Origin of the sequence: Streptomyces sp. NPDC057694, from assembly GCF_042799415.1 — a bacterium.
Lineage (GTDB): Bacteria > Actinomycetota > Actinomycetes > Streptomycetales > Streptomycetaceae > Streptomyces.
In genome coordinates this window covers 57492-168262 of sequence record NZ_JBHVIX010000020.1, presented here as the reverse complement: position 1 = coordinate 168262, position 110771 = coordinate 57492, and the positions used below count along the sequence as shown (strand labels likewise).

At 71.7% G+C, this 110771-nt stretch carries 98 protein-coding genes, 1 rRNA gene and 1 pseudogene (1 of these 100 only partly in view); 65 read left to right on the top strand and 35 right to left on the bottom strand.

Annotated features, from left to right (window positions below):
• Window positions 1-206 precede the first annotated feature (206 nt).
• The 3 genes from rrf (at window position 207) to ACFVDP_RS32815 (ending at window position 2273) form a co-directional block, all read left to right on the top strand.
• Window positions 207-323 (top strand): 5S ribosomal RNA (gene rrf / locus ACFVDP_RS32825).
• Between the two features lie 196 nt (window positions 324-519).
• Window positions 520-1596, top strand: a complete 1077-nt coding sequence (locus tag ACFVDP_RS32820; RefSeq protein WP_383497749.1) for a hypothetical protein — start codon at window positions 520-522, stop codon at window positions 1594-1596.
• Window positions 1488-2273, top strand: a complete 786-nt coding sequence (locus tag ACFVDP_RS32815; RefSeq protein ID WP_383497747.1) for a hypothetical protein — start codon at window positions 1488-1490, stop codon at window positions 2271-2273. The genes ACFVDP_RS32820 and ACFVDP_RS32815 overlap by 109 nt, the downstream gene beginning before the upstream one ends.
• A gap of 51 nt (window positions 2274-2324) precedes the next feature.
• Here ACFVDP_RS32815 and ACFVDP_RS32810 read toward each other — a convergent pair whose 3' ends face one another.
• Window positions 2325-3629 carry a DUF1015 domain-containing protein gene (locus ACFVDP_RS32810; RefSeq protein ID WP_383497727.1) on the bottom strand — a complete coding sequence of 435 codons (1305 nt, stop codon included), beginning with the start codon at window positions 3627-3629 and terminating at the stop codon, window positions 2325-2327.
• Between the two features lie 71 nt (window positions 3630-3700).
• Here ACFVDP_RS32810 and ACFVDP_RS32805 point away from each other — a divergent pair, with 71 nt between their 5' ends.
• The 4 genes from ACFVDP_RS32805 (at window position 3701) to ACFVDP_RS32790 (ending at window position 7923) form a co-directional block, all read left to right on the top strand.
• Window positions 3701-4762, top strand: a complete 1062-nt coding sequence (locus tag ACFVDP_RS32805; RefSeq protein WP_383497725.1) for an HAD-IIA family hydrolase — start codon at window positions 3701-3703, stop codon at window positions 4760-4762.
• A gap of 178 nt (window positions 4763-4940) precedes the next feature.
• Window positions 4941-5987, top strand: a complete 1047-nt coding sequence (locus ACFVDP_RS32800; RefSeq protein WP_383497723.1) for a FecCD family ABC transporter permease — start codon at window positions 4941-4943, stop codon at window positions 5985-5987.
• Between the two features lie 8 nt (window positions 5988-5995).
• Complete coding sequence (locus ACFVDP_RS32795; RefSeq protein ID WP_383497745.1) at window positions 5996-7033, top strand: FecCD family ABC transporter permease; 1038 nt, start codon at window positions 5996-5998, stop codon at window positions 7031-7033.
• Window positions 7030-7923, top strand: a complete 894-nt coding sequence (locus ACFVDP_RS32790) for an ABC transporter ATP-binding protein (protein WP_383497721.1) — start codon at window positions 7030-7032, stop codon at window positions 7921-7923. The genes ACFVDP_RS32795 and ACFVDP_RS32790 overlap by 4 nt, the downstream gene beginning before the upstream one ends.
• Here the strand turns inward: ACFVDP_RS32790 and ACFVDP_RS32785 are convergent.
• A complete protein-coding gene (locus tag ACFVDP_RS32785) occupies window positions 7907-8254 on the bottom strand; it encodes an SCP2 sterol-binding domain-containing protein (RefSeq protein ID WP_383497719.1) in 348 nt (115 codons plus the stop codon). The genes ACFVDP_RS32790 and ACFVDP_RS32785 overlap by 17 nt on opposite strands.
• A gap of 42 nt (window positions 8255-8296) precedes the next feature.
• Here ACFVDP_RS32785 and ACFVDP_RS32780 point away from each other — a divergent pair, with 42 nt between their 5' ends.
• From ACFVDP_RS32780 to ACFVDP_RS32765, 4 genes are all read left to right on the top strand, one after another.
• Complete coding sequence (locus tag ACFVDP_RS32780; protein ID WP_383497717.1) at window positions 8297-8560, top strand: hypothetical protein; 264 nt, start codon at window positions 8297-8299, stop codon at window positions 8558-8560.
• Window positions 8561-8567: 7 nt separating this feature from the next.
• Window positions 8568-9383 (top strand): TlyA family RNA methyltransferase, encoded by an 816-nt coding sequence (locus ACFVDP_RS32775; protein WP_383497715.1) that lies wholly within the window; start codon window positions 8568-8570, stop codon window positions 9381-9383.
• A complete protein-coding gene (locus tag ACFVDP_RS32770; protein ID WP_383497713.1) occupies window positions 9380-10285 on the top strand; it encodes an NAD kinase in 906 nt (301 codons plus the stop codon). Before ACFVDP_RS32775 ends, ACFVDP_RS32770 begins: the two co-directional genes overlap by 4 nt.
• A gap of 75 nt (window positions 10286-10360) precedes the next feature.
• Entirely contained in the window at window positions 10361-13810 is a 3450-nt protein-coding gene (locus tag ACFVDP_RS32765; protein WP_383497711.1) for a hypothetical protein, read from the top strand.
• A gap of 34 nt (window positions 13811-13844) precedes the next feature.
• Here the strand turns inward: ACFVDP_RS32765 and ACFVDP_RS32760 are convergent, their stop codons facing one another.
• Complete coding sequence (locus tag ACFVDP_RS32760) at window positions 13845-15194, bottom strand: FtsX-like permease family protein (RefSeq protein ID WP_383497709.1); 1350 nt, start codon at window positions 15192-15194, stop codon at window positions 13845-13847.
• Window positions 15195-15423: 229 nt separating this feature from the next.
• Between ACFVDP_RS32760 and recN the strand changes: the two genes are divergently transcribed.
• Both recN and ACFVDP_RS32750 read left to right on the top strand, forming a co-directional pair.
• On the top strand, window positions 15424-17157 hold the full coding sequence (recN, locus tag ACFVDP_RS32755; protein ID WP_383497743.1) for a DNA repair protein RecN: 1734 nt from the start codon (window positions 15424-15426) through the stop codon (window positions 17155-17157).
• Between the two features lie 297 nt (window positions 17158-17454).
• A complete protein-coding gene (locus ACFVDP_RS32750; RefSeq protein ID WP_383497707.1) occupies window positions 17455-18588 on the top strand; it encodes a glycosyltransferase family 4 protein in 1134 nt (377 codons plus the stop codon).
• A 201-nt stretch (window positions 18589-18789) separates the two neighbouring features.
• On the opposite strand, the gene ACFVDP_RS32745 is transcribed toward ACFVDP_RS32750, so the two are convergent.
• Window positions 18790-20463: a PucR family transcriptional regulator gene (locus tag ACFVDP_RS32745; RefSeq protein WP_383497705.1), complete on the bottom strand. Its 1674-nt coding sequence runs from the start codon at window positions 20461-20463 to the stop codon at window positions 18790-18792.
• Window positions 20464-20637: 174 nt separating this feature from the next.
• Complete coding sequence (locus tag ACFVDP_RS32740; protein ID WP_383497741.1) at window positions 20638-22440, bottom strand: glycoside hydrolase family 15 protein; 1803 nt, start codon at window positions 22438-22440, stop codon at window positions 20638-20640.
• Between the two features lie 610 nt (window positions 22441-23050).
• On the opposite strand from ACFVDP_RS32740, the gene ACFVDP_RS32735 reads away from it, so the two are divergent.
• The 11 genes from ACFVDP_RS32735 to ACFVDP_RS32685 all read left to right on the top strand — a co-directional run bounded on the left by ACFVDP_RS32735 (window position 23051) and on the right by ACFVDP_RS32685 (window position 36122).
• Entirely contained in the window at window positions 23051-24724 is a 1674-nt protein-coding gene (locus ACFVDP_RS32735; protein WP_383497703.1) for a CTP synthase, read from the top strand.
• A gap of 94 nt (window positions 24725-24818) precedes the next feature.
• Window positions 24819-25448, top strand: coding sequence for an NUDIX domain-containing protein (locus ACFVDP_RS32730; protein WP_383497702.1), 630 nt, complete (start codon window positions 24819-24821; stop codon window positions 25446-25448).
• A 389-nt stretch (window positions 25449-25837) separates the two neighbouring features.
• Window positions 25838-27955: a tetratricopeptide repeat protein gene (locus tag ACFVDP_RS32725; protein WP_383497700.1), complete on the top strand. Its 2118-nt coding sequence runs from the start codon at window positions 25838-25840 to the stop codon at window positions 27953-27955.
• Window positions 27956-28100: 145 nt separating this feature from the next.
• Window positions 28101-29216, top strand: coding sequence for an alanine dehydrogenase (ald, locus tag ACFVDP_RS32720; RefSeq protein ID WP_383497698.1), 1116 nt, complete (start codon window positions 28101-28103; stop codon window positions 29214-29216).
• A 378-nt stretch (window positions 29217-29594) separates the two neighbouring features.
• A complete protein-coding gene (locus ACFVDP_RS32715; protein ID WP_383497696.1) occupies window positions 29595-30788 on the top strand; it encodes a ParA family protein in 1194 nt (397 codons plus the stop codon).
• Window positions 30773-31360 (top strand): hypothetical protein, encoded by a 588-nt coding sequence (locus ACFVDP_RS32710; RefSeq protein ID WP_383497694.1) that lies wholly within the window; start codon window positions 30773-30775, stop codon window positions 31358-31360. The genes ACFVDP_RS32715 and ACFVDP_RS32710 overlap by 16 nt, the downstream gene beginning before the upstream one ends.
• Before the next feature lie 68 nt (window positions 31361-31428).
• The gene (locus tag ACFVDP_RS32705; RefSeq protein WP_383497692.1) at window positions 31429-32475 is read left to right on the top strand and encodes a segregation and condensation protein A; all 1047 of its coding nucleotides are present in this window, start codon (window positions 31429-31431) and stop codon (window positions 32473-32475) included.
• Window positions 32472-33104, top strand: a complete 633-nt coding sequence (gene scpB, locus ACFVDP_RS32700; RefSeq protein ID WP_383497690.1) for an SMC-Scp complex subunit ScpB — start codon at window positions 32472-32474, stop codon at window positions 33102-33104. The genes ACFVDP_RS32705 and scpB overlap by 4 nt, the downstream gene beginning before the upstream one ends.
• Before the next feature lie 10 nt (window positions 33105-33114).
• Window positions 33115-34254 (top strand): pseudouridine synthase, encoded by a 1140-nt coding sequence (locus ACFVDP_RS32695; protein ID WP_383497688.1) that lies wholly within the window; start codon window positions 33115-33117, stop codon window positions 34252-34254.
• 99 nt (window positions 34255-34353) lie between these two features.
• Window positions 34354-35130: an NUDIX domain-containing protein gene (locus tag ACFVDP_RS32690; RefSeq protein ID WP_383497686.1), complete on the top strand. Its 777-nt coding sequence runs from the start codon at window positions 34354-34356 to the stop codon at window positions 35128-35130.
• Complete coding sequence (locus ACFVDP_RS32685) at window positions 35127-36122, top strand: ADP-ribosylglycohydrolase family protein (RefSeq protein WP_383497684.1); 996 nt, start codon at window positions 35127-35129, stop codon at window positions 36120-36122. The genes ACFVDP_RS32690 and ACFVDP_RS32685 overlap by 4 nt, the downstream gene beginning before the upstream one ends.
• Window positions 36123-36254: 132 nt before the next feature.
• On the opposite strand, the gene ACFVDP_RS32680 is transcribed toward ACFVDP_RS32685, so the two are convergent.
• The 4 genes from ACFVDP_RS32680 to ACFVDP_RS32665 are packed head-to-tail and all read right to left on the bottom strand — an operon-like array spanning window position 36255 to window position 38638.
• Window positions 36255-36935 (bottom strand): DNA polymerase beta superfamily protein, encoded by a 681-nt coding sequence (locus ACFVDP_RS32680; RefSeq protein ID WP_383497682.1) that lies wholly within the window; start codon window positions 36933-36935, stop codon window positions 36255-36257.
• A gap of 21 nt (window positions 36936-36956) precedes the next feature.
• Window positions 36957-37400, bottom strand: coding sequence for a Rieske (2Fe-2S) protein (locus tag ACFVDP_RS32675; protein WP_383497680.1), 444 nt, complete (start codon window positions 37398-37400; stop codon window positions 36957-36959).
• Window positions 37397-37981, bottom strand: a complete 585-nt coding sequence (locus tag ACFVDP_RS32670) for a DUF6529 family protein (RefSeq protein ID WP_383497678.1) — start codon at window positions 37979-37981, stop codon at window positions 37397-37399. The genes ACFVDP_RS32675 and ACFVDP_RS32670 overlap by 4 nt, the downstream gene beginning before the upstream one ends.
• 21 nt (window positions 37982-38002) lie before the next feature.
• The gene (locus ACFVDP_RS32665) at window positions 38003-38638 is read right to left on the bottom strand and encodes a hypothetical protein (RefSeq protein ID WP_383497676.1); all 636 of its coding nucleotides are present in this window, start codon (window positions 38636-38638) and stop codon (window positions 38003-38005) included.
• Between the two features lie 129 nt (window positions 38639-38767).
• Here ACFVDP_RS32665 and ACFVDP_RS32660 point away from each other — a divergent pair, with 129 nt between their 5' ends.
• The 6 genes from ACFVDP_RS32660 (at window position 38768) to der (ending at window position 43793) form a co-directional block, all read left to right on the top strand.
• Window positions 38768-39247 carry a YidB family protein gene (locus tag ACFVDP_RS32660; protein WP_383497674.1) on the top strand — a complete coding sequence of 160 codons (480 nt, stop codon included), beginning with the start codon at window positions 38768-38770 and terminating at the stop codon, window positions 39245-39247.
• Window positions 39248-39368: 121 nt separating this feature from the next.
• Window positions 39369-39740, top strand: coding sequence for a chorismate mutase (gene aroH / locus ACFVDP_RS32655; RefSeq protein WP_383497672.1), 372 nt, complete (start codon window positions 39369-39371; stop codon window positions 39738-39740).
• Window positions 39737-40822, top strand: a complete 1086-nt coding sequence (locus ACFVDP_RS32650) for a prephenate dehydrogenase (protein ID WP_383497670.1) — start codon at window positions 39737-39739, stop codon at window positions 40820-40822. The genes aroH and ACFVDP_RS32650 overlap by 4 nt, the downstream gene beginning before the upstream one ends.
• Before the next feature lie 90 nt (window positions 40823-40912).
• Window positions 40913-41593 carry a (d)CMP kinase gene (gene cmk / locus ACFVDP_RS32645; protein WP_383497668.1) on the top strand — a complete coding sequence of 227 codons (681 nt, stop codon included), beginning with the start codon at window positions 40913-40915 and terminating at the stop codon, window positions 41591-41593.
• 56 nt (window positions 41594-41649) lie between these two features.
• Entirely contained in the window at window positions 41650-42237 is a 588-nt protein-coding gene (locus ACFVDP_RS32640) for a lysophospholipid acyltransferase family protein (RefSeq protein ID WP_383497739.1), read from the top strand.
• A gap of 80 nt (window positions 42238-42317) precedes the next feature.
• The gene (gene der, locus ACFVDP_RS32635; RefSeq protein ID WP_383497666.1) at window positions 42318-43793 is read left to right on the top strand and encodes a ribosome biogenesis GTPase Der; all 1476 of its coding nucleotides are present in this window, start codon (window positions 42318-42320) and stop codon (window positions 43791-43793) included.
• A gap of 26 nt (window positions 43794-43819) precedes the next feature.
• Here der and ACFVDP_RS32630 read toward each other — a convergent pair whose 3' ends face one another.
• Both ACFVDP_RS32630 and ACFVDP_RS32625 read right to left on the bottom strand, forming a co-directional pair.
• The gene (locus tag ACFVDP_RS32630; protein WP_383497664.1) at window positions 43820-44233 is read right to left on the bottom strand and encodes a hypothetical protein; all 414 of its coding nucleotides are present in this window, start codon (window positions 44231-44233) and stop codon (window positions 43820-43822) included.
• 139 nt (window positions 44234-44372) lie between these two features.
• Window positions 44373-45149, bottom strand: coding sequence for a hypothetical protein (locus tag ACFVDP_RS32625; RefSeq protein ID WP_383497662.1), 777 nt, complete (start codon window positions 45147-45149; stop codon window positions 44373-44375).
• 402 nt (window positions 45150-45551) lie between these two features.
• Between ACFVDP_RS32625 and ACFVDP_RS32620 the strand changes: the two genes are divergently transcribed.
• Entirely contained in the window at window positions 45552-46163 is a 612-nt protein-coding gene (locus ACFVDP_RS32620; RefSeq protein WP_383497660.1) for a transglycosylase family protein, read from the top strand.
• Between the two features lie 115 nt (window positions 46164-46278).
• Entirely contained in the window at window positions 46279-46944 is a 666-nt protein-coding gene (locus ACFVDP_RS32615) for a transglycosylase family protein (RefSeq protein WP_383497658.1), read from the top strand.
• Here the strand turns inward: ACFVDP_RS32615 and ACFVDP_RS32610 are convergent.
• Window positions 46929-47378, bottom strand: coding sequence for a hypothetical protein (locus ACFVDP_RS32610; protein WP_383497656.1), 450 nt, complete (start codon window positions 47376-47378; stop codon window positions 46929-46931). The two genes, ACFVDP_RS32615 and ACFVDP_RS32610, sit on opposite strands and share 16 nt — an antisense overlap.
• Window positions 47379-47551: 173 nt before the next feature.
• Here ACFVDP_RS32610 and ACFVDP_RS32605 point away from each other — a divergent pair, with 173 nt between their 5' ends.
• The 4 genes from ACFVDP_RS32605 (at window position 47552) to ACFVDP_RS32590 (ending at window position 51578) form a co-directional block, all read left to right on the top strand.
• Entirely contained in the window at window positions 47552-48076 is a 525-nt protein-coding gene (locus ACFVDP_RS32605) for a hypothetical protein (protein WP_383497654.1), read from the top strand.
• 319 nt (window positions 48077-48395) lie between these two features.
• Window positions 48396-49655, top strand: coding sequence for a glycosyltransferase family 4 protein (locus tag ACFVDP_RS32600; RefSeq protein ID WP_383497652.1), 1260 nt, complete (start codon window positions 48396-48398; stop codon window positions 49653-49655).
• Between the two features lie 53 nt (window positions 49656-49708).
• Window positions 49709-50488: a hypothetical protein gene (locus ACFVDP_RS32595; RefSeq protein WP_383497650.1), complete on the top strand. Its 780-nt coding sequence runs from the start codon at window positions 49709-49711 to the stop codon at window positions 50486-50488.
• A 37-nt stretch (window positions 50489-50525) separates the two neighbouring features.
• Window positions 50526-51578 (top strand): helix-turn-helix transcriptional regulator, encoded by a 1053-nt coding sequence (locus ACFVDP_RS32590; protein ID WP_383497648.1) that lies wholly within the window; start codon window positions 50526-50528, stop codon window positions 51576-51578.
• Here the strand turns inward: ACFVDP_RS32590 and ctaD are convergent.
• Window positions 51466-53160: pseudogene (gene ctaD / locus ACFVDP_RS32585) on the bottom strand (cytochrome c oxidase subunit I); the annotation flags it as partial. The gene ACFVDP_RS32590 and the pseudogene ctaD overlap by 113 nt on opposite strands.
• A gap of 448 nt (window positions 53161-53608) precedes the next feature.
• Here ctaD and ACFVDP_RS32580 point away from each other — a divergent pair.
• Entirely contained in the window at window positions 53609-53833 is a 225-nt protein-coding gene (locus tag ACFVDP_RS32580; RefSeq protein ID WP_383497646.1) for an I78 family peptidase inhibitor, read from the top strand.
• Window positions 53834-53951: 118 nt separating this feature from the next.
• Here ACFVDP_RS32580 and ACFVDP_RS32575 read toward each other — a convergent pair whose 3' ends face one another.
• Both ACFVDP_RS32575 and ACFVDP_RS32570 read right to left on the bottom strand, forming a co-directional pair.
• Entirely contained in the window at window positions 53952-54929 is a 978-nt protein-coding gene (locus tag ACFVDP_RS32575) for a phosphatase PAP2 family protein (RefSeq protein WP_383497644.1), read from the bottom strand.
• A 237-nt stretch (window positions 54930-55166) separates the two neighbouring features.
• Entirely contained in the window at window positions 55167-56306 is a 1140-nt protein-coding gene (locus tag ACFVDP_RS32570; RefSeq protein WP_383497642.1) for a hypothetical protein, read from the bottom strand.
• A 247-nt stretch (window positions 56307-56553) separates the two neighbouring features.
• On the opposite strand from ACFVDP_RS32570, the gene ACFVDP_RS32565 reads away from it, so the two are divergent.
• Window positions 56554-58167 (top strand): MFS transporter, encoded by a 1614-nt coding sequence (locus ACFVDP_RS32565; protein WP_383497640.1) that lies wholly within the window; start codon window positions 56554-56556, stop codon window positions 58165-58167.
• A gap of 80 nt (window positions 58168-58247) precedes the next feature.
• Here the strand turns inward: ACFVDP_RS32565 and ACFVDP_RS32560 are convergent, their stop codons facing one another.
• Window positions 58248-58694 (bottom strand): cell division protein SepF, encoded by a 447-nt coding sequence (locus ACFVDP_RS32560; protein ID WP_383497638.1) that lies wholly within the window; start codon window positions 58692-58694, stop codon window positions 58248-58250.
• 367 nt (window positions 58695-59061) lie between these two features.
• Here ACFVDP_RS32560 and ACFVDP_RS32555 point away from each other — a divergent pair, with 367 nt between their 5' ends.
• The 5 genes from ACFVDP_RS32555 (at window position 59062) to ACFVDP_RS32535 (ending at window position 64293) form a co-directional block, all read left to right on the top strand.
• Window positions 59062-60369 (top strand): DUF5685 family protein, encoded by a 1308-nt coding sequence (locus ACFVDP_RS32555; RefSeq protein ID WP_383497636.1) that lies wholly within the window; start codon window positions 59062-59064, stop codon window positions 60367-60369.
• Window positions 60370-60565: 196 nt separating this feature from the next.
• A complete protein-coding gene (locus tag ACFVDP_RS32550) occupies window positions 60566-62935 on the top strand; it encodes a nitrate- and nitrite sensing domain-containing protein (protein ID WP_383497634.1) in 2370 nt (789 codons plus the stop codon).
• A complete protein-coding gene (locus ACFVDP_RS32545; RefSeq protein ID WP_383497632.1) occupies window positions 62932-63360 on the top strand; it encodes a roadblock/LC7 domain-containing protein in 429 nt (142 codons plus the stop codon). The genes ACFVDP_RS32550 and ACFVDP_RS32545 overlap by 4 nt, the downstream gene beginning before the upstream one ends.
• Window positions 63357-63713 (top strand): DUF742 domain-containing protein, encoded by a 357-nt coding sequence (locus tag ACFVDP_RS32540; RefSeq protein ID WP_383497630.1) that lies wholly within the window; start codon window positions 63357-63359, stop codon window positions 63711-63713. Before ACFVDP_RS32545 ends, ACFVDP_RS32540 begins: the two co-directional genes overlap by 4 nt.
• Window positions 63697-64293: an ATP/GTP-binding protein gene (locus ACFVDP_RS32535; RefSeq protein WP_383497628.1), complete on the top strand. Its 597-nt coding sequence runs from the start codon at window positions 63697-63699 to the stop codon at window positions 64291-64293. The genes ACFVDP_RS32540 and ACFVDP_RS32535 overlap by 17 nt, the downstream gene beginning before the upstream one ends.
• Window positions 64294-64583: 290 nt before the next feature.
• Here ACFVDP_RS32535 and ACFVDP_RS32530 read toward each other — a convergent pair whose 3' ends face one another.
• A complete protein-coding gene (locus tag ACFVDP_RS32530) occupies window positions 64584-65522 on the bottom strand; it encodes an ABC transporter substrate-binding protein (RefSeq protein ID WP_383497626.1) in 939 nt (312 codons plus the stop codon).
• Between the two features lie 463 nt (window positions 65523-65985).
• Here ACFVDP_RS32530 and ACFVDP_RS32525 point away from each other — a divergent pair, with 463 nt between their 5' ends.
• The 12 genes from ACFVDP_RS32525 (at window position 65986) to adhE (ending at window position 81267) form a co-directional block, all read left to right on the top strand.
• A complete protein-coding gene (locus ACFVDP_RS32525) occupies window positions 65986-66837 on the top strand; it encodes an amino acid ABC transporter permease (RefSeq protein ID WP_383497624.1) in 852 nt (283 codons plus the stop codon).
• On the top strand, window positions 66834-68618 hold the full coding sequence (locus ACFVDP_RS32520) for an FAD/NAD(P)-binding protein (RefSeq protein ID WP_383497622.1): 1785 nt from the start codon (window positions 66834-66836) through the stop codon (window positions 68616-68618). Before ACFVDP_RS32525 ends, ACFVDP_RS32520 begins: the two co-directional genes overlap by 4 nt.
• 115 nt (window positions 68619-68733) lie before the next feature.
• Complete coding sequence (locus ACFVDP_RS32515) at window positions 68734-69630, top strand: amino acid ABC transporter permease (protein WP_383497620.1); 897 nt, start codon at window positions 68734-68736, stop codon at window positions 69628-69630.
• The gene (locus tag ACFVDP_RS32510; protein ID WP_383497618.1) at window positions 69627-70388 is read left to right on the top strand and encodes an amino acid ABC transporter ATP-binding protein; all 762 of its coding nucleotides are present in this window, start codon (window positions 69627-69629) and stop codon (window positions 70386-70388) included. The genes ACFVDP_RS32515 and ACFVDP_RS32510 overlap by 4 nt, the downstream gene beginning before the upstream one ends.
• A gap of 44 nt (window positions 70389-70432) precedes the next feature.
• Window positions 70433-71404 carry an ABC transporter substrate-binding protein gene (locus tag ACFVDP_RS32505; protein ID WP_383497616.1) on the top strand — a complete coding sequence of 324 codons (972 nt, stop codon included), beginning with the start codon at window positions 70433-70435 and terminating at the stop codon, window positions 71402-71404.
• Window positions 71405-71517: 113 nt separating this feature from the next.
• Window positions 71518-72585, top strand: coding sequence for an LLM class flavin-dependent oxidoreductase (locus ACFVDP_RS32500; RefSeq protein ID WP_383497614.1), 1068 nt, complete (start codon window positions 71518-71520; stop codon window positions 72583-72585).
• Complete coding sequence (locus ACFVDP_RS32495) at window positions 72582-73940, top strand: LLM class flavin-dependent oxidoreductase (protein WP_383497612.1); 1359 nt, start codon at window positions 72582-72584, stop codon at window positions 73938-73940. Before ACFVDP_RS32500 ends, ACFVDP_RS32495 begins: the two co-directional genes overlap by 4 nt.
• Window positions 73937-74695, top strand: a complete 759-nt coding sequence (locus ACFVDP_RS32490; protein WP_383497610.1) for a DUF1684 domain-containing protein — start codon at window positions 73937-73939, stop codon at window positions 74693-74695. Before ACFVDP_RS32495 ends, ACFVDP_RS32490 begins: the two co-directional genes overlap by 4 nt.
• Window positions 74696-74951: 256 nt before the next feature.
• Window positions 74952-75857: a S1 family peptidase gene (locus ACFVDP_RS32485; protein ID WP_383497608.1), complete on the top strand. Its 906-nt coding sequence runs from the start codon at window positions 74952-74954 to the stop codon at window positions 75855-75857.
• Window positions 75858-76052: 195 nt separating this feature from the next.
• Window positions 76053-76916, top strand: coding sequence for a slipin family protein (locus tag ACFVDP_RS32480; protein ID WP_383497606.1), 864 nt, complete (start codon window positions 76053-76055; stop codon window positions 76914-76916).
• Between the two features lie 400 nt (window positions 76917-77316).
• Window positions 77317-78399, top strand: a complete 1083-nt coding sequence (locus ACFVDP_RS32475; protein ID WP_383497604.1) for a S1 family peptidase — start codon at window positions 77317-77319, stop codon at window positions 78397-78399.
• Window positions 78400-78666: 267 nt separating this feature from the next.
• On the top strand, window positions 78667-81267 hold the full coding sequence (gene adhE / locus ACFVDP_RS32470) for a bifunctional acetaldehyde-CoA/alcohol dehydrogenase (RefSeq protein WP_383497737.1): 2601 nt from the start codon (window positions 78667-78669) through the stop codon (window positions 81265-81267).
• 82 nt (window positions 81268-81349) lie between these two features.
• On the opposite strand, the gene ACFVDP_RS32465 is transcribed toward adhE, so the two are convergent.
• Both ACFVDP_RS32465 and ACFVDP_RS32460 read right to left on the bottom strand, forming a co-directional pair.
• Entirely contained in the window at window positions 81350-81949 is a 600-nt protein-coding gene (locus ACFVDP_RS32465; protein WP_383497602.1) for an acetate uptake transporter, read from the bottom strand.
• A gap of 164 nt (window positions 81950-82113) precedes the next feature.
• A complete protein-coding gene (locus ACFVDP_RS32460) occupies window positions 82114-83151 on the bottom strand; it encodes a DUF3533 domain-containing protein (RefSeq protein ID WP_383497600.1) in 1038 nt (345 codons plus the stop codon).
• Window positions 83152-83299: 148 nt separating this feature from the next.
• Here ACFVDP_RS32460 and ACFVDP_RS32455 point away from each other — a divergent pair, with 148 nt between their 5' ends.
• Entirely contained in the window at window positions 83300-84553 is a 1254-nt protein-coding gene (locus ACFVDP_RS32455) for an ROK family protein (RefSeq protein WP_383497598.1), read from the top strand.
• Between the two features lie 21 nt (window positions 84554-84574).
• Here the strand turns inward: ACFVDP_RS32455 and ACFVDP_RS32450 are convergent, their stop codons facing one another.
• Window positions 84575-85678, bottom strand: coding sequence for a Gfo/Idh/MocA family protein (locus ACFVDP_RS32450; RefSeq protein WP_383497596.1), 1104 nt, complete (start codon window positions 85676-85678; stop codon window positions 84575-84577).
• Between the two features lie 138 nt (window positions 85679-85816).
• On the opposite strand from ACFVDP_RS32450, the gene ACFVDP_RS32445 reads away from it, so the two are divergent.
• Window positions 85817-86842 (top strand): sugar phosphate isomerase/epimerase family protein, encoded by a 1026-nt coding sequence (locus ACFVDP_RS32445; protein WP_383497594.1) that lies wholly within the window; start codon window positions 85817-85819, stop codon window positions 86840-86842.
• A 38-nt stretch (window positions 86843-86880) separates the two neighbouring features.
• On the opposite strand, the gene ACFVDP_RS32440 is transcribed toward ACFVDP_RS32445, so the two are convergent.
• Together ACFVDP_RS32440 and ACFVDP_RS32435 are read right to left on the bottom strand one after the other, a co-directional pair.
• The gene (locus ACFVDP_RS32440; RefSeq protein ID WP_383497592.1) at window positions 86881-87891 is read right to left on the bottom strand and encodes an ImpB/MucB/SamB family protein; all 1011 of its coding nucleotides are present in this window, start codon (window positions 87889-87891) and stop codon (window positions 86881-86883) included.
• Window positions 87888-91346 carry a DNA polymerase III subunit alpha gene (locus ACFVDP_RS32435; RefSeq protein ID WP_383497590.1) on the bottom strand — a complete coding sequence of 1153 codons (3459 nt, stop codon included), beginning with the start codon at window positions 91344-91346 and terminating at the stop codon, window positions 87888-87890. The genes ACFVDP_RS32440 and ACFVDP_RS32435 overlap by 4 nt, the downstream gene beginning before the upstream one ends.
• Before the next feature lie 135 nt (window positions 91347-91481).
• On the opposite strand from ACFVDP_RS32435, the gene ACFVDP_RS32430 reads away from it, so the two are divergent.
• Window positions 91482-91943: a GNAT family N-acetyltransferase gene (locus tag ACFVDP_RS32430; RefSeq protein WP_383497588.1), complete on the top strand. Its 462-nt coding sequence runs from the start codon at window positions 91482-91484 to the stop codon at window positions 91941-91943.
• A 28-nt stretch (window positions 91944-91971) separates the two neighbouring features.
• Here the strand turns inward: ACFVDP_RS32430 and ACFVDP_RS32425 are convergent, their stop codons facing one another.
• Entirely contained in the window at window positions 91972-92346 is a 375-nt protein-coding gene (locus ACFVDP_RS32425; RefSeq protein WP_383497586.1) for a cupin domain-containing protein, read from the bottom strand.
• Window positions 92347-92452: 106 nt separating this feature from the next.
• Between ACFVDP_RS32425 and ACFVDP_RS32420 the strand changes: the two genes are divergently transcribed.
• On the top strand, window positions 92453-92899 hold the full coding sequence (locus ACFVDP_RS32420; protein ID WP_383497584.1) for a MarR family winged helix-turn-helix transcriptional regulator: 447 nt from the start codon (window positions 92453-92455) through the stop codon (window positions 92897-92899).
• Between the two features lie 80 nt (window positions 92900-92979).
• Here the strand turns inward: ACFVDP_RS32420 and ACFVDP_RS32415 are convergent, their stop codons facing one another.
• The gene (locus ACFVDP_RS32415; RefSeq protein WP_383497582.1) at window positions 92980-93981 is read right to left on the bottom strand and encodes a lytic polysaccharide monooxygenase; all 1002 of its coding nucleotides are present in this window, start codon (window positions 93979-93981) and stop codon (window positions 92980-92982) included.
• A 204-nt stretch (window positions 93982-94185) separates the two neighbouring features.
• Between ACFVDP_RS32415 and ACFVDP_RS32410 the strand changes: the two genes are divergently transcribed.
• Window positions 94186-94692, top strand: a complete 507-nt coding sequence (locus tag ACFVDP_RS32410; protein ID WP_383497580.1) for a GNAT family N-acetyltransferase — start codon at window positions 94186-94188, stop codon at window positions 94690-94692.
• 45 nt (window positions 94693-94737) lie between these two features.
• Here the strand turns inward: ACFVDP_RS32410 and ACFVDP_RS32405 are convergent, their stop codons facing one another.
• The gene (locus tag ACFVDP_RS32405) at window positions 94738-94875 is read right to left on the bottom strand and encodes a hypothetical protein (protein ID WP_383497578.1); all 138 of its coding nucleotides are present in this window, start codon (window positions 94873-94875) and stop codon (window positions 94738-94740) included.
• Window positions 94876-95043: 168 nt separating this feature from the next.
• On the opposite strand from ACFVDP_RS32405, the gene ACFVDP_RS32400 reads away from it, so the two are divergent.
• Both ACFVDP_RS32400 and ACFVDP_RS32395 read left to right on the top strand, forming a co-directional pair.
• Window positions 95044-95208 (top strand): hypothetical protein, encoded by a 165-nt coding sequence (locus ACFVDP_RS32400; protein WP_383497576.1) that lies wholly within the window; start codon window positions 95044-95046, stop codon window positions 95206-95208.
• Window positions 95205-95831 carry a class I SAM-dependent methyltransferase gene (locus ACFVDP_RS32395; RefSeq protein WP_383497574.1) on the top strand — a complete coding sequence of 209 codons (627 nt, stop codon included), beginning with the start codon at window positions 95205-95207 and terminating at the stop codon, window positions 95829-95831. The genes ACFVDP_RS32400 and ACFVDP_RS32395 overlap by 4 nt, the downstream gene beginning before the upstream one ends.
• Here the strand turns inward: ACFVDP_RS32395 and ACFVDP_RS32390 are convergent.
• Together ACFVDP_RS32390 and ACFVDP_RS32385 are read right to left on the bottom strand one after the other, a co-directional pair.
• Window positions 95824-96330 (bottom strand): DUF402 domain-containing protein, encoded by a 507-nt coding sequence (locus ACFVDP_RS32390; protein ID WP_383497572.1) that lies wholly within the window; start codon window positions 96328-96330, stop codon window positions 95824-95826. The two genes, ACFVDP_RS32395 and ACFVDP_RS32390, sit on opposite strands and share 8 nt — an antisense overlap.
• On the bottom strand, window positions 96299-97246 hold the full coding sequence (locus tag ACFVDP_RS32385; protein WP_383497570.1) for a GNAT family N-acetyltransferase: 948 nt from the start codon (window positions 97244-97246) through the stop codon (window positions 96299-96301). Before ACFVDP_RS32385 ends, ACFVDP_RS32390 begins: the two co-directional genes overlap by 32 nt.
• Window positions 97247-97316: 70 nt before the next feature.
• On the opposite strand from ACFVDP_RS32385, the gene ACFVDP_RS32380 reads away from it, so the two are divergent.
• Window positions 97317-97682, top strand: coding sequence for a GntR family transcriptional regulator (locus ACFVDP_RS32380; RefSeq protein ID WP_383497568.1), 366 nt, complete (start codon window positions 97317-97319; stop codon window positions 97680-97682).
• Window positions 97683-97967: 285 nt separating this feature from the next.
• Here ACFVDP_RS32380 and ACFVDP_RS32375 read toward each other — a convergent pair whose 3' ends face one another.
• On the bottom strand, window positions 97968-99062 hold the full coding sequence (locus ACFVDP_RS32375; protein WP_383497566.1) for a DUF5925 domain-containing protein: 1095 nt from the start codon (window positions 99060-99062) through the stop codon (window positions 97968-97970).
• Between the two features lie 153 nt (window positions 99063-99215).
• On the opposite strand from ACFVDP_RS32375, the gene ACFVDP_RS32370 reads away from it, so the two are divergent.
• Window positions 99216-100637, top strand: a complete 1422-nt coding sequence (locus ACFVDP_RS32370; RefSeq protein ID WP_383497564.1) for a xylan 1,4-beta-xylosidase — start codon at window positions 99216-99218, stop codon at window positions 100635-100637.
• Window positions 100638-100668: 31 nt separating this feature from the next.
• Here ACFVDP_RS32370 and ACFVDP_RS32365 read toward each other — a convergent pair whose 3' ends face one another.
• The 6 genes from ACFVDP_RS32365 to ACFVDP_RS32340 form a co-directional block, all read right to left on the bottom strand.
• Window positions 100669-104622 carry a lipopolysaccharide biosynthesis protein gene (locus tag ACFVDP_RS32365; RefSeq protein ID WP_383497562.1) on the bottom strand — a complete coding sequence of 1318 codons (3954 nt, stop codon included), beginning with the start codon at window positions 104620-104622 and terminating at the stop codon, window positions 100669-100671.
• Window positions 104615-105421: a polysaccharide deacetylase family protein gene (locus tag ACFVDP_RS32360; protein ID WP_383497735.1), complete on the bottom strand. Its 807-nt coding sequence runs from the start codon at window positions 105419-105421 to the stop codon at window positions 104615-104617. The genes ACFVDP_RS32365 and ACFVDP_RS32360 overlap by 8 nt, the downstream gene beginning before the upstream one ends.
• Before the next feature lie 14 nt (window positions 105422-105435).
• Window positions 105436-106434, bottom strand: a complete 999-nt coding sequence (locus ACFVDP_RS32355; protein WP_383497733.1) for a glycosyltransferase family 2 protein — start codon at window positions 106432-106434, stop codon at window positions 105436-105438.
• A 98-nt stretch (window positions 106435-106532) separates the two neighbouring features.
• A complete protein-coding gene (locus ACFVDP_RS32350) occupies window positions 106533-107363 on the bottom strand; it encodes a glycosyltransferase family 2 protein (RefSeq protein ID WP_383497560.1) in 831 nt (276 codons plus the stop codon).
• A 394-nt stretch (window positions 107364-107757) separates the two neighbouring features.
• On the bottom strand, window positions 107758-108165 hold the full coding sequence (locus ACFVDP_RS32345) for a hypothetical protein (protein WP_383497558.1): 408 nt from the start codon (window positions 108163-108165) through the stop codon (window positions 107758-107760).
• 194 nt (window positions 108166-108359) lie between these two features.
• On the bottom strand, window positions 108360-109577 hold the full coding sequence (locus ACFVDP_RS32340; RefSeq protein WP_383497556.1) for a S8 family peptidase: 1218 nt from the start codon (window positions 109575-109577) through the stop codon (window positions 108360-108362).
• A gap of 285 nt (window positions 109578-109862) precedes the next feature.
• Between ACFVDP_RS32340 and ACFVDP_RS32335 the strand changes: the two genes are divergently transcribed.
• A complete protein-coding gene (locus ACFVDP_RS32335) occupies window positions 109863-110660 on the top strand; it encodes an SGNH/GDSL hydrolase family protein (RefSeq protein ID WP_383497554.1) in 798 nt (265 codons plus the stop codon).
• Window positions 110661-110682: 22 nt separating this feature from the next.
• Here ACFVDP_RS32335 and ACFVDP_RS32330 read toward each other — a convergent pair whose 3' ends face one another.
• Window positions 110683-110771: the end of a protein kinase gene (locus ACFVDP_RS32330; protein ID WP_383497731.1), read on the bottom strand. The gene runs 1486 nt beyond the window's last position; only the last 89 of its 1575 coding nucleotides appear in the window; the start codon falls outside the window, past its right edge — the gene reads right to left on this strand; its stop codon occupies window positions 110683-110685.

The window sequence follows — 110771 nt, the reverse complement described above, 5'->3', positions numbered from 1 at the left end:
TTGATAGGCCGGATCTGGAAGCACCGTGAGGTGTGGAGGTGACCGGTACTAATAGGCCGAGGGCTTGTCCTCAGTTGCTCGCGTCCACTGTGTTGTTCCCAGACAACGAACAGTTGTGCTGGCTGAACAGTTTCACTTATCAATTGAAAAGTGTGCTAGTTCGCCGCCCTGTTCTTACGTCCCTCTTGAGGGATGTTTGAAAGGGTTTCGGTGGTCATAGCGTAAGGGAAACGCCCGGTTACATTCCGAACCCGGAAGCTAAGCCTTACAGCGCCGATGGTACTGCAGGGGGGACCCTGTGGGAGAGTAGGACGCCGCCGAACTAATTTTGAGAGGACCTTTGGTCCCGGCACACATGCTGGGGCCAAAGGTCCTTTTTGTTTTTCCAGAACTCTTCTCGAAGCGCGCCGGCACCCCGGCTGCGCGAGAATGACTGCGGTACCGAAGACAGGAGTCGACCGATGTCCACCAACTCTCCCGACGAGCGACCCGAGCGCGACCAGCGCCGCCGGGACAGTGGTGACCGCGGCGGATACCGCGGTGGTGACGGTCCCCGTCGCGACCGACGGGACGATCGTCCGTCGTTCGGTGACCGCGATCGGGATCGTGGGCCGCGCCGTGATGGTGACCGTCCGCCCTTCCGTCGTGACGACCGTCGTGACGACAACCGCGGTGGTGGCGGTGGCTTCCGCCGGGATGACAACCGGGGTGACCGGCGCGACGACAACCGCGGTGGTAGCGGCGGTGGGTTCCGTCGTGATGACAACCGTGGTGGTGGCGGTGGCTACCGTGGGCGGGATGACCGTCCGTCGTTCGGTGACCGCGACCGGGATCGTGGGCCGCGTCGTGACGGTGACCGTCCGCCCTTCCGTCGTGACGACCGCCGGGACGATCGACGCGATGACCGTCGTGACGACAACCGCGGTGGCGGCGGTGGCTTCCGCCGTGACGACAATCGTGGTGGTGGCAGCGGCGGTGGGTTCCGGCGCGATGACAACCGTGGCGGTGGCGGATACCGCGGTGATCGTCGTGACGACAACCGTCGTGATGACAACCGTGGTGGTGGCGGTGGCTACCGTGGGCGGGATGACCGTCCGTCGTTCGGTGACCGCGATCGGGATCGTGGGCCGCGTCGTGATGGCGACCGTCCGCCCTTCCGCCGTGATGATCGGCGCGACGACCGTCGTGACGACAACCGCGGTGGCGGCGGTGGCTTCCGCCGGGATGACAACCGGGGCGACCGGCGCGACGACAACCGCGGTGGCGGATACCGGGGCGACCGGCGTGATGACAACCGTGGCGGTGGCTACCGTGGGCGGGACGATCGTCCGTCGTTCGGTGACCGCGATCGGGATCGTGGGCCGCGTCGTGACGGCGACCGTCCACCCTTCCGCCGTGACGACCGCCGGGATGACCGGCGTGACGACCGGCGCGGTGGTGGCCGGTTCCGGGACGAGCGTGAGCGGGATCGTGAGCCGATCAAGCGGCTGCCGATTCCCGAGGACGTCTCCGGGTTCGAGCTGGACAAGGGCGTGCTGCAGGAGCTTCAGTCGCTGCCGAAGGGGCTTGCCGAGGACGTCGGCAAGAACCTGGTGATGGTGGCGCGGCTGATCGACGAGGACCCCGAGGGTGCCTACGGGTACTCGCGGGTCGCGCTGCGGCTCGCCTCGCGCGTCGCAGCCGTGCGCGAGGCCGCCGGTTTCGCCGCGTACGCCAACCAGAAGTACAGCGAGGCGCTGGCCGAGTTCCGGGCCGCGCGGCGCATGACCGGCAATGTCGAGCTGTGGCCCGTCATGGCCGACTGCGAGCGTGGGCTCGGCCGGCCGGAGAAGGCGCTCGACATGGCCGGGGCGCCCGAGGTGCAGAAGCTCGACAAGGCCGGGCAGGTCGAGATGCGGCTCGTCGCGGCCGGAGCACGGCGGGACATGGAGCAGCTCGACGCCGCCATCGTCACGCTGCAGAGCCCCGAGCTCGCCTCCAACTCCGTACAGCCGTGGACCGCGCGACTGCGCTACGCGTACGCCGACGCGCTGCTGGCCGCCGGGCGCGAGGATGAGGCGCGCGAGTGGTTCGCCAAGGCCGTCGAGTCCGACAAGGACGGCAGCACGGACGCCTCCGACCGGCTGGCCGAGCTGGACGGGGTCGAGTTCGTCGACGCCTTCGACGAGGAGGCCGAGGACGGTGCCGCACCGGCCGCGCAGGCCGATGACGATTCGCGTGACGAGCAGGAGCAGGAGCAGGAGCAGGAGCCGGAGCAGGGCCGGGAGCAGTAAGGACGGCTCTGTGCGGTGAGTGGCGGGCGGGTCCCTTCGGGGGCCCGCCCGTCAGTCGTCGGTGAGGGTGCGCAGGACCAGGCCCGACGCCGGCTTCGGGCCGAACGAGGTCGACTTGCGGGGCATCGTCACGCCCTGCTGCGCCAGCTCGCGGACGACGTCCTCGCGCACCGGGTGCATCAGCACCGCCGTACCGCCGTCGCGGCGCGCCTTGTCGACCGTGGCCTGCGTGTCGTGGATGTACGCGATGTCGGCGGGCGAGTCCTCCGGGATGCCCCAGACGTGGCCGAGGAGCGTCGAGTGCAGCACCGTCGCGTCCAGCGTGCGCCAGGGCTCCGGACGGTCCGTGCGGATCGTGCGGGCGAGAAGGGCCGGATCCGGGTGGTCCAGCAGGTAGTACCTGTCGGTGGTGCCGCCGGCCAGCAGGAAGGCGTTGCCCTCCGCGGCCGCCCGCGCCAGGGCCTCCATGGCGTGCGGGAGGGGGCCCGCGACCTCGCGTACGCGGAACGAGCCGTCGACCCCCGCCAGCGCCTCGGCGAGGGGAAGACGGTTGAGGAGGCGGTGGATGGCGCGGACCCGCAGGGGATAGCGGACCGTGTCGACCAGGAGCACCAGGCCGTAGTCCCAGGGGGAGGACGCGGACGCGGGGTGTTCCGTGCGCAGACGCAGATAGGTGGCCCAGCGGTGGTGGCCGTCGGCGATCAGGGCCTGATGGGTGGCGAGGTCGGCGTGGATCTGCGCGAGCTCCGCCGGGTCGGTGATGGCCCACAGCCGATGGCCGTAGCCGTCCTCGGTGGTCGTGGAGAGAAGCGGCGGGCTCTGCACGGTGCGCTCGATGGCGGCCGTGGCGCCGGTCGCGTCGCCGTTGCCGCGGTAGGTGAGCAGGAGCGGTTCGAGATTCGCCTCCGTGGCGCGCATGACACCGGCGCGGTCCTCGACGACATGCGGCATGACACCCTCGTGCGGCAGCACGACGCCCTCCGCCGCTTCCGACAGGCGCAGGGCACCGATGACACCGCGCTGGAGCATGTCGCCGCTCCGCTGCTCGTAGATGTACAGCGCGGGTTCCGGGTCGGGGGCGAGGACGCCCTCGGTGAGCCAGTGCCGGAGCGTGGCGGCCGCCTGGGCGTTGCGGGCGCCGGGATCGGTCGCCTGCGGCAGGATCAGCCGGACGATGTTGAACGGGTCCGCGCTCTCCAGATGGAGCAGGCCGTCGGGGCGTACGACGACGTCGTACGGGGGTGAGGTCACGGCGGCGAGGCTGCCGACCCGCTCGGGGACGTACCGCACTCCCCTGAACGGCATCAGGTCCAGGCCGTGGTTTCCCGTCTGCGCCGTGCGACCTGCAGTGTTCATTCGAGCATCGTACGAGTGTCAGTGCCGTGAGGGATGATCGGGGAGTGGGATCGAACGAGGAGCGATACGTAATGAGCCAGAGTGAACGCGGGGCGGCCGACGGCGGGCCGCGAGTGCGGCCCGAGGGCAGTGCGCGGGCGTTGAGCGAGGCCTATGACACCGCTCTGCTCGATCTGGACGGGGTCGTCTACGCGGGCGGGCACGCCATCGACCACGCCGTGGATTCGCTGGCCACCGCGCGGGACGGCGGGATGGCGCTCGCGTACGTCACGAACAACGCGCTGCGGACGCCGGACACCGTCGCCGAGCACCTGAGCGAGCTGGGCATCCCGACCGAGGCGGAGGATGTGATCACTTCCGCCCAGGCCGTCGCCCGGCTGATCAGCGAGCAGGTGCCCGGAGGGGCGCGGGTGCTGGTCATCGGTGGTGAGGGATTGCGGGTCGCGCTGCGGGAGCGGGGGCTCGTGCCGGTCGAATCCGCTGATGACGACCCTGCCGCGGTGGCCCAGGGGTACGGCGGGCCCGACATGACGTGGAGCCGGTTCGCCGAGGCCTGCTACGCGATCGCGCGAGGCGTGCCGTGGTTCGCGTCCAACACCGACCTGACCATTCCGAGCGGCCGCGGCATCGCGCCGGGGAACGGCGCGGCGGTCGAGGTCGTCCGGATCGCGACGGGTGCCGAGCCGCAGGTCGCCGGCAAGCCGTTGCCCCCCATGCACCGCGAGACCGTGCTGCGGACCGGGGCCGAGACCCCGCTCGTCGTCGGGGACCGGCTCGACACGGACATCGAGGGAGCGTTCAACGGCGGGGTGGACTCGCTGCTCGTGCTGACCGGAGTGACCGACGGGGCGCAGCTGCTGGCCGCGCCGCCGCAGCACCGGCCGACGTATGTGGACCGCGATCTGCGCGGGCTGCTGCGCGGGCAGCCGGATGTCGAGGTTGCCGGTGGCGAGGTGCGGTGCGGGGGGTGGACCGCCTCGGCCGGGAAAGGGGCGCTGGAGCTGGCCGGTGACGGGGATCCGATCGATGGGCTGCGCGCTCTGTGCGGGGTCGCCTGGGCGGCGGGCGGTGACGGTGTGTGTGAGCTGGACTCCGTGAAGGTTCTGAAGCGATTGGGCGAGGCCGGGCTTTAGCTCTCTGCCCGTGGCCGGCGAGGCGCCGAGGTAGGGGGTGCGGCGGTCGACGTGCGGGTGCCGGTCGCGTCGTGGCTGGGCGCGCAGTTCCCCGCGCCCCTGAGGGCGTGCGCTGCGCGCAGCCACCCCCGGCAGCCTCCCTGGGTGGCCGAAAGGGAAGATAGGCTACCCTAACCTGGTGTTGGTCGAGAGTCCCCCAGAAGCCGGCGCGGAGACCGCTCCCGCGCCCCCCGGCCGTCGTACGGCGATACGTACCGCCGTGCTGCTCGCGTCGGTCCTCGTGCTGGTGGTCGTCGTGCTGGCGAGCATCGCCGTAGGAGCCAAATCGCTCACGCTCGACCAGGTCTGGCACGGGCTGTTCCACGACACCAACACCTACGCGGACGTGGTCGTCGGGGAGCGGATCTCGCGCACCGTGCTCGGGCTGCTCGCCGGGCTCGCGCTGGGGCTCTCCGGCGCCGTGCTCCAGGCCCTCACCCGCAACCCGCTGGCCGACCCCGGCATCCTCGGCATCAACATGGGGGCGTCCGCCGCCGTCGTCACCGCCATCAGCTTCTTCGGCGTGACCTCGCTCAGCGGATACGTGTGGTTCGCCTTCGCGGGCGCCGCCGCCGTGGGAGTCCTCGTGTACGTGCTCGGGGGGACCAGGAACGCCACGCCCGTACGCCTCGCGCTCGCCGGTACGGCGGTCGCCGCCGCGCTCTCCGGCTACATCTACGCCGTGATGATCACCGACGACGTCGCGCTCAACCGGATGCGGTTCTGGCAGGTCGGCTCGCTGGCCACCGCCACCATGCACACGGTCCAGCAGGTGTGGCCGTTCATCGCGGTCGGGGCGCTGCTCGCGCTCGGCCTCGCACGGCCGCTGAACGCCATGGCCATGGGCGACGACACCGCACGCGCGCTCGGCGCCCACCTCGGGCGGACCCGCGCGCTCGGCATGCTCTCCGCCACCCTGCTGTGCGGCGCGGCCACCGCGGCCTGCGGGCCCATCGCCTTCGTCGGCCTGATGGTGCCCCACATGGTGCGCTCCTTCACCGGGCCCGACCAGCGCTGGCTGCTGCCGTACTCGGCGGTGCTGTCGCCGGTGCTGCTGCTCGGCGCCGACGTGCTCGGCCGGATCGTGGCCCGGCCCTCCGAACTCCAGGTCGGCATCGTCACCGCCGTCATCGGCGCACCCGTCTTCATCGTTCTCGTACGACGCCGGAGGATGGCCCAGCTGTGAAGACCGCTGTGAAGACCACCAAGGCGGTCCGCACTCCGGGCGGCCTCTCCGTGCGGCTCGACCCGCGCACCGTCGTCGTCGTGGCCGTCCTCGTCGTCGCCGTGCTGGCCGCGGGCGTCGTGCTCATCGGCACCGGCGACTTCCCGATCCCCGCCATGGACGTGCTGCGCACCCTGGCCGGCCACGGGAACGCCGGGCAGGAGTTCATCATCAACGACCTGCGGCTGCCGCGGGTCCTCGTCGGGCTGCTGGTCGGCGGCGCGCTCGGCCTGTCCGGCGCGCTGTTCCAGTCCATCTCCCGCAACCCGCTGGGCAGCCCGGACGTGCTCGGGCTCGGACAGGGCGCCACCGCCGGTGCCCTCGTGATGATCGTGATCTTCGGCGGCAGCGCGGCCCAGGTCGCCCTCGGCGCGCTCGTCGGCGGGCTCGTCACCGGCGTCGCCATCTACGTACTCGCCTGGAAGCGGGGCGTGCACGGCTACCGGCTCGTGCTGGTCGGCATCGGCGTCTCCGCCTTCGTGACCGCCATCAACGGCTATCTGCTCACCAAGGCCGACTTCGTCGACGCCGCCCGCGCCACCGTCTGGATGACCGGGTCGCTCAACGGACGCGACTGGACCCAGGTGTGGCCGCTGCTCCTCATGTTCGTCGTCATCGCGCCGCTCGTCGCCTGGTACGGGCGGCCGCTGCGGATGCTGGAGATGGGCGACGACGCGGCCGGCGCCCTCGGTGTGCCCGTCGAGCGGACCCGGCTGCTGCTGCTCGCCGCCTCCGTGGTGCTGACCGCGGCCGCCACCGCCGCCGCGGGCCCGGTGACCTTCGTGGCGCTCACCGCCCCGCAGATCGCCCGCCGCCTGACCAAGTCTCCGGGGCCGAACCTGCTGGCCTCCACCGTCCTCGGCGCCACCCTGCTGATCGTCGCCGACCTGGCGTCGCAGCGCGCGTTCGGCGCCGACAAACTGCCCGTGGGCGTCGTCACGGGCGTCGTCGGCGGCGTCTATCTGCTGTGGCTGCTCGTCACCGAGCGCAAGGCGGGGCGGATATGAGCCGCCGCACGCCCGACACGAGCCTTCGTACGAGCCAAAGGAGCACCGCCGTGAACAGGCTGATAGCCGACGACGTGACCCTCGGATACGACCAGCGCGTCATCGCCGAGAAGCTGTCCGTCGAGATCCCCGACCAGTCCTTCACGGTGATCGTCGGCCCGAACGCCTGCGGCAAATCCACGCTCCTGCGCGCCCTGTCCCGCATGCTCAAGCCCAGCACGGGCCGGGTGCTCCTCGACGGCAGCGTCATCCAGTCGATGCCCGCGAAGAAGGTCGCCAAGACGCTCGGTCTGCTCCCGCAGTCCTCCGTCGCGCCCGACGGCATCACCGTCGCCGACCTCGTCGCCCGCGGCCGTTACCCGCACCAGGGTCTGCTGCGCCAGTGGTCGCCCGAGGACGAGAAGGTCGTCAACGAGTCGATGGAGTCCACCGGCGTCGCCGAGCTCGCCGACCGGTACGTCGACGAGCTCTCCGGCGGTCAGCGCCAGCGCGTGTGGATCGCCATGGCGCTCGCCCAGCAGACCCCGCTGCTGCTGCTCGACGAACCGACCACGTTCCTCGACATCCAGCACCAGATCGACGTCCTCGACCTCTGCGCCGACCTGCACGAGGAGCAGGGGCGCACGCTCGTCGCCGTGCTGCACGACCTCAACCACGCCGCCCGGTACGCGACGCACCTGATAGCGCTGCGCGACGGCCAGGTGATCGCCGAGGGCGCGCCGAAGGACATCGTCACCGCCGATCTCGTCGAGCGGCTCTTCGGGATGAAGTGCCAGGTCATCGACGACCCGGAGACCGGCACCCCACTGGTGGTACCTGCCGCGCGGAAGGCCCGCGGGAAGCGGGCGGAGGAGGCCGCCCCGCCGGAGGTCGCTAAAGCAGCGTCCTGAGGCGCAGCAGGTCGCGGAACGACGCCTCCAGCTTCACGCGGCCGGAGGCCCACGCCTTCGCGAAGTTCAACCGCCCGTCCACCATCGCCACCAGGTCGTCGCCCGTCATCGCCAGACGGATCTGCGCCTTCTCGGCGGGTGTCCCCGGGCGGGTGTCAAGGACCGTGATCCGACCGCCTTCGAGGCGGCCGGAGAACGTCGTGTCCAGGTCTCTGATGTGGCAGCTCAGCGAGCGGTCCAGGGCGACCGCGGCACGTACGTCGCCGTCCGCGCCCGCCATGGAGTCCGAGAGCCTGCCGAGTGCCTCCCGGCACTCCAGAATCGTCGCCATCGTGATCGACGGTACACCGGCGCGACGAGGTAGCGTCTGGGCATGAGCGAGACTCCCGCCGCCGAGGCCCCGGTTCCGGCGGAACCGTCGTACGACCCCGCGGCACCCGCCCCCCTCGGCATCGAGCGCACCGTCACCGGCAACGCCGAGGTGGACGCGCAGCTGGAGCGTCTTGCCGATGTGGACCACCTCGCGGCAGACGGACACGTCGAGGTGTACGAGGATGTACACCAGGGGCTGCGATCGGCGCTGACGGCGCTGGACGCGCGGCCCCAGCCCACGTCCCCGTATGAGTACAGGAGCTGAACCGACCGTGGCAGGTGTGGCACGTCGCCGCCTCGACGCCGAACTCGTCCGCCGCAAACTGGCCCGCTCGCGCGAGCACGCCAGCCAGCTGATCGCCGCGGGCCGGGTCAGCGTCGGCAAGACCGTCGCGACCAAGCCCGCGACCCAGGTGGAGACCGCCGCGGCCATCGTCGTGCAGCAGGACGACGGCGATCCCGAGTACGTCTCGCGCGGCGGGCACAAGCTGGCGGGAGCCCTGGCGGCGTTCCTTCCGCAGGGGCTCGTGGTAGAGGGCCGGCGGGCCCTGGACGCCGGGGCCTCCACCGGTGGCTTCACCGATGTGCTGCTGCGCTCCGGCGTCGCGCACGTGGTCGCCGTCGACGTCGGGTACGGGCAACTCGCCTGGTCGCTGCAGAGCGATGAACGCGTCACCGTCAAGGACCGTACGAACGTACGCGAACTGACGCTGGAGGCGATCGACGAGGTGCCGGTGGACGTGGTGGTCGGAGACCTGTCCTTCATCCCGCTCGGCCTGGTGCTGCCCGCGCTGGTGCGGTGCGCGGCGCCCGACGCCGATCTGGTGCTGATGGTGAAGCCGCAGTTCGAGGTGGGCAAGGAGCGCCTCGGCAGCGGCGGTGTCGTGCGCAGTTCCGAGCTGCGGGCCGAGGCCGTGCGCGGAGTCGCCGCGCAGGCGTATCGGCTCGGCCTCGGCGTGCGGGGCGTGACCGCGAGCCCGCTGCCCGGGCCGTCGGGGAACGTCGAATACTTTCTGTGGCTGCGTGCCGGGGCGCCCGAACTGGACCCGGCCGACGTCGACCGTGCAGTGGCGGAGGGGCCGCGTTGACCCAGACCCGAGATCGTACTGTCTTCCTGCTCGCGCACACCGGACGGCCCGCGGCCATCCGCAGCGCCGAACTCGTCGTCGAGGGCCTGCTGAGGAGCGGCCTCGGAGTACGGGTCCTCGAGTCGGAGGCATCCGATCTGCCGCTGCCGGACTCCGTCCAACTGGTGAAGGAGGCGACCCCGGCCTGCCTGGACGGATGCGAGCTGCTCATCGTGCTCGGCGGGGACGGGACGCTGCTGCGCGGCGCCGAGTTCGCCCGCGCCTCCGGGGTGCCGATGCTCGGCGTGAACCTGGGGCGCGTGGGATTCCTTGCGGAGGCCGAGCGCGACGACCTCGACAAGGTCGTCGACCGGGTCGTCACCAAGGAGTACGAGGTCGAGGAGCGCATGACGATCGACGTCGTCGTGCACCGCAACGGCGACATCGTGCACGAGGACTGGGCGCTCAACGAGGCCGCCGTGCAGAAGACCGAGCCCGAGCGGATGCTGGAGGTCGTCCTGGAGATCGACGGGCGGCCCGTCACCGGCTTCGGGTGCGACGGGATCGTGTGCGCCACGCCCACCGGGTCGACCGCCTACGCCTTCTCGGCGGGCGGACCCGTGGTGTGGCCCGAGGTCGAGGCGCTGCTGATGGTGCCGATCAGCGCGCACGCGCTGTTCGCCAAGCCGCTGGTCACGTCGCCGGATTCGGTCCTGGCCGTCGAGGTGCAGCCGCACACCCCGCACGGGGTGCTGTGGTGCGACGGGCGGCGGACCGTCGAACTGCCCGCGGGCGCGCGCGTGGAGGTGCGGCGCGGGGCGGTCCCGGTGCGGCTCGCCCGACTGCACCACGCCGTCTTCACGGACCGGCTCGTGGCCAAGTTCGCACTGCCGGTCGCTGGTTGGCGCGGGGCGCCGCACTAGCGCGACCGTCCGTATCGGCCGGCCCCTTCGTTCTGGGGCGCCCTGTTGTCAGTGGGGCTGCCTAGCATGGTCGTCATGGCAGATACGCAGGTGGGGGCGGCCGGGCGGGTGCTGCTCGGGATACTGGACTCCGCCTCGGAGACGACCGGTACGAGCGGCACCGCACTCGGCGCTGTGCGGGGGACGCGGCCCGCGCGCTCGGTGGCGGCGAAGGTGGCCGCCGCCGGGGGAGTGGACGCGGAAGCGGGCGCTTTCCTACGGGAGTTGACCGAGCGTCATCTCGGGGGTGATCTCGACCGCTGGCGTGCTCTGTACGACGTGCTCGGCGGTTACCGGGGCACGCTGCCCGAGCTGCTCGCCGACGGGCCGCTGCCGCCCGCCGTGGCGGACGGTGCGCTGCGGCCACCCGCGCCCCGGAGCGCGCACGCCACGCTCGGACTGCTTCTCGAACACGCCGAGCCGCGGGACGCGGCGGCCGTGCTGGCCGCCCTGCCCGAGCGGGCCACGGCAGACCTGCTCTCCGGAGGCGCGCTGCCCGCGCCCGCCCTCGTCGGCGCCGTCGTCGACCACGGCGACAGCCGCTGCCGCGCCGCCCTCGCCCGCCATGCCCGCCTCGACCCACGGGTGCTGGCCCGGCTGGTCGCGGTCGGGGACGCGCAGGTCGCCGCCGCCGTCTACCGCACCCCGCGGGCCACCGCCTCCCTGCGCCGCACCATCGCGCACCGCTTCGACACCACCCCGCTGGACGCCACGCTCCGCGCCGAGCTGACGGCGGCGCGCGGCGCGGTCACGCGTGCCTGGCTCGCGCCGCTGCTCGGCTCCGGCGACCCGCAGCTCGTCGCCGCCGCGCTGCGCCGGGGCGTGCGCCAGGTCGCTCAGCAGTACGCCCTGGTGCGGGTCTGGGAGCGGAGCGGCCCGGACGCGGTGCGCGCGCTGCTCGACGACCCCGGCGTCGCCGGAATGCTGGGCAAGCCCGTCGTCGACGCGGTCACCGAGGCCCTCGCGGACGCGGGCGGCGACGGCCCGCGCACCTTGCGCGCACAGGGCGAGCCCTACGAGGATCCGGCGCGGCTGCCCGCGCTGCTGGCCACGGCCCGTGGCACCAGCACCCTGCGCGACCTGCTGTCCGAGCCGTACGCCCAGGACATCGACGCCCTCGCCCGGGCGCACGCCGAGAGCCCGTTCATGCCCACGGCCTGCGAGGAGCTGGCCCGGCACGAGGCGGCGAGCGACGCGCAGCGCACGGCGTTCCGGCTGAGCGTGCTCAACGAGCCCTGGCGGGCCGGCGGCCGTCGCGCCGGGAACACCACCCCGCCCGCGCGGCGCCTCGCCGAGGAACAGCTCGACGACAGCGCCGTCCGCTGGGCCGAGGGCATGGCCGGTGCCGGACTGCTCGACCCGACGGACCTGATCCGCGTCGCGCGGCCCGCCACGCACGCACTGGACGCGCTCGCCCGCCTCGCCGAGCGCGGCCTTCTGGACGGGGCGACCGTCGCCGAACTGCGCGCCCTGACCGGGACCCACCTCCGGGAGCGGGCGGAGGGCTGGGCGGCGTTCGACTCCCTGCTCACCGAACACCGCGGAGACCTCGCCGAGTTGATCGCTCGCGCGGGCAAGACGGAGGTGAGCGCGCCTCAGGAAGTGCAGCGGCCGTCCGTGGTTCCGGCGCCGCGCGCCCCGCTGAACCACCGCGACCGGTCCGTCGCCCTGGCGGCGCTCGACCTGCTGTACTCCGTCGCCCCCGCCGGCGCGCCGTACCCCGAAGACCCCGATGTGCTCAGCGCGTTGGCCGCGTACGACTGGGGCGACGCTCCCGGGCTCGCCACTCCGCGCTGGTTCGTCGAGGCCTGTGCGCCGCACGGGATCCCGGTGTCCGAGGACGGGGCCGCCTACCGGACGCCTGGCCTCGCGGAGGTGTGCGCGGAGCTGCCGCAGACCTACGGATCCGGGGCGCAGGTCTTCGAACATGCCTATGCGCAAGGCGTGTTGAGTGCCGAAGCGCTGCTCGCCCTGCTGCCCGCGCACCGGCTCCTTCTGCTGCCCCACGACTGGCGGCGGCTCGCGTTCGCCCACGCCTGGCGGGCCGCGCTCGCCCGGCGGCTGCGGACCGGGCCGGGCACGGACCCCGACGCGTGGCTCGCCCTGGCCGCGCTCGCCTCCGGCGCCAACGCGGAGGGGCCGACCTGGGAGGAGCTGCTGAGCCGTGCTCCTGCTCGGGGCGCCACGTCCGAGCCCGTGGAGCGGCCCGGGCCGAGCACCCCCGACGAGGCGATCAAGCTCCTGGAGCGGGGCGACCACCTGTGGGCATGGCCGATCGGCACCCTGCTGAGTCTGGCCGACGCCGAGGCCGTGGACGCCGTGCTGCCCCGGCTCGGACCCGACGGGCCCTGGCGCCTCGCCGCCCATCTCCTGCGCCACGACCGCACGCCTCGGCCGCTCCTCGACCGGCTGCTCGCCACCCGCGACCCGGACGCGCTGCGCGTCCTCGCCGCGCAGTCCCGCTGGCTCGACGGCGACTCGCTGGAGCGACTTGTCGACCTGGACGACCCCGATGTCGACCTTGCCCTGCTGCGGCACTGGAACCCCCGGTCCACCGTGCTGCGGATCGTGCACCGCTCCCGTCCGCGCCTGGCGGCCCGCGTGCTGGCCGCGTGGCGCGCCGACGGCGGTGACCGGCCGGCCGGGGGCCTGGCGTGGCTGGACTCCGCCGCGCCCGACCTCGTCGAGGAGATCCTCGTCGGGGAAGGGGCACGCCTGGGCCTCGGCCATCAACTCCTCGGCTGTCTGCGGCTGCTGGAGCACGGCGGCGCCGACCGGCTCGCCCGGCTCGCAGGCCGGGAGCTGCTGGCCCGCACCGCCACCACCGTCTGCGCGAAGGCCCTCGCGTCCAGCGACCCCGCCGCGGTCATCCGGGCCCGCCTCGACCGTGAGCTCGCGCCGGACAAGCTCGTCGGGAAGCTGCGGCGGGCCCGGCACGCCGCACAGGCACGCGACGTGGTCGAGACACTGCCGCCGGGGCAGGCCGTCGACTGGGCGGCCCTCGAAGCGGCCCACGCCGCCGAGCCGATCCCGTACTGGGCCGACCTGGTCGGGTCGGCCGGAGTCCCCGAGGACGTACAGCTGCGGCACGCGGCGCTCCTCGCGGAGCCCGGGCCGCACGGCCTGCCCACGGGGGCGCGGCTCACCCGGGAGCGGGCCCGGCACGGGCTGGGCGGTCTCTTCACGGCCCCGCCCGCCACCCAATTGGACGGACTGCTCGACGCGGGTCTGCTGACCGGCACCGACCTCCTGCATCTGGCGGCACCGGCCGGCCGCCTCCTCGCCTACCTGAGCGGCACGGCCCGCCGCACGGACGCACCGGCCGGGGCCGCCGCCGCCCGCGCCGAACTCGCCACGCTGGTGCGCGCCCGGCTCGGCACGGACCGGACGGCATGGACGCGCGTCGCCGAGCGGCTGACCGGGCGCGATCCGCGGGCGGAGGCGATGTGCACGGTGGCCGGGCTGCTCGACGGGGGAGGCGCCTAGGGGGTCCAGGGGCGTAGCGCTGCGCGGCGGCCGGCTACCCCTGGACCACCGCGATCGCCCGCCCCCGCATCCCCACCTGCACCGGCACCCCCGTGGAGGTCGCCGTCAGTGCCACCGTGCCGAGCGCGATCGACGCCGCCACCGCCCACGGGACGTACGGCAGTGGTGAGCCGAAGGCCGTGTTCAGGATCGGGGCCAGCGTCGCCAGGGCGATCACGGTGCCGATGAGCAGTGCCGTGCCCGCCACCACCACGGCCTCCCAGAACGCCATCGCCCGGATCTGACGGCGCTGCGAGCCGACCACCCGGAGCAGGGCCAGGTCACGGCGGCGCTCCAGCGAGATCATGACGAGCGTGTTGGCGGAGGCGATGGCGGCGAAGCCCGCGTACAGGCCCGTTCCGAGGTAGTCCAGCCATACGTCGCCGGGGCTGCCCGCCGACCCCGTCACGTGCTGCGCCGTGGTGCGCAGTGCGATCTTCGTGAGGCCGAAGCCGACGACGAGGACGAGGGGCAGCACCGCGGCGGCGAAGCGGCGCGGCTGCGAGCGGACGTTGCGGGTCGCGAGCCGTGCGCCCGGACCCAGAAGGCCGAGCGGCACCGAGACCAGGGCCGCCGCAGGCCCGACCAGCCGCGGCCCGAGCAGACCGGCCCCCGCGCAGAACAGCAGTAGGACCAGGAAGGCCCCGGAGTTCGCCTCGTCCGGCGCCTGACGCGACAGCAGGACGGCGAGGAAGGACGCGCCCGCGATCGCCAGCACCCCCAGCGGCGCGCGCAGCACCCCGAGGCGGCGCCGGCCCGCGGCCGCCTCCGCGAGGGCGCGCGCCGGGCGCAGCAGCGAGAAGCGGACCGAGGTGAGGAGCGCGGCCAGGGCGGAGGTCACCACCGCCACCCCGAGACAGACCGGCAGCGCGAGCCAGGAGAAGCGGCAGGGGACCGACGCCGGGATCAGACCGTGGTCGGTCATGCCCCGGAACCAGAAGGGGGCCAGCAGAGCGCCGCCCAGCGCGCAGCCGATCAGGGCTGCGGGAACCGAGGCCGTGAGCGCCTGGAGCACGACCGCGCGGCGCACCTGGCGGGGCCGGGCACCGATCGCGCGCACCAGGGCCAGCTCGCGATGCTGCTGCGCGACGGCGGTCCCCATCGTGGCGACGACCACGAAGATCGACATATAGACCGACCCGATCAGCAGCACCGCCGCGATGTCGCCGACTCCGTTTGTCGTGAGGGTGTGACGGGCCGATGGAGATATGTCGCCGGAACTCGTCGCCGTGAGAACCGTCGTCGAGGCGCTCACCACCGTCGCGGCGAACAACGCCACCACGGCCGTCCCCGCGAACGCCGCCGGATGGGCTCTGAGGGCCGCCCGTGCCAGTCCCGTACTCATAGGGCCAGCGTGCGCGGTCGGAGCCGGGCAGGGCCATGGTGCGGCCCCGCCGGACGGTACGGGGGACAGCCCCACCGACAGCCCCTTGACCGCCTCGCCGACAGGCCGCTCCCGGGGCACACGCACGGGTGACAGGGGCCTCGCACCACCTGCTGGTTCGGGGCCGGGGGCCGGGGCCCGTCGCACAGGTGGCCCCCGACCTCGTAAGGTCGTGTCCGTGTTGGAGGAGATGCGGATACGGTCGCTCGGAGTCATCGACGACGCGGTGGTCGAGCTGTCACCCGGTTTCACGGCGGTGACCGGCGAGACCGGCGCGGGCAAGACCATGGTCGTCACGAGCCTCGGGCTGTTGCTGGGCGGGCGGGCCGACCCCGCGCTCGTACGGATCGGCGCGAAGCACGCGGTGGTCGAGGGGAGCGTCACGGTGCCCGCCGGCTCCGGCGCGGCCGCACGGGCCGAGGAGGCCGGGGCCGAGCTGGAGGACGGTGTGCTGCTCGTCAGCCGTACCGTTTCCGCCGTGGGGCGCTCGCGGGCCCATCTGGGCGGCCGGTCGGTGCCGGTCGGCGTGCTCGCCGAACTCGCCGACGAACTCGTCGCCGTGCACGGCCAGACCGACCAGCAGGGGCTGCTCAAGCAGGGGCGGCAGCGGCAGGCGCTCGACCGGTACGCCGGGGACGCCGTGGCCAAGCCGCTCGCGAAGTACGCGGGCGTGTACAAGCGGCTGAGGGCCGTCGGCGGCGAGCTGGAAGAGATCACCACGCGCGCCCGCGAGCGGGCGCAGGAGGCCGATCTGCTGCGGTTCGGGCTCGACGAGATCGCCGCCGTGGAACCCCGCGCCGGGGAGGACGTCGAGCTGGCCGAGGAGGCCTCGCGGCTCGGCCACGCCGAAGCACTGGCGTCCGCCGCCGCGGTCGCCCACGGCGCGCTCGCCGGGAACCCGGAGGATCCGGAGGGCGTGGACGCGCAGACGCTGGTCGGCGGCGCCCACCGGGCCCTGGAAGCGGTCCGCTCGCACGACTCCGCCCTCGGTACGCTCGCCGAGCGGATCGGCGAGGTGCAGATCCTGCTCACCGACGTCGCCGCCGAACTCGCCGGATACGCGGACGACTTGGACGCCGACCCGCTCCGGCTCTCGGCCGTCGAGGAGCGCCGCGCCGCGCTGACCGCGCTCACCCGCAAGTACGGCGAGGACGGTGGCGGCGCGGCGGCCGTACTGGCCTGGGCCGAGCAGAGCTCCGCGCGCCTGCTCGAACTCGACGGCGACGACGAGCGGATCGACGAACTGACGGCGGAGCGCGACGCGCTGCGCGGCGAACTCGGACAGTACGCCCAGGAGTTGACGCACGCCCGGGTGGAGGCGGCCGCGCGGTTCGCCGCCGCCGTCACCGAGGAGCTGGCCTCGCTCGCCATGCCGCACGCCCGGATCTCCTTCGACATCCGGCAGACCGAGACCGACGCCGGTGACGGCGTGGAGGTCGACGGACGGACCGTGACGTGCGGGCCGAGCGGCGCCGACGAGGTGGAGCTGCTGCTCGCGCCGCACCCCGGCGCCCCGCCGCGGCCCATCGCCAAGGGCGCGTCCGGTGGTGAACTCTCCCGCGTGATGCTCGCGGTCGAGGTCGTCTTCGCCGGCACCGACCCCGTGCCCACCTATCTCTTCGACGAGGTCGACGCCGGTGTCGGCGGCAAGGCCGCCGTCGAGATCGGCCGGCGCCTCGCCAAGCTCGCCAAGTCGGCGCAGGTCGTGGTCGTCACGCACCTGCCGCAGGTCGCGGCGTTCGCCGACCGGCAGTTGCTGGTCGAGAAGACGAACGACGGGTCGGTCACCCGGTCCGGCGTCACCGTGCTCGAAGGGGAGGACCGCGTACGGGAGTTGTCGCGGATGCTCGCCGGGCAGGAGGACTCCGAGACGGCGCGGGCGCATGCCGAGGAGTTGTTGGCGGCGGCGCGAGCCGATGCGTGAGCGCCGTCCGGCGGCTGACGGTTGAGTGTGGCTGGGCGCGCAGTTCCCCGCGCCCCTGAGATGCGCACTTCGTGCGGCATCTCATCGGGGAGGCTGCGCGACCAGCCACGACGAAAGCCGCACCTATGTGTACAAGGGACTCACCCATGTGAGTGGTCCGGTGTGCCGTGTTGCCCGGCTTCGTGCGGTGAGAGACGGTGAGCGGTGCCGGAACGCCCGTACGGACTGGCATCCTTGGCACCTCGAACACAAGCATCCCCCGCACCCCCCGTACCTATCGACCAGGAGCCCGGTCACGTGAGTCACGTGAGCAGCCACGCAGCGCACGGACAGACGCCGCTGCGCACCGTGCAAGTGCTGGGCGGCGGCAGCGCGGGCAGCAGTGCCCATGTCCGTTCCCTGACGGCCGGGTTGGTGGCCCGCGGGGTGCGCGTCACGGTCTGCGCGCCGTCCGAGGCCGAGCGCGCGTACGGGTTCAGCGACGTCGGCGCCCACCATCTGCCGGTGCCGCGCAGCAGCGACCCGGCGTCCGTCGCCGCGCTCCGCGTGGCCTGCGCCGACGCCGACCTGGTGCACGCCCACGGACTGCACGCAGCGCTGCGCGCCTCCCTCGCGCTCAGCGGCCGCCGCATCCCGCTCGTCGTCACCTGGCACACCCGGTCCTACGCCGAAGGGGCCCGCGCCCATCTGCTGCGGATGCTGGAGCGGCGCGTCGCCAAGGCCGCGTCGGTGGTGCTCGGCACCTCGTCCGACCTGGTCGACCGGGCCCGCAGCCGCGGCGCCCGGGACGCCCGCCTCGCCGCGGTCTCCTTCCCGCCGCCGCGCCGCCCCGAACCGTCCCAGGAGGACGACGCCGAGCGCGCCCGCCACAAGACACGGGCCGAACTGGGCGCCGTGGGGCGCCCGTTGCTGATGTCGGTCGGCACCCTGGAGCGGCACCGCGGCTACGAGGTGCTGCTCGACGCCGCCCACGCCTGGCTCGGCCTGGACCCGGCGCCGCTGCTCGTCATCGCGGGGGAGGGGCCGCAGCGGGGTGTCCTCCAGCGGCGGATCGAGAGCGAGGGCCTGCCGGTACGCCTCGTCGGCCGCCGGGACGACGTCGCCGATCTGTTGCAGGCCGCCGACATCGCCGTACTGCCCAGCAGCTGGGAATCGCGCTCACTGCTCGCCCAGGAGGCCCTGCACGCACGCGTACCTCTCGTCGCCACGGACGTCGGCGGCATCCCCGAACTCGTCGGGGACGCGGCCGAATTGGTGCCCTACGGGGACGCGCCCGCCCTCGCCCGCGCGATCGAACGACTGCTCACCGACCCGGAGCGGTGCGGCGAACTCCGCGAGGCGGGCACCGCACAGGCGTCCTCCTGGCCGAGCGAGGACGCGACGGTCACTCAAGTCCTGAGCGTGTACGACGAGTTGACGGGGACCTTTTAAGGGGCCCTCCAAAAGGTCCGCCACCTAGGGCCTGTCTCCCAGATCCCTCCTGCCCTGCGACGCCTGGCACGCGCTCTCGCCGCACCGGGCACACGCCCAAGTACGTCCAGTACGAGGCCGTGCGCCCGGCGCACCGAGAGCACGCACCAGACGCCGCAGGGCCCGCCCTTCGGGCGGACGGAGGGATCTGGGAGACAGGCCCTAGCCCACGTGCCGCCGCGCCCGCAGCGCGAGGCTCAGCGCCAGGACCGTCTGCGGGTCGTCGAGGTCCGTCCCCAGCAACTCCCCTATGCGGGCGAGGCGGTTGTACAGCGTTTGCCGGTTCAGGTGCAGTTCCCGGGCCGTCTCCGCCTTGCGGCCCGCGTGGGCCAGGTAGGTCTGGAGCGTGGGCAGCAGGGGCGGCTTGGAGCGTTTGTCGTGGTCCTGGAGCGGGCCGATCGCGCGCTCCACGAACGCCGCCAGATCAGGGTGGTCGCGCAGCCGCCACAGCAGCAGGTCGATGTCGAGGCGCCGCGCGTCGAACCAGGGGCGGTCGGTGAGGCCCTGCGCGGCCGTCGCCGTCTCCGCCGCGTGCCGCAGCCCCGCGGCGGCCGCCGCCCAGCCGCCCGCCCCGCCGACCACGACCGCCGGCGGCTGGGCCCCCGCCCGCTGCATCCCGGCCCGCTCCACGCCCGCCCGCAGCGCCGCCGCCACCCGGTCGGCGACCGCCGTGCGCTCCGACTCCGAGCGCAGGCCGAGCAGCAGCGGCACCCGCCCCTCGACGGGCCGTACGCCGAGCAGCACGGGGACGCCGACCGACGCCAGCTCCTCCGACACGGCCCGCGCGAGCACCGCCCAGCCGCCGCCCGGCGACAGGCTCAGCGCGGTGTCCGGCGTTCCCGGCATCCGCATCACCACCGGCAGCAGCGGCCCCTGCCCGGTCGGCCTGAAGCCCAGGACGCGGGCCTGCGCCGGGGCGTCCTCCGGCGTGATCCGGCCCTCCGCGAGATCGGTGAGGAAGTCGCCGCGCCCGCGCGCCGCCAGCTCCTCCTCCTGCCGCGCCTGCATCAGCACGACGGCCAGCGACCCGGCGGCCCGCTCCGCCGCGATCCGGTGCACGGGCGCAGGCGCCGACGACACGGGGAGCACGACCAGGCGGGCCCGCACCGAACCCGTCCCAGGGCCGCCGCCCGGCACGTCCACGAGCAGCGCCCCGCTCGGCGGCTCGTCCTGGTGCGTGCCGCGCATGCCCTCCCACACCTGGAGCGGATCGGTGATGTCGCCGTCGGCGCCGGCCGCGTACAGCAGCTGTCCGTCGGCGGTCTCCAGGAACACCGGGTTGCCGCTGAACTCGGCGAGGATGCGCAGGACCTGCGGCACCCCGCCACCGTCGAGCAGCGCGTTCGTGCAGCGCCGGTGGACCTCCTCGGCGCGCTGGAGCAGCGCGTAGTGGCCGTTGACGATCTCGGTGTGGATCTCCTCGGTGACCGTCACGAAGGGGACCTCGCGGTGCAGCTGCACCAGCGGCAGACCCGCCGTCCGCGCCGTCTCCACCAGCGCCGCGGGCAGCCGCGCGAACCGCTGCCCCAGCTCGATCACCAGCGCGGCGATGCCCCGCTCGGCCAGCTTGCGCACGAAGGCCCGCTGCTCGGCCGGGCGGGTGCCGAGCCCGAACCCGGTGGTCAGCAGCAGTTCGCCGCCCTTGAGCAGCGACGCGATGTTCGGCACCTCACCCGCGTGCACCCAGCGCACCGTCCGCTGCAGCCGGTCCCCGCCCGCGAGCACCTCGGGCAGCCCACTGCGCAGCCCGGGCAGCTCCAGGGCCCGCTGCACGGTGATCCCGGCGGGCGCGGGCGGAGGGGAGTACGGGGAGTACTCGGGGGAGGCGCTGTCCATGATGCGGACGGTACCGGCGCACGCGCTCCCGGAACACAGCCGCCCGGTCACGGAGACGATCAACGGCCCCGATGTCACGACAACTCGTGGCATCGGGGCCGATATTGCCGGGTGGAGTAGTCCGTGTGGCGTACGTCACGGACTGCCTTCCGGCGGGGCGAAGGGCGGCGCCGGTCAGCCCCCGTACGCCCCGGAAGCGGTCAGCCGCAGCGCCGTGTCGATCAGCGGTACGTGGCTGAAAGCCTGCGGGAAGTTGCCGACCTGGCGTTGCAGCACCGGGTCCCACTCCTCGGCCAGCAGGCCCAGGTCGTTGCGCAGGGCCAGCAGCTTCTCGAAGAGCTTGCGGGCCTCGTCGACCCGGCCGATCATCGCGAGGTCGTCCGCCATCCAGAACGAGCAGGCGAGGAAGGCGCCTTCGTCACCGGGCAGCCCGTCGACGCCCGCGTTGTCGCCGTCGGTCGGGTACCTGAGGATGAACCCGTCGGACGTCGACAGCTCCCGCTGGATCGCCTCGATGGTGCCGATGACGCGCTTGTCGTCGGGCGGCAGGAAGCCCATCTGCGGGATCAGCAGCAGCGAGGCGTCCAGCTCCCGGCTGCCGTACGACTGCGTGAAGGTGTTGCGCTCCTTGTCGTACCCCTTCTCGCACACGTCCCGGTGGATGTCGTCGCGCAGCTCGCGCCACTTCTCCAGCGGTCCGTCGGCGTCACCGGACTCGATCAGCTTGATGGTGCGGTCGACCGCCACCCACGCCATGACCTTCGAGTGCACGAAGTGCCGGCGCGGGCCGCGCACCTCCCAGATGCCCTCGTCCGGCTCGTCCCAGTGGCCCTCCAGGTACTGGATGAGCTTGAGCTGGAGCAGCGACGCGTAGTCGTTGCGGGCCAGACCCGTCATGTGCGCGAGGTGCAGGGCCTCCGTCACCTCGCCGTACACGTCGAGCTGGAGCTGGTGCGCCGCCCCGTTCCCGACCCGGACCGGCGCCGAGTTCTCATAGCCGGGCAGCCAGTCCAGCTCCGCCTCGCCGAGCTCCCGCTCGCCCGCGATGCCGTACATGATCTGCAGGTTCTCCGGGTCTCCGGCCACGGCCCGCAGCAGCCACTCGCGCCAGGCCCGCGCCTCTTCCCGGTACCCGGTGCGCAGCAGCGACGACAGGGTGATGGCCGCGTCCCGCAGCCAGGTGTACCGGTAGTCCCAGTTCCGTACGCCGCCGATCTCCTCCGGCAGCGAGGTCGTGGGCGCGGCGACGATCCCGCCGGTCGGCGCGTAGGTGAGTGCCTTGAGCGTGATGAGGGAGCGGACCACGGCCTCCCGGTAGGGCCCGTGGTACGTACAGTGCTCCACCCACTCGCGCCAGAACTGCTCCGTCGCCTCCAGCGATCCCTCGGGATCCGGCAGCGGCGGCTGGTCCTTGTGCGAGGGCTGCCACTGGATGGTGAAGGCGATGCGGTCGCCCGGGGCCACCGTGAAGTCCGAGTACGTGGTGAGGTCCTTGCCGTACGTCTCGGCGTCGGAATCCAGCCACACGGAGTCGGGCCCGGCCACCGCGACCGTCCGCCCGTCCACCTTGTGCACCCACGGCGTGATCCGGCCGTAGGAGAACCGCATGCGCAGCGCCGAACGCATCGGCACCCGCCCGCTGACCCCTTCCACGATCCGGGTCAGCTGCGGCGCGCCGTCGCGCGGCGGCATGAAGTCGGTGACGCGGACCGTGCCGCGCGGGGTCTCCCACTCCGATTCGAGGATCAGTGAGTCACCCCGGTACGTGCGCCGGGTCGCCGTCGGCGGCTCGGCGTCGGCGGCATGGGCCGGGCCCAGGCGCCAGAAGCCATGATCCTCGGTGCCGAGCAGCCCGGCGAAAATGGCATGCGAGTCGAAGCGGGGAAGGCACAGCCAGTCCACTGTGCCGTCCCGGCAGACCAGGGCGGCGGTCTGCATGTCCCCGATGAGTGCGTAATCCTCGATGCGCCCGGCCACGTGCATCTCCAGTCGAACGGCCACGTACACCCCTGCGAGGCGAAAGTGCTGCGAGGGGCATGCGCTCTGCGGTCTTCACGGTCAACTAACGATCGTCAACTACGTCAAAGAAACGGTCAACGAATCGTCTTGATACGTCGTCCTGATACGTCGTTGTCAAACGAACTGACGAGCCGGTTGTTCCGGAAGGGGGCACCGGCGATCGGATGCGATCGGACTTCGTGTTCCGGTGAACGGGCGGGAACGGGCGGGGGTGTTGCCGTTGTGGTGCCGTTTTCCTGATGTGACTCGCCAGCCGAGTGTCCGAGCAGGATACGACGCGCTCAAGTGATCCGCGTGCCGCTCACGGCAACGCGTCGGGGCTGAACGGGTGAGTGAAGGGTGATAGTGCAGTGACGGCGGTATATCGGTGCACCCTTGTGGTGGCGCGTGTGCGGAGCGTGGCCGGAAGCAGTCTCGCCGATGCGCTGATACCCTGGTAGCCCGTGAGCCGGTGGTCCTAGAACCCCCGAACCGCAGCGACGGCGCCTCCCCCCGGAAGACTTCGAACAACCGGGAGAGCACGCCGGTACGCACCCCAGACCGCGACCACGGGAGCCCCCTCTTGGCCATGACGCCCAAATCCACGACGACCAAGCACATCTTCGTCACCGGGGGTGTCGCTTCCTCCCTCGGCAAGGGCCTCACCGCCTCCAGCCTCGGGATGCTGCTCAAGGCACGGGGCCTCCGCGTCGTCATGCAGAAGCTCGACCCGTACCTGAACGTCGACCCGGGCACGATGAACCCGTTCCAGCACGGTGAGGTGTTCGTCACCAACGACGGCGCCGAGACCGACCTGGACATCGGCCACTACGAGCGCTTCCTCGACGTCGACCTCGACGGCTCGGCCAACGTCACCACCGGCCAGGTCTACTCGCAGGTCATCGCCAAGGAGCGGCGCGGCGAGTACCTCGGCGACACCGTCCAGGTCATCCCGCACATCACGAACGAGATCAAGCACCGCATCCGCCGCATGGCGACGGACGAGGTGGACGTCGTGATCACGGAGGTCGGCGGCACGGTCGGCGACATCGAGTCGCTGCCGTTCCTGGAGACCGTCCGCCAGGTCCGCCACGAGGTCGGCCGGGACAACGTGTTCGTGGTCCACATCTCGCTGCTGCCCTACATCGGCCCCTCCGGCGAGCTGAAGACCAAGCCCACCCAGCACTCGGTGGCCGCCCTGCGCAACATCGGCATCCAGCCGGACGCCATCGTGCTGCGCTGCGACCGCGAGGTCCCCACCGCCATCAAGCGCAAGATCTCGCTGATGTGCGACGTGGACGAGGACGCCGTCGTGGCCTGCCCCGACGCCCGCTCGATCTACGACATCCCGAAGGTCGTGCACACCGAGGGCCTCGACGCGTACGTCGTCCGCAAGCTGGACCTGCCGTTCCGCGACGTTGACTGGACGACCTGGGACGACCTGCTCGACCGCGTCCACAACCCCGACCACGAGATCGTCATGGCCCTGGTCGGCAAGTACATCGACCTGCCCGACGCCTACCTGTCGGTGACCGAGGCGCTGCGCGCCGGCGGTTTCGCCAACAAGGCCCGCGTCAAGATCAAGTGGGTCACCTCGGACGACTGCAAGACGCCGGCCGGCGCCAAGAAGCAGCTCGGCGACGCCGACGCGATCTGCATCCCCGGTGGCTTCGGCGACCGTGGTGTGTCCGGCAAGGTCGGCGCGATCCAGTTCGCCCGCGAGAACAAGATCCCGCTGCTCGGTCTGTGCCTGGGGCTCCAGTGCACCGTCATCGAGGCGGCCCGGAACCTGGCCGACATCCCCGACGCGAACTCGACCGAGTTCGACGCGGCGACCGCCCACCCGGTCATCTCCACCATGGCCGAGCAGCTCGACATCGTCGCCGGTGAGGGCGACATGGGCGGCACCATGCGGCTCGGCATGTACCCGGCCAAGCTCGCCGAGGGCTCCATCGTGCGCGAGGTGTACGACGGCAAGGAGTACGTCGAGGAGCGCCACCGTCACCGCTACGAGGTGAACAACGCGTACCGCGCCGAGCTCGAGAAGAAGGCCGGTCTGCAGTTCTCCGGCGTCTCCCCGGACGGCAAGCTCGTCGAGTACGTCGAGTACTCGCGCGACGTCCACCCCTACCTGGTCGCCACCCAGGCCCACCCGGAGCTGCGCTCGCGTCCGACGCGTCCGCACCCGCTGTTCGCCGGCCTGGTCAAGGCCGCCGTGGAGCGCAAGGTGAAGGCCGCCGCGGGAGCGAAGAAGGCCAAGTAAGGCCTGTCGTACCAGCGATGTACGGTTACCGGGGTACGTGCCAAATGCGGCACGTGCCCCGGTTTCTTTTGCGCACGTGGGAGGACGTTCCGGCATGACGACGATCAAGGACAGCGCCGAGCAGTGGGAGGTCCGGGCGACCGAGACCCCCTTCGTCGGGAACAAGACCTCGGTGCGCACGGACGATGTCGTCATGCCGGACGGGACCGTGGCGCGGCGCGACTACCAGGTCCACCCGGGCTCGGTGGCCGTGGTCGCCCTCGACGACCAGGGGCGGGTGCTGCTCCTGAAGCAGTACCGGCACCCCGTCGGCATGAAGCTCTGGGAGATCCCGGCCGGGCTGCTCGACGTCCCCGGCGAGAATCCGCTGCACGCGGCGCAGCGGGAGCTGTACGAGGAGGCGCACGTCAAGGCCGAGGACTGGCGGGTCCTGAGCGATGTGTACACGACGCCGGGCGGGTGCTCGGAGGCCGTACGGATCTTTCTCGCTCAGGGGTTGTCCGAGGCGGACGGCGCGCGGTTCGAGGTGGAGGACGAAGAGGCGGACATGGAGTTCGCGCGGGTGCCTCTGGCGGAGCTGGTGCGGGGGGTGCTTGCTGGTGAGCTGCACAACAACTGCCTGGTGGTGGGGGTGCTGTCGTTGAGCGCCGCGTTGGCGGGGGGCGGGGTCGAAGGGCTTCGGGCTGCCGATGCGGAGTGGCCGGCGCGGCCGTTCGAGGCGTAGGCGCCGTTGCGGGATCCGGTTGGTCGTCCGGGTGCGGCTCTCGTCGTGGCTGGTCGCGCAGTTCCCCGCGCCCCTGTCGGGTTGTCGGTCGGGTGCGGGCCGGTGGCCGCTTCTCGCGCAGTTCCCCGCGCCCCTGAGGCATGCGCTTCGCGCGGCCTCCCGATGAGATGGCGCACGAAGTGCGCATCTCAGGGGCGCGGGGAACTGCGCGATCAGCCACGACGCAAGCCGCACCCGGGGACGGAAGCGCACCGCCGGTCAGACCATGCGCTGATCCGATCGGGGGACCCGTCCGCGATGCTCGGCCGGGGTGGCGGCAACCCCTGAACTAGGCTCGGGATCGCCCCGGCCGACCCCCGGAGGGGCTGGCGTGAGACGGAGCGTGGCCCGTGACGAATCAGGCGGTCGAGGAGCCCTCGGGGCGAGCCCGTAAGCGGCGCCGCACCCGCCGGGGCCTGGACATGACGGGCCCTCAGTTCCTCGGGCGCGGACGTGAGTTGAAAGAGCTGCGGGCCGACATCGAGCGCGCGGGCCTGGACACCCTGTCGGGCCGCAAGGCACCCAGGGCCCGGGTCCTGCTCATCGCGGGCCGCCCCGGCACCGGCCGCACCGCACTCGCCGAGGAACTGCTGCGCCAGATCGCCGACCGCTACCCGGACGGCGCCCTGCGCACCCGGCTCACCGCGCCCGACGGCACCCCGGTGCCCACCGAGCGCGTCGCCCGCGATCTGCTCAACGAGCTCGACCTGCCGGCACCGCCGGGCGAGTCCGCCGACGAGCTGACGGAGCGGCTGCGCGAGGGCCTCTCCGTGCGCCGGGTCGTTCTGCTGCTCGACGACGCGGGCAGCGCCGAGCAGGTGGACGACCTGCTGCCGGAGACCCCCGACTGCCTGGTGGTGGCCGTCGCCGAGGGCCCCCTCACCGGAATTCCGGACGTCCGGCCCTGCACGATCGGCGGCCTCGACACGAAATCCGCGGTCGAGCTGCTCACCCGGCACACCGGCTCCGTGCGGATCACCTGCGACCCGCGCTCCGCCGAGTCCCTGGCCGAGGTCTGCGGATCGGAGCCCGCGGCCCTGGAGATCGCCGGCGGCTGGCTCGCCGTACGCCCCAAGGAGTCCGTCGCCGACCTGGCCAAGCAGCTGCACGCGCTGGAGGGCGACGGACCGGCCCTCGCCCGCGTGTTCCGCCACGCGTACGCGTCCCTGCCGGGGCCCGCCGCCCGGATACTGCGTTACCTGTCCCTCGCGCCCGAGGGATATGTCGACCCGCACACCGCCTCCGCGCTCGCCGGCTGCTCCGTGTCCGCCGCCCGCACCACCCTCGACGACTTCGTGACGCTCGGGCTGGTCCGCGGCGTCGCCTCCGAGCTGCCGCAGTACGAGGTGCCGGGCTGCCTGCTGCCGCTGCTGCGCGGGCTCACCGAGACCCTGGACCGGCCCGGCGAGGTGCAGCTGGCCCGCGCCCGGATGCTGGAGCGCACCGTGCGGCTGCTCACGTCCTGCCGCGCGGTCACCGAGCCGGACGGTTCACCGGCCCGCAAGAAGCTCGCGGGACTGCCCAGCGCGCTGCGGTTCGCGGATCCCGGGGCGGCCGCGGAATGGCTGCGGGTGCGCCGGCCCACCCTGCTCGCGGCGGCCCGCCTCGCCGTGGCGGACGGCGAGCTGGACACCCTGGCGCGGCGGCTGATGGCGGCCCTGACGCGTGCCCTGGTCGCGCACGGCGGGCCCGAGGACGCCGCCGCGGATCTGTACGGCATCCACCGGCTGGTCCTCGACGTCGCCGAGCGGCGCGACCTGCCGCGCGAGAAGGCCGCGGCCCTGCTCAACCTCGCCGATCTCGACGCGCGGACCGGCCGCACCCAGGAGGCCCTGGCCCGCTACCGGGCCGCGCTGGACGCCGGACGGGCGGCCGGCGACCCGTACGCGACCGGCCGCGCGATGGAATCCGTAGGCGGCACCTACCAGGAGCTGGGGGACTGGCACCGGGCCGCCGACTGGTACGGCCGCGCCCTCTCCCAGCGGCTCACCCGGGGCGAGCGGGCGGACGCCGCGCGGCTGCACGGCCGGATCGCGGCCGTGCACACCTACGCGGGGCGCTACGGCGACGCGCTGCGCGGCTGGCGCTCGGCCGTCGCCGGATACCGCAAGGAGGGCGATGTCCCCGCCCAGGCGCGGGCGTTGAGCGAACTGGCGCGCGTGCAGGAGTACGCCGGGCGCCCCGAGGACTCGCTCCACACCTGCCAGGAGGCGGTGGAGTGGGCCCGGCAGGCCAAGGACGTACGGCTGCAGGCGGCGCTCCAGGTGCGGCTCGCGGACACCCTCGAACGGCTCGGTGACCCGGCCGCGGCCAAGCTGCACCGCAGTGCCGCCGAGCGCATGCTGGGAGAGGAGCTCGCACCGGCACCTTCCAGGGACGCCGAAGGCGTGAAGGGCACTCCGGCGGTAAACCCTTCGGAACAAGCCACTAACACCTACGAAATCCGTAGTCCATCCACTGAAGATTGATGCATCGAAAGGCTAGACAGCCGGAAAACCTTCATTAGACTGGCTCCGCCGCGTCCTTCCGCGGTGTCTCCCGGTGCGCCCCTTGTGGCACTGGTATGTAGTGCGTTGCCCGAAAAATCCCCTGAGCCAAGGACCGTGATCGACGATGAAGGTCGGCATCCCCCGCGAGGTCAAGAACAACGAGTTCCGGGTGGCCATCACCCCCGCCGGTGTGCACGAGCTCGTGCGCCACGGCCACCAGGTGTTCGTCGAGCAGAACGCCGGTGTGGGTTCGTCGATCACGGACGCGGAGTACGTCGGCGCGGGTGCGCGGATCCTCCCCACCGCCGACGAGGTCTGGGCCACCGCCGACCTGCTGCTGAAGGTCAAGGAGCCGATCGCGGAGGAGTACCACCGCCTGCGCAAGGACCAGACGCTCTTCACGTACCTGCACCTCGCGGCCTCCAAGGAGTGCACCGACGCGCTCCTGGAGTCCGGCACGACCGCCATCGCGTACGAGACGGTCGAGACCGCCAACCGCGCGCTCCCGCTGCTCGCCCCGATGTCCGAGGTCGCGGGCCGCCTCGCCCCGCAGGTCGGCGCCTACCACCTGATGGCCGCCAACGGCGGCCGCGGTGTGCTGCCCGGCGGTGTCCCGGGCGTCGCGGCCGGCAAGGCCGTCGTCATCGGCGGCGGCGTCTCCGGCTGGAACGCCGCGCAGATCGCCATCGGCATGGGCTTCCACGTGACCCTGCTCGACAAGGACATCAACAAGCTCAAGGAAGCCGACAAGGTCTTCGGCACGAAGATCCAGACCGTCGTCTCCAACGCCTTCGAGCTGGAGAAGGCGTGCCTCGACGCCGACCTCGTCATCGGCGCCGTTCTGATCCCCGGCGCCAAGGCGCCGAAGCTGGTCACCAACGAGCTCGTGTCGCGTATGAAGCCCGGAAGTGTCCTTGTCGACATCGCGATCGACCAGGGCGGCTGCTTCGAGGACTCGCACCCGACCACGCACGCCGAGCCGACCTTCCCGGTCCACAACTCGGTCTTCTACTGCGTCGCCAACATGCCGGGCGCGGTGCCCAACACGTCGACGTACGCGCTGACCAACGCGACGCTGCCGTACATCGTCGAGCTCGCCAACCGCGGCTGGGCCGAGGCCCTGCGCCGCGACGCGGCCCTGGCCCTGGGCCTCAACACTCATGACGGCAAGGTCGTTTACAAGGAGGTCGCCGAGGCCCACGGCCTGGAGCACGTGGAGCTGGAGACCCTCCTGGGCTGACGCCCCGACCGATCCCCGACGGACCTCCCGGACCAGGTGAGCGTCAACGGGAGTCGTCAATCTCACGCCTACGGCCGGACCTTGCGAGGGGTCCGGCCGTACTTTTGGGGGCACGGCGGGCGCACAGGCCCGGTCAACTCGCCTTGAACGTAACCCTTTAACCGATTCGCGCCCCTGCAAAACCCGCCGAAGAACCGTCATACGCCCTTGACATGAGGGTGTTCTTCGGTCGCTGAAGTGCCGACACATCGTGCCGGGTCCGGCGGATTGTGTTGCTGCGGAGTGGTGACACGCCATAGAGTCGCAAACCGTCGGCATGGTGCCACGCTGACCTATCGATAAATTTTCCTGGTCACATCCAAGGAGGTAAGACGACTTGTGAATGAGTCGACATTTACTCCCGGAGGTGGCCGGCCAGGCGGACAAGGACCCGCGGGGCTTCAGGCTGTCGGCTCCGTCGCTGTACGTACCTTCGCCGCCCGCCAGAGTGGCCATCGGGGCACCTCATCCCAGGGCCCCCAGCAGACGCCGACGCAGACAGCACACCAGAGCATGGATGGCCATCACGTGAACGCCATGGCCGGCGACCGAAGTGGCGACACACACAGCCACTTCGCCGACTACGAGGAACTGTCCCCCGAGGGGCACTTCTACGACCCAGACGCCGAGTACGAGCCCGATCCGGAGTACGCGGCCACGCTCGCGCCCGACGCTGCCCGGCAGCGCCGCGAGCGCGTCGGCCCGACCGGGCGGCCGCTCCCGTACTTCCCGATTCCAGGACCGCTGACCGATCACGGCCCCGCGAAGATCATCGCGATGTGCAACCAGAAGGGCGGCGTCGGCAAGACCACGTCGACCATCAATCTGGGTGCGGCACTTGCCGAGTACGGCCGCCGGGTCCTGCTCGTCGACTTCGACCCGCAGGGTGCCCTGTCGGTCGGGCTCGGCGTGAACCCGATGGAACTCGACCTCACGGTCTACAACCTGCTCATGGAGCGGGGGATGTCCGCCGACGAGGTGCTGCTGAAGACGGCCGTTCCGAACATGGACCTGCTGCCCAGCAACATCGACCTGTCCGCCGCCGAAGTGCAGTTGGTCAGTGAGGTCGCGCGCGAGTCCACGCTGCAGCGTGCGCTGAAGCCGCTGATGGACGACTACGACTACATCGTGATCGACTGTCAGCCCTCGCTCGGCCTGCTGACCGTGAACGCCCTGACGGCCGCTCACAAGGTCATCGTCCCGCTGGAGTGCGAGTTCTTCGCGCTGCGCGGTGTCGCGCTGCTGACCGAGACCATCGAGAAGGTCCAGGAGCGGCTCAACCCCGAGCTCGAACTCGACGGCATCCTCGCCACGATGTACGACTCGCGGACCGTGCACAGCCGTGAGGTGCTCGCACGCGTCGTCGAGGCCTTCGACGATCACGTGTACCACACGGTCATCGGCCGGACCGTGCGCTTCCCGGAGACCACCGTCGCCGGTGAGCCGATCACCACGTACGCGTCCAACTCCGTCGGTGCCGCCGCCTATCGCCAGCTCGCCAGGGAGGTGCTCGCCCGGTGTCACGCCGAGTGAGTCTGCCGGGGGCCGACGAACTGTTCCGTACGACCGGGGGCATGGCACTGCAGGCGTCGTCACCGAGACGCACGGCGAACGGTGAGGCACGGGTGCCCGCGCCGGCGGGGGAGAGCGACGAGGCTGCCGCCGCGTCGTCCGCGTCGGAGGAGGGCGAGGGCGAGTCCGCACCGTCCGCCGAACACGCCGCCGCGGACGCGGAGTCCGACTCCGGGTCGCGCGGCCGGTCCGCCGCCCCCGCGGAGGCGGCCGAGAAGCCCGCACGGCGCTCGTCCGGCGGCGCGCAGGAAGGTTCGGCCGGCGGTGGCCGGGGCACGGGCCAGGCCCGTCGCCGCGCCCGCGCCGCGAACCGGCGGCCCAGTGGCCGTGAGCGGCACGACGAGAAGATCACCGTGTACGTCTCCGCCGAGGAACTGATGGATCTGGAGCACGCGCGTCTGGTGCTCCGCGGGGAGCACGGGCTCGCGGTGGACCGGGGCCGGATCGTGCGCGAGGCCGTCGCCGTCGTCCTGGCCGACCTGGAGTCGCGTGGCGACGCCAGCATTCTCGTACGCAGGCTGCGCGGGCGGTAGCCTCCGGCATTGTGCCTGTGAACGATTCCTCCTCCCTTTCGCCTGACCGGGGTGCGCGGCGGCGCGCCTTGGGGCGGGGGGCGCTGGCCGCGCCGGAGGAGGAGGCTGCGGAGCCGGAGACCAGCGGACCCGATGCCGTCGAGCCCGCTGAAGGCCCTGGGCCCGCCGAAGTCCCCGAGCCCGCTGAGCTCGCTGCTTCCTCTGAAGCCGCCGGGGCTCCCGAGCCCGCTGGGGCCGCCGAGCCTGCCGGGGCCGCCGAGCCCGCCGAGCCCACCAAGCCCGCCGAAGAGGTTCAGGACGACGGTCGCTTCAAGGTTCGGCTCGCCAACTTCGAGGGGCCCTTCGATCTGCTCCTGCAGCTGATCTCGAAGCACAAGCTCGACGTCACCGAGGTCGCGCTGTCCAAGGTCACCGACGAGTTCATGGCGCACATCCGCGCCATGGGGCCCGACTGGGACCTGGACCAGACGACGGAGTTCCTCGTCGTCGCCGCCACACTCCTGGATCTGAAAGCCGCCCGGCTGCTGCCCGCCGCCGAGGTCGAGGACGAGGCCGACCTCGCGCTCCTTGAGGCCCGGGACCTGCTGTTCGCCCGGCTGCTCCAGTACCGCGCGTACAAGCAGATCGCCGACATCTTCACCCGGCGCATGGACGACGAGGCACGCCGGTACCCGCGGACCGTGGGCCTGGAGCCGCACCATGCCGAGCTGCTGCCCGACGTCGTCATCAGCATCGGGGCGGAAGGATTCGCCAAGCTGGCCGTGAAGGCGATGCAGCCCAAGGCCAAGCCGCAGGTGTACATCGAGCACATCCACGCGCCGCTGGTGAGCGTGCAGGAGCAGGCGGGCGTGGTCATGGCGCGGCTGCGGGACCTGGGCGAGGCCAGTTTCCGCGATCTCGTGGCCGACACCGACGACACCCTCACCGTCGTCGCGCGGTTCCTGGCGCTCCTGGAGCTGTACCGCGAGAAGGCCGTCGCGCTGGACCAGGAGACCGCGCTGGGCGAGCTGATCGTGCGGTGGACCGGCGCGGAGAGCGGGAGCGAGCCCGTGGTGACCGACGAGTTCGACCGGGCCCCCGAGCCCGTGGGCGACGACAAGGAGAGTGCGCGATGAGCGTGGACGGCGCGAGCGACGTCGGCGGGCTCGATCTGAGGCCCGCGCTGGAGGCCGTCCTCATGGTCGTCGACGAGCCGGCCACCGAGGAGCACCTCGCGAAGATCCTCCAGCGGCCCCGGCGGGCCGTCGCCGACGCCCTGCGGGCCCTCGCCGACGAGTACACGGTGCAGGGGCGCGGCTTCGAGCTGCGGCTCGTCGCCGGCGGGTGGCGGTACTACACCCGGCCCGAGTACGCCGCAGCCGTGGAGGGCTTCGTCCTGGACGGGCAGATCGCCCGGCTGACCCAGGCCGCCCTCGAGACCCTGGCCGTGGTCGCGTACCGCCAGCCGGTCAGCCGTTCCCGGGTCTCCGCCGTGCGCGGAGTGAACTGTGACGGGGTCATGCGGACCCTGTTGCAGAGGGGTCTGGTGGAGGAGGCGGGCGCGGAACCCGAAACAGGTGCGATCCTGTACAGGACGACGAACTACTTTCTGGAGCGGATGGGCCTGCGCGGCCTGGACGAGCTGCCGGAACTCGCGCCCTTCCTCCCCGAGGCGGACGCGATCGAGGCGGACACGCTGGAAGGGGTCCCGTCGTTCGACCCGGACGCACCCGATGCGCCGGGTACCGAGCACACAGCCGACTAACGGAAATTTGATGCGAAGCAGCAGCGGCAGGAACAGCAGCGGAAACAACGGCGGGAGCCGTGGTGGCAACAGCGGCGGCCGCGGCGGGAGCAGCGGGGGCCGCGGTAACCAGCGCGGCGCCGGCAACAACCGCGATGACAAGCAGGGCGGCAGCGGCAGCGGCCGCCCGAAGAACCCGCGCCCGGAGGAGCGGCGCTACGACGTCGGCCCCGGCGGCACCCAGGAAGGCCCGAAGACGGGCCGCGGCGCCTCGGCGCGCGGCGGTGCCAAGGGCGGCCCCAAGCGCGGGCAGCAGTCCGTGCCGGGCCGCGGGCGCTGGGTCCCGGCGACCTCGCGCGAGTACGAGGCGCGGGCCGAGGAGCGCAACCGCGAGCGGTACGCGGGCAAGCCGAAGGTGAACCTCCCCAAGACCTTCCCCGGCGCCGAGCAGGAGGGCGAGCGGCTGCAGAAGGTGCTGGCCCGTGCCGGTTACGGCTCGCGCCGTGCCTGCGAGGAGCTGGTCGAGGAGGCCCGCGTCGAGGTCAACGGCGAGATCGTCCTGGAGCAGGGCCTGCGCGTCGACACGGAGAAGGACGTCATCAAGGTCGACGGCCTGACCGTGGCCACGCAGTCGTACCAGTTCTTCGTCCTGAACAAGCCGGCCGGCGTCGTCTCCACCATGGAGGACAACGAGGGCCGGCAGAACCTCGGCGACTACACGAACAACCGCGAGACGCGGCTGTTCCACGTCGGGCGGCTCGACACGGAGACCGAGGGCGTCATCCTCCTCACCAACCACGGTGAGCTGGCCCACCGCCTCACGCACCCGAAGTACGGCGTGAAGAAGGTCTACCTCGCGCACATCGTGGGTCCGATCCCGCGTGACCTGGGCAAGCAGCTCAAGGACGGCATCCAGCTGGAGGACGGGTACGCGAAGGCGGACCACTTCCGCGTCGTCGAGCAGACCGGCAAGAACTACCTGGTCGAGGTCACCCTGCACGAGGGCCGCAAGCACATCGTGCGGCGGATGCTCGCCGAGGCCGGCTTCCCGGTCGACAAGCTCGTGCGGGTCGCCTTCGGGCCGATCACGCTGGGCGACCAGAAGTCCGGCTGGCTGCGACGCCTGTCGAACACCGAGGTCGGCATGCTGATGAAGGAAGTCGACCTCTAGAGCGCTCCGTAGCTCCGCAGGCCGATCTCCCGCAAAGGGTTGTCGTGGGCGACCCCCTCCTTTAAAGTCTCATGGACCAATAAGGGAGGGGGTCGCCGCATGTCCGTGCAGGGCTACGACAAGTACGCCTACGAACCGTTCGCCGTCACCGTCGACCTGGCCGTCTTCACGCTGAGGTCCGGGCGGCTGCACATTCTGCTCGTCGAGCGCGGCCAGGAGCCGTACGCGGGGCGCTGGGCGCTGCCCGGCGGTTTCCTGGAGCCCGACGAGGCCGCGGAGGGGGCGGCGCGGCGCGAGCTCGCCGAGGAGACCGGTCTGGACGACGTCGCCGGGCTCCACCTGGAACAGCTGCGCACCTACAGCGAGCCGGGCCGAGACCCCCGGATGCGGGTCGTCTCGGTCGCTTTCGCCGCCCTGGTGCCGGACGCGCCGCAGGCGCAGGGCGGCGGCGACGCGGCGCGGGCCGCCTGGCTGCCGTACGAGGAGGGGGCCGGCGGCGCGTACGGCCCGCTCGCCTTCGACCACGACCGGATCCTCGCCGACGCCCACGACCGGATCGGCGGCAAGCTCGAGTACACCTGCCTGGCCACCGCGTTCTGCCCGCCCGAGTTCACGCTCGGCGAGCTGCGCCAGGTCTACGAGGTGGTGTGGGGGACCGAGCTCGATCCGGCGAACTTCCGCCGCAAGGTGCTCGCGACCCCCGGCTTCGTCGAGCAGATCCCCGGCGCGTCCCGGCTCACCGGAGGCCGCGGCAAGCCCGCGGCGCTGTACCGGTCCGGCGGCGCCGGATCGCTCCACCCGCCGCTGCTGCGGCCCGCGCCCGAGCCGGTGCCGGACACGAAGAAGCCCGAGACGAAGAAGGGTGTTTCCTCATGATCAAGGGTGCCGCGACCGGATCGCTGCTCGGGCTGGCGCTCGGGGACGCGCTCGGATTCCCGACCGAGTTCAACGACGTACCGTCGATCTTGGCGAAGTGCGGGCCGTGGCGGGAGATGGAGCTGCCCGGGCCCGTCGCCTGGATCACCGACGACACGCAGATGACGCTCGCCGTGGCGCGGGCCGGGGTTCCCGAGTCCCCGGAGCGGTACGCCGACGCGCTGCGCCGCGAGTTCATCGCCTGGAACCGGTCGCCCGAGAACAACCGCGCGCCCGGCAACACCTGCCTGCGGGCCTGCGACCTCCTGGAGGACCCGCGGCGCGACTGGCGCGACGCCAGCCAGATCCACTCCAAGGGCTGCGGCGCCAACATGCGGGTCGCGCCGCTCGGTCTCGTACCGGGCCTCGACCACGAACAGCGTGCCGGGGCCGCCCAGTTGCAGGCCGCGCTCACGCACGGGCATCCGACCGGGCTCGCCGCGAGCGATCTGACCGCGCGGGCCGTGCACCTCCTCGCGCAGGGCACCGAGCCCACCGGCCTTGTCGGCCGGCTGCGGTCGTACGCGCTCGAGAACCGCACCCGGTACCACGAGCGCTGGCTCGGCGATCTGTGGCGGCGCGCGCAGGACGCGGGTCCCGAGGAGTTCATCGCGCGCGGCTGGGACGAGTGCCTGGGGGTCCTGGAGCGGCTGGAGGCCGCCCTGCGCGACGCCAATCCGGAGGTGGATCCCTGCCTCGCCACCGGCGCGGGATGGATCGCCGAGGAGGCGCTCGCCACCGGGCTGCTGTGCTTCCTGCTGTTCGTCGACGAGCCCGCGCTCGTGCTGCGCCGGGGTGCCTGTACGTCGGGTGACTCGGACTCGATCGCGGCGCTGGGCGGGGCGTTCGCCGGGGCGTATCTCGGTGGGGATGCCTGGCCTCGGGCGTGGGTCGAGCGGGTCGAGCACCGGGACGAGTTGGTGGGGTTCGGGAAGCGGTGGGACTCGGGGTGAGGTGAGCAGCGGGGCGGGGCTGCGGCGGGGGCTGGTTCAGCGCTCGCCCCGCGTCGGGGTGCCGCCTTGCCCACCCTGCCGCCCCCGGGGGTCCCCCCGGACGGAGTCTGGGGGACGGCAGATTGCCCAAGGCTAGGTGGCTGAGGTGCGGCGGGTGTGGAACAAGAAGTTCTCGATCCGCGGGCGGTCCGGTTCCTGGAGGAGAGGGGTGCGGGTTGCCGCCCTGTCTGTTTCCTCGGTCAGTCTTGTCATCCGGCGGTCCACCTCGGACCACGGCACCTCGCCGCGCTTCACCGCGAGCAGCGCCTCGCGGTCCTCGCCCACGTCGATCCGCAGCTCGCCGGTGCGCAGCAGGTCGCGGCTGGACTTCAGCAGCCGCAGCAGGTGCATCGCGTGCTTCCAGCGCGGGGCGCCGTGGACGCGGACGTCGGCCTCCAGCTTCTTGCGCTGGCCGACCGCGTACCGGGCGAACGTCTCGTGCACCCGGCGGGAGAGGAACGCCCCGCGCAGGGCGAGCAGCTCCTCGCCCACCGGGGTCAGCTCCTCGACCAAGGGGGAGTGCAGGCACTCCAGGATGTTGGGGTTGGCGCGCAGGGCCAGTTCGCAGAAGCGCTCCAGCTCCCAGGAGAACTGCTCGTCGGCCGGCCCGTCGACGTGCGTCGGCGGCTTGTCGAAGTGCCAGAACAGCGGCGTCGGCGCGAGGTACACGCCACGGCGGTCCGTGTCGCTGTCCTCGGTGGCCAGGCCGAACGCGCGCGAGCCCATCACGCAGGCGTAGACGGTGTGGTCGCGTACCAGGTCGTGCGGGTCCATGCCGTGAGCGTAGGCCGCTGATCAGCCGAGCGTGATCGAATTTCCGCTGACCTCGATCCGTCGGGGCGGCAGCGGGCGCGGTGCCGGTCCGCCCGCCACCGAGGCGTCCGCGATCCGGTACCTGGAGCCGTGGCAGGGGCAGTTGATGGTGCCGCCCGCGACGCTGTTCACCAGGCAGCCCTCGTGCGTGCAGACCGCCGAGAACGCCTTGAACTCGCCCCGGGCAGGCTGGGTGACCACGACCTTCTCGGCGGCGAAGATCTTGCCGCCGCCGACCGGGATGTCCGAGGTCCTCGCCAGGCCGGGCGCCGCCGAGGACGGTCCTGGCCCCGACGGCGGGGCCGGTGACGTCCGCGACTCGCCCGCTCCGTCCCCGCTCTCGTCGCCGTACTTGGTGCACCCGGCCGCGAGCGCCGCCGCGCCCGCGACGAGCACGCTCCTGCGCGAGGCCTGCCGTCGGCTCATGTCGTCACCCCCACCGTGCGGAAGAACCACAGCGCCGACGTCAGCCACAGCAGCGTGAGGGCCGTGAAGACCAGGCCGCCGACGACCGGCAGCAGCCAGCCCGGCAGCCGCTCCGCCCGGAGCAGCAGCATCTTGGCGCTGAACGCCCCGAAGAAGGAGCAGCCGAGCAGCGAGTGCCACATGACCCGGGGCGAGTACGTCTGGAAGCCGAGCGCGTACAGGCAGTGCACCGCCACCGGGACGGCCACCAGGAACGCGATCCGGCCCGACCAGCGGTGCAGGGCCGGTGCCCAGGACGGGCCGGGCAGCTTCCCGTACACCATGAAGGCGGAGACGACCTGGACGAGCGCGAAGGCGAACGCCACCGTCGCGAGCCAGGACTTCACCGCGCTCGTACTGGAGAACCCGGCGAGGTTGAACGCCGTGCCCGACGGATCGTGCACCTTCCCGTACGCGCCGAGGGCCACCGCCACCGCGGCCGCCACGACGGCGGGCACCAGGAAGCGGGCCGGGTGCGGGGCGCGGTGGCCGGGCACCGGGCTCGGGAAGCTCTGCGTGGGAGCGTTCGGGTCGACGGGCATGACTCACCCCTCCGGGAGAGGTCAGGGGACGACGGGACGCGCGGTCAGCCGCTCGCCGTCGACGGTGACGGCGCCGGTCTCCGGGTCGATACGCGGTGCGGCGGTCGGCACGGCGTCGCGGGTCACGATGCCGACCTGCCGGCCGTCGGGCAGCACGATCCAGCCGCCGTCGATCGTCGCGCCGCGCACCTCGGTGGTCGCCCGGTACAGGCCGGACGGCTTGACGGCCTTCTTCGCCGTGAAGGCGGCGGGCCGGCCACCGGCCTCGACGGTGCCGCGGATCCGGTCGTTCCTGAGCGAGCCCGTCAGCCGGGCGCCGTGCGCGCCGCTGAGCTTCATGGAGCCGTCGGCCCCTACGGGCCCCTTCAGCCACGACTCCTTCGTGCGGCCGTCGCAGTAGTACGCGACGGCCCTGTCGCCCCGCACGGAGACCGAGACGGCGGCGGTGTCGTCGTCCGTGCGGCCCGCGTAGGCGGACTTCCCGCGCGCCGTCTTCGAGGGGCTCGGGAGCACGGACGGGCTCGTGGAGGCGGGGGACGCGGTGGGCGCGCCTCCGTACGGTGCGCCGGCCTCGCCCGTCGTCGCGTTCAGCGACAGCATGATCAGGCCGAGCGCCAGACCGGCGAACAGCGTGAAGAGAGGTCCTGAGCGCTTCATCTGCGAGCCTCCCCCGAGGCGCGGCGTGCGGCCGTCTCTCATGACAGCGGACGCGCGGCGCCGCGTCCAGGGGACGACCGGCCCTCCTCCGGCCGAGTGGCGCCTTGATGTGCTTCGGGTGACATTGAGGTGGTTCGCGTTTCCCCGAGCCCGAAAGGCACCCCCATGGCGGGCAACGATCTCGGAAGTCTGCTCGGCGGTCTCCTCGGCGGAGGCGGCCAGGGCGGCTCGTCCGGCACAGGCAACATCCTCGGCCAGGTCCTGAGCTCCGTGCTGAGCAGCAAGACGGGCGGGGGCGGCGGCGCCGGCGGCGGGTCCAACCCGCTCGGCGGGCTGATGGACATGATCACGAAATCCGGCCTGGTCAGCCAGGAGCAGCTCGACTCGTGGGTCGGCACGGGCAGCAATCAGCCGCTCGACGCCGACCAGGTCAAGCAGGCCGTGCCCGACGAGGCCCTCGACCGGGCCGCGGCCGACGCCGGAATCAGCCGGGACCAGGTCGCCGACCAGGTGGCGCAGCAGCTGCCCCAGCTCGTCGACAAGATCACTCCCGACGGACAGGTACCGGCCGTCTCCCTGGAGGAGCTGGCCAAGCAGCAGAACCTCTGAAACCGGTCCCACCGCGGCGCGCGGCCCCGTCTCGGCAGACGGGCGCCGCGCACCCGTGCGTGCGGGCCCAATTACGCTGGAGCGGACAGACGTACGTACGCAAGAAGCAAGGAGCACCGTCGTGGCGGTACGAGCGGTCCGGGGCGCCGTCCAGCTGGAGCGGGACGCGGCCGACCACATGGACGAGCAGGTCGGTGAGCTGCTCACCGCGGTCCTGGGACGCAACGGCCTGATCGCGGACGACCTGATCTCCATCTGGTTCACGGCCACGCCCGATCTGCACTCCGACTTCCCGGCGGCCGCCGCCCGGAAGCTCGACGTCGAAGGACTGGCCGACGTGCCGCTGATCTGCGCCCAGGAGCTGGAGATAGCGGGCGCCATGCCGCGCGTCGTCCGGCTCCTCGCGCACATCGAGACCGACCTGCCCAAGTCCGAGATCGCGCACGTCTACCTCGGTGCCGCGGCCGCCCTCCGCAAGGACATCGCCCAGTGAGAACCGCACTCGTCATCGGCACCGGCCTGATCGGCACCTCCGCCGCCCTCGCCCTGGTTTCGCGCGGGGTCACCGTGCACCTCGCCGACCACGACCAGGCGCAGGCCCGCACGGCCGCCGCGCTCGGCGCCGGCACCGACGAGCCGCCCGAGGGCGCCGTCGACCTGTGCGTGGTCGCGGTGCCGCCCGCGCACGTCGCCGCCCAGCTCGCCGACGCGATGCGCGCCGGTGCGGCCCGCGCCTACCTGGACGTCGCCAGCGTGAAGGGCGGCCCGCGCCGCGAGCTGGAGGCCCTCGGGCTCGACCTGACCCCGTACATCGGTACGCACCCGATGAGCGGCCGCGAGCGCAGCGGACCGCTCGCCGCGACCGCCGACCTCTTCGAGGGCCGCCCCTGGGTGCTCACCCCGACCCGGGACACCGACACCGAGGTCCTCAACCTCGCGCTCGAACTGGTCGCCCTGTGCCGCGCCGTCCCCGTGGTCATGGACGCCGACGCCCACGACCGGGCCGTCGCCCTCGTCTCCCACATGCCGCACCTGGTCTCCACCATGGTCGCGGCCCGCCTGGAGAACGCCGAGGAGAGCGCCGTCCGGCTCTGCGGGCAGGGCATCCGCGACGTGACCCGGATCGCCGGGTCCGACCCCCAGATGTGGATCGACATCCTCTCCGCGAACCCCGGACCGGTCGCCGACCTGCTCTCCGCAGTCGCCGGCGACCTGGAGGAGACCGTGCAGTCCCTGCGCTCCCTGCAGTCCGCCGACGACGCCAAGCGCCACGAGGGCGCCGAGGGCGTCGAGACCATGCTCCGGCGCGGCAACGCCGGACAGGCCCGGGTGCCCGGCAAGCACGGCGCCGCCCCGGCCGCCTACGAGATCGTCGCCGTGCTCATCTCCGACCAGCCCGGCGAGCTGGCCCGCATCTTCGCCGACGCCGGCGCGGCCGGGGTCAACGTCGAGGACGTCCGCATCGAGCACGCGACCGGGCAGCAGGCCGGTTTCGTGCAGCTCATGGTGCAGCCCGCCGCCGCCCCGAAACTGGCCGCGTCCCTGCGCGAGCGGGGCTGGGCCATGCGCCAGTAAAAGGCGCCTGCCAGACCCAGTAACCTTGTGCGGGGCGTGTCCGCGCCCCGTACGCATGCCCCCGTGCACTGAGAAAGGTGTCCGTCACCCATGGAAACCCCGGCAGCTGTCATCGTCGCGATCGACGGACCCTCCGGCACGGGAAAGTCCAGCACCTCGAAGGCCGTCGCCGCGCAGCTCGGTCTGAGCTACCTGGACACCGGCGCCCAGTACCGGGCCATCACCTGGTGGATGGTGAACAACGGCATCGACCTGACCGACCCGACCGCGATCGCCGCCGTCGCGGGCAAGGCCGACATCGTCTCCGGCACCGACCCGTCCGCGCCCACCATAACGGTGGACGGCACGGACGTCGCGGGTCCCATCCGCACCACCGAGGTCACCTCGAAGGTCAGCGCCGTCAGCGCGGTGCCCGAGGTGCGCGCCCGCATCACCGACCTGCAGCGCTCGATCGCCAAGGGCGCCGAGGTCGGCATCGTCGTCGAGGGCCGGGACATCGGTACGACCGTGCTGCCCGACGCCGACCTCAAGGTCTTCCTCACCGCCTCGCCCGAGGCCCGCGCCGCCCGCCGCTCCGGCGAGGTGAAGGGCTCCGACGTCAAGGCGACCCAGGAGGCCCTGGTCGCCCGCGACAAGGCGGACTCCAGCCGCAAGACGTCGCCGCTGGCCAAGGCCGGCGACGCCGTCGAGGTGGACACCACCGAGCTCACGCTCCAGCAGGTCATCGAGTGCGTCGTGACTCTGGTCGAGGAGAAGCGGGCCGCGAAGTGACCAACGCGCCTTCGGTACGGGGTGCCGAGGTCGGGCGGCGGATCGGCGTCGGCCTGATGTACGGGCTGTGGAAGCCGCGCGTACTCGGGTCGTGGCGGGTCCCGGCCACCGGCCCGGTGATCTTCGCCGTGAACCACTCGCACAACGTGGACGGCCCCATGGTCATGGGCGTCGCCCCGCGCCCGACGCACTTCCTGATCAAGCAGGAGGCGTTCATCGGGCCGCTCGGCACCTTCCTCGAAGGCATCGGGCAGCTGAAGGTCGACCGCACCAGCGCCGACCGGACCGCCATCACGCGCGCCCTCGACGTGCTGAAGGACGGGGGAGTGCTCGGCATCTTCCCCGAGGGCACCCGCGGCGACGGCGACTTCGCGTCGCTGCGCGCCGGACTGTCGTACTTCGCCGTGCGCAGCGGGGCGCCGATCGTCCCGGTCGCCGTCCTGGGAAGCACCGACAAGCCCGGACGGTTGATAAAGGGGCTGCCCCCGCTGCGCAGCAGGGTCGACGTCGTCTTCGGCGACCCCTTCGAGGCGGGCGACGGCAGCGGACGGCGTACGCGCAAGGCGCTCGACGAGGCGACCGTGCGCATCCAGGAGCGGCTCACCGGCCACCTGGCGGACGCCAGGCGCCTGACCGGGCGCTGAGCGAGACTTTCAGTAGTGCACCGGCCTCCGACCGAGACGGCGCACCGATCACCACGAATGAACGACGAGGTACGGACTTCATGAACGACCAGATCCAGCCCGAGGGCTCCGGGGAGCATGAGCACGGGGCGCTCGGCGACGCCGAGTACGCGGAGTTCATGGAGCTCGCCGCCGAAGAGGGCTTCGACGTCGACGACGTCGAGGGCGCCATCGAGGAGGCCGCCCAGGGCCCGCTGCCCGTGCTCGCCGTCGTCGGCCGGCCGAACGTCGGCAAGTCGACCCTGGTGAACCGCATCATCGGCCGCCGCGAGGCCGTCGTGGAGGACAAGCCGGGCGTCACCCGCGACCGCGTCACCTACGAGGCCGAATGGGCGGGCCGCCGCTTCAAGCTCGTCGACACCGGCGGCTGGGAGCAGGACGTGCTCGGCATCGACGCGTCGGTGGCCGCGCAGGCCGAGTACGCGATCGAGACCGCCGACGCCGTGGTCTTCGTGGTCGACTCCACGGTCGGCGTCACCGACACCGACGAGGCCGTCGTCCGGCTGCTGCGCAAGGCCAAGAAGCCCGTGGTGCTCTGCGCCAACAAGGTCGACGGCCCGTCCGGCGAGGCCGACGCCACCGCTCTGTGGGCGCTCGGCATCGGCGAGCCGCACCCGGTCTCCTCGCTGCACGGCCGCGGCACCGGCGACATGCTGGACGCCGTCATCGAGGCGCTGCCCGACGCGCCGCAGCAGACGTTCGGCGCCGCCGGCGTCGGCGGCCCGCGCCGCATCGCCCTGATCGGCCGCCCGAACGTCGGCAAGTCGTCGCTGCTCAACAAGGTGGCGAACGAGGACCGCGTCGTCGTCAACGAGCTGGCGGGCACCACCCGCGACCCGGTCGACGAGCTGATCGAGCTGGGCGGCGTCGTCTGGAAGTTCGTCGACACCGCGGGCATCCGCAAGCGCGTCCACCTCCAGCAGGGCGCCGACTACTACGCCTCGCTGCGCACCGCCGCCGCCGTCGAGAAGGCGGAGGTGGCGGTCATCCTGATCGACTCCTCCGAGTCCATCTCCATCCAGGACCAGCGGATCGTGACGATGGCCGTCGAGGCGGGCCGCGCGATCGTCGTCGCGTACAACAAGTGGGACACCCTCGACGAGGAGCGCCGCTACTACCTGGAGCGCGAGATCGAGACCGAGCTCGCCCAGATCGCGTGGGCGCCCCGGGTGAACGTGTCGGCGCAGACCGGCCGCCACATGGAGAAGCTGGTCCCGGCGATCGAGACGGCGCTGGCCGGGTGGGAGACCCGCGTTCCGACCGGCCGGCTGAACGCCTTCCTCGGCGAGCTGGTCGCCGCGCACCCGCACCCGGTCCGCGGCGGCAAGCAGCCCCGCATCCTGTTCGGGACGCAGGCCGGTACGAAGCCGCCGCGGTTCGTGCTGTTCGCCTCCGGGTTCATCGAGGCCGGCTACCGCCGCTTCGTGGAGCGCCGGCTGCGCGAGGAGTTCGGCTTCGACGGAACGCCGATCCATATCTCGGTGCGCGTGCGCGAGAAGCGCGGCCGCAAGAAGTAGCGGAAGCGGATCGATCGCGCCGGGGCTCAGTGCTCGCGGCGCGGAGCGGGCGGCAGTGCGGCCGGGAAGTGACTTCCGTGGCCGTGCTGCCGCCCGTTCGTCTGTGGCTGCCACTGTGGGTGCTGGTGGGCCGACGGGTAGTGCGGGGTGTGATGGCGTGCGCCGTAGGGACCGGTGCCGAATCCGGTGAACCCGAGATCCTCTTCGCCGCTGCGGTCGCCGGGCAGCGCCCGGAAGGACCTGCGGTACTCCGCGTAGAGGGCGTCGTAGATGGGCGTCGCCGAGTAACTGCCCTGGTAACCGGTCGAGTGGCCGCCTGTCTGGCCGCTCGCGTGCCCGTTCGAGGGGCTGCCCTGGTGGTCCTCCGCGGGGCGCATCGACGGGATCTGGCTCGGGTACGGCTGACGCCGCCCGGACATGGTGGGGTCGTATGGGTGCACGTGAGTGCCAACGACCCGGATCCTCTACGGATGCGCCCTTGGCCTCGGGTTTTCCGGGGCGTAAGGAGGGTGAGCGGCGCGTTCGCGAGGGTCCGGGTCGTCGGCTGAGGCTCTATGGCCCTACGGGGTGCGGATGGGCTCAGGTGCCCGCCAGCGGCAGCGCGGCGGCGACCAGCCGGCCGTTCGCCGCCGCCTTGTCGAGGGCGTCGCGGAGCAGGTCCTCGCGCGGCTGGCGGCCGATCGAGCCCGCCGGCGTGGCGAAGACGAGCACCTTCTGCGTCTTGTTGGCGGCGGCCCGCCAGCCCTCGGTGACCTGGAGCGGCTGGTGCGCCTGCCACCAGGCGACCTGCGAGGGCGCGCCGCCGCTGCCGGGCTGCAGTACGGCGTGCAGCTGGCCCATGGCGAGCAGCACCGACCAGCCGTCGAGGCCGCGCGGGGCCTCTTCCAGGCCGGTCACCGGCATGTAGCCCTGCTCGATCAGGAGCGGCAGGAAGTCGTCGCCGGAGTCGGCGCCCGGCCGGGCGATGGGCCCGGTGGGCTCCACGACGAGCGCGGGGTGCAGTTCGCCGGCGATCAGGACGAGACCGCTGGTCACGCCGAGCACGGCCTGGGACGGGGCGGCACCGGGGACCTGGTCGGCGGCACCGGCGACGGAACGCACGGCACCCTGCAACTGGTCCTCGGCGACCCGGACGACCTGCGAGGGCAGGCAGACGGCATGGGCGAAGGCGAGCACGGCGGTCTCGTCACCGACGAACAGGACGGTGCTGGTGCGCTCCTGTTCCGAGTCCCCCGCGGTGCGGCAGGACGTGCAGTCGTAGCTGCCCGGGGCGTTGTCCCCGGCCAGCAGCCGGTCGGCTTCTTCGTCGCCGATCTCGGCGCGTACGTCGTCGCTGAGGTCGAGCAAGCGCGGCACGGGTGGCTCCTCAGGGTCGGTCGGTCCCGCGGACGAGTGCCGTCGCGGAGACAGAGAGTGCTGATGAAGGGACAACGGGTGATCTGTGGCCGGAGTCACGCCCGGAACCGAACGGAATTCACCCATCCGACGCGCACCGTGAGAGCCGCACCGGAATCTGTCACTCCATGCCAACTTGTAGGTACTCCAAGCAAGTTGAGTGAGTGAAGTGGGTCACACATCCACGAGGGGACGGGTCGACAAATCCTGAAATCAGCTAATGAAGTGGGTGGCCTGAATGCGTCGCTACTTCAGGTAACGGTCCGCTGGCCTGGAGTGACGAACCGTTGGTTGATGTCACCGCCGTGCGCTGCCTAGATTCCACCGCCGTCTGCAACGAGCAGTCCACGAGAGGGATTTCTCATGTCCGTGCCGATTCGTACGGCTCGAACGACAGCGGTTCTCGCCGGGGCGGCCCTGCTCGCCCCGCTCGGTCTCCTGGCGGCGGCCGGCTCGGCCCACGCGGCCGACTCCGGCGTCTGGGACCGCATCGCCCGCTGCGAGAGCGGCGGCAACTGGCACATCAACACCGGTAACGGCTACTACGGCGGGCTCCAGTTCTCCGCCGGGACCTGGCAGGGGTACGGCGGCGGGGCCTACGCGTCGACGGCCGACCGGGCATCGAAGTCCCAGCAGATCACCATCGCCGCCAAGGTGCAGCGCGCGCAGGGCTGGGGCGCCTGGCCCGTCTGCTCGATCCGCGCGAACGCCTACGGCGGCGCGCCGTCGGCCGCGTCGGCCCCGGCCGTGACGACGGAATCGGCACCGAAGTCCGCACCCCCCGGGCACGGCTCGCAGCGCGCCGACCGCGGTGCGACCCGCGCCGGCGGGTACGTCGTCCGCGACGGCGACACCCTCGGCCGGATCGCGGCCGCCCACGGCACCACCTGGCAGCGCCTGTACACCGTCAACCGGACGGTCGTCGGTGGCGATCCGGACCTGATCCTGCCGGGCCAGCACTTGCTGATCCGGTAGGCGCAGAGGGTGGTGCCCCGTGGCCCCGCCCGCTCGGTCCGCCGACCGGGTGGGGCCACGGTCCGCGCGGCGCGGCACGGCGGGCCGCCCCGGGCCCGCTGCTTAGCGTGACGCGATGCGTCCGCTGTCCTCGCTGCTCCCGGCGTCCTGCGCCCTGCTCGCCTCGCTGCTCGCCGTGGCCGCCGCGCCGGCGCCCGCCCTGGGCGCCGCACACCGGCCGCACGCCGCCCTGAAGCCCCACAGGTCCGACAAGCCCTCCGACTGCGCCAAGGGCGAATGGCCGTGGGACTGTCTCGCCCAGTGCGAGAGCGGCGGCCGCTGGGACGCGAACACCGGCAATTCCTACTACGGCGGGCTCCAGTTCTGGCAGCCGACCTGGGAGGAGCACGGCGGCCTCGCGTACGCGCCGCGCGCCGACCTCGCCACCCGCGCCGAACAGATCGAGGTCGCCGAGGAGGTGCTGCGCACGCAGGGCTGGCAGGCCTGGCCCGCGTGCGCGAAGAAGTACCGGCTCCAGGGGCGCGTGCACGTGGTGAAGAGCGGGGAGACGCTGACGTCAATCGCCCGGCGCCTCAAGGTGAAGGGCGGCTGGCAGGCGCTCTACGAGGCGAACCGGGACGTGGTGGGGTCGCACCCGGACCGGCTGACCGTGGGGGCGTCGCTGGTCATCCCCGAGGGCCGGAAACCGTCCCCGAAGAAGCCCCCGAAGAAGCCCGCGAAGAAGCCCTCTGCGAAGAAGACCCCTGCGAAGGCGGCCCGGCTGCCTCAACTCCCCTCCTGAGGCTCGCATATGGGGCACGGGCCGAGCCCGGCGGCGGTGATGGCCCGGACGTCGGCCCGGACGGCCTCCGGCTCGCTCTCGACGAGCGGGCAGTCGGCGCGGTGCCACAGCGTTCCGCCGGGGACCATCAGCAGGTTCCCGGCGGGCCGTGTCCGTGGCGGTGTCTCGACCGCGACGAGCAGCTCGTACAGCTCCGCCAGCCGGGCGGTCGCCAGAGTGCTCCTGCCGTACGTGAGGAGGACGGCACCCGCGATGATCAGGGCCGAGCCCGGCACCGTGCACGAGGCCAGATACGGCAGTTGGCGCGCGGCGTGGCGCTCGCCCGACATCCCGTACCAGCCGATGACGCACAGCACCGCGCCGGCGGCCAGTGCGGCGAGGCCCGTCCACAACACGGGGTGCAGGTCAGATGTCCGGGGCCGGACTGTCCGCATGGAGGGCTCCCCACCGTCGTCGTGCCGGACTGCCTGTTTTCGGTCGTATCCGTAGGTGTCCGGCTGTGTATGGCTTTGTCGGCCGATCGCTTGCACTATGCCTTCTGGAGGCCAACCCTGAAAGCTCCGGGCGTGGTTGACGCCCGGACCGACATCCGGTGGTGAGCCAGTTGATGTTCGGGAACAGGATCGTGGTGGTCCGTCGCGGGCGGGGCGCAGCCCTCGCCGCGGTACTCGCCCTCGGGTCCGCCCTGGTGGCGTGCGGCGGCTCGGGCGGCTCGAGCGGCACCTCGTCGACGCCGACGGCGCACCAGTCGACTCCGTACGCGACGGCGCCGGCGGACCCGGCGGCCGCCGAGAAGGAGATCAAGGCCAACTGGAAGAAGTTCTTCGACCCCGCCGTGCCGATCGACCAGAAGACCGCCCTCCTGGAGAACGGGTCGGCGATGAAGAAGGTCCTGGAGAGGTTCAACGGGGACAAGCGCGGCGGCCAGGTGCAGGCGGAGGTCACCAAGGTCACCTTCGCCTCGCCGACCGGCGCCCACGTGACGTACGCGCTCGCTCTCAAGGGCGCCACGGTGCTCCCCGACGCCAGGGGCAGCTCCGTGGAGCAGGACGGAGTCTGGAAGGTGTCCGTCAGGACGCTGTGCGGGCTGGTGCGCCTGAGCGGAAACGCGTCACCGAGCCCGGGCTGCTGAGGCGCTCGTCGCGGGCCGCCCCTGTCGTGGGCGGCCCATCGGCGGCCGCGGGGTCACCCGGGGCGGTGACATGAACCGCACGCGCTTTGACGGTCCGCAACCCGCCTACCAGCCATGACGTGATCCTGATGGACAAAGTGGCCAATTGGTTCCTCATATTGCCTACCAATAAGGCAACTGTTCTGGAACAAGATGATGATGATGAACAACCCTCGCCCGGGCATCTCTGTCTAACCATCTGGTAGGCGGAGAACACGGATTGAACCGACCGAAGTGATGATCCGGACTGTCCGCGCGGAATGGTGGGATACGGGGACGCATGCAGATTTCTTTCCTGATCAACAATGCGTATGGGATCGGAGGGACGATCCGCACCACGTACAACCTCGCCAACACCCTGGCGGAGCAGCATGACGTGGAGGTCGTCTCGGTCTTCCGGCATCGCGACGAGCCGGTGTTCGCGCCTGACCAGCGCGTCCGGCTGCGTCACCTGGTGGACATCCGCAAGGACTCGCCGGGATACGACGGCGGCGACCCGGCGCTCAAGGAGCCCGCCACGGTCTTCCCGCGCCACGAGGGCCGCTACGAGCAGTACAGCGCGCTCACCGACCGGCGCATCGCCGAGTACCTCGGGAGCGTCGAGGCGGACGTCGTCGTCGGCACCCGGCCGGGGCTCAATGTGCACCTCGCCAAGGAGACCCGGCGCGGCCCGCTGCGCATCGGCCAGGAGCACCTCACGCTCGACACGCACACGCCGGGCCTGCTGCGGCAGCTGCGCAAGGTGTACCCGCGCCTCGACGCCCTCACCACCACCACGGAGGCCGACGCCCGCGCCTACCGCGACCGGATGCGGCTGCCCGGTGTCCGGATCGAGGCCATGTCCAACCCGGTGCCCGCCCCGGGCATCACGCCCGCCGACGGCGACGCCAAGTGGGTGGTGGCCGCCGGGCGGCTCGCCCCGGTCAAGCGGTACGACCTGCTGATCAAGGCCTTCGACAAGGTGCGCGCCGAGCGCCCCGACTGGCGGCTGCGGATCTACGGCGCGGGGCGCCAGAAGGACAAGCTGCGCACCCTCATCGACCAGCTCGGGCTCTACAACCACGTCTTCCTCATGGGTCCGGCCAATCCGATCGAGCCGGAGTGGGCGAAAGGTTCCGTCGCGGCGGTGACCTCGACCTTCGAGTCGTTCGGCATGACCATCGTCGAGGCCATGCGGTGCGGCCTCCCGGTGGTCGCCACCGACTGCCCGCACGGGCCCGGCGAGATCATCCACGACGGGATCGACGGCCGCCTCGTCGAGGTCGGCAACGTCGACGCGATCGCCGGCGGCCTGCTGGAACTCATCAACGACGACAAGCGCCGCCAGGAGATGGCGGCGCGCGCCCTCACCAGCTCCGAGCGTTTCGACCCGGCCCGGATCGCCGAGCGCTACGAGACGCTCTTCGGCTCGCTGACCGGCCGCGGCGGCTCCGTGAGCCTGCTGCACCGGACCCGCGGTTCCCTGCTCGGCGGCGCCTACGCCGTCCGGGACGCGAGCCGTTCCCTGTTCAGGCCGCAGGGGAAGGGGCGCACCGCATGACACCGCTGGCCACGCCCGCACCGATATTCGGGTCTGACGACAGGACCGTCTTCATGGCACCCCGCGCCGACTGCATCGCCGACTCCGCCGGCGGCCTCACCTTCGACGTCATCGACCACGGGGCGGCCGGCTCCGCGTACCTCGTACTGGTCGAGCGCGCCGGCGGCCAGGAGGTGCGCCTGCCGCTCGCCCCGGTCGGCGACGGCCGGCTGCGTGCCTCGCTGCCCATAGGGGTGGAGCTGGCCGAGGGGCGCTGGGACGCGTTCGCCCAGGTCGCCGGGGACGAGCCGGTCCGGCTCGTGCCGGGCGTGAACGACCTGCGGTCGCTGGTGGACCGCGCGCCCAGCGGATCGCGCGGCCACGTCGCCGTCCGCATCCCGTACGCCACGAAGAACGGCAACCTCTCGGTGCGCAGCTGGCGGCGCGCACCGCACGCGGAGGCCGGTGAACTCCTCATCACCGGTACGGAGTTGAGCGTGCGCGGCCGCGTCTACGGCACGCCCGTCACGGCCAAGGCCAGCGCGGAGGTGCGGGCTCGCGCCGAGGGCGGGCCGGTCCTTCGGGGGCAAGTGGACGTGGACGGCGCCGAGTTCACCCTGCGGATCACGTACGACGAGCTGTCCGAGGGGCGTTGGGACCTGTGGGTGCGGCCCGGCGGCGAGGACGGGCCCGAGGTGCGGGTGGCCCGGCTGCTCGACGACATCGCCGACAAGAAGCCGATCTTCGCCTACCCGCAGACCCCGGTCGTCGTCGCCGGACGGGACGTGACCGCCGAGCCCTACTACACCGGGGACAACGACCTGGCCGTGGTGGTGCGCGCCGTCACCGCCTAGTCCCTCGTGCCCGGCGGCAGGGGGCACAATCGGGTGCATGCTTGAGACTTCTGCCCGGCTGCTGCGGCTGCTCTCCCTGCTCCAGGCCCACCGCGAGTGGTCGGGGCCCGAGCTGTCCGAGCGGCTCGGCGTCAGCGCGCGGACCGTGCGGCGGGACGTCGACCGGCTGCGGGAGCTCGGATACCCGGTGCACGCGAGCCCGGGCAGCGGGGGCGGGTACCAGCTGGGCGTGGGCGCCGAACTGCCGCCGCTGCTGCTCGACGACGACGAGGCCGTCGCCGTCGCGGTGGGGCTGCGGACGGCGGCGGGGCAGGGGATCGCCGGGATCGGCGAGACCTCGGTGCGGGCGCTGGCCAAGCTGGAGCAGGTGCTGCCGCACCGGCTGCGGCGGCGGGTCGGTGCCCTCAACGCCTACACCGTGCCGATGCTGCGCGGCGCCGGGGCCGAGGCCGCCGACCCGGCGGTGCTGAGCGAACTCGCCGCCGCCTGCCGGGACTCGGAGCGGCTGCGGTTCGCGTACGTGGGGCACGGCGGCGAACCCAGCCGGCGGACCGTGGAACCGCTGCGTCTCGTGTGCAGCGAGCGGCGCTGGTACCTCGTGGCCTGGGACGTGGAGCGGGACGACTGGCGGACGTTCCGCGTCGACCGCGTCACGCCGACCCCGCCGCACGGGCCGCGCTTCCAGCCGCGCACTCCGCCCGCCGACGACCTCGCCGCCTATGTCTCCCGGGGCGTCTCCACCCGCGCGTACGCGACCGAGGCCGTGGTGCGCCTCCTCGTGCCGGTGGACGAGGCACGGCAGCGGATCTCGCCGACGGCCGGGACGATCGAGGCCGAGACCGAGGAGACCTGCCTGCTGCGCACGGGGGCCGTCAGCCTCGATGTGATGGTCTGGCACATCGCCTCGACCGGCTTCGAGTTCGAGGTCGTCGAGCCGGCCGCGCTCACCGACACGATCAGCTCCGTACGGGACCGTCTGGACCGTGCCCTGCTCCGGTCGTCGACTGCCGGGGATACTCCTCCAACGCGGCGAACTCCGGATGGTGCAGATCGAACGCGGGCGACTCCGAGCGGATCCGGGGCAGCGTGACGAAGTTGTGCCGGGGCGGCGGGCACGCCGTCGCCCACTCCAGCGAGCGTCCGTAGCCCCACGGGTCGTCGACCTCGACCTTGGTGCCGTACCTGGCCGTCTTCCAGATGTTGTAGAGGAACGGCAGCGTGGAGAGACCGAGCAGGAACGCGCCGAGGGACGAGACCGTGTTGAGCGCCGTGAAGCCGTCCGCCGCCAGATAGTCCGCGTACCGGCGCGGCATGCCCTCCGCGCCCAGCCAGTGCTGCACCAGGAACGTGGTGTGGAAGCCGACGAACAGCGTCCAGAAATGAATCTTCCCGAGCCGTTCGTCCAGCAGCTTGCCCGTCAGCTTCGGCCACCAGAAGTAGAAGCCGCCGTACGTCGCGAAGACGACGGTGCCGAAGACGACGTAGTGGAAGTGCGCGACGACGAAGTACGTGTCCGAGACGTGGAAGTCCAGCGGCGGCGAGGCCAGGATGACGCCGGTCAGCCCGCCGAACAGGAACGTCACCAGGAAGCCGACCGACCACAGCATCGGTGTCTCGAAGGAGAGCGAACCCCTGAGCATGGTGCCGGTCCAGTTGAAGAACTTCACGCCCGTCGGGACCGCGATGAGGAACGACATGAAGGAGAAGAAGGGCAGCAGGACACCGCCCGTCACGAACATGTGGTGCGCCCACACGACCACCGACAGGCCGGTGATCGCCATCGTCGCGCCGACCAGCATCGTGTAGCCGAAGATCGGCTTGCGGCTGAAGACCGGGATGATCTCGCTGACGATGCCGAAGAAGGGCAGCGCGATGATGTAGACCTCGGGATGGCCGAAGAACCAGAACAGGTGCTGCCACAACAGCGCGCCCCCGTTCTGCGACTCGAAGACCACCGAGCCGAACCGCCGGTCCGCCTCCAGCACGAGCAGGGCGGCGGCCAGGACCGGGAAGGCGAGCAGCACGAGGATCGACGTGAACAGCGTGTTCCACGTGAAGATCGGCATCCGGAACATCGTCATGCCGGGCGCCCGCATCCCGATGATCGTCGTCAGGAAGTTCACCGAGCCCAGGATCGTGCCGAACCCGGCGAGCGCGAGCCCCATGATCCACATGTCGGCGCCGATGCCGGGGGACCGCTCCAGGCTGTTGAGCGGCGCGTACGCGAACCAGCCGAAGTCGGCGGCCCCGCCCGGCACCACCAGCGAGCCCAGCACGATCAGGCCGCCGAAGAGGAACAGCCAGTACGAGAGCATGTTCAGGCGGGGGAACGCGACGTCGGGGGAGCCGATCTGCAGCGGCATGATCTCGTTGGCGAACCCGGCGAACGTCGGGGTCGCGAAGAGCAGCAGCATGATCGTGCCGTGCATCGTGAAGAGCTGGTTGTACTCCTCCTCGGAGAGCAGCTGCAGCCCGGGGCGGGCCAGCTCGGCACGCATCAGCAGCGCCATGACGCCGCCGACCAGGAAGAATCCGAAGGCCGTGATCAGGTAGAGGTGGCCGATCTTCTTGTGGTCGGTCGTCGTCAGCCAGTCCACGACGATGCGGCCCGGCTGCCGCTCGCCGTCCCGCCGCGCCGTGTACGGTCCGGCACCGACCCCGGTCGTTCCCATCGCCTGCCCCCTCGCCGCGCGCGCCCGGGCTTGCTTCGAACGCACGCCATGATGCTCGCGCCGCCACCCCCGCGACAGAGGGCGTGCCCCGGTTTCTGGCATGGACAGGCAATTGTCGGACAGCCTCAACTCGCCCGTGTCGCCACGGGATTCGGAATACGGAAGGAATGGCCGCGGGGGCCTCGTGACAATTACCTCCGGGCGGGCGCCGCGCCCATTGTGCGGGGATCCGGAATTCCGTGTACCGGGGGCGCTTCCCGGCCCGTGGCGAGGGCGCGTAAGAAGTGCGTAAGAACTAAGGAACCCCTCGAACGTGTGAGGAAGTCCGACGGAAACTCGGCGTCGCGATTCGTCGTGATCTTGTGACGGAAGCGTGACAGTAGGACAGTCCGACGGGGGCATTCGGGCGGGCCTGGCGTCGCCCGTTCACACGGCCTACGGTGGCGGTATGGCAGCCACGCAGGGATCTCAGCCCCCACCCCCGGACTCCCAGGACACCCCCGACGGCTACGTCGGTCTGGACGCCGAGCACGCCGAGCGGCAGGCCCACGACCGGGGCTGGTCGACCGTGCGGCAGTTGCCGCCGGGCGCGATCGTCACCATGGAGTACCGCGCGGGCCGGCTGAACTTCGAGGTCAGGGACGGCACGGTGACGCGCTGCTGGAAGGGGTGATCCCCGACGGGCCGCGCGTGCGCGAAGGGCCCCGGAGCCAGACGGCTCCGGGGCCCTTCGTCGTGCGGGGTGGTTGTGCGTACCGGCCCCGCTGTTCTGGGTGACCCGCCGGGCGGGGCTAGGCCCGCTGCGGGTCCGCTGTGCCGGCCCGCGCCGATCCGCGTGCGCCCGCGGGGCGTCTGCTGCCCGCCGGGGTGGTCGGAGTGCGCTCGCCGCGTGGCGTGTGCGGGCCCTGGGGGAGCAGCGCCGAGGGGCGGCTCCCCGGCCGGTTCGGCGTGCCGACCGGCTCGCGGGTGCGGGCCGGGACGGGGGCCGGAAGCGGCTCGGCGCTGCGGCGGCCGGGCCGCAAGCGGTCGCGCACCGCGAGGATCCGGGCCTCGGCCTTGGCGACCAGCGGCTCGCACCAGGGCAGCGCGAGCAGGATCAGCAGGCCCGCGGCCCAGCCCAGGAGCACGTCGCTCAGCCAGTGCGTACCGAGGTAGACGGTGGTCAGGCCGACGCTGAGGGAGATCACCGCGGAGACCGCGGACAGCCAGCGGCGGGCCCGCGGGGTGGAGGCGAGGTAGGCGAGGATGCCCCACGTCACCACCGCGTTCGCGGTGTGGCCCGAGGGGAATATGTCGCCGCCCTGCCACATCTCGTTCGAGCCGATCATGGTGGCGTAGTGCGGGCCCGCGCGGCCCATGCCGTACTTGGCGGCGCCCACCGTCGCGTTGAGCAGCAGCAGGGCGGTGCCGAACATCAGCAGGGGGCGCAGCGTGTGCTGGCGCCACGAGCGCCAGCCCAGCCAGGCCGTCACCATCACGGCCGTCGGGCCGCGCTGGCCGAGCACGACCCAGTAGTCGAGGAACGCGTGGATCTCCGGCCACTGCTGGTAGGGCCGGAAGAACATGACCTGCCAGTCGAACGCGACCAGCCAGGACGTGACCAGCACGGCCACCACGATCGCGAGGTAGAAGGACAGGGTCAGCCCGAAGAGCACGACACGGTGCCGGCTCATGCGGGGCATGCCCACATGCGCCGGCCGTTCGGGCTCGCGGTCGAGCCGGGCGAAGACCCGCTCGACCCGGCGGGTCAGGTTTGGTTCGGTACGCACCCAATCGACGCTACAGCGGGTGCGCGGGCGACCGGCTCGAAACAGGGGCTTTGTGATGACGATGTGATGTGGGATTGATCTCAGCACGGGGTTTATTCCCGCGAATCCGATTACCGGAGAGCGCTGTTCCCGCGAATTCGGTGATCGTTCAATCGAGCCCGTTTTAGTTCGCTTTTGAATACGTTCACCGCGTGCTGGCACGGAATTCTCCGTCCGGTCAGAGGCGGGCGGGGCCGGTCACGGCGGCCCCGAGCCGTTCAGCCAGAACGCCCCGTACCCGGCCGAGATCAGCGCGAGCCCGCCCAGTACCCACACCGCCGCGGCTCGGCGGGTGCGCCACCGGGCCAGGGCCACCGCCGCCGGCAGCAGCAGCGGGAACGCGGGCAGCATCAGTCGAGGCTTGGATCCGAAGTACCCCGAGGAACACAGGGCAAGCGCGAGCACGATCCCCGTGTAGACGAGCAGCGGCACAGGCTGCCCCTGTCGCACCCCGGTCACGTACAGCCACAGGACGAGCGCGACCCCGACGATCAGCCCGGCCCCCGCGAGCGCCCCGGGCAGCGAGGTGAACTTGTCGCCGACGAACCGGGCGAAGGCGAGACCGCCGTCGAAGCCGTTGCCCCACTGCCCCTGGACGTCGAGATAGCCGAAGAGCCCGCCGCCGGTGCGGTGCCCGACCCACAGCACGTACGAGGCCGCGCCCACCGGCGCGAGCAGCACCCCGGCCACGAGCCGCCACGGCGCCCGCCGCTCCCGCCGCACCCACAGCGCGGCCGCCACCCAGACCGCCGCCACGACGGCCGCGCCGATCGGCCGGGTCAGCCCGGCCAGCGAGGCGAGCAGCCCGGCGGTCACCCAGTGGCGCCGCAGGACCGCGTACAGTCCCCACGCCGCGAGCGCCGTGAAAAGGGCCTCGCTGTACGCCATCGACGCCACGATCCCGATCGGCAGCGCGCCCCAGAGCACCGCGAGGCAGACCCCGGCCCGATGACCGGAGACCCGGGCCCCGACCGCGTAGATCCCCCACGCCGCCGCCAGCGAGGCGAGCCAGCTCACGACCATGCCCGCCGCGCCGTACGAGAGCGGGGTGAGCGCCGAGACCAGCCGTTCCAGCCACGGCAGCAGCGGGAAGAAGGCGAGGTTCGAGTGGACGCTCCCGTCGGGCAGCGTCACCGACCAGCCGTAGCCGTGCTCGGCGACCCGCGTGTACCAGAGCGAGTCCCAGCGGGCGGTCAGCAGCGTCACCCAGCTCTTGCCCTCGGCGGCGCTCCACAGCGCCAGCGCGAGCACACCGAGGGCGCGCACGGCCGCGTACCCCAGGAGGGCGGGGGCCGCCCGCCGCAGCACGGGCCGGTCTTGTCGATCATCGTCCGTCACGGCCCCGATTATCGGCGGTCGCCTCCCGTGCTCCGGACGACACCCGTCCCGCGCGAGTGGCGCACGCCACACGCGTGAGCCCGTTACGTGAGAGACCCGCCACCTCTGACCGGCTCGAACTCGCGTACTCTGACGGCTCACTCGCCCATCGCCGCGGGGTCGGGAGCTGACTTCTCCCGACCGAAGACCGAGGGACATCCCCAGCCCCCGGATCCGCCGAGCGCGAGGACCACTGGGAGGTACGCACATGTCCGGGACGAGCACGGCCACCGGGCGGCTGCGCGGACTGCTCGCCGCGACGCGCGCCCGCACCAATCGCTGGGTCGTCCTCGTCGTCCTGTGCACGAGCCTGCTCCTGGTCGCACTCGACTCGACCATCCTCTACGTCGCCCTGCCCTCGGTCACCGAGGACCTCAGGCCCACCTCGGTCGAGCTGCTGTGGATCGGCGACGCCTACCCCCTGGTCTGCGCCTCCCTGCTGATCCTCTTCGGCACGCTGGGCGACAGGGTCGGCCGCCGGAAGATCCTGCTGCTCGGGTACGCGCTGTTCGGCGCGGCCTCCGCGCTCGCCGTCTTCTCCGACACCGCCCAGGTGCTCATCGCGGCCCGCGCCCTGCTCGGCATCGGCGGCGCGATGATCATGCCCGCGACGCTGTCGATCCTGCGGGACGTCTTCCCCGACCGGCACGAGCGGGCCGTCGCCATCGGCGTGTGGACCGCGGTCGCCGCCGTCGGCGCCGCCACCGGACCGGTGCTCGGCGGCTTCCTCGTCGAGCACTACTGGTGGGGCTCCGTCTTCCTCATCAACATCCCGCTGATGGCCGTCATGCTGCCGCTGTGCCGGGTCCTGGTGCCCGAGTCCAAGGGGCGCTCGGACGGGCCGTGGGACCTGGCCGGGGCGCTGCTCGCGGCGCTCGGCGTCCTCGGTGTCGTGTACGGCATCAAGGAATGGGGCACCGAGCGGGATCTGCTCGCCCCGGAGGCGGCGCTGCCGTTCCTGGCCGGAGTCGTGCTCCTGGTGCTGTTCGTGCGGCGCCAGCGGCGCCGCGAGCATCCGCTCATCGACATGCGGCTGTTCGCGCGGGCCGCGTTCTCGACGTCCGTCGGCTGCATCGTCATCGCCATGCTGGCGCTGGTCGGCCTGGAACTGATCGCCGTCCAGTACCTCCAGCTGGTGCTTGAGCTCAGCCCGCTGGAGACCGGCCTGCGGATGCTGCCGCTGACCTTCGCCGCGATGGCCGCGGGGGTGCTCGGCTCGGCCAATCTGCGCCGGTTCGGGCCGCGCGGCATGGTGGCGTCCGGCTTCGCGCTGACCGCCTGCGCGGTACTGCTGCTCTGCCTGATGGGCCAGGAGGACCGGCCCTGGCTGCTCAGCTTCGGCTTCATACTGCTCGGCTTCGGCTTCCAGAGCACGCTGTTCGGGGCCTACGAGTCGATGCTCACCGAGGCACCGGCCGACGACGCCGGAGGCGCCGCCGCCATCGGCGAGACCTCGTACCAACTGGGCGCGGGGATGGGCATCGCACTGCTCGGCTCGGTGATGAACGCCGCGTACGCGCCCGGCCTCGGCCATGTCACCGGCGTGTCCGCGGCGACGAGCGGGGCCGCGGGGCACTCGCTGGGGGAGGCGTACCAGATCGCCGGCGATCTGGGCGGCACGGCGGGCGCGGCACTGCGCGGCGCCGCGCGGGCCGCCTTCGTGCACGGGCTGCACGTGACCCTGATCGTCAGCGCCGTGCTGCTGTTCCTCGGCGCGCTCGCCGCCCTGTGGCTGCCGCGCCGGATGGAGTGCGAGGAGGCACCGGCGTCCGAGGTCGCCGCCCCGCGCAGGCCGTCCCGCGCCGAGTCACCGGTCGTCTGAGAGCGACTGCTGTGGCCGACCGGTCGTCCGAGGCCGTCTGACCGTGGGTGGGCGGGGCTGCGGCACCGCCCACCCGACGGTCAGCTCTGGTTGAAGAAACCGTCCTGCTGAACCTTGGCCTCCCGTCCCGACACGATCTGCGTGTCCGCGGGGGTCAGCAGGAACACCCGGGTCGCGACCCGGTCGATCGAGCCGCGCAGACCGAAGATGAGCCCCGCCGCGAAGTCGACGACGCGCTTGGCGTCGGCGGGCTCCATGGCCGTGAGGTTCATGATGACCGGGACCCCGTCCCGGAACATCTCCCCGATCCGGCGCGCGTCGCGGAAGCTGTCCGGGGTCACGGTGCCGATCCGCCGGCCCTCTTCCTCGGCCTGATCCTCGGCGACCTTCACGCGCGGGTCGGTGACCCAGGCGGCGCCGGCCGCAGGGGGCTCCGGCCCCTCGTCGTAGTCGTCGTCGTAGTAACGCTCGTCATCGTTGTCGTCGACGAGGCCAAGCCAGGCACTCGCCTTGCGCACCGATCCCATGGACGCCTCCTCTCACCGCGGTTCCTCTGCGTTCCGCATGTCCTGCATCCCCATGTTCATCCATGATGCGGATGCCGCGCCAAGTGGATAGTCGCCGCGCGGGGTTTTCGTGACGGTACTGGTGCAGAGTCAACACGGTGTTGCCCCGGCGTTCCCAAGGGCTGTACGGGCCCGAGCTGCTGACGGTGAGTGAAATATGATTCTTCGCGGCGTTTGGGTGATCAGAGGTGCGTACGGGTGAACGAGAAGCCGCACGGGGGCTCGATACGATGCCGTCGTTCACGGTCACTTGGGCTGCGGCGCGTCGTGCGGACGGAGTTGACGGCCCCAGTTGACGCTTCGTCATCCGGCGCACGGGGGAGTCGCCTTGTTCGGGATCGTCAGGCCCTGCAGTCATCGGCTCGGGGAGCATCTCAAGACCCAGTGGATGGCCCATCTGTGCGGCCTCTGTCTGGCACTGCGCGGCGATCACGGGCAGTTCGCCCGGGTCGTCACGAACTATGACGGTTTGCTGATATCGGTTCTGACGGAGGCTCAGGCCGAGCGGCCCGGCGGCGCCGGAGCCTGGCGGCGCCAGGCCGGGCCCTGTCCGCTGCGCGGGATGCGGACCGCGTCCGTCGCCCAGGGCGAGGGGGCCCGGCTCGCCGCCGCCGTCTCCCTGGTGCTGGCCGCGGCGAAGGTGCGCGACCACGTCGACGACCGGGACGGGGTCTTCGCCCGCCGGCCGGTCGCCCTCGCCGCCCGCAGGGTCGCGGCGAGCTGGGGCCGGGCCGGCGCACGCACCGGGTCCGACGTCGGGTTCGACACCGCGGTGCTGCTCGACGCGGTCGAGCGGCAGGTCGGCATCGAGGCGCTGGCCGGGCCCGGCACCGCCCTGCTGACGGTCACCGAACCGACCGAGACCGCGACCGCCGCCGCGTTCGCCCACACCGCCCGGCTCGCCGGACGGCCGCACAACGCCGAACCGCTCGCCGAGGCGGGCCGGCTCTTCGGACGGCTCGCGCATCTCCTGGACGCCGTGGAGGACCTGGCCGAGGACGCCGCGACCGGCGCGTGGAACCCCCTGGCCGCGACCGGCACCGGCCTGGCCGAGGCCCGCCGGCTCGCCGACGACGCCGTGCACGGGATCCGGCTCGCCCTGCGCGAGGTCGACTTCGTGGACGGCAAGCTGGCGCACCTGCTCCTCGCACACGAGGTGGGGCGCTCGGTGGACCGGGTGTTCGGGGTGACGGGGACCTGCACGCACACCGGGTCCGCGTCCGCGTCCGCGTCGGGAGGCCGGGACGGGCAGGGCGGCTGGGTGCCGACCGGGGCGCCCGGCAGTCCGTACGCGCCGACGGGATCGGGCGCGTACGAGCCCGGCAGCCCCTATGGGTCCAACAATCCTTACGGAGGCGGGAACCCTGGTGGCCCCGGTGGCCCGGGCGGGCCCGGTGGCTTCGGCGGGGGGCCGTCGTTCCCGCCGCCCAAGCCCGGCAAGCGCGGGCTCGTCGCGGGGTGCGCGGTGGCGATCGGGCTCTGCTGCACCTGCAAGGTGTGCTGCGCCGACGAGTTCGAGGGCCCGTGGTCGCGCAAGAAGCGGGAGGGCTGTTGCAGCAACTGCGACTGTCCCGACTGCTCCTGCTGCGAGGCCTGTGAGTGCTGCGAATGCTGCTCGTGCTGTGACTGCGGTTAGTGAAGTGCTGGCCCTGTATACGGAGGCGCGGGGGCCGGACCGCCGCGGCGGGTTCACCTGCGCGCCTTCGACGGTCCTGTTACCACGGCGTAAAACAAGCAGATGATCCGGTGACCGTTGTCTGAGAGGGGTCGTTGGCCGGGCGCAGAAGCAGCGTTTCTGCCCCGTCAACTCGCCCTCTCCATAAGGCACTTCAGTGGACCTCCTGTCGACCGTTCAGTTCAAGAAGGCTTTCTCCCGATCCAGAACGAGCACGACCATCCGTACCCGGCTGTTGCGCATCCTCGGACTCGCGCTCGCCGTGCTCCTCGCCCTCCTCGGCGTCTTCGCCGCCGAGCAGATCTCCGGCTACCGCGGAGCCTCCGCCACCGCCGACAACGCGCGCCTGGAGGTCACCCTCCAGGGGCTCGTCCACGAGCTCCAGAAGGAGCGCGGGCTCACCACCGGATACGTCGGCGGCGTCAAGCAGTTCGCCGCCAAGCTGCCCGCCCAGCGCAAGGCCACCGACACCGCCCGCACCGCGCTGGAGGACGCCCTCGCGCACCGCGAGGGATCCGGCGCGGCACGCGACGCGCTCGGGCGGCTCGGCGGACTCGCCGGGATCCGCACCGCCGCGGACGACGGCTCCGGGCAGGTGAAGGCGACCTTCGACTACTTCACCGGCACCATCGCCCAGTTCGCCAAGGCCGGCCGCGGCTTCGGCGACGTCGACGACGCGCGGCTGCGCGACGCCTACCAGTCGCTCCAGGTCCTCGGCACCGCCAAGGAGTACCTGGGGCAGGAGCGTGCCATCGTGCTCGGCTCCGTCCGGGCCGGCGGCCGCTTCCGCGGGGACGACTTCAGCCGCTTCATGGAGATCAGGTCGGGCCGGCTGGCCGCGCTGACCTCCTTCCCGCGCACCGCGACCGCGGCGCAGCAGCGACGCCTCGACACCGCCCTCGCGACGCCCGACGCCGAGCGTGCCCTCGGGTACGAGTCGGTGGCCGTGCACGGCGCGGGACGGCTCGCCGCCGCCGACATCCCGCCCATGACCTGGTGGGACACGATGACGTCGACCATCAACGGCCTGCGGGACGTCCAGATCTCCATCGGCAGCGACGTCGAGTCGCGCGCCGCCGATCTGGAGAGCTCCGCCCAGCGCGATCTGCTGCTCTTCGTACTGCTGGCGCTCGCCGTCATGGGCGCCCTGGCCGCGCTCGCCCGCGACTGCGTACGATCCGTGTCCGCGCCGCTCAGCGGACTCGCCCAGGAGGCCCGCGAGGTCGCCGGGGTGCGACTGCCGCGGGCCGTCGCCGATGTGCAGTCCGCCGCCGGGGGCGAGGCTCCCGCGCCGCCCGCGCCGCTCGGGCTCGACGCCCGCGCCGGGGCCGAGGTGCGCGAGGTGGCCGACGCGTTCGACCGGGTGCAGCGCGCCGCCTTCGACCTCGCCACCGAGCAGGCCGTGCTGCGCAGGAACGCCACCGAGTCGCTGGTCAGCCTCGGCCGCCGCAACCAGAACCTGGTGCGCCGGCAGATCGGCTTCATCAACAAGCTGGAGCACGAGGACGCCGACCCCGACACCCTCGCCAACCTCTTCGAACTCGACCATCTGGCCACCCGTATGCGCCGCAACGCCGAATCCCTGCTCGTGCTCGCGGGCGAGTCGAGCCCCCGGACCTGGGCGACCCCGCTGTCCGTCAACGACGTCCTGCGTGCCTCGCTCTCCGAGGTGGAGGAGTACCGCCGCGTCACCCTGCGCCGGGTCGAGCCCGCGCAGGTGTCCGGCTCCGTCGTCGCCGAACTCGCCCACCTGCTCGCCGAGCTGGTGGAGAACGCGCTGAGCTTCTCGCCGCCGGACTCCGACGTGGAGATCGAGGGGCGGCGCACCAGCGCCGGGTACCTCATCGCGATCGTCGACCACGGGCTCGGCATGGACACCCAGGCGCTCGCCGAGGCCAACGTACGGCTCTCCGGTACCGCCAGCTTCATGGCCGAACCCACCCGGTTCCTCGGCCACTTCGTGGTCGGCGCCCTCGCCCGCAAGTGCGGCATCGAGGTCCGGCTCGGGGAGGCGCCCGCCGCCGGTGTCGTGGCCCGGGTCCTGATCCCCTCCGCGCTGCTCACCGAGGCGGAGCCGACCGCCGCCAAGGGCCTGACGGGCCAGGGGGAGACCCCGAAGGAGCGGCTGGTGAAGGCCGCCGCGGCCAAGCCGGTCACGGCCGCCGGGACCGGCCGCGGCGAGGCCGTGCTGCCCGCCCCGCGCCGCGAACAGGTCGTGGCCGCGGCCGCGTCGCCGAGGCCCTCCTCCTCCGCCGCCTCCTCGGCGGCCCGCACCCGCAACGGGCTCGTCAAGCGCCCCCAGCGCAGCGCCATCGCGCGGGCCGTGAACGAGGCGGACGCGCCCACCAGGCCCGCACCCGAGGGGCCCGCCGTCGAGCGCGGCCCCGAGGACGTCTCCGGAATGCTGTCCGGGCTGCGCAGCGCCCATATGCGCGGCTCCATCAGCGTGGAGCGGGAACGGGCCGCCCAGGAAGCCGCCCTGGAGAGCACCCGGCAGGACACCAGCGAAGGGCAGGGCGACAAGTGACCACCGTCGACACGCGGGGCGACTCGCAGACGTTCAACTGGCTGCTGGCCAACTTCGTCCGCAACACCGACGGCGTGCGCGACGCCGTCGCGGTCTCGTCGGACGGGCTGCTCATCGCCGTGTCCGAGGGGCTCGGCCGGACCGAGGCCGACCATCTGGCCGCCATCGTCTCCGGGCTCTCCAGCCTCGCGCGCAGCGCCTCCAAGCGGTACAGCTTCGACGGCGTGAAACTCATCATGATCGAGATGGGGCGCGGCTTCCTGCTGGTCTCCGCGATCAGGGACGGCAGCTGCCTCGGGGTGCTCGCCGACAGCAGTGGTGAACTCGGGCTCGTGGGGTACGAGATGGCGGTGCTCGCCGAGCGCGCCGGAGACCTGCTCAACCCGACGCTCATCGCCGATCTGCGGGAGACGCTGCCGCGATGAGCGAGCCCAGCGAACCCGGCGACTCGTCGGAAGCCTTCGTGCGTCCCTTCATCATCACCGGCGGACGGGTGCGGCCCGCCCAGGCCGACCTGCGCCTCGAGACCCTCGTGGTCGCGGTGGGCGCCCCGGACGGCGGCGCCGCGCCGCTCGCCTTCGAGCACCAGCGGATCGTGGCGATCTGTCAGGAGCCGACCACCGTCGCCCATGTGGCCGAGGCCATCGGGGTGCCGCTCGGAGTCGCCAAGGTGCTCATCGCCGACCTCGTCGTGGGCGGCAGGCTGTCGTGTTCGCAACCCGCGGAGCTGCCGCTCCACACCCTCGAAAGGATCAGGGACCATGTCAGGGCGCTCTGAACGCATCGCCCCGCTGGCCGTGAAGATCGTGGTCAGTGGTGGGCTCGGGGTCGGCAAGACGACCTTCATCGGGGCCGTCTCGGAGATCGAGCCGCTCGACACCGAGGCGGCGATCACCCAAGTCTCGGTGGGTGTCGACTCGTTGGCCGGTGTCGAGGGCAAGACGACCACGACGGTCGCCCTCGACTTCGGGCGTATCACGCTCGATCCGACGCTCGCGCTGTATCTGTTCGGCACGCCCGGGCAGGACCGGTTCTCGTTCCTCTGGGACGACCTGGTGGAGGGCGCGCTCGGTACGGTCGTGCTCGTCGACACGCGGCGCATCGAGGACTGTTTCCCCGCGCTGGACTACTTCGAGGCGCACGGGGCGCCGTTCGTTCTCGCCGTGAACCGGTTCGAGGGGTCGGACCGGTTCGAACTCGGGGAGATCCGGGAGGCGTTGGGGGTCGGTGACGGTGTCCCGGTCGTCGAGTGCGATGCGCGGGCGCGCGGGTCTGTACGGGACGTTCTCGGGGCGCTGATGGACCAGGTCATCGGGGTTCGGGTGCGGGGGCGACGGGGGGTTTTGGCGGCCCGGTGATCTGAGGTCCGTTGTCGGGTGCCGGTCGCGTCGTGGCTGGTCGCGCAGTTCCCCGCGCCCCTGGGGCCGTTGTCGGCTGACGGCCGGTGGCCGCTTCTCGCGCAGTTCCCCGCGCCCCTGGGGCCGTTGTCGGCTGACGGCCGGTGGCCGCTTCTCGCGCAGTTCCCCGCGCCCCTGGGTGCGAGCTTCGCTCGCCCAGGGGCAGGGGGAGGCGCGCGTAGCGCAGCCTTCAGGGGCGCGGGGAACTGCGCGACCAGCCCCCACCGGGCCGCAGACGGGTACGAGACCGGTCAGTCCTTGATCTCCGGCGGGGAGATCTGGGACTTGCTGATCGACGACTCCGACGTACCCCACTTGGCCAGGATCTTCCGGTAAGTCCCGTCCGCGATCAACCGGTTCACCGCGGAGCGGAACGCGGGGGCCAGTGCCGTGCCCTTCTTGAAGGCGAAACCGACGTCCAGCCGGTGGAACTCGTTCAGGAAGCGCAGCCCCTCCTGATGCGCCACCCCGTACCGCAGCCCGTTGATGGTGCTCATCACCACATCGCTGCGCCCCTGCTGGAGCGAGGACCAGACCGCACTCGGCTCCGCGTACGTCTTCACGTCGTACGGCTTCTTGCCGGCCTTCTCGCACAGGCCCTTGTTCTCCTCCAGCGTCGTCTCGAAGGTGGTGCCGGCGCCGGTCGCCACGTTCAGGCCGCACAGCTGGGTCAGGTCGGTGACCTTCTTCAGGTCGCTGTCCTTGCGGACGGCGAAGCCCTGGCCGTCGTTGATGTACGTGACGAAGTCGATGGTCTTCCGGCGTTCGTCGGTGACGCCGAAGTTCCCGGTGCCGAGGTCGTACTTGCCGCTGTCGAGGGCCGGGAGGATCGCCTCGAAGCTCGCGACCTGCTGGTCGAGCTTGATGCCGAGGACCTTGGCGACCGCGTTCGCGAAGTCGACGTCCTGCCCGACGATGGTCTTCCCGTCGGGCAGATAGGTGGAGTTGGGGGGAGTGCCGCCCACGCTCACGGCGATCTTGAGGCTGCCGCTCTTGCGGACGGACGCCGGGAGGAGCTTCGCCGACGCGGGATCCTTCGCGACGGACGACACCACGTCCTTCGTCGGGATCTTGTCGGTGGCGGCCGCGGGCGCCGCGTCGTCCGCCGCGTCACCGGAGCCGCAGGCGGTCAGGCCGAGGGCGGCGACGGTGATCAGCGCGAACGTGGAGGCATGGGTGGAGGAGCGCATGGCGAGGAGTTCTGCCCTTCGGTGGCAACGCGAATGACGACACAGGGCGACGCAGGGGAAACCGCTGAACGAGGGGAGGGTGCAGCAGGGTGAAGGCGCGTACGGGGACGCGGGAATGCGTTGAGGTACGGCGAGAACGCCGGCGACCTGAGAAAAAGAGGAAGAGAGAAGTGCGACGCGCTCAGAGGCGTCTGAAGGGCATCAACAGGACGCGGACCACACTCGACCGAAGTCGATGTGGGAGCGCGTGACCAGCCACTGCTGCGGATGCATGGGCATTAGTGGAACAGGCATCCGGTTCCGCGTCAACTCACTTGAGACGCCCGGCTCACAGTCTGGACAGCCTTGACAGACCGCGTGACAGGCCCCGTACTCTCGGTGCGGGACCGCTGCTGAGGGGCTCGGCCCGACAGGCGTGAAGGCACGACCGTACGGGCCGGATTCCAGCCCACGGAGCCCTCCCATGTCCTCGGAAACCCTTGCCAAGGCACCGCCCGCCGAGCCCGCCCCGGCCGCCCCCGCCGTCCCCCGCATCGTCCCGCGCCGTCGCACCGGACAGTGGACCGCCGCGGCCGTCGTGCTCGTCCTGCTCGGCCTGGCCATGAACTCGGTACTGCGCAACGAGGCGTTCCAGTGGGACGTCGTCGCCGACTACTTCACCACCGACTCCGTGCTGCGCGGACTCTGGCTCACCCTGTGGCTGACCGCGCTCGTCATGACGCTCGGCTTCGCGTTCGGCACCCTGCTGGCCGTCATGCGACTGTCCGCCAACCCCGTTCTGCGAGCGGTCAGTTGGGGATACGTCTGGCTGTTCAGGTCGGTGCCGATCCTCGTGCAGCTGCTGTTCTGGTTCAACATCGGCGCCCTGTACCCGCGCGTCCTCGGAGTGAAGACCGTCGACCTCTTCGGGCCCGTCACCGTCGCCATCATCGGACTGACCCTGCACGAGGCCGCGTACGCCGCCGAGGTGGTGCGCGGCGGCATCCTCTCGGTGGAGCGGGGGCAGGTCGAGGCCGCCCAGGCCCTGGGCCTCGGCCGGTACCGGCGCTGGCGCCGGATCGTCCTGCCGCAGGCCATGCGGGCCATCGTGCCGCCGGCCGGGAACATGCTGATCGGCACCCTCAAGGGCACCTCCATCGTCAGCATCATCGCCGTGCAGGACCTGCTCTACTCCGTGCAGCTCGTCTACCACCGCACCTACCAGGTCATCCCGCTGCTGCTCGTCGCCACCATCTGGTACGTCGTGGTGACCTCGCTGCTCAGCGTCGGCCAGTACTACGTCGAGCGGCACTATGCGCGCGGGACGCAGCGATGAGTCCCGTACGGCAGTCCCTGGTGATCGTGGGAGCCGGGCCGCGGGGGACCGGAGTCCTGGAGCGCCTCGCCGCCAACTCGCGTGACGGCAAGGACCAGTTGGCGCTGGACGTGCATCTCGTCGATCCCTATCCGCCGGGCGGCGGGCGCATCTGGCGGCGCGAGCAGTCGCCGCTGCTGTGGATGAACTCGCAGGCCCAGGACGTCACCATGTTCACCGACGAGACGGTGGAGCTGGCCGGGCCCGTGGTGCCGGGACCCGTGCTGCACGAGTGGGCCGGGATCGACGGCCGGACCTTCGCCGACCGGCGCCGGCAGGGCGGCTATCTGCGGTGGGTGTACGAGAGGGCCGTCGCCGCGCTGCCCGACGGGGTCACCGTCCACCATCACGCCCGGCGCGCCCTGCGCGTGTCCGGCGCTCCCCACGGCCGCCAGCAGGTGTGGCTGGAGGGGGAGACGCGGCCGCTGTTCGCCGACGCCGTCGTTCTCACCCAGGGGCATCTGGACGCCGAACTCAACGACGAGCAGAAGGAGTTGCGCGCGTACGCCGAGCGGCACGGGCTCGTGCATCTGCCGCCCGACTTCACCGCCGACTCCGACCTGAGCGCCCTCGTGCCCGGTCAGGACGTGCTCGTCCGCGGCTTCGGGCTCGCCTTCGTCGACCTGATGGTGCTGCTGACGGAAGGGCGCGGCGGACGCTTCGAAGGGGACACCTATGTGCCCTCGGGGCGGGAGCCGGTGCTGCACGTCGGATCGCGGCGCGGGGTGCCCTACCACGCCAAGCTCGGCTACGACTGGGACGCGGGGGAGCGGCCGCCGCTGCCGCGCTTCCTCGGACCGACGCAGATCGACGAACTCCTCGCGAAGGGAGATGAGTTCGGGTCCGACGGCTTCCGGCGCGACGTGTGGCCGCTCGTCGACAAGGAACTCGGGTACGCGCACTACCACCGGCTGTTCACCGCCCACCCCGAGCGCACCGGCGTCGCCTGGGAGGTCTTCGAGGAGAAGTACGCCGCCGCGGCGCCGCTCAGCGCCGAGATGCAGGCCCTCGTCGCCGCCACCGTGCCCGACCCCGCCGACCGGCTCGACCTCGCCGCCCTGGACCGCCCGCTCGACGGCGTCCGCTACGGCTCGTACGAGGAACTCCAGGCGGGCCTGCGCGGCCACATCACCGACGACCTGGAGCGCCGCCACGACCCGGCGCACAGCCCCGACCTCGCCGTCTTCCTCGGCCTGCTCTCCGTGTACGGGCAGCTCGTCCGGCTCGGCGACGTCGGCCCCTGGTGGCACGGCTTCTTCAGCTACCTGGCGTCCGGGCCGCCGGGACCGCGCCTGCGCCAGCTGCTCGCACTGTCCCGCGCGGGCGTCGTGAAGTTCGTCGGCGCCGACATGCGGGTCGAGGCGCGGGACGGCGTCTTCACGGCCACGAGCGCCTCGGCACCCGGAGTCCGGGTCGAGGCCCGCGCGCTCGTCGAGGCCCGCCTGCCGCAGCCGACCCTCGCCCGCACCCGGGACCGGCTGCTGCGCACCCTGTACGAGGAGGGCGCGCGGTCGACCGACGCCGGACTGCTCGCCGTCGACCCGGCCGACGGGCGCGTCCTGTCCCGGGACGGCGCCGCCCACCCGCGCCGCTTCGCCCTCGGCCCGCACACCGACGCGCGCGGCGCGGGCGCCTTCACCCGGCCGCGCACCAACGGCCCGTCGTTCCGGCAGAACGACGCGACGGCCCGCGCCGTCCTCGCGCTGCTGCGCGACCTCTCCTGTCGCGCCACCGCCGCCTGAGACCGGCCCGCCCGCCCGCCCGGCCGCCCGGCCGCCCGGCCCGGCTCGGCTCGGCCCCTCCCGCTCCTCCGTCTCCGCTCGTTCCGTCTCCGCTCGTCCGTCTCCGAGGACACCCATGTCTCTGACCAGCGATCCACCCCTGGACGCCGCCGCCACGACCGCCGCCGAGGCACCGAAGGACGCCTACGCGCACCTCAAGGTCGTCCCCGTACGCCACCCCCTGCGGTGGGTGGCCATCGTCGTGACCGCCGTGCTGCTCGCCCAGTTCGCACACGGCCTGGCCACCAACTCCGGCTGGGAGTGGGAGGTGTTCGCGGAGTTCTTCACCGCGGACGTCATCCTCAAGGCCGTCTGGACGACGCTCCAGCTCACCGCGTACGGCACGGCGCTCGGCTTCGCGCTCGGCATCGTGATCGCCTTCATGCGCCTGTCGAGCAGCCGGTTCCTGCGCACGGTGGCGTTCGGCTACATCTGGGCGTTCCGCTCGATCCCGCTGATCGTGCAGCTGCTGTTCTGGTTCAACCTGGCCTATCTGTACAAGGAGCTGACGTTCGGGATCCCCTTCGGGCCCGGCTTCTTCTCCTTCGACACGATGGGGCTCGTCGGCGCGATGAGCGCCGCCGTCCTCGGCCTCGCCCTGCACCAGGCCGCGTACGCCGCCGAGATCGTGCGCGGCGGTGTACTCGCCGTCGACGGCGGCCAGTTGGAGGCCGCGGCCGCGCTCGGCATCCCGCGCCTGCGGCAGATCCGCCGCATCGTGCTGCCGCAGGCGATGCGCTCGATCCTGCCGAACGCCGCCAACGAGGTCATCTCCCTCTTCAAGGGCACCTCGATCGTCTCCGTCATGGCGATCGGCGAACTCTTCTACCAGGTGCAGGTCATCTACGGCCGCAACGGCCGCGTGGTGCCCCTGCTGATGGTCGCCACCGCCTGGTACATCCTCCTGACCAGCGCACTCTCCGTACTCCAGCACTACGTGGAGCGCCACTTCGCGAAAGGTTCCACCCGATGAGCGCCATGGTGGACATCAAGTCCGTGCACAAGAGCTTCGGCTCCGTCGAGGTGCTGCGCGGCATCGACCTGGAGGTGCGGGCCGGCGAGGTCACCGTCGTCCTCGGCCCCTCCGGATCCGGCAAGTCGACGCTGCTGCGCACCATCAACCACCTGGAGAAGGTCGACAGCGGCTGGATCAGCGTCGACGGGCAGCTCGTCGGCTACCGCCGCTCGGGAGACAAGCTGTACGAGCTGCGCGAGCGCGAGATCCTCAAGCAGCGCACGCACATCGGCTTCGTCTTCCAGAACTTCCATCTCTTCCCGCACCTGACGGTTCTGGAGAACATCGTCGAGGCCCCGGTCTCCGCGCTCAAGCGGCCCCGCGCCGAGGTGGTGGAGAGCGCACGCAAGCTGCTCGACCGGGTCGGGCTCGCCGAGAAGGCCGACGCCTATCCCCGCCAGCTCTCCGGCGGCCAGCAGCAGCGCGTCGCCATCGCCCGGGCCCTCGCCCTGGAACCCAAGCTGCTGCTGTTCGACGAGCCGACGTCCGCGCTCGACCCCGAGCTGGTCGGCGAGGTCCTCGACGTCATCCGCGACCTCGCCCACCAGGGCACCACGATGATCGTCGTCACGCACGAGATCGGCTTCGCCCGCGAGGTCGCCGACACCGTCGTGTTCATGGACGAGGGCCGCATCGTCGAGCGGGGCGCCCCCGGCGACGTACTGGACGCGCCGCGCGAGGAACGGACCCGGGCGTTCCTTTCCAAGGTCCTCTGACCTGTCGACCTTCTTTATCTGTCACCACTTTGAGGAGTACGCACATGCTGTCCCGCCGCACCCTGACCGCCTCCGTCGCCGCGCTCGCCCTGGCCCCCCTGCTCACCGCCTGCGGAGGTGACAGCGACGCCGCCACGACCGGCGCCGCCGGCACGAAGAAGGTCGGGAACATCAACATCGGCCCCGACCAGAACCGCATCCGCGGCAAGAAGGTCGACAAGATCGCCGCGCTGCTGCCGGCCGCCGTGCGCGAGCGCGGCACGCTGCGGCTCGGCGGCAGCGCCGACGCCTCGCCACCGCTCGGCTTCTTCGCCACCGACGACAAGACCCGGATCGGCTCCGAGGTCGACATCGCCACCCTCGTCGCCGACACCCTCGGACTCAAGGTCAAGCAGGAGCTGGTGAGCTGGGAGAACCTGTTCGTCGGGCTCGACAGCGGGAAGTTCGACGCGGTGTTCTCCAACGTCACCGTCACCGAGGAGCGCAAGGAGAAGTACGACTTCGCCACCTACCGGCTCGACAACATCGCCTTCGAGGCGAAGAAGGGCACGAGCTGGCGGGTCAAGGAGCCCAAGGACGTCGCTGGCAAGACCATCGCCGTCTCCTCCGGCACCAACCAGGAGAAGATCCTCGTCGATTGGAGCAAGCAGGACGAGAAGGCCGGCCTCAAGCCCGTCACCATCAAGTACTTCCAGAAGGACACGGACTACTACCTGGCGCTCCAGTCCGGGCGCATCGACGCCTACCTCGGCCCGAACCCGTCCGCCGCCTACCACGTGGCGTCCGCCGGGCAGTCGCAGATCATCGGGACCATCTCCGGTGGCGGTGACGAGATCCAGGGGGAGATCGCCGCGACGACGAAGAAGGGGAGCGGGCTTGTCGACGCCTACGCTGCCGCGCTGAACCATGTCATCGCTGACGGGTCCTATGCGCGGGTGCTGAAGCGGTGGGGGTTGTCCAGTGAGGCCGTGCCCAAGTCTGAGGTCAACCCTGAAGGGTTGCCGAAGACGTCTTAGGCGGGTGCCGCGGCGGGCTGGTTTTCGTCTGCCGGTCCGTCGCGGCTGGTCGCGCAGTTCCCCGCGCCCCTGAAGGGGCGCCCCATGACCGCCGTGTTGAGAGGTTCCCCGCCGTGCTTCATCTTGCTGCCGCCGTCGATCTCGCGGACACCTATGATTCCGCGCCCTATCTGGAGCTCACCCGGCTCGCCGAGCACGGGGCGCTGGACTTCGTGACGTTGCACGACACCTTCGGCGCGCCCGGGCCCGACGCGCTCGCCGTGTTGTCGCGGATCGCCCCGGAGACCTCCCGGATCGGGCTCGTGCCCACCGTCACCACCACCCACACCGAGCCGTTCCACGTGCAGGCCGCCGTCGCCACCCTCGACTGGGTGAGCCGGGGGCGGGCCGGCTGGCGGCCCGACGTGTCGCCGAGCGACGACGAGGCACGGCTCTTCGGGCGGCGATACGTCGGGGCATCGGTGGCCCCGCCCGCCGACCTGTGGCACGAGGCCGGTGAAGTCGCCGACGTGGCGGGGAGGTTGTGGGACAGCTGGGAGGACGACGCCGAGATCAGGGACGTCGCCACCGGCCGCTTCGTCGACCGCGACAAGCTGCACTACGTCGACTTCGAGGGGCGGACGTTCTCCGTGCGCGGCCCGTCGATCGTGCCGCGGCCGCCGCAGGGCCGGCCCGTCGTCGTCGTGGACGCCACCCAGCCGTACGCGTACGACGTCGCGGCCCGGCACGCCGACGTGGCGCTCGTCGGCGTCTCCGACCCGGCCCAACTCGCCGCGGCCCGCAACGGGTTGCGCCGCCGCGCCGCCGAGCACGGCCGCGACCCGGACGGGCTGCGGGTGCTCGCCGCGCTCCGCATCGACCTCGGCGGTGGCGAGCACGCCGCCCAGCCGGGACACGGCGGCGGGCCGCTGCCCAGCGAGGAGGGGCCGCTGTACCGCGGCGGGCCCGTCGACCTGGCCGACCTGATCGCCGCCTGGTACCGGGCGGGCGCCGCCGACGGCTTCCACCTCACCCCGCTCGACGCGCGCCGCGACCTGGAACGCCTCGTCAACGGCACCGTGCCGCTGCTCCAGCACCGCGGCCTGTTCCGCACCTTCTATCCGGGCGCCACCCTGCGCGAACACCTGGGACTCGCCCGGCCCGCCAGCCAGTACGCAACCGCCCCGGGGGTCCCCTCATGACCAGGCACACCACCAGTACGGAAGGCGCGCGGCAGATCCATCTCGCCGCGCACTTCCCGGGCGTCAACAACACCACCGTGTGGGCCGACCCCCGCTCGAAGTCGCAGATCGACTTCGCCTCCTTCGAGCATCTGGCCCGCACGGCCGAACGCGGCCTGTTCGACTTCTTCTTCCTCGCCGAAGGGCTGCGTCTGCGCGAACAGCGCGGGCGCATCCACGACCTGGACGTCGTCGGCCGCCCCGAGTCGATCACCGTGCTCAACGCGCTCGCCGCGGTGACCGAGAAGCTGGGTCTCGCCGCCACCGTCAACGCCACCTTCAACGAGCCGTTCGACACCGCCCGCCGCTTCGCCACCCTCGACCACCTCAGCGGCGGCCGCGCCGCCTGGAACGTGGTCACCTCCTCCGACGCGTTCACCGGTGAGAACTTCCGCCGCGGCGGCTACCTCGACCGCGCCGACCGCTACACCCGCGCCGCCGAATTCGTCGAAGTGGCGCGGGAGTTGTGGGACGCGGGCACCGAGTATCCGTTCCGTCACCAGGGGCGGCACTTCACCGTCGAGGGCGACTTCACCGTGCCCCGGCCGCCCCAGGGACACCCCGTCGTCATCCAGGCCGGGGACTCCGCCGAAGGCCGCGAGTTCGCCGCGTCCGCAGCCGACGTGATCTTCACCCGGCACGGCACCCTGGAGGCCGGGCAGGCCTTCTACGCCGATGTGAAGGCGCGGCTCGCGGCGTACGGACGCGAGCCCGACGACCTCAAGATAATGCCGGGGGTCACCTTCGTCCTCGGCGACACCGCGGCCGAGGCGCAGGAGAAGGCGGCCGAGATCCGGCGGCAGCAGGTCTCCCCGCAGACCGCGATCCTCGCCCTGGAGCAGGTGTGGGGCGTGGACCTCTCCTCCTACGACCCCGACGGGCCACTGCCCGACATCGACCCGGTCCCCGACTCCGCTCTCTCTCAGGGGCGCACCCGGCGCGGCGACGTCTTCGAGATCGCCGAGAAGTGGCGGGCGGTGTCCCGCGCCAAGGGCCTGTCCATCCGGCAGACCGTGATCGAGACGACCGGCCGGCAGTCGTTCGTCGGGACCCCGGACACGGTCGCCGCCGAGATCGACGCATTTGTGCGGGGCCGCGCCGCCGACGGGTTCATCCTCGTCCCGCATCTGACCCCCGGCGGCCTCGACGAGTTCGTGGACCGGGTCGTCCCGCTGCTCCAGGAGCGCGGCGCCTTCCGCACGGAATACGCGGGCTCCACCCTGCGCTCCCATCTGGGACTGCGCACCCCCGAACCGCACACCCGCGAACGGCTTGCTCCGGGACCGGGCACCACCGAGAGGATCCTCACCGCATGACCGACGCGAGCCCCGCCGACGCCTGGAAGCAGTGGCACGAGGAGCGGACCGCGTCCGTCTCCGCGCCCCACGGGCCCCTCTCGCTCACGGGTACCTATTGGCTCGACGACTATACGGACGGCAAACTTCCGGCCATCCCCGGGCAATGGCGGGTGGACGGTGACGGCGTCGTGCGCACCCTGGACGGGGAGCGGACCCGGCTCGGCGCCGACGCGACCGTCGCGCTCGGCGAGCGGCGGCTCGTCGTCATCGTGCGTGAAGGACTGTGGGGCGTACGGGACTTCGACCCGGCCGCGCCCGCCCGGACGGCGTTCCTGGAGTCGCCGGGCATCGACGCGACACCGTACGACCCGCGCTGGGCGGTCGAGGGCCGCTTCACCCCGTACCCGGACGGCAGTACGGACGTCCGTGTCGAGAACGCCGACGGCAGGAAGCGCGCGCTCGGACTCGCGGGCGAGCTGACCTTCACCCTCGCCGGGCAGGAGCACACGCTGCAGGTCGCACGGCAGGCGGACGGCCGGCTGTGGGCCGTGTTCGCCGACGCCACCAGCGGCCGCGGCAGCTACCGGTTCCGCTTCCTGTACCCGGCGGCGCCCGACGCCGACGGCCGTACGACCGTGGACCTCAACCGGGCGACGCTGCCGCCGTGCGCCTTCGCCGACCACTTCATCTGCCCCTTCCCGCCCCCGGGCAACACCCTCACCGCGGATGTCGCGGCGGGCGAGCGGAACCTGGCGGCGCCCAGGGCCGTCTGACAGGTCGAACCGAGCCCCGGCGGGCGCCGTACGGACCGTACGAGCCGAAGCCGCCGGGGCATTCCGTCGTGTGTGCGGAGATCCGGTGGAAGGCCGAAAGCCGCTCTTGTGCGGGGTAGTTGAGAGCCCGAATACTCCCGAACAGCGCTTGTCAGGGTCACGGCGTGTTCGCTATCCGGACCTCCGCCGTCCCTGACCGCGCCTCACGGGCCCCGACCCCACGCGGGCCCCAGACTTCCCTCGGGAGGAACGACCAGTGAGGATCAAGCGCACCACCCCCCGTAACGGCATGGCGAGACGGACCGGGCTGATCGCCGCGGGCACCGGACTGCTGGCCGTGGCAGCGTTCACCGTCCCCTCCGCGCAGGCCGCGGAATCCCCGACGTTCAGTGCGGCTCAACTCTCTCGCGCCAGCGACGCCGTCCAGTCCGCCGACATCGGCGGTACGGCCTGGTCGGTCGACGCCAAGACCGGCAAGGTGCTGGTCACCGTCGACAGCACCGTGTCGCAGGCCGAGATCAACCAGATCAAGGCAGAGGCCGGCAGCAATGCGGGCGCGCTCAGCATCAAGCGTACGAACGGCACCTTCAAGAAGCTGATCGCCGGCGGAGACGCCATCTACGGCGGCGCCTACCGCTGTTCCCTCGGCTTCAACGTCCAGGACAACAGCGGCAATTACTACTTCCTGACCGCGGGCCACTGCGGTGAGGTCGCCTCCACCTGGTACTCGAACTCCGCGAAGACCACGGTGCTGGGTTCGAACGTGAGCTACAGCTTCCCCACCAACGACTACGCGCTGGTGAAGTACAGCAACAGCTCGGTCGCCAAGTCCGGCACCGCGGGCAACACGGACATCAAGAGCTCGGGCACGCCGAGCGTGGGCGCCACGGTCACCCGTGACGGCTCCACCACCGGCATCCACAGCGGCAAGGTCACCGCGCTCAACGCCACCGTGAACTACGGCAGCGGCGACATCGTCTACGGCATGATCCAGACCACCGTGTGCGCCGAGGGCGGCGACTCCGGTGGCGCCCTCTACTCCACGGGCGGCGTGGCCTACGGTCTGACCTCGGGCGGCAGCGGCAACTGCACGTCCGGCGGCACGACGTTCTTCCAGCCGGTCACCGAAGCGCTCAGCGTCTACGGGGTCCACGTGTTCTGATCGCACCGCCCGCACCACACGCACCACATGCACCGACCGTATGTCTGTGCAGCACCGCAGCCATCAGCGGAAGCCCCTGTCCGGTAGCGCACCGGGCGGGGGCTCTCCCGTACCGCCCCGCACGGAGTTACCGTCGAAGGACGCGCCTGAACCACGCGCCTGATGCGCCCACTTCGGACCCTGGGGGGCCGTGAGATGGTCGAGGAACTGGTGACCGCCGCGGCGGCCGTCGTCTGTGCCGGAGCGGTCTACGCGATGGCGGCGGCCCGCGTCGTCAAACAGTACGAGCGCGGGGTGGTGTTCCGCCTCGGCAGGCTGACGTCGTCGGTGCGCGGACCCGGGCTCACGATGATCGTGCCGGGCGTGGACCGGCTCCGTAAGGTCAACATGCAGATCGTGACGATGCCGGTGCCCGCGCAGGACGGCATCACCCGGGACAACGTCACGGTGCGGGTGGACGCCGTCATCTACTTCAAGGTGGTCGACGCGGCCGAGGCCGTGGTGCAGGTCGAGGACTACCGGTTCGCGGTCTCGCAGATGGCGCAGACGTCGCTGCGCTCGATCATCGGCAAGAGCGACCTCGACGATCTGCTGTCGAACCGTGAACAGCTCAACCAGGGCCTTGAGTTGATGATCGACAGCCCCGCCATCGGGTGGGGCGTGCAGATCGACCGGGTGGAGATCAAGGACGTGTCCCTGCCCGAGACCATGAAGCGGTCGATGGCACGGCAGGCCGAGGCCGACCGGGAGCGGCGTGCCCGGGTCATCAACGCCGACGCCGAGTTGCAGGCCTCGAAGAAGCTCGCCGAGGCCGCGCAGCAGATGGAGGACACCCCGGCCGCGCTTCAACTGCGTCTGCTGCAGACCGTGGTGGCCGTTGCCGCCGAGAAGAACTCGACGCTTGTGCTGCCGTTTCCGGTGGAGTTGTTGCGGTTCCTTGAGCGGGCTACGCCGGTTGACCCCGCGGCGCCCGCTCGGGGGGCGCCCGCTCGCGGGGCCGGTCGTGAGCTGGCGGAGCCGGGGGAGCCGGGCGGGGTTGAGGGCGGGGACGCGCCGTAGGGGGTCTGTCGGGTGCCGGGTGCGGGTTGTCTGTGGCCGGTCGCGCAGTTCCCCGCGCCCCTGTCGGGGCGGGCCGTCGTGGCTGGGCGCGCAGTTCCTCGCGTCCTGTCGGGGCGGATGCGCCGTCTCTCACACGGGTGGTTTTTGGACAGGACTAGTCCTCACCCTCTGCCCTTTCGTGCGCGCGCGCAGTGTTTGCTTTGGGGATCGCAGGCGGACGACCTCGGCGGCGCCGGTGCACGTAAGAGGTAAGGGGCGTACTGGGGTTGACGTACGCGCGTCCTGAAGTCGACCTTGTGTGTCCCCTGTGACGGTCGGGATAGTGGGCCCGTCAGCCTCATGGAACCCGGTACGTCCCCCACGACAGCCGGGTTCCCAACCCCCCACAGGAGGACGAGAGTTGAAGCACCGACGCATACCCAAGCGGCGTGTCGCCGTGGTCGGAGCGGGAATAGCCGCCCTGGCCGCCGCGGGCATCACCTTCCAGACTGCGAACGCCAGCACCGACACCCCTGACCTGACGCCGAAGAGCCTCTCCGTCGCGAAGGCCGGAAATCTCGCCTCGGCCCTGCACAAGGACCTCGGCGCGGACTCGGCGGGCAGCTACTACGACGCCAAGGCTCAGCACCTCGTCGTCAACGTGCTCAGCAAGGACGCCGCGCAGACCGTCGAGGCGGCCGGCGCCCAGGCCAGAATCGTGCAGAACTCCCTGACCGCGCTGAAGAGCGCCCGGACGACGCTGAAGAGCGACGCGTCGATCCCGGGCACCTCCTGGGCGACGGACCCCGCCACCAACAAGGTCGTCGTCACCGCCGACCGCACGGTCAAGGGCGCCGACTGGCAGAAGCTCAACAAGGTCGTCGACGGCCTCGGCGCGAAGGCCGAACTCCAGCGCACCCAGGGCGAGTTCAAGACCTTCGTCTCGGGCGGCGACGCCATCTCGGGCGGCGGCGGCCGCTGCTCCCTCGGCTTCAACGTGGTCAAGGACGGCCAGCCGTACTTCATCACCGCGGGCCACTGCACCGAGGCGATCTCCACCTGGTCCGACTCCAGCGGCCAGGAGATCGGCACGAACGAGCAGTCGAGCTTCCCGGACAACGACTTCGGGCTCGTGAAGTACACCGCGGACGTCCCCCACCCCAGCGAGGTGAACCTCTACAACGGGTCCGCGCAGGAGATCACCAAGGCCGGTGACGCGACCGTCGGCCAGAAGGTGACCCGCTCCGGCTCCACCACCCAGGTGCACGACGGCACGGTGACGGGACTCGACGCCACCGTGAACTACGGCAACGGCGACATCGTGAACGGTCTGATCCAGACCGACGTCTGCGCCGAGCCCGGCGACAGTGGCGGCTCGCTGTTCTCCGGTGACACGGCGATCGGCCTCACCTCCGGCGGCAGCGGCGACTGCACGTCCGGCGGCGAGACGTTCTTCCAGCCGGTCACGGAAGCGCTCTCGACGTTCGGCGCGGAAATCGGCTGACCGGTTTTCCGGGGCACCCCGCACACGCGGGGTGCCCTTTTTCCGCGAAATTCTTGTGAAAGTTTTCACAAGTCCGCAAGGGGCGAAAGCCCTCAGGCGTATGTGCAGGTGGGGGAGGGTTTCTTCGGGCCGCCAATGATCTTCATGGGACCTTCGCCCCGCAAGCCGGGGCCCTTTTCCGGCCGCCGTACCACACGAAAAGGTGTGGAATCGAACTGTCGAAGAAAAGGTCGCGAAGAAGGAGATCCTGCCGTGGATGCCAAGGGGATGGTCGACGAACTGGTCACCGGCGCGCTGGAGGCGCTCGCCCGGTTCGAGACGTACGACCAGGAACAGGTCGACCACATCGTCAAGAAGGCGTCCCTCGCGGCGCTCAGCCACCACGGCGACCTGGCGAAGAGCGCCGTCGAGGAGACCGGCCGCGGGGTCTTCGAGGACAAGGCGGTCAAGAACCTCTTCGCGAGCGAGCACGTCGTGAACTCGATGCGCGGCCTGAAGACCGCGGGCGTCATCTCCCGCGACGAGATCAACGGCGTCACCGAGATCGCCGAGCCGGTCGGCGTCATCTGCGCGATGACCCCCGTCACCAACCCGACCTCCACCACGGTCTTCAAGGCGCTGATCGCGCTCAAGACCCGTAACCCGATCGTCTTCGCCTTCCACCCCAGCGCCCAGAAGTCCTCGGCCGAGGCCGCCCGGATCGTGCGTGACGCAGCCGTCGAGGCCGGTGCCCCCGAGAACTGCGTGCAGTGGATCGAGCAGCCCTCCATGGAGGCCACCGGCTTCCTGATGAACCACGAGGGCGTCTCCACCATCCTCGCCACCGGCGGCAACGCCATGGTCAGGGCCGCCTACTCGTGCGGCAAGCCGGCCCTCGGCGTCGGCGCGGGCAACGTCCCCGCCTACGTCGCCAAGGACGCCAAGCTGGGCCGCGCCATCCACGACATCGTCCTGTCCAAGGCCTTCGACAACGGCATGATCTGCGCCTCCGAGCAGGCGATCGTCCTCGACCAGGAGATCTACGAGGACGGCATCGCCGAGCTGCGCCGCCTCCAGGCCCACGTCCTGACCGCCGCCGAGAAGACCAAGCTGGAGGAGTTCGTCTTCGGCACCACCGCCTACGGCACCGACTGTGCGGGCGCCAAGCTCAACGCCTCCGTCGTCGGCAGGAGCGCCGGCTGGATCGCCGAGCAGGCCGGCTTCGAGGTCCCCGTCGACACCTCCATCCTCGTGGCCGAATGCGCCGAGGTCGGCCCGGCCGAGCCCCTCACCCGCGAGAAGCTGTCCCCGATCCTCGCCGCGCTCAAGGCCCGCGACACCGAGCACGGGCTCGAACTCGCAGCCCAGATGGTCGAGTTCAACGGCCTCGGCCACTCCGCCGCCATCCACACCGAGTCCGAGGAACTGGCCGAGGAGTTCGGCCGCCGCGTCAAGGCGATCCGCGTCATCGTCAACTCGCCCTCCACCTTCGGCGGCATCGGCGACGTCTACAACGCCTTCCTCCCCTCGCTGACCCTGGGCTGCGGCTCCTACGGCCACAACTCGGTGTCCAACAACGTCTCGGCCGTCAACCTCGTCAACATCAAGCGGATCGGGCGGCGCAACACCAACATGCAGTGGTACAAGATCCCGCCGAAGATCTACTTCGAGCGGAACGCCGTCAAATACCTCGGCGAGATGGACGGCGTCAGCCGCGTCAGCCTCGTGACCGACAAGACGATGGGCGCCATCGGCTTCGTCCAGAAGGTCACCGACATCCTGGCCGCCCGCCCGCAGCCGGTCACCGTCCAGGTCATCGACACCGTCGAGCCCAACCCCGAGCTGGCCACCGTGCGGGCGGGCGCCGCCGCCATGCGGGACTTCCGGCCGGACACGATCATCGCGCTCGGCGGCGGCTCGCCGATGGACGCCGCGAAGATCATGTGGCTGATGTACGAGCACCCGGAGATCGAGTTCGCGGACACGAAGGAGAAGTTCTTCGACATCCGCAAGCGCGCCTACACCTTCCCGCAGTTGGGGGAGAAGGCCAAGCTGGTCGCGATCCCGACCACGTCAGGCACCGGCTCCGAGGTCACCCCCTTCGCCGTCATCTCCGACCCCGAAGCGGCCCAGAAGTACCCCCTCGCCGACTACGCCCTCACCCCGAACGTCGCGATCATCGACCCGATGCTCCCGATGAACCTCCCGCCGACCGTCACCGCCGACTCCGGCTTCGACGCGCTGACCCACGCCACCGAGGCGTACGTCTCCGTCTACGCCAACGACTTCACCGACGGCCAGTGCCTCCAGGCCATCAAGCTCGTCTTCGAGAACCTGGAAGCGTGCGTGACCGACGGCGCCAAGGCCCCCGAGGCACGCGAGAAGATGCACAACGCCTCGACGATCGCGGGCATGGCCTTCGCCAACGCCTTCCTGGGCCTGGTGCACGCCATGGCCCACACCCTCGGCAACACCTTCCACGTCGCCCACGGCCGCACCAACGCGCTGCTGCTGCCGCACGTCATCCGGCACAACGGCACGGTCTCGTACAAGGCGACCCCGTGGCCCAAGGCCGAGACCTACCGGGCGCCCGAGCGGCTCCAGGACATCGCGAAGATGCTGGGCCTGCCGGCCGCGACGCCGGAAGAGGGCGTCGAGTCGTACGCCAGGGCCGTCGAGGAACTGCGCGACCGCTGCGGCATCCCCGCCTCGTTCGCCGCCGAGGGCGTCGACGAGAGCGCCTTCATCGAGGCGCTGCCCCAGCAGGCCATGAACGCCTACGCCGACCAGTGCGCGCCCGCCAACCCGCGGATGCCGATGATCGACGACATGAGGCAGCTGATGCGGCAGGCGTACTACGGCAACCGGGAGGGCACGCCCACCGCGTGACGCGCCTCCCCACGAAGACGCGCGCCCCGGCACCGTTCGCACGACGGTGCCGGGGCGCGCTTTTGTCGTACCTGTACGGGAATCAGGACTCGGCGAGTTCCGGCGGCGTCAGGAAGCGGCCCATCGGAAGTACCGGGCGGCCCCATGTCGAGGCCATCACCTGGCCCGCGAGCAGATACAGCGCCCCGGCCGTGGCGCCGAGACCGAACCAGCCGGCGACCCGGTTCCAGCCGACCAGGCCCGTGAAGCCGTTGCAGGTCATCGCCACGAACACCACCAGGACGCAGCTGAAGGTGAGCAGCAGGACCAGGTGGATGCGCCAGCTCGCCAGCCACAGGACGAAGACCACGAAGACCCAGGGGAGGGTGAACAGCCCCATCGCGTCGCCGCGCAGGGACGGGTCGAGGGACGGCACGATCCACTGGAGCATCAGCGCCTTCGCCATCCAGAACAGGCCGAAGCCGGCGAAGACCGTGGCGTGCCAGGTGTCGCCCCGCTGGACCTGGAAGAGGCCGGCCAGCAGCTGGGCCAGGCCGCCGATGAGGAAGCCGACCGTGGGGACGTCGGCCGCGGCGAGGCGTTCGGGGAAGATGCCCGCGTCGATGCCGGTGGCGATCATCGTCACCACGATGAAGCCCGTCAGGCCGAGGGGGCCGAGCTGGGCCTGGGCCGTGGGTTCCATGCGCTTGACGGAGCTGGCCTGGGCGGCCGGGCCTGATCTGTGGGGGAGGTTCAATGGGGGCGCCTTTTCGTCTGTCGGGTGCGCTTTCGTGTGCGGGTGCGGGTGCGTCGTGGTTGCTCGCGCCCACGCGGCGGAGCCGCATATCGGACACGACCCCGCGCCCCTTACGGGGCGCTGACCGTGCTGCGGCGCTTTTTCTCTCGCAGGGTCGACACCAGCAAGGTCACCGCCACGCCCGCCACCGCCCACGCCGACAGCACCAGCAGGGACTTCGTCAGGGCGTTGCCGTCGAAGTACGCGATCGAGCGGGCCGCCCAGGTGCCCGCGCCCGGGGGCAGCCAGGGGCCGATCGCCTTCCAGAACGGGGGCAGCATCGGCAGCGGGAAGGCGCCGCCCGCGCTCGGGTTGCCCGCGACGACGACCAGCAGGACGGCCAGGCCGATGCCGACGATGCCGGTCAGCTCCTCCAGGGCCAGGGTGAGCGCGCCGACCGCGAAGGTGACGAGCGCGCCGAGCCCGGTCAGGCCCCAGAAGGAGCCGGGCAGCGCGCCCAGGATCGAGTCGCCGATGATGAGTGAGCCGCCGATGCCGCCCGCGATCGCGACCAGCGCCATCGTGCCGAGCCGGATCAGCGCGCGCGGCGGGCTGGTCGGCTTGGAGCCGGTGCTGATCGACATGATGGAGGCGCACAGATAGCCGCCGACGCACCAGCCCACGATCAGGTAGAACGCCGAGAGACCGTCGAAGTCGTTGGGCGAGGCCGGTGCCACGTCGACCGCGCGCACCGTGCGCTGCTGGGTGGCGTCGATCTCACCGGCCAGGTTCTCCAGGGCGCTGGCCAGGACGGTGCCGCCGCCGGACGCGACGAGCAGGGTGTCCGTGGTGCCCCGCGCGTTCAGCACCAGCGCGCCGTCGATCTTCCGGTCCAGGATCTGCCGCTTCGCCGTCGCCGCGTCGGCGACCACGCGCGGGTCGAGCGGCGAGCCCGGCAGTTTCGCCAGCTGCTGCTCCGTCCGCTCGGCCACGGCCGCCGTCGGGCCGACGACGCCGAACGGCACGTCCTTCGGCTTCGGGCTGTGCAGCGCTCCCACGTAGGAGGCGATGAAGAGCAGTTGCAGCGCGAGCACGCCGATGACGAGCAGCGTGGCCCGTGGAGTGACGGCGTCCTTGAACTCTCGGGCGAATCCATCGGCGAATCTCATGTCCCCACCGTCCGGCGGGGCACCGTTCCATGCAGTCGGGGTGGGCCGAACGAGTGGCCCCGGGACGGCCGTCGCGTCCGCCCGGCCCTGCCCGCGCGTCCGGGCACGCCATAAGCTCGTCCTCCCGACCCCATGGAGACTGCGCCGTATGACCGAACAGACCCAGACGCTGTCGCTGGTCCTGAGAACCATCAGGAGCGGCCTGGCGGTGACGCGGCCGGAGTTGAGCCGGCACACCGGCCTGGGCCGGACGATCATCCAGCAGCGGGTCGACCACGCGCTCAGGGCCGGGCTGCTCAGCGAGGGCGAACCCGCGCCGTCGACCGGCGGCAGACCGTCGCGGATCCTGCGGATCGCCGCCGGGCGCGGCGCCGTCCTCGGGGTGGTCTTCGGCGCCACGCACCTGCACCTCGCCGTGACCGACCTGGACGGTACGCAGCTCGCCGACCGGCGCCTGCCCTGGGACGTCGAGGCGGGCCCCGAGGCGTCGCTCGCCGCGCTGTTCGAGGCCGCCGCCGCGCTGCTCACCGGTCAGCTGGCGGACCGGCTGTGGGGCGTGTGCGTGGGCGTCCCCGGACCGGTCGACTTCGCCCGGGGCACCCCGGTGCATCCGCCCATCATGGAGGGCTGGCACGGCTTCCCGCTGCGCGAGCGCCTGGAGGCCCACTTCGCCGTACCCGCCTGGGTCGACAACGACGCCAACGTGATGGCGCTGGGCGCCTGGAGCCGGGACCGGCTCACGGCCGGTGACAACGTCCTGCTCGTCAAGGCCGGCACCGGCATCGGCCTCGGCCTCATCTCGCGGGGCCGTCTGCACCGCGGGGCCCGGGGCGCGGCCGGCGACCTGGGCCACACCATCGTCGCGGCCGAGTCCCGGCACCGCTGCCGGTGCGGGAAGTACGGCTGCCTGGAGGCGCTCGCCGGCGGCTGGGCCCTCGCCCGGGACGCCCGCGCCGCGGCCCTGGCCGGACGCAGCGCCTTCCTCCAGGAGCGCCTCGACCACCTCACCGTCACCGAGGTCCTGGACGGCTGCGCGCACGGCGACCCGGTGAGCATCGAACTGGTCACCCGCGCCGGCGAACTCGTCGGCTCCCAACTGGCCCTGCTCGTCAGTGTGTTCAACCCGTCGACGGTGTATCTGGCCGGGACGCTGGCGCAGGCCGGTGACGTGTTCCGCGAACCGGTCGTCGACCAGGTCACCCGCGGCGCCCTCCCGCTGGCCACCGACGAACTGGTCATCACCGACGCCGACCCGGACCGGGCCGAAGGAGTGGGCGCCGCCCAGCTCGCCATCGAGGAACTGCTGCACCCCGACATGCTCGGCGAATGGCTGCGCCACGGCAGCCCGCGCGACGCGCACGCCCGCGAACGCGCGGGCGCCGAGCCGCTCTACCTGTCCTGAGCGGGCCCTGCTGAAAGAGTCCTAGGACCGCTGCGTCTCCTTCACGTCCACCCAGCCGCCGTCCTGCGCGGACGCCACGACGGCCTCGGCGATGTGCGCGGCCCGGACCCCGTCCGCGAAGGTCGGCATCCCCTCGACCTCCGTACCGCGTACGGCGGCGTGGGCGTCCGCGACGAAGTCGGCGAAGCACTCGTAGTACCCCTGGGGATGACCGGCGGGCAGGGCCGCCGAACGGCCCACCGGCGAAGTGGCGCGGCCCGGGTCGCGCACGACGACGCGGGAGCCGTCGCGGTCGCCGATCCACAGCGACTCGGGGGTCTCCTGGTGGAAGGCGAAGCTGGCGTCCGGGCCGTCGAAGGAGAACGACAGCGCGTTCTTGTACCCGGCGGACGCCTGGCTGACGACGACCGAGCCCACGGCCCCGGTGTCGGTCCGCAGCTGGACGACCGCGCCGTCCTCCGTCACGACGGGACGCGGGGTGCCGTCCGCCGCCGGGCGGGTCGCGGCGGTCCGCGCGAAGGTGGCCGACACCTGGGTGATGCGCTGGCCGGTCACGAACTCCGCCAGGTCGCACCAGTGGACGCCGATGTCGCCGAAGGCGCGAGTGGCGCCGCCGTCCGCCGGGTCGACGCGCCAGTTGCCGGTCTCCGGGTCGGCGAGCCAGTCCTGGAGGTAGCTGCCGTGGAGCAGCCACGGCGGCCGCTGCTCCGGCCGGGCGAGCCGCAGCCGGGCCTCGCGCACCGAGGCGTAGTACCGGTACACGAACGGCACCGCGGTCACCAACTGCCGCTCGGCCGCCAGCTCGTGGAGTTCCCGCGCGGTCGCCGCGTCCGTGGCCAGCGGCTTCTCGCAGACGACGGGGACACCTGCGGTGAGCGCGGCGCGGGCGAACCGGGCGTGCGAGGCGTTGGGCGTGCACACGTGCACGACGTCGACGCCGGCCCGCAGCACGTCCTCGACCGAGTCGAAGCCGCGCCCGGCGCCGAACCGTTCGGCCGCGGCGCGGCCCTTCTCCGGGGTGGATCCGACGATCCCCACCACGTCGGCGCCCGCCGCGCGCGCGGACCGGGTGTGCACCGCCCCCATGAAACCCGTTCCGATCACCGCGACACGGAGTTGACTCATGATGCCCTCGTCTTCCTGTCCCACAGGGGGCTTCAGCAAAGCCTCACATGAACAAAAGGTACGGCCCGGAAGAGATCCTTGGCCGATAGTTTTGTTCAAACTAAGCTAAAGTCGCGAACAGAGCCAAGGAGGCACCCCATGACCCAGCACTCGCAGCCGGCCCGCCGTCCGGTCACGCTGTTCACCGGACAATGGGCCGACATGCCCTTCGAGGAGGTCGCCCGGCTGGCGAGCCAATGGGGGTACGACGGGCTGGAGATCGCGGCCTCCGGCGACCACCTGGACCTGGCCCGCGCCGAGGAGGACCCCGACTACCTCCCGGCCAAGCAGGCCGTCCTCGACCGGTACGGGCTGAAGGTCTGGGCGATCTCCCACCACCTGGGCGGCCAGGCCGTCTGCGACGATCCCATCGACTTCCGCCACCAGGCGATCCTGCGCCCGTCGGTGTGGGGCGACGGTGACGAGGAGGGCGTGCGGCAGCGGGCCGCCGAGGACATGAAGCGCGCCGCCCGCGTGGCCCGCAGGCTCGGCGCGGACACCGTCGTCGGCTTCACCGGATCGAAGATCTGGAAGTACGTCGCCATGTTCCCGCCGGTCCCGCAGTCCGTCATCGACGACGGCTACGAGGACTTCGCACGGCGCTGGAACCCGATCCTGGACGTCTTCGACGCCGAGGGTGTGCGCTTCGCCCACGAGGTGCACCCCTCCGAGATCGCCTACGACCACTGGACCAGCGTGCGGACCCTGGAGGCCATCGGCCGGCGGCCCGCCTTCGGGTTCAACTGGGACCCCTCGCACATGCTCTGGCAGGGCGTCGACACGGTCGGCTTCATCACCGACTTCGCCGACCGCATCTACCACGTCGACTGCAAGGACACCCGGGTGCGCCCGCAGACCGGGCGGTCCGGCATCCTCGGCTCCCACCTGCCGTGGGGCGACCCGCGCCGCCGCTGGGACTTCGTCTCCGTCGGCCACGGCGACGTGCCCTGGGAGGACGCCTTCCGCGCCCTCGCCGCCATCGGCTACGACGGGCCGATCTCCGTCGAGTGGGAGGACGCGGGCATGGACCGCCTGCACGGCGCCGCCGAGGCGGTCGGGCGGATCAAGGCCGCGCTGTGGCCGCTGCCCGAGGCGTCCTTCGACGCCGCGTTCAGCAACCAGTGACCGACGCCGCCTTCGGGAATCGGTGACCGGCGCCGCCTTCAGTAACCACTGACAGGTGCCCCGGGCCCGGCCCCCGCGAGCGTGCCGGGCCGCACGGCGTCGGGGCCGAACCGGCGGCGGGCCCGGTCCGCGGCGGCCTCCACGGCGCGGGCGCGATCGGCACCCGGGTCCAGCGAGAGCTGAAGGTGCGCCGTCCCGGCCGGGCGGAGGTCGTCGGCGCGGACCGTGAAGGCGCGCACGCGCGCGCGTTGCAGCCCGAGACCGGCCAGCAGTGTGAGCGCGGTGCCCGCGAGAGCCGGTGAGTGGCCGGTGGACTCCGGCAGGGCGCGGGTGCGCGTGGTGGAGCTGCGGTCCGCGTACCGCACGGTGAGGGTGAGCCGCCCGGCGACCCGGCCCTGACCGCGCAGCCGCTGGCCCAGCTGATCGGCGAGACCCAGGACGGCGCGGTGCTGCCCGGCCGGGTCGAGACAGTCGCGGTCGAGGACGAGATCGGCGCTCAGGTGCTCGGCGGGCTCGGCCGGGACGACCGGGCGCGGGTCGTGGCCGCGGGCGCGTTCGGCCAGCAGCCGCGCCTGCGCGCTCCCGAGGAGTCGTTGCAGGGTCGCGGGCGGCAGCTCCGCGAGCTGTCCGATGGTGTGCAGGCCGAACTTGCCGAGCGTCGTCGCCGTACTGCGGCCGATGCCGGGCAGGGCCGCGACCGGCCGCGGCGCGAGCCACTGGGCGGCGCGCTCGGCGGGCACCCAGGTGGTGGCCTCCGGCGCCGAGGCGTCCGCCGCCATGGCCGCCAGCATGCGGTTGCCCGCGAGCCCGGCGCTGCACTCGATGCCGTAGAAGAGCTTCAGCCGGAGCATCGCCGTCTGGACCACGTCGTACGGGGACATGTCGAAGTAGCGGAGCGCCGACGTCAGGTCCAGCTGGACGGCGTCGGGCGGGACGGCCTGCACATGCGGTGTGATACCGCACATCAGTTCGATTATTTTTTCGTACTGCTCCTCGCTCAGCCGGGCGTGCAGGTGGAGATGGGCGATGTGCCGCTGACGTGTGGTCATCCCGCGCTCCCCGGACTCGTATAACCGAACTTCTTCAGATCCGCCGACCGGCTGCCCGCGGGCTGGAGGTCGGCGTACGGGTGCAGCCGGGCGCCCGTGGTGCCGTTGGCGAGGGTGCGCCCGGGCTGGGCGGGTGTCGGGTGCGGACGGCTCGCGCCGAGCAGGGCGAGCGCGGCCTCGGGGCCGTTGTCGCGGCGGGCCGCGGCGATCTCGTCCAGGTCCCACGCCATGGTGCCGACCACGGTGCGGCGGGTGCCGCGCACCTGGACCGTGCCGCGCACCAGGAGCAGCCCGCTGTGGAAGACGGTGTGCGCGCAGGCCGGATGCGAGTCCTCGAAGAACGCCAGGTCCACCAGGCCCGAGCCGTCCTCCAGGGTGACGAAGATGATGCGCTTGCCGCTGGCGATCGGCGGCGTCTGGGTGGAGGCCCGCACCCCGGCGACGAGCACCTGCTGCCCGGCGCGCAGCCCGGCCAGATGCGCCGCGTCGGTCGCGCCGATCTCCCGCAGCAGCCGGTGGTGATGCTCCATCAGGTGCTTGGAGACATCGAGGCCGAGGGTGTTCAGCTCGGCGCTCATGGTCTCCCGCGAGGTCAGGTCCGGCAGGCCGCTGGGGTCCTGCCCGCCCACCGCACCGGTGTCGAAGGGGAGTTGGCCCTCGCCCGCGGTCCGGGTGCGGGACTGCCGGTGGAGTTCGGCGATCTGGAGCAGCAGGTCGCGGCGGGTGAGCCGGCCGTCGTGCAGACAGCCCAGGGCGCCGATCTCGGCGAGCCGTTCGGCGGTCGGCCGGCTGGGACGGGCCCGCTGCCAGAAGTCGGACAGCGAACCGTAGGGCTGCCCCTCCTCGATCCGCGCGGCCTCCTCCTCGCTGATGCCGCGCACCTCGGACAGCGCGAGCCGCACCCCCCACCGCTCCCTGTCGGTCTCCTCGACGATGTGCCGTACGCGCGAACGGTTGATGTCGACCGGCAGGACCGGCACGCCGCCCCGGCGGGCGTCGGCGACCAGGACCCGCTTGGGCCACATCCCGGGATCGTGTTCGAGCAGCCCCGCCAGCAGATACGCGGGGAAGTGCGCCTTGAGCCAGGCACTTTGCAGGGCAGGCACGGCGAACGCGACGGCGTGCGCCCGGCAGAACCCGTAGGCGCCGAACGCCTCGACGGTCTTCCAGACCTCGTCGCGCACCGCGTCGCCGTACCCGCGCGCCCGCGCCTGCCGATGGAACCAGTCCCGGATACGGGGCAGCCGCTCCTTGTCCCCGAGCGCGCGCCGGGCGATCTCCGCCATGGCGCGGTCGCAGCCCGTCAGCACCGACAGGGTCTCGATGATCTGCTCGTGCCAGATGGTCACGCCGTAGGTGTCCGCGAGCACGGGCTCCAGGTCCGGATGGGCGTAGGAGGGAGTACCGCCGTGCCGGGCGGCGATGTACCGCTCGGGCATCCCGCCCGCGACCGGCCCGGGCCGGAAGAGGCTGATGTCGGCGATGACGTCCTGCGGATCGCGGGGCTGGAGCCGTGACAGCAGGTCCTGCTGGCCGGGGGACTCCAGCTGGAACAGGCCCAGGGTGCGGCTCTCCTGGATGAGCTTGAACGCGAAGACGTCGTCGAGCGGCACCTGCTCCTGGTCGTCCAGGTCGACGCGGTTGCCGGTGGTGCGCTCGATCTCCGCGACGGCATGGGCCATCGCGGACTGCATCCGCACGCCCAGGACGTCCAGCTTGATGTTGCCCAGCGCCTCGATCTCCTCCTTGGCCGCCATCGCCATCGGGTAGTCGCCCTGCGGCGTCGGCTGCACCGGCAGCCGGTCCAGCAGGGTCGCGTCGCTGATGACCACACCGCAGGGGTGCATGGCCATGCCGTGGACCAGGGAGTCGAGCCCCTCGGCCAGCTCCCACAGCGGCCCGTACCGGTGTGCCTGGGCCGCGAGCCCGCGCAGTTCCGGCAGTTCGGCGAGGGCGCCGGTGATGTCGGACGCGCGCAGGTGCGGAAAGCTCTTGGCGATCCGGTCGACCTCCGCCGGTTCGATGCCCAGGGCGAGCCCGACGTCGCGCAGCGCCCGGCGCGCCCGGTAGGTCTCCGGCATCGCGGTGACCGCCACCCGCTCCTTCCCGAACCGCTCGAAGATCACGTCGTAGCACTCCAGGCGCCGCGCGGACTCCACGTCGAGGTCGATGTCCGGCAGCGAGGCCCGGCGCACGCTCAGGAAACGTTCGAACAGCAGCCGGTGCTCCAGCGGGTTGGCCGTGGCGATGCCCAGCGCGTGGCAGACCATCGACCCGGCGCCCGAGCCGCGCGCGGCGACCCGGATCCCCTTCGCGCGGATGTCGGCCACGACCTGCCCGATGGCGAGGAAGTACGCGTCGTAGTCCAGCTCCGAGATCACGGCGAGCTCTTCGTCCAGCCGCTTCAGGGCGGCCGGGTCGCGCTCCAGGCCGCGCCGGGCCAGACCGGCCTCGGACTGCTCGCGCAGCAGCCGGGCCGCGCCGCCGGTGCGGGGCGAGGCGCCGAACAGTTCGGGTTCCGGGAGCTTACGGGTGCGCAGGCCGAGATCCGCCACGGGATCCACGGCGCAGGCGGCCGCGGTGGCCGCCGTGTCCGCCAGCAGCCGCTCGGCCCGCCGGGGCCCGGCCCCGGCGCACTCGGCGATCATGCGTGCGACGCCCGCCATGGCCGCCTCGTCCTTGAGCCAGCGCTGTCCGCTGTCGAGGCGGCGCGGGTCGATGGGGCGCAGCAGCCGCGCGGCGTCCAGCACATCGGCGAGGCGGTGCTGGTCGGGGTCGGCGTAGCGCACCGCGTTGGTGAGGACGGCGGTGGTGCCGGTGCGGTCGGCCAGGGTCAGGGTGCGGGCGGCCAGGCGCAGGGATCCCGCCCCTGTGCTGAAACGTTTCTGCGCAACCGCTTCGAGCCGTACGCCCGTCCCGAAGATCTCCTGCCACGGGGCCAGCAGCTTCCGCGCGACGTCCTCCCGGCCCACGGCCAGCGCCCGGACCGGCTCGGAGAGCGGGCCGAGCAGCACCGTCAGGCCGGGGCCGCCGTGCTCGCGCAGCGCCTCCCACGGCACGACCGGCGCCCCGGACGCCGTGGTCGCGGCGTGCGCGTGAGCGGCCGAGGTGATCCGGCACAGCCGGGCCCATCCGGCCCGGTTCTCGGCCAGCAGGACGACCCGCAGCGGCGGCTCGATCACGTGCGCCCCGCCGCGGGCCGGGGTGCGGCGCCGCTGTGCGGGGGGCGGGGGTGCGAGGGCCTCCACGGCGAGGTCGATCCCGAAGACCGGCCGGATCCCCTCCGCGGCGCACGCCTCGGCGAATCGAACGGCGCCGGTGACCGTGTCCCGGTCGGTCAGCGCCAGCACCGACATGCCGCGCTTCGCCGCCCGGCGTGCCAGGTGCTCGGGGTGGGAGGCGCCGTAGCGCATCGAATAGCCGGATGCGACATGCAGGTGAGCAAAGCCCGTCATGCCACACCTCCATCGCTTTGCCCCCTTCGCCGCTTCTGTCCGATGGCTCAATCGTACTCGCGTTCGATAACTTCAGTAACTCTAGCTCAGTGTTCGAACATTTGATCGCATACGAGGAGGATCTAAGGTGCTCCCATGGCGAACGACCTGCGTCTCTGTGACATAACCCCCGGCAACCTCGACGCCGCCCTCGGTGTGCGGGTGCGGGCGGACCAGGAGCATCGGGTGGCGCCGGTGGTGAAGTCGCTGGCCGAGGCGTATGTGCATCCCGGCGTGGCCTGGCCCCGGCTGATCGTCGACGGGGAGCGGACCGTCGGGTTCCTGATGGCCTTCTTCGACATCGATTGGAAGGGTGACGGCACCGACCACCGCTCCGGGCTGTGGCGGCTGAACATCGCTGAGGGGGAGCAGGGCCGGGGTTACGGCCGCTTCGCCGTCGAGGCCGTGGCCGACGAGCTGCGCCGCCGCGGCGGCACCCGCATGTTCGTCACCTGGCGCCCCGGCCCCGACGGCCCCGAGGGGTTCTACCTCGGCCTCGGCTTCCGGCCGACGGGGGAGACCAGCGGCGGGGATGCGGTCGGCGAACTCGCCCTGTAGGCCGGAGGGTTCGCCGAGGCTCCGGGGCCTACCGGGCCCACGGCGGGCTGATCCGCGTACCGTCCGCCAGCTCCGCCTCCAGGCCCACCGATGTCGTCACCCATGTCGTCGCCATGGTGTCCGTGGGGTTCTCCACCGCGAGCGTCGCGCCCGCGTTCACGATCACCGTGTCGCCGGCGGCGACGGTGTGACTCTCGCCGTCGAGGGTCAGCCGCAGCGTCCCCGCGATCAGGTACAGCACCTCCTCGTGGGTCACGGTGTGGGCCGGCGCCTTGGTGCCGGCCGGGATCTCGCCCCGCCAGGCCGCCAGCTGCTCGCTGCCGGTGCGGGGAGTGGCGTACGAGACGAAGCGGGCGCCGTGCATCTCGTGGACGACGGCTTCCGATGCGCGCACTACGGGCATGTCTTCTCCTTGGGCGATCGAGCGATCCAATGGTCAAGCTGCTTGACTACTTGATGCATATGGTCAGGCTGCTTGACCATCTCGTCAAGGGTGTTTCAATGCGAGGGTGCAGAAGACCGAAGCCCTCGCCCTGTCCGCCGCCCTGCTCGCCGCCGCGGGCGAGCTGACGCAACGCCTGCACGACGGCGTCGTGGCCAGAGGGTTCGACGGGCTGCGGCCCGTGCACGGCTTCGCGTTCTCGCGGCTGTCCGCCGGGGACGCCACCACCACCGACCTCGCCTCGCACCTCGGCGTGACCAAGCAGGCCGCGAGCCAGCTCGTCGACGAGATGGTGCGCAAGGGGTACGTGGAGCGGCGGCCGCACCCCCATGACGCGCGGGCCCGCCTCCTGGTGCTCACCGAGCGCGGCTGGGCCTGCACCCGGGCCGCCGAGGAGGCCGCCGGAGATGCCGTGGGGCCCTGGGTGGAGCGGCTCGGTGAAGAGCAAGTGCGTGTGCTGGCAGGCCAGTTGCTGACCCTCGCGCCGGGCGGGCCGATCAGGCCGATCTGGTGAGGTGACGGCACGCCGACGCCCCGGCGGGCAGCTCGGCCGGCCGGGGCGTACGGATAGGGGAACGCGTGTGACGGGGTCGGTCAGCGGCTGTGCCGGCCGCCGCCCACCGTCGCGCGACGGCGCACCGAGGTGAACAGGCCCGCCGCGCCGATCGCCAGGGCGGCCGCACCGCCGATCGCGATGTACGAGGTGGTCGGGTCACCACCGGTCTCCGCGAGATGCTCCGAACTGCCGTCCGTGGACGGGGTGTTGCCGTCGGAGTCGGCCGCTGCCGCCTCCGTCGACGGGGACGCGGACCCGTGGTCCTCGTGCGTGGTCGCCGTGTCGTCGCCCATGTCCATGCCGCTGTGGTCCACCGTCGACTTGTCGGCGTCCTCGGTGATCTGCTCGTCGGAGGGGGCGGAGGCCTCCGGCGCCGCCGCGCTCGTGGACCCGGAGCCGCTGCTGCCGCCGTACGTCACGTCCGAGCAGGAGTAGAACGCCTCCGGGCTGTCCGAGCGCTGCCAGATGCCGTAGACCAACTGGCGGCCCGTGCGCTCGGGCAGCGTGCCGGAGAACGTGTAGTAGCCACTCTCGGCCGTCGGGTCCGTCTTCGTCGCCACCGGGTGCTCCAGATCCAGGTCGGACCAGGCCAGCGGCTTCGACGCGTCGTAACTCTGCTTCGTCACATAGAGGTTGAAGGTGCCCTTGTGCTGGGCGGTCACCTTGTACTTGAAGGTGTACGCGCCCGCCGAGACCTTCGTCGCCGGCCAGTCGTCGCGCGCCAGGTCCATGCCCTTGAACTCCTCGGAGTTCGCCGAGCACAGCTTGCCGTCCGGGATCTTCGCCTGGTGCTGACCGCCCGCGTCGCCGATGCGGATGCCGTTCCAGTCGTAGAGGGCCTGCGAGCCGCCCGCCGCGACCGCCGCCTTGCACGCCGCCGAGGTGGGGTTCTCGGCGCCCTCCGCGTAGCAGGCCGCGACCCGGCTGACCGGGTCGCCGAGCGTGCCGTGCGCGGCCGCGGGCGTCGCGGAGAAGGCGGCCAGGGCGGTGGCGCCCGAGACGGCGGCGGTGAGCGCGGTCAGGGTACGGCGTGTGGGCATGGGGGGCTCCTCGGTCTTGTCCGACGTGGGGGTGTGCCAAGGAAGTTAGCCCGCGAGACCGGCCCGTTCGGCCCTTCCCGGGGCCCCGAGTCGATCTTTATGGCGCACTTAAGGCCGGGCTCAGCCGGGGATCAGAAAGCCGGTCGGAAAGCCGGTTGGAAAGCCGGTTGGTGCGAGGGCGGGGCGGTGGCGTAGACAGGAGGCATGAGCGAAGAAACACCTGCGGCGGACCGTACGGCCGACCATGCGGCGGATCCGGGGATCCGCCCGGCCGTCGCCGCCGACGTACCGGCCGTCAAGGCCGTCACCGATGCCGCGTACCGCCCCTACATCGCCCGCATCGGCGTCGTCCCGCAGCCGATGGAGGCCGACCACGCGGCGAATGTCGCGGCGGGTCTGGTGTACGTGACCGGGGACCCGGACGTCGTCGGGCTCGTGGTGGTGGAGGCCCGGCCGGACCATCTGTTCCTGGACAGCGTCGCGGTCCACCCCGACGCCCACGGGCAAGGAGTGGGCCGCCGCCTGCTCGGCTTCGTCGACGAGCACGCGCGCGCCCTCGGCCTGCCCGAAGTCAGGCTCTACACCCACGCGTTGATGCACGAGAACCAGGAGATCTACCCGCGCTACGGATACGAGGTCATGGAGCGCCGCGCCGACGGGCCCTACGACCGCATCCACTACCGCAAGCGGCTGCGCCCCGACGCCGGCTGAAGCCAGGACGGCCGCGTTCTCGCGAAGGTCATCGGGCCGGGTCCCCTACTCGTCCGGCCACCACGTCTTGCGCACGTCCTTGCGCACTTCGGGGCGCTCCCGCTGCCGCTCGGCGGCCTCGTCCCGCAGTCGGCGGGCGGTGTTGCTCTGCCCGACGGGCTTGTGCACGGTCACTCGGCGCATGGCTGCCTCCTGTACCTACACGGTTTCCAACGTGGTGCCGTTGTAGACCTGTTCCCGGAGCGTCGCTCATCGAAGCGCATTTGTCAGTGGCGGTTGTCACTCGGGGAGCGGACGAGCGCCCCCTGACGGCAGGTCGCGTTGTCAGTGCCGCGTGGTCTGATGCGGGACATGAGCGAGAGACCCGAGAGCACCGTCCCTCCCGCCCCGGAGGCACGGGGGCGCATCGAGGCATGGCTGAGCACCCACGCTCCTGTGACGTACGACACGTTGCGGCCGCCCGCCGGTCCGGCCCGGGGCGCCACCGACCTGACCGACACGAAGGAGCACGCGTGAGCACGGACGGTACGAGTGGCATCGGCGGTACGAGCGGCATCGGCGATACGTGGGACGAGGCGGCCGCCACCTTCGACGACGAGCCGGACCACGGGCTGCGGGATCCCGCCGTGCGCGCGGCCTGGGCGGACCGGCTCGACGGCTGGCTGCCCGGGAAGCCGGGCGAGGTGCTCGATCTCGGCTGCGGCACCGGCAGCCTGTCGCTGCTCGCGGCCGAGCGGGGACACCGGGTGACAGGGGTCGACAGCGCGCCGCGCATGCTGGAGCTGGCCCGGCACAAACTGGCGGGCCAGGACGCGGAGTTCCGCCTCGGGGACGCGGCGGCGCCGCCGGTGTCGCCGGGCGCGTACGACGTGGTGCTCGTCCGGCACGTGCTGTGGACACTGCCCGGCCCGGAGGACGTGCTGCGGCACTGGCTGACGCTGCTGCGGCCCGCGGGACGGCTCGTGCTGATCGAGGGGGTGTGGGGCGAGCTGAGCCCGGTGGGCATCCCGGCGGACCGGATCCTGCACACCCTCGCACCGCTCGTCCGCGAGGTGCGGCACACCTCCCTGTCGCAGGACCCGCGCCTGTGGGGCGGGCCGGTGCGCGACGAGCGGTACGCGGTGGTGGCGATCAGCTGAGCAGGTCGGGGAACCCGCCCCGGCGGGCGAGGAGTTCGAGGCCGTCGAGGGCCCGGGTCGCCTCCTGCGCGGCGGCCGGGTCCCGCTCGGCGAGACCGCTGTCGGCGAACTCGTCCTCGTCGAGCCGGATCACCTCGCCGCCGTCCGCCGAGACCCACAGGTCCAGATCGAGATCCTCCGAGAGCAGATCGCCGTCCTCGCCGCGCACCACCGGGCGGGCGATGTCGCAGTACCAGCCCTTCAGCGCGCCGTCCGCGTCCCGCACCTCCTTGACCGCGTACCAGCGGTCGCGCCAGTAGTGCTCGGTGAAGACGTCGCCGGGCGCGAACTGTACGAAGCCGAAGTCCCGTACGCCGTCGCCGGCCCAGTCGGCGCGGACCACCGCGTGCGTGCCGTCGTCGTGCAGCAGCGCCGCCGGATACCTGATCTTCGTACGGCCGGCCTTGACCAGGCGTACGTGCACGACCTCAGGCGTCGAGGGGGCCGAGGGTGCGGACATGGCGGATCTCCTTGGCGTCGAAGGTGTAGCCGAACCAGTTGTTGATCGCGAGCATCGGCTCGTTGCCGGCGTCGTTGCCCGTGTACGCCACCCTGATGCCGGCCTTCCGGGCGCGGTGCAGCGAGTCGTTCTTCGCGAGTTTGGCGAGGCCCCGGCCGCGGTGCGCGCGGGCCGTGCCGGTCATCCCCGACGAGTAGCGGCCGTCGCCGTCGGTGTGGGCGAGGGTGAACGCGGCGGGGTGGCCGTCCACCACGGCCACCGACGTCAGCGCGTGGTCGAGCAGCGGGTTGTTCCAGACTTCCGCCAACCACTGCTCGTAGTCGGTGAGTTCGGTGGCGATGTCACTCGGCTCGTCGGCCGCCGTCTCCGCGTCGAGCGCGAACAGGGGCTGCGGATCGGACGCGAAGTCGGCTCCCGTGCGCAGCTCCACGCCGGGCGGGACGGGGCCGAGGGGCGGCAGCGCGTCGTCGGGGGTGAGGTCGAGGCGCAGGAAGTGGGCGCTGCGGCTGGGCCGGTAGCCGCGGGCCGCCGCCCACGCCAGATTGCGGTCGCCGTCCAGCGCCCAGCAGTACACCTCGCGGGCGCCGTGCTGCGCGAGGTGGGCCTCGGCCGCGCGCAGGATCTGGGTGCCCGCGCCCCGGTTCTCGTGGTCCGGGTGGACGTACACGTTCGCGTAGCCCTGGCCGGGCTGCGGGCTGTCGTGCGCGATGCCGACCTGCGCGGTGCCGATGACCGTCCCGTCGTCCGTCACCGCGATCAGCTGGCGGTAGTGGGCGTCGGGATGCGTGCGGGCCACGTGGTACCTGACCGAGGCGGGGGTAGCGAGCATCGCGGGCACGCAGGCCCGGCGGACCCGGGCGAAACCCTCCGTGTCGGACGGGGATTCCGGGCGCAGCGTGCGAACGATCAATGTCATGGGGCCGGACGGTACGCGCCGGTCGTGCCCGGGTGCCTCCTATTTTCCGGGGCTGCGGGAGAATCGGGCCGTGACCTTGAAGATCCGCATTGACGACAGCGCGGCCCCCTATGAGCAGGTGCGGGCGCAGATCTCCGAGCTGGCCCGGGGCGGGACGCTGCCCGTCGGGTACAAGCTGCCCACCGTGCGGGGGCTTGCCGAGGAGTTGGGGCTCGCCGCGAACACGGTGGCCAAGGCGTATCGGGCGCTCGAGGCGGACGGGGTGATCGAGACGCGGGGGCGCAACGGAACGTTCGTCGCGTCCGCTCGGGACGCGGCTTCCCGGGAGGCCTCCGGCGCGGCCCAGGCCTACGCCGAGCGCGTCCACCGCCTGGGCCTCTCGGAAGACGCCGCCCTCAACGCCGCGCGTGACGCGGTGCGGGCTGCTTATTCCTAGCCGTCTGCGGCTCCGGTGGGGGCTGGTCGCGCAGTTCCCCGCGCCCCTTATCGGGTTGTCGTTCGTCTGCGGCCCGGTGGCCGCTTCTCGCGCAGTTCCCCGCGCCCCTGGAGATGCGCACTTCGTGCGCTATCTCCATCAGAGGCGCGCCCCCGGCTCCAGGTGGAGGCGCGCGGAGCGCAGCCTCAGGGGAAGCTGCGCGCAGCGCATGCTTCAGGGGCGCGGGGAACTGCGCGACCAGCCCCCACCGGAGCCGCGCCCGACCACGCACCCGCCCCAAGCCCCCTACAAATACAACCCCGCATCCGCCCCGCCCCGCTGATCCGGCACAGCCGTCGGAGACACCCCGCGGCGCAGAGCGTAGAGCTCCGCCAGAGTCGCCCCCTCCCGACCCAGGCCCTCCTCCGTGCCGAGCCAGGTCACCGACTCGCGGTGCGTCATCGGGCCCACCTCGATGCGGGCGAGGCAGCGGCCGGGCCGGACCACGGCGGGGTGCAGGCGTTCCAGGTCCTCGTTGGTGGTCACGCCCACCAGAACGTTCCTGCCCTGCCCGAGCAGCCCGTCCGTGAGGTTCAGCAGCCGCGACAGCGCCTGCCCCGCCGTGTGCTTGGCCTCGCCGCGGATCAGCTCGTCGCAGTCCTCCAGCAGAAGCAGCCGCCAGCGCCCCTTCGCCGTACCGTCGTCCTCGCCGATCGCGATGTCCATCAGATAGCCGACGTCGGAGAACAGCCGCTCCGGGTCCAGGACGCAGTCGACCTGGCACCAGTCCCGCCACGACCGCGCCAGCGTGCGCAGCGCCGAGGTCTTGCCCGTGCCGGGCGGCCCGTGGAGCAGCAGCAGCCGGCCCGCGATGTCCTCGGGCCGGGTCTTCATCAGGCTGTCCATCGCCTCGGCGACCGGCGCCGTGTAGTTGGACCGCACCTCGTCCCACGTACCCGCCGAGATCTGCCGGGTCGTACGGTGCGGGCCGCGCCGCGGCGAGACGTACCAGAACCCCATCGTCACGTTCTCCGGCTGCGGTTCGGGCTCGTCGGCCGCGCCGTCCGTGGCCAGCTTGAGGACCTTCTCGGCCAGCTCGGTGGTGGTCGCCGTGACCGAGACGTCGGCGCCCCGGTTCCAGCGGGAGATCAGCAGCGTCCAGCCGTCCCCCTCGGCGAGCGTCGCACTGCGGTCGTCGTCGCGCGCGGAGCGCACGATGCGGGCGTCGGGCGGCAGCAGGGTGGCGCCGGACCTGACCCGGTCGATGTTGACCGCGTGCGCGTGCGGCTGCTCGCCCGTGGCGAAGCGGCCGAGGAAGAGCGCGTCGACGACATCGGAGGGCGAGTCGCTGTCGTCGACGCCCAGCCGGACCGGCAGCGCCTCGAATGGGTTCGCAGACATAACGCCATGATCCGCCAACAGGGGTCCGCCCGCACGGCATTTCCGCAGCGCGTCATCCGTGCCGCACGGCCGCCCGTCACCTCGCCCGTCGTTACGAGGCTGTGGCAGCGGAGTCTGTTCGTTCGTCAACTCCCCTGGTTACTCTTGTCCTTGATGGGACGGCATGGGTGGAATTCGGGGGTGCGGCGATGGCGGCTCATCGCCCTGCTCGGCGTGGGGATGGCCGCACTGGCCCTGGTGCTGACGGTGCTCAGCACGCTTCCTGACAGCAAGGCCAGCACCGCGGGCACCTCGCCCGACGGCGACAAGGTCCACGGCACTCCGGCGGACCCGCCCCCGCAGGTGGGACCCGAGGTCGGCTGGGGCTTCACACACACCCAGCACTCGGCCGACGAGGGCTCGTCGAGCGCCGTCACCCGGGTGGAGAAGCTGCTCGGCGGCCGGCCGATGCCGCAGAACCAGGCGCTCATGGGCTGGGGCGCGGACAACCCCGAGCCGGTGAAGGGGCATTACGACTTCGACGCGATGGACCGGCGCATCGACTTCATCCGCGCGTCCGGCGGCACGCCCGTGATCACGCTGTGCTGCGCGCCCGACTGGATGAAGGGCGGCAAGGCCGGTGTCGACAAGACCAACTGGAGCCGGCAGAACCTGGAGAAGGCCCCCGACCCGGACCACTTCCAGGACTACGCGAACCTGGCGGCCACCGTCGCCAAGCGCTATCCGTACGTACGCCACTTCATCGTGTGGAACGAGTTCAAGGGATTCTGGAACGACGGCAAGGGCCGCTGGGACTACGAGGGCTACACGAAGCTCTACAACCTCGTCCACCAGGCCCTGAAGAAGGTCGACAAGGGCATCCTGGTCGGCGGTCCGTACCTGGTGATGGACAGCCTCGATCCGAAGCAGACCGAGGGCACGTCGGACGCCGTCACGGGGCCCTGGGGGCGCATGGACCAGCGGATCGTCGACGCCTTCGAGTACTGGAACAAGCACAAGGCGGGCGCTGACTTCGTCGTGGTCGACGGATCGAGCTACACGAACGACGACGAGATGCTCCCCGACGAGTTCGGGGCCACCGACAAGTTCACGGCCGTCAGCAGATGGATCGAGCGGCAGACCGGCGATCTGCCGCTGTGGTGGGCCGAGTACTACGTGGAGCCCGCCGACAGCAGGGACGAGCGCGACGGCTGGAGCGAGTCGCACCGCGTCGCCGTGCAGGCCGCCGGAATGATCGCGCTGGCCAAGGGCGGTGCGACGTCCGCGTTCTACTGGAACCCCGAGGACGAGAAGGGCAGATCGTGCGCCGGCTGCCTGTGGCGGCCCACCGACAGTGCCGACGGCGGGGGAGCGCTGCCCATGTACGGGCTCGTGTCGCGGTTCAACGAGGAGTTCGGCCCTGGCACGAAGTTCACCTCGGTCTCCGTCGCCGCCGACGACGTCCCCAATGTGCGGGTGATCGCCGACGACGAGGCCGTACTCGTCGTGAACACCCTGAACCGGCCGATCAGCGCGAAGGTCGACGGCAAGCGGTTCGAGATGCAGGGCTACGAGGTGAAGTGGCTGAAGCGCTGACACCGGAAGGAAGCGGTGTCAGCGCCCGCCGTCAGTTCAGGCCCATCGTGATGAACCGCTGGATCAGCGACGCCAGCAGTACCGCGAGCAGCGGCAGCGAGAACCAGAACGTGCTCTGCAACCGGCGCAGCCGGCGCACGCTCGGCGGCATCGCCACCCGGATCACCTCGCGCGCCGTGAGCAGCACGATCAGGGCCAGGGCGGCCAGCGCGCCCACCACCGACCACGGCGTCCAGGTGATCATCGGGCCGATCGGGCCCGGCTCCGCCTTCTCGACCGGGCCGGACGGCGGTGTGCGCAGCTGGTACATGGTCACGTCGTCGTTGACGTAGGACTTCTTCAGCTCCGTACGCCGGTCCAGGTTCTGTACCAGGCGCGTGGACCACGCCTTCGAGTAGCCGACGTCCAGTTGCAGATACACGACCTGACTCTTGTTGATCATCAGATACGAGTTCGGGCCCGCGTCCTTGAGCGCCTTGACCAGGCCGCCTACCAGGACCGGATCGACGGGCGCGAGCGTCGGCACGTACTGGACCTTCTCCATGTCGCGCGCGCCCCACGGCAGCGACGGGGTGACGTTGTCGACGGTGTCGTTGCTCATCCACAGCAGCCGCACGGTCGGCTTGTCATGGGCGTAGACGTAGTCCATCGCCGCGACCTCGCCGGGCCGGATCCGTTCGAACGGCTCGTTGCCCCAGCGGGCCACGAGGAAGCCGCCGAAGAGCAGCAGGCCCGCCAGCAGCGCCGCCAGGGGAGCCAGACTGATCCCGTCCTGGTCGCGTTCCTTCATGGTGACGCCGGTCCGCGGGAAGAGCGCCAGGCCCGCCAGGAGCGCGGCGCCGGGCAGCGCGAACATGAAGACCCGCAGCGCCATCTCGCCGCCGTACGACTGCATGCCGAAGCCGAGGAACGGCACGAAGGTCAGCACGACCAGGGAGCGCTCGCGGTACTTCCACTCGCGGCGCCGCCACCAGCCGTAGCAGGCGAACGCCAGGACGCCGCCCGCCAGCAGCACCCGCGTGTACAGCACGAGCTTGTGGGTCGAACTGCCGCCCTGGATCCGGCCGGAGACCGAGGACGTGACATTGCCGCCCACGCCGCCGACCCCGCCGAACAGATCGTTGAAGTGACCCGACCAGTACGGCTCGGCGAGGAAGCCCAGCCAGACGGCGACGAGCACCCCGAACAGCAGCGGCAGGCCGCGCAGTTCGGACCGGCCGACGAGGACCAGGACGGCGAGCACGCCCAGCATCACGAACGGTGTCAGCTGGTGCGCGGGGACCGTCGCGGCGAACAGCACGATCAGCACGACGAGCAGCACGGAGCGCTGGCGGCGGTCCGACGGCTCGACCTCCGCCTCGCCCGGGCGCCGCTGGGTCCACAGCACCCGGGGCGCCCGGAACCAGACCAGCAGGATCGCCACGAACATCAGATAGAGCAGATACGTGAAGCCCTGCGGCGAGAAGTAGTCCTGGCCCACCCAGCCGCTCAGTACGAAGATCCACAGGCCGGTCCACTTGGCCTTCCAGCTCGCCCGCACCGAGCGCAGCAGCAGGAACATCGGCGCCAGGTAGAGCAGTTGGACCGTCATCGGCCACCAGCGGACGACCTCGCCGAGATCGCTGACACCACATGCCTTGGCGACGAAGGCGGCCGCGGCGAAGAAGCCGGGCCAGCTCCAGCGGGCGTCCAGGTCCGGCACCGCCGAACCCGTGCGGTCGATGTAGTCCAGGAAGCCCAGATGCTGCCACGCCGTCGCGAAGCGCGGCTCCGCCTCGATGACGGCGGGCAGCGCGTGCAGCGACACGACCGTCGCCAGCAAGGTCGCCAACAGCAGCCAGGTGTGCGGGCGTTCGAGCCACAACAGGGTCGCGAAGACGGAGATGAGCAGCGCGCCGCCGAGCAGCGTCACGGGGGAGAGGACCGAGATCAGGCCGAGCCCGCCCATGTCGTCGAGACCGGCGTCGCTCATGCCGAGGACCGGGCCCCAGTACAGGCCGAGCCCCGCGATCAGCAGCAGCGTCAGGACGGCCACGGTCGGGGTGAGGCGGGCACGCGGTGGCTTCGCCGGGGCGGCCGACGGTGCGGTGGCGGGCCGCAGGGGCACCGCACCCGGGTCGAACCGCCCGGCGCCGGTCGTGCCCGTACCCGTACCCGTACCGTCGCCCGTACTGGTACCGGCACCGGTACCGGCGTAGTCGTCACCGGCCCCGCGCGGGCCCGTCGTGGCCTCGTCCCGCTTCTTGCCCGGCGACAGATTCACCGTGCTCCGCTCGCCCGGCACCCCCGAACCGCCCTCGCTGTTCCCCTCACTGGACGCCTGCGAGGCCGACGCCCCGGAGTCCGGCGCCCGGGTACCGGCCGCCCACGTCGGCCGGTGCGCCTCGGGGGTACCGCGCGGCGGGGTCACCGGACCCGGCCGCACATCGGGCCGCCGCTCCTGGTGGTCCAGGTTGAGCTGCACCGCGAGTTGCAGCGTGTCCGAGTCCATCGCGCCGCGCAGCGCCCACGTGGGCCCCTGCTCGCGCTTCCGGCCGGACGGGCCCTTCGGCATGCCGAGGTCGGCGAGGTCGCCGTCGGGGGCCGCGCTGTCGGCGAGCGGCACCGCGGGCGCGGTGCGCACCACGCGCCACAGCTTCGGCGCGGCGATCGTCACGATCACCGCGAGCGAGGAGATCTCCGCGACGCCCGCGCCGGTCAGCCCCATCCGCGGCAGCAGCAGCAACGTCAGACCGAGCACCAGGACGCACAACAGGCCCTGCAGCCAGGCGAGTCCGGCGGTGCGGCTCTGCGCCCGCAGCACGGCGAAGTACGTCTCCATGACCACCCGCAGGGCCGCGCCCACGGCGAACCAGCGCAGCAGCGGCGTCGCCGCATCCGCGTAGTCCGCCCCGAAGACACGCAGGATGTACGGGGCGAGGAGGAAGAGCAGCGCGCAGATCGGGATCATGATGCGGGCCATCCGGCGCAGCGCCGCGCGGGTGTTGGCGGCGAGCTGCGCCGGATCGTGCGAGCCCTCCACCGTCAGCGAGGCACCCATGTTGATGGCCAGCAGATTGACCGTGCCGCCGATGGTGGTGGTGATGTAGAAGTACGCGTTGTCCGCGGAGCTGACCTGCGAGGCGATGACGACGGGCACGAGGTACACGACGGCCAGCGAGAACAGCGAACCGGTGGAGTCGCCCGCGACGAAGCGGCCCATCTGGCGCAGCGTCGGCGGTTCCGCCTTGCCGTCGGTCGCCTCGATGTGCCGGGGAACCAGCCGGCGGAAGACCAGCCAGCCCAGCGGTACCACCGAGAACGCGATCGCGACGACCCAGGACACGAACACCCCGGTCGTCACGAGCGACGTCGCGAACGCGACCAGCAGAGCGAGCTTCACCAGCGAGAACACGGTGTTGCCGACCGGTACCCACAGCGCGCTGCGCAGCCCGGTCAGCACCCCGTCCTGCAACGTGAGCAGCGCCCAGGCGACGACGGCCGCGACGAACCCCAGACCGTTGACCGGCCCGTGCAGGAATCTGTACGACGGACCCCACGCGTCCAGGGTCAGCAGGAAGATCACCGCGGCCACCGCGACCGCCACCGCACTCCCCGCGTACGTACGGAAGATCAGCCGTCCCGTGCGGCGCCCGGAGATGGGGATGAAGCGGGCCAGGGCCCCGGTCAGCGTCACGGCCATGAGCCCCGCGAGGAACTTCATCGCCGCGATCGCCGCCGAACCCTGACCGACCGCGTCCGCCGTGTAGTAGTGCGCGGCGGCCAGCCAGAAGCCGACCCCGAGCACGCCGGAGATGCCGGTGTTCAGCATCAGCGCGTAGGCGTTGCGGAACAGTTGGCTGCCGCCCCCCGACACCGTGCCGTGCGGGGCGCCCTTCCTGCCTCGGCCCCTGCCGGGCAGCCTGAGTCTGCGGCCGGGCGGCGCCTGCGGCTCGGCGGAGGCGGTCGGTTCGGCCTTGGCGGTGGTGGTCGTCGTGTCAGACACGGGTACGAGCTGCCTTCCGGCGGGCCTGTCGGGCTCTGCGGACCACGGCGTACCCCTTGGTCAGGACACGGTCCGTGGCGAAGGTGCGGCCGATCGCGCGGCCCTCGATCAGCCGCTCGAACTCGGCGGCGCCGGTGGAGCGGCGCACGGTGACGCGTTGCAGGGCGTAGGGGCCCTGCCGGCGCCTGGCCAGTCCGTTGCCGACGGCGAGCGACTGTGCGAAACCGGCCGCGCGCACGGCCCGGCGCACCCGCCGGTCGGAGTGGCCGTACGGGTACGCGAAGGAGGCGGGCACAAGGCCCAGCTCCTCCGCGACGATCTCCTTGCAGAGCCGCAGTTCGAACTCCAGATCGTCGTCCGGGAGTTGGTCGAGCTGCGGATGCGTATGGCTGTGCCCGCCGATCTCCATGCCCTGCCCGGCGAGCGCCCGCACCTGGTCCCAGTCGAGCATCGTGTCGAGCCCGCGGCCGGTGTCGTGCGCGCCCCGCAGCCACCCCGTCGAGACGAACAGGGTGGACGCGAAGCCGTGCCGGGCGAGGACGGGCAGGGCGTGCCGGTGCACGCCCTCATAACCGTCGTCGAAGGTGATCAGGACGGGCCGCTCGGGCAGCGCCCGCCCGCCGCCGCGCCAGATCGCCGCGAGCTCGGCGGTGGTCAGGGGAGTGCAGCGGTGCTCGGCGAGCAGCTCCATCTGCTCCGCGAACCGGTCGGGGGAGACCGAGAGAGCACGTGTCTCCTCGCTCGGCTCCCGGGCCACCGAGTGGTACATCAGGATCGGGACGGGTACCCCGTCCGACATCCGTGCCGGCTCGTTCACGCCGCTTCCCCCAAAGCGTCACCCCGGTCGATCTCCACGACGGTGAACGCGGCGGCGCTCCCGCCCCGACGCGTCCGCAGGCTCCCGAGAACGTACCCGCCGGCCGCCGCCGCCACTCCGGCCACGATCGCCCCGGCCCGCCCCGCACCACCGGCCCGGCCGAGCGCGAAGTCGCGCACACCGCGCGCCACTCCGGCCGGCAGGACCCTGCCCGTATAGGCGCGCTCGCTCTCAAGTCCTTTGTCCACGCCCACGCTTCGGGCCACCAGGGCCTTCGACAGACCTTCCGCGTAGGTGCGCGTACGGAAGTAGGCGAACCGCTCCCGCGCGGCCGGGACCCGGTGGTGGATCACCGCGCGGTCGTCGAGGAGGAGCACCGCGTCCGGTCTTGCGCGGGACAGACGGATGCACAGCTCCGTCTCCTCGCAGCCCAGCGGCCGCTTGTCGCCGTCGCGGCCGATGCCGGTGGCGAACCCGCCCGCCGCGGCGAAGGCGGTGCGCCGGAACGAGGCGTTGCCGCCCAGCACGTTGCGCACCTCGGCTCTGCCGCGCGGCAGCCCCTTGTACGCGCAGCCCACCACCCAGTCGAACTCCTCGGGGAACCAGGCGGGCCGGCGCCCCGAGGCCCAGATCGGCTCGGTGCGCCCGCCGACGGCCAGCACCCTCGGATCGGCGTACCCGTCCACGAACCAGCGCAGCCAGTCCCGCTCGGCGACCGCGTCGTCGTCGAGGAACGCGATGATCTCCCCGTACGAGGCGGCGATCCCGGTGTTCCGCCCCGCGGACAGGCCGCGCGGCCCCCGGTTGGCGAGCACCCGCACGCCGACCGTCTCCTTGTACTCCCTGGTGAGACGGTCGAGCAGCGCCGGATTGTGGTCGACGACGAGCAGCGTCTCCAGGGCCGGCCGGGACTGTGCGCGGACCGAGTCGACGGCGGCGAGGATGTCGGTCCAGCGATCCTCGGTGTACGCACAGACGACGACGGAGACGGTCAGTGACTCAAGCCCCTCCGGTGATACGCAATCAAGCCCCTCCGGCGATCGAGGAGCGGGGTCCGGGGCGGAGCCCCGTGACGGCAACCGATGACGCCCCATCAAGATCCGTCTCCCCCCACCAGCTGAAACGGATTCGGAACCACCCGCCGACGCAGCGCCCGCCGGTTCGACCGCTCCTTGAGGATCACCTTGAGCACCCGGATCCCGTCCCGCACGGCCCGCAGATTGCTCGCCCCGTGGATCCGCAGATACTCGTGGCTCGGGATCTCCTGGACCTTCAGCCCGGCCTTGACGACCCGGATGTTCATCAGGGTCTCCACCTCGAAGCCGGTGCAGTCGAGGTCGATCTCGTCGAGGCAGTGCCGCCAGAACGCGTTGTAGCCGTAGCAGAGGTCGGTGTAGCGGGCGCCGAACTTGGCGTTCACGACCGTGCACAGGGCCCAGTTGCCCAGCTTGCGCACGGGTGTCATGTCGTCCGTGCCCCCGCCGTTGGCGAACCGGGAGCCCTTGGCGAAGTCGGCGCCGGAGACCAGCGCCGACACATAGCTGACGATCTCCTGGCCGTCCGCCGAGCCGTCCGCGTCGACCATCACGATGATGTCGCCCGAGCAGGCCTGGAAACCGGTGATCAGGGCATCCCCCTTGCCCCTGCCGCTCTGCGGCACGACCACCACGTCCGGCCACAACTCCCGTGCCACCTCTACGGTGTCGTCGGTGGAGTTCCCGTCCACGAGGACGACCTCGTGGATCCACTCCGGGAGCGATTTGAAGACGTAGGGAAGATTCTCCGCCTCGTTCATGGCGGGAATGACCACGCTCACCCGTGGCGCGATGGCCAGGTGCGTGGAGATCGCCAGGTACTGGGCGGGTATTCGTGCGGGCGTGGCCCCGTCGTCCGGGATCGCCGGGCGCACCACGGAACTGCTCATGAGTCTGGTCCCTCTCGTCCGGTGGACCGCCCGCCCCTCGGGCGGTCCGGCTGTGTATCCGGTTCGAAAGGGGGGTTCTCACTTACGGCCAGGCCGGAACAGCTCTCCGTACAGGCCGGGTGAGCTGGCAATACACACCGGTTGGTTGGACCGGTCGCGCGGCACGCGACTCGGAGACCCACCACACAGGAACAAGCGAATCACCGAGCACGGCACCCCCCTACCGCGCCCCGCGCCGGGCCTTAGCGATCTTGAGCCCTCCCCTAGATCGCATTACATGATGCACCGATGCGGGTGGATGTACGACGGTATTGATGATTGAGCACTTATGGCAAGACCTGGAACGAGGAAGCACGTTTTTGTTGTTCTGTCCTTTACCTGAACTCGTGTCCCACTAGCGGACTTTGCCTCTCCATTTACGAAAGGTGAGTTGAAGGAGGAATGCGAGCGCGGTGAGCGTGCCCACCGCGACGACTCCGCCGTCGACCGACCAGTGGTGCGTGGCGAGCATGCCCTGGGCGACCAGCATCACGACGCAGACCGCGCCGGCGGCCGAGACGAGGATGCGGACCCCGAGATCGAGGCCGCGCAGGGCCGCGGCGAAGGCGGCGCCCGGCGCGGCCAGCAGGAAGAAGAGCGTGAGCGGTCCGCGCAGTGGTGAGTCCGTGTGCGTGAGCGCGAGCACGAACCCCGCGCCCGCCGCGACGGCGCCGGCCCCCGCGAGCAGGTGCAGCGTGTCTCTGCCGGACGGTTGGTCCCCCGAACCGCCGGATGACGACGGCTTGATGCCGATGGTCTGCATTGGCGACTTTGCCCCCTGAAGCGCCGGATGCCGGACTTCAATGTCGCGCAGCGCCAGGGGTGGCGTCAAGGCGCACAAGGAGGCACGGGGAGTGCGCGGGGGTCATGACAAGTTCCCCGAAGGCGACGGACGCCTTCGGGGAACTCGGCAGTCACACAAGGGAATTGACGGTCAATCAGCCGACCGTCGCGCCGCTACTGGACGATCTTCAGCAGCTTGTTCGGCGAGCCGCTGCCGGGGCTGGTGACGACCCCCGACGTGGCCCCGTTCACCAGTGCCGAGGCGACCTGGGCGGGCGTGGCGGAGGTGTGGCCCGCCAGATAGACCGCGGCCGCGCCCGCGACGTGCGGCGTGGCCATCGAGGTGCCGGAGATGGTGTTGGTCGCGGTGTCGCTGGTGTTCCAGCCCGCCGTGATCGACACACCCGGCGCGAACAGGTCGAGCACGGAGCCGTAGTTGGACCAGCTGGCCTTGGCGTCGGTGTTGCTCGTGGCGCCGACGGTGATGGCCTCGGTGACCCGGGCGGGCGACGAAGTGGACGCGTTCGCACCGGAGTTGCCGGCCGCGATCGCGTACGTGACGCCACTGGCGATGGAGTTGCGCACCGCCGTGTCGAGCGTGGTGCTGGTGCCGCCGCCCAGCGACAGATTGGCGACCGACGGGCCACTGTGGTTGTTCGTGACCCAGTCGATGCCGGCGATGACGCCCGCGGTCGTGCCCGATCCGTTGTTGTCGAGCACGCGCACCGCCACGATCTTCGCCTTCTTGGCGACGCCGTAGGTGGTGCCCGCGATGGTGGTGGCCACATGGGTGCCGTGGCCGTTGCCGTCCTGCGCGACGTTGTCGTTGTCGACGGCGTCGTAGCCGTTCGAGGCGCGGCCGCTGATCTGTGCGTGCGTGATCCGTACGCCGGTGTCGATCACGTACGCCGTCACGCCGCTGCCCGCCGAGTCCGGGTAGGTGTACGTGCCGGAGAGCGGCAGGGCCGACTGGTCGATGCGGTCCAGGCCCCAGGGGGCGCCGGTCTGGGTGGCGTCCACGTGCACCCGCTGGTTCTGCTCGACGGACGCCACGGCCGGGTCGGCCGCGAGTCTCGCGGCCTCGGTGGCCGAGAGCCCCTTCACCGCATAGCCGTTGAGCGCGGTGCGGAACGTCCTCTGCACCGCGCCGCCGTGCTCGGATATCAGGCTGTTGCCGTCCGCGGACGCGGCCTTGAGGCCCGCCGGGCTCTGTGCGGGCTTCTTCAGCGTGACGATGTAGCTGCCGTCGACGGCCTCGGCGGAGCCCGCCGCCAGGACCGTGCCGGTCGCCGGGGCGGCGGCCTGGGCGGGCAGTGCGGTGAGCGAGCCGAGCAGGCCGACGGCCGCCGCGGTCGAGGCTGCCGCGGTCACCAGTGCTTTGTTGAGTGCCATAACGAGGGAGTCCTCCTCATAGGCGGCGCACGCCGGGGACGGCATGCGTCAGTGGGGGGTGTGCGCTGGGTGGCGCACACGGGCCGTCGGAGTGAGGTGTTCCGTCCGGGCCCGCTCAGCAGACTGGGGCCATCTACGGGCGTAGCTCAAGCGATCTGAGGGTATGTCATAACCCTGACATGTACCTGCAATTGAACGGCCGGTGAATGTCCGTCAGGGGTACTTCCCGGTAACTCTGTGGCGTGCTACCACAGATGTGGCAGAAATCCTGCTAAGGGAGGTTCCATGAGACGTTTCCGACTTACGGCATTCATGACTTCGTTCCTCTTCGCGGCCGGCATCGCCCTCACCGGGGCGACGAACGCGCAGGCGGCGGCCACCGGCTATGTGGCGCTCGGCGACTCCTACTCCTCGGGAGTCGGCTCCGGCAGCTACACCAGCGAGAGCGGCGACTGCAAGCGCTCCACCAAGGCCTACCCGGCCCTGTGGGCGGCCGCCCACTCACCCTCCAGCTTCAACTTCACCGCGTGCTCGGGTGCCCGTACGGGTGATGTTCTCTCCGGTCAGCTCGCCCCGCTCGGCTCCGGCACCGGCCTCGTCTCGATCAGCATCGGCGGCAACGACGCGGGCTTCGCCGACGTCATGACCACCTGCGTCCTCCAGTCCGAGGCGACGTGCCTGAGCCGCATCAACACGGCTCGTGCGTACGTCACTTCGACGCTGCCCGGCAACCTGAACACGGTGTACGACGCGATCAGCGCCAAGGCCCCGGCCGCCCATGTCGTGGTCATCGGCTACCCCCGCTTCTACAAGCTGGGCGGCAGCTGCCTCGCGGGCCTGTCCGAGAACGAGCGGACCGCCATCAACAGCGCCTCCGACCTGCTCAACACCACCATCGCCAAGCGCGCCGCCGACCACGGGTTCGCCTTCGGCGACGTGCGGTCGGCGTTCACCGGGCACGAGATCTGCTCCGGCGACGCCTGGCTGCACAGCGTCAACTGGACCAACATCGGCGAGTCGTACCACCCGACGGCCGCCGGACAGTCGGGCGGCTATCTGCCCGTGTTCACGTCCAACGCGTGACCCGAACCCCGTGAGCGCAGACTCACGGGGTGGGTGAACCGGTGGTGGCTCCCGTGGAGGGGGCCACCACCTCGCACGTCACCGAGTACGCGACGTAGTTCGACTTCGCCG

Bases quoted from the DNA above. Each gene is read 5' to 3' on its own strand.
- ACFVDP_RS32580 (WP_383497646.1), top strand. From the start codon at position 53,609: ATGGCAGCCACGCAGGGATCTCAGCCCCCACCCCCGGACTCCCAGGAC.
- ACFVDP_RS32520 (WP_383497622.1), top strand. From the start codon at position 66,834: ATGAGTCCCGTACGGCAGTCCCTGGTGATCGTGGGAGCCGGGCCGCGG.
- ACFVDP_RS32335 (WP_383497554.1), top strand. From the start codon at position 109,863: ATGAGACGTTTCCGACTTACGGCATTCATGACTTCGTTCCTCTTCGCG.
- ACFVDP_RS32370 (WP_383497564.1), top strand. From the start codon at position 99,216: ATGGGACGGCATGGGTGGAATTCGGGGGTGCGGCGATGGCGGCTCATC.
- ACFVDP_RS32340 (WP_383497556.1), bottom strand. From the start codon at position 109,577: ATGGCACTCAACAAAGCACTGGTGACCGCGGCAGCCTCGACCGCGGCG.
- ACFVDP_RS32515 (WP_383497620.1), top strand. From the start codon at position 68,734: ATGTCTCTGACCAGCGATCCACCCCTGGACGCCGCCGCCACGACCGCC.
- ACFVDP_RS32480 (WP_383497606.1), top strand. From the start codon at position 76,053: ATGGTCGAGGAACTGGTGACCGCCGCGGCGGCCGTCGTCTGTGCCGGA.
- ACFVDP_RS32415 (WP_383497582.1), bottom strand. From the start codon at position 93,981: ATGCCCACACGCCGTACCCTGACCGCGCTCACCGCCGCCGTCTCGGGC.
- ACFVDP_RS32560 (WP_383497638.1), bottom strand. From the start codon at position 58,694: ATGGGATCGGTGCGCAAGGCGAGTGCCTGGCTTGGCCTCGTCGACGAC.
- ACFVDP_RS32360 (WP_383497735.1), bottom strand. From the start codon at position 105,421: ATGTCGGACGGGGTACCCGTCCCGATCCTGATGTACCACTCGGTGGCC.
- adhE (WP_383497737.1), top strand. From the start codon at position 78,667: ATGGTCGACGAACTGGTCACCGGCGCGCTGGAGGCGCTCGCCCGGTTC.
- ACFVDP_RS32600 (WP_383497652.1), top strand. From the start codon at position 48,396: ATGCAGATTTCTTTCCTGATCAACAATGCGTATGGGATCGGAGGGACG.
- ACFVDP_RS32590 (WP_383497648.1), top strand. From the start codon at position 50,526: ATGCTTGAGACTTCTGCCCGGCTGCTGCGGCTGCTCTCCCTGCTCCAG.
- ACFVDP_RS32345 (WP_383497558.1), bottom strand. From the start codon at position 108,165: ATGCAGACCATCGGCATCAAGCCGTCGTCATCCGGCGGTTCGGGGGAC.
- ACFVDP_RS32605 (WP_383497654.1), top strand. From the start codon at position 47,552: ATGTTCGGGAACAGGATCGTGGTGGTCCGTCGCGGGCGGGGCGCAGCC.
- ACFVDP_RS32615 (WP_383497658.1), top strand. From the start codon at position 46,279: ATGCGTCCGCTGTCCTCGCTGCTCCCGGCGTCCTGCGCCCTGCTCGCC.
- ACFVDP_RS32685 (WP_383497684.1), top strand. From the start codon at position 35,127: ATGATCAAGGGTGCCGCGACCGGATCGCTGCTCGGGCTGGCGCTCGGG.
- ACFVDP_RS32760 (WP_383497709.1), bottom strand. From the start codon at position 15,194: ATGAGTACGGGACTGGCACGGGCGGCCCTCAGAGCCCATCCGGCGGCG.
- ACFVDP_RS32530 (WP_383497626.1), bottom strand. From the start codon at position 65,522: ATGCGCTCCTCCACCCATGCCTCCACGTTCGCGCTGATCACCGTCGCC.
- ACFVDP_RS32525 (WP_383497624.1), top strand. From the start codon at position 65,986: ATGTCCTCGGAAACCCTTGCCAAGGCACCGCCCGCCGAGCCCGCCCCG.
- ACFVDP_RS32410 (WP_383497580.1), top strand. From the start codon at position 94,186: ATGAGCGAAGAAACACCTGCGGCGGACCGTACGGCCGACCATGCGGCG.
- ACFVDP_RS32680 (WP_383497682.1), bottom strand. From the start codon at position 36,935: ATGGACCCGCACGACCTGGTACGCGACCACACCGTCTACGCCTGCGTG.
- ACFVDP_RS32610 (WP_383497656.1), bottom strand. From the start codon at position 47,378: ATGCGGACAGTCCGGCCCCGGACATCTGACCTGCACCCCGTGTTGTGG.
- ACFVDP_RS32505 (WP_383497616.1), top strand. From the start codon at position 70,433: ATGCTGTCCCGCCGCACCCTGACCGCCTCCGTCGCCGCGCTCGCCCTG.
- ACFVDP_RS32405 (WP_383497578.1), bottom strand. From the start codon at position 94,875: ATGCGCCGAGTGACCGTGCACAAGCCCGTCGGGCAGAGCAACACCGCC.
- ACFVDP_RS32565 (WP_383497640.1), top strand. From the start codon at position 56,554: ATGTCCGGGACGAGCACGGCCACCGGGCGGCTGCGCGGACTGCTCGCC.
- recN (WP_383497743.1), top strand. From the start codon at position 15,424: ATGCGGATACGGTCGCTCGGAGTCATCGACGACGCGGTGGTCGAGCTG.
- ACFVDP_RS32495 (WP_383497612.1), top strand. From the start codon at position 72,582: ATGACCAGGCACACCACCAGTACGGAAGGCGCGCGGCAGATCCATCTC.
- ACFVDP_RS32690 (WP_383497686.1), top strand. From the start codon at position 34,354: ATGTCCGTGCAGGGCTACGACAAGTACGCCTACGAACCGTTCGCCGTC.
- ACFVDP_RS32375 (WP_383497566.1), bottom strand. From the start codon at position 99,062: ATGTCTGCGAACCCATTCGAGGCGCTGCCGGTCCGGCTGGGCGTCGAC.
- ACFVDP_RS32785 (WP_383497719.1), bottom strand. From the start codon at position 8,254: ATGGCGACGATTCTGGAGTGCCGGGAGGCACTCGGCAGGCTCTCGGAC.
- ACFVDP_RS32435 (WP_383497590.1), bottom strand. From the start codon at position 91,346: ATGACGGGCTTTGCTCACCTGCATGTCGCATCCGGCTATTCGATGCGC.
- ACFVDP_RS32465 (WP_383497602.1), bottom strand. From the start codon at position 81,949: ATGGAACCCACGGCCCAGGCCCAGCTCGGCCCCCTCGGCCTGACGGGC.
- ACFVDP_RS32665 (WP_383497676.1), bottom strand. From the start codon at position 38,638: ATGAAGCGCTCAGGACCTCTCTTCACGCTGTTCGCCGGTCTGGCGCTC.
- ACFVDP_RS32640 (WP_383497739.1), top strand. From the start codon at position 41,650: ATGTACGGGCTGTGGAAGCCGCGCGTACTCGGGTCGTGGCGGGTCCCG.
- ACFVDP_RS32735 (WP_383497703.1), top strand. From the start codon at position 23,051: ATGACGCCCAAATCCACGACGACCAAGCACATCTTCGTCACCGGGGGT.
- ACFVDP_RS32810 (WP_383497727.1), bottom strand. From the start codon at position 3,629: ATGAACACTGCAGGTCGCACGGCGCAGACGGGAAACCACGGCCTGGAC.
- ACFVDP_RS32745 (WP_383497705.1), bottom strand. From the start codon at position 20,463: ATGGACAGCGCCTCCCCCGAGTACTCCCCGTACTCCCCTCCGCCCGCG.
- ACFVDP_RS32450 (WP_383497596.1), bottom strand. From the start codon at position 85,678: ATGAGTCAACTCCGTGTCGCGGTGATCGGAACGGGTTTCATGGGGGCG.
- ACFVDP_RS32595 (WP_383497650.1), top strand. From the start codon at position 49,709: ATGGCACCCCGCGCCGACTGCATCGCCGACTCCGCCGGCGGCCTCACC.
- ACFVDP_RS32730 (WP_383497702.1), top strand. From the start codon at position 24,819: ATGACGACGATCAAGGACAGCGCCGAGCAGTGGGAGGTCCGGGCGACC.
- ald (WP_383497698.1), top strand. From the start codon at position 28,101: ATGAAGGTCGGCATCCCCCGCGAGGTCAAGAACAACGAGTTCCGGGTG.
- ACFVDP_RS32425 (WP_383497586.1), bottom strand. From the start codon at position 92,346: ATGCCCGTAGTGCGCGCATCGGAAGCCGTCGTCCACGAGATGCACGGC.
- ACFVDP_RS32445 (WP_383497594.1), top strand. From the start codon at position 85,817: ATGACCCAGCACTCGCAGCCGGCCCGCCGTCCGGTCACGCTGTTCACC.
- ACFVDP_RS32460 (WP_383497600.1), bottom strand. From the start codon at position 83,151: ATGAGATTCGCCGATGGATTCGCCCGAGAGTTCAAGGACGCCGTCACT.
- ACFVDP_RS32805 (WP_383497725.1), top strand. From the start codon at position 3,701: ATGAGCCAGAGTGAACGCGGGGCGGCCGACGGCGGGCCGCGAGTGCGG.
- ACFVDP_RS32385 (WP_383497570.1), bottom strand. From the start codon at position 97,246: ATGACATTGATCGTTCGCACGCTGCGCCCGGAATCCCCGTCCGACACG.
- ACFVDP_RS32695 (WP_383497688.1), top strand. From the start codon at position 33,115: ATGCGAAGCAGCAGCGGCAGGAACAGCAGCGGAAACAACGGCGGGAGC.
- ACFVDP_RS32620 (WP_383497660.1), top strand. From the start codon at position 45,552: ATGTCCGTGCCGATTCGTACGGCTCGAACGACAGCGGTTCTCGCCGGG.
- ACFVDP_RS32790 (WP_383497721.1), top strand. From the start codon at position 7,030: ATGAGCCGCCGCACGCCCGACACGAGCCTTCGTACGAGCCAAAGGAGC.
- ACFVDP_RS32440 (WP_383497592.1), bottom strand. From the start codon at position 87,891: ATGACCACACGTCAGCGGCACATCGCCCATCTCCACCTGCACGCCCGG.
- ACFVDP_RS32540 (WP_383497630.1), top strand. From the start codon at position 63,357: ATGAGCGAGCCCAGCGAACCCGGCGACTCGTCGGAAGCCTTCGTGCGT.
- cmk (WP_383497668.1), top strand. From the start codon at position 40,913: ATGGAAACCCCGGCAGCTGTCATCGTCGCGATCGACGGACCCTCCGGC.
- ACFVDP_RS32350 (WP_383497560.1), bottom strand. From the start codon at position 107,363: ATGAGCAGTTCCGTGGTGCGCCCGGCGATCCCGGACGACGGGGCCACG.
- ACFVDP_RS32765 (WP_383497711.1), top strand. From the start codon at position 10,361: ATGGCAGATACGCAGGTGGGGGCGGCCGGGCGGGTGCTGCTCGGGATA.
- der (WP_383497666.1), top strand. From the start codon at position 42,318: ATGAACGACCAGATCCAGCCCGAGGGCTCCGGGGAGCATGAGCACGGG.
- ACFVDP_RS32780 (WP_383497717.1), top strand. From the start codon at position 8,297: ATGAGCGAGACTCCCGCCGCCGAGGCCCCGGTTCCGGCGGAACCGTCG.
- ACFVDP_RS32490 (WP_383497610.1), top strand. From the start codon at position 73,937: ATGACCGACGCGAGCCCCGCCGACGCCTGGAAGCAGTGGCACGAGGAG.
- ACFVDP_RS32670 (WP_383497678.1), bottom strand. From the start codon at position 37,981: ATGCCCGTCGACCCGAACGCTCCCACGCAGAGCTTCCCGAGCCCGGTG.
- ACFVDP_RS32400 (WP_383497576.1), top strand. From the start codon at position 95,044: ATGAGCGAGAGACCCGAGAGCACCGTCCCTCCCGCCCCGGAGGCACGG.
- ACFVDP_RS32430 (WP_383497588.1), top strand. From the start codon at position 91,482: ATGGCGAACGACCTGCGTCTCTGTGACATAACCCCCGGCAACCTCGAC.
- ACFVDP_RS32390 (WP_383497572.1), bottom strand. From the start codon at position 96,330: ATGTCCGCACCCTCGGCCCCCTCGACGCCTGAGGTCGTGCACGTACGC.
- ACFVDP_RS32510 (WP_383497618.1), top strand. From the start codon at position 69,627: ATGAGCGCCATGGTGGACATCAAGTCCGTGCACAAGAGCTTCGGCTCC.
- ACFVDP_RS32675 (WP_383497680.1), bottom strand. From the start codon at position 37,400: ATGAGCCGACGGCAGGCCTCGCGCAGGAGCGTGCTCGTCGCGGGCGCG.
- ACFVDP_RS32535 (WP_383497628.1), top strand. From the start codon at position 63,697: ATGTCAGGGCGCTCTGAACGCATCGCCCCGCTGGCCGTGAAGATCGTG.
- scpB (WP_383497690.1), top strand. From the start codon at position 32,472: ATGAGCGTGGACGGCGCGAGCGACGTCGGCGGGCTCGATCTGAGGCCC.
- ACFVDP_RS32455 (WP_383497598.1), top strand. From the start codon at position 83,300: ATGACCGAACAGACCCAGACGCTGTCGCTGGTCCTGAGAACCATCAGG.